Raw genomic sequence first — 115,343 nt, 5'->3', positions numbered from 1 at the left:
ACCAGCGTTCCCGGAGGTTGGTTCGGCCATGGCCATTGTTCCTGGCCAAGATAGATAAGCTGCTGCCATTGCACGATCCACTCGGCGCTCTGCACGGGTTCCGCAGAAGTGCCGGCAGGCTTCGCCGACACCGCTGTCGCGCCTTCGACAAAGTCGAGTGCCCAATGCTGACAACGCAACAGCTCGATTAGCTGCGCCGCCAGAATCGCCGCCTGCAAGGGTGCCTGTGCAAGGCTTGGATCAACCAGCGCACGGGCCTCAAAGGTTGTCCGCATACAACTGCGACCGTCACCAGGGTCCGGGCCCTGGTCCAGGCCGATGATTGCAAGGTAAATCGCCGGCTCAGAGGAGCCATCCAGTGCTTTGGGGAATGCCTCAACAGTATGGAGATGCGGCATAGCCGCCTTAATCGTGGACGTGATGGCGGCTTGTAGCTGCGTCAGTTCGTTCATTGTCTAGTTCCAGAATCAGGTCCATGCGGCCACGCCTGTCGGGGACGAACCGGTAGACCTCGTTGAAGGCTGGAGCTGATCAGGGCGTCAAGGCTGATCCGAGTGGGAGTCACGGGAAGGTGGCTCACAAACCCCGATGCGCTTGGCTGCCCAGCGCTCATAGAGGCCGATGGCGACGTCGGCGCCGGCCATGGCAGTCAGGCAACCGAAGGCGCAGGCGGTCCAGATCGAAACGCCGGCGGCATACAGCAGCATGATTGCCGAGACCCCGCAGACCACGCAGGCTCCAGAGCGCAGTGCCAGGCGCCGCAACAGCGACCAGCCACGGGCGCCCTCCTTGTCGGCGCGCCACATTTCGCCGGAAACGCCACCGACCAGCGCCAGGACGATGACCAGCCAGATCGGCATGTCCAGCAACGCTTGTTGCTCGTTTGTCATTCACGTCTCCCGTGCGGATTGAGGCCAGCGAAATGGCCAGTTGATAGAAGGCTGATAACGATGTTTCAAAGGGTCCCTGTCTGTCGGCGGCCCACATTAGGTAGGCATTCCAAAAAGCCCGGTCGCCCGGGCTTTTCAGTAATGCAATCCTTGGTCTTTCGGCGCTACTGGCGCGGTACGGACCCATTTAAATTGTTCCTCCGACCGCGACCCTGTCCGCCGGATAACTGCTTCTGGTGCTTTACGCTGCACACCCGGGTCAGTTGCCAACCCTCTGAACCGTCGAGGCCGGTTCATCGCTGCCTTTGCTTTGCCACTAAAGAGCGTCGCTGCAGCCGCTGTTGCGCGGCTTGGGACTCATATTATGCATCAATGCATATGTAGTCAATGCGTAAATGCATTTATTTATGCAAGGAGTTTGCTGAAACGCATAGAGAGCGCATAAACAAAGGGCCGGGATACTTTTCGGAGGCAAAAAAAAGCCCGCTCAAGAGCGGGCTTTGCCTGACGGTAATGGGTCAGCGGGCGTACATGCCCCACCAGAAGACGTGACCGAGGATGCTGATCTGCTCTTCCTGGATTTCCTGGAAGCTGTAGTCCTCATCAGGATGCTCATCGCGGTTGAAGCTGCGCAGGCGAATCCCGGTGGGCAGACGATACAGTTGCTTCACCCGCAACTGACCATTGTGGTTGATTGCGTACAGGTCGCCGTCGACGATATCGCCAATCGCGCACTTGCCGGCATTGACCCCGACCGTGGCACCATCGCGCAGCACCGGCAACATGCTGTTGCCACGCACCGTGACGCACTTGGCCTGATCGAACTGCACGCCGTTGTGCCGCAGGCTGCGCTTGCCGAATCGCAGGCTGGAGCGCTCGCTTTCCTCGATGACGAATCTTCCTGATCCAGCAGCCAATTCAACCTCACGCAGAAAGGGAACCGACACCTCGTCATCATCGATCGGGGTGTCGTCGTCCCACAGGCTTATATCCTTGAGTTCCGAATGAATCTCGTCACGGGGGGCTGCGGACCGGGCAGGCGTGATGCCCACGCGCCCACGCAGTTGATCGGTGCTCACCTGGAAGTATTCGGCGATCCGCGAAATGTGTTTATCCGAGGGATCGACAATCTTCCCGCTGAGAATCCGCGAGAGGGTGGATTGAGGCACACCGGTGCGACGGTGAAGCTCCGTGGGGGAGATTCCATCGCGATCCAGTAGCTCTCTTAGGACGGTAGAAACATTGCGTATTTGCATAGAACGCATATTGCTCGATCTTTTAGTCAATGACAAATGCTGTTTTGCATAGATGTAATGCATTTACCGGACAAACGCAGTAGCGCCTTGGTGCCTGCGAGGCCAGGGCGCCCATGGTAACCTTGCCGCCATCTGCAAAAAGCCGAGCCCAGCGCTCCTTTGCGTCACCCATTCAACGAACCCGCCTAAATACCAATGAGTAAAAATACCTCCGATCTGTCCTCCCACACGCCGATGATGCAACAGTACTGGCGCCTCAAGAACCAGCACCCTGACCAGTTGATGTTCTACCGCATGGGCGACTTCTACGAGATCTTCTATGAAGACGCGAAGAAGGCCGCCAAATTGCTCGACATCACCCTGACGGCGCGTGGACAGTCGGCAGGCCAGGCGATTCCCATGTGCGGCATCCCTTACCATGCCGCCGAGGGCTATCTGGCCAAGCTGGTGAAACTTGGCGAGTCGGTGGTGATCTGCGAGCAGGTCGGTGATCCCGCTACCAGCAAAGGTCCTGTAGACCGTCAGGTAGTGCGCATCATCACCCCGGGTACCGTCAGCGACGAGGCCCTGCTGGACGAACGCCGCGACAACCTGATCGCTGCCGTGCTGGGTGATGAGCGCCTGTTCGGCCTGGCGGTTCTGGATATCACCAGCGGCAACTTCAGCGTGCTGGAAATCAAGGGCTGGGAGAACCTGCTAGCCGAGCTGGAGCGCATCAATCCGGTCGAGCTGATGATCCCCGACGACTGGCCACAAGGCCTGCCGGCGGAAAAACGCCGTGGTGTTCGGCGTCGCGCGCCCTGGGATTTCGAGCGCGACTCGGCGCACAAGAGCCTGTGCCAACAGTTTTCCACTCAGGACCTCAAGGGCTTCGGCTGCGAGAACCTGACCCTGGCTATCGGCGCCGCCGGTTGCCTGCTGAGCTACGCCAAGGAAACCCAGCGCACTGCCCTGCCCCACTTGCGCAGCCTGCGTCACGAACGCCTGGACGACACCGTGGTGCTGGACGGCGCCAGCCGTCGCAACCTGGAGTTGGACACCAACCTGGCCGGCGGACGCGACAATACTCTGCAATCGGTAGTTGATCGCTGCCAGACCGCCATGGGCAGCCGACTGCTGACCCGCTGGCTGAATCGCCCCCTGCGGGACCTCAAGGTCCTGCAGGCGCGTCAGTCGTCGATCACCTGCCTGTTGGACGGGTATCGCTTCGAACGGCTGCAGCCACAGCTGAAGGAAATCGGCGATATCGAGCGGATCCTTGCGCGAATCGGCTTACGCAATGCCCGTCCGCGAGACTTGGCCCGCCTGCGCGACGCCCTGGCTGCGCTGCCAGAACTGCAAGAGGCAATGACCGAGCTGGAGGCAACTCACCTCAATCAACTGGCGGTCACCACCAGCACCTACCCGGAACTCGCCGCATTGCTGGCCAAGGCGATCATCGACAATCCTCCAGCGGTTATCCGCGATGGCGGCGTGCTCAAGACCGGCTACGACGCCGAACTGGACGAGTTGCAATCGCTGAGTGAGAACGCCGGACAGTTCCTGATCGACCTCGAAGCCCGGGAAAAGGCCCGTACCGGTCTGGCCAACCTCAAGGTCGGTTACAACCGTATTCATGGCTACTTTATCGAGCTGCCGAGCAAGCAGGCCGAGCAGGCGCCCGCGGACTATATTCGCCGTCAGACCCTCAAAGGTGCCGAACGCTTCATCACCCCGGAGCTCAAGGCCTTCGAAGACAAGGCACTGTCCGCCAAGAGCCGCGCCCTGGCTCGCGAAAAGATGCTCTACGACGCCCTGCTGGAAAATCTGATCAGCCACCTGCCGCCACTGCAAGACACCGCCGGGGCCCTGGCCGAACTGGACGTACTGAGCAACCTGGCCGAGCGCGCACTGAACCTGGACCTGAACTGCCCACGTTTTGTCAGCGAACCCTGCATGCGCATCACCCAGGGTCGTCACCCGGTAGTGGAGCAGGTGCTAACCACGCCTTTCGTGGCCAACGACCTAAGCCTGGACGACAACACCCGGATGCTGGTGATCACCGGTCCGAACATGGGCGGTAAATCCACCTATATGCGGCAGACCGCGCTGATCGTACTGCTGGCGCATATTGGTAGCTTTGTTCCGGCTGCGAGCTGCGAGCTGTCCCTGGTGGACCGGATCTTTACCCGGATCGGCTCCAGCGACGACCTGGCGGGCGGTCGTTCGACCTTCATGGTGGAAATGAGCGAAACCGCGAACATCCTGCACAACGCCACAGAGCGCAGCCTGGTGCTGATGGACGAAGTCGGTCGTGGTACCAGCACGTTTGACGGACTTTCTCTGGCCTGGGCTGCGGCAGAACGTCTCGCCCATTTGCGCGCCTATACTCTGTTCGCCACCCACTACTTCGAGCTGACCGTGCTGCCAGAAAGCGAGCCACTGGTAGCCAACGTGCACCTCAATGCCACTGAGCATAATGAGCGTATCGTCTTCCTGCACCATGTCCTGCCCGGCCCTGCCAGCCAAAGCTATGGCCTGGCAGTAGCCCAGCTGGCGGGGGTTCCCAGCCCTGTCATCCTGCGCGCCCGTGAGCATTTGAGCCGCCTGGAAACCACTAGTCTGCCCCACGACATACCGCAACCAGCACCGGGTAAAACCTCGGTTCCGCAACAAAGCGACATGTTCGCCAGCCTGCCCCACCCGGTACTCGATGACCTGGCCAAGCTGGATCTGGATGACATGACACCACGTCGGGCACTGGAAATGCTCTATACATTGAAGACACGCATCTAACGCGAACGCCTTCAAGCTGTTAGAATCTCGCGCGGTTTGGGATGCTGCGGACTATTAGCCTGGTTCGCAGACTATCGCTCCCAAACCTGGCGACCCCGTCATGTAGGGGCTCCGCTGCCGCCGCCTGAGGAGAGAATTAGAAATGACCTTCGTCGTCACCGACAACTGCATCAAGTGCAAGTACACCGACTGCGTAGAAGTCTGTCCGGTGGACTGCTTTTACGAAGGCCCGAACTTCCTGGTGATTCACCCGGATGAGTGCATCGACTGCGCGCTGTGCGAGCCTGAATGCCCCGCTGTAGCGATTTTCTCCGAGGATGAAGTCCCGGAAGAGATGCAAGAGTTCATTCAGTTGAACGTCGAGCTGGCTGAGATCTGGCCGAACATTACTGAAAAGAAAGAATCTTTGCCCGATGCCGAAGAGTGGGATGGCGTCAAAGGCAAGATCAAAGACCTCGAACGCTGATTGCCGCCGAGCTCCTGAAAAGGCCCCTTGCGGGCCTTTTGCGTTTCTGGAATCCGGGATTTGCTCTCGGGACTTTTTGACAGGCAAAAAAAAGGGGCGGTATGACCCGCCCACATTTTCCCTAGTCCCTGTGTTCCTTTTCATCGTCCTGATGAATCGCGTCCTGCGATGTCCTGACCATCCTCCTTGATGGTTGTGTCTATCCGTCGACACAAGGCTGATATTAAAGAGTTCCCAGGCGAGAGCAATCGCACTATTTGCAGGACTTCTTGTCCAACACAATATCGAAAAATACAAAAAACCTTATAAATCAAATAGATAAAAAAACTCTTAAGAAGATTTGGGCAAGTTAGAAGTAGCCGAGAACCGAATACTTACGAAAAAGTAATCTTTGGCTTACACACAAGTTAAGAATAATCCCGAGAGTAATCAGAATAGGAGAATCAATAGATATTACGTCCACGCAATAAAAAGCCCCGAGTTGATCGGGGCTTTTGCGGGTTAACTCCAGAAGCTACTGAAACAGCGACTCACTGGATAATCCATTCTTCTCCAGGATCTCCCGCAAGCGCTTGAGCCCTTCAACCTGAATCTGCCGAACCCGCTCACGGGTCAGACCGATCTCCAGGCCAACGTCCTCAAGGGTACTGCTCTCATGCCCACGCAGACCAAAGCGGCGCACCACCACTTCACGCTGCTTCTCGGTCAGCTCGGACAACCATTGATCGATACTCTGTGACAGATCATCGTCCTGCAACAGCTCACAAGGATCCGTTGGACGGTCGTCAGTGAGAGTATCCAACAGGGTCTTGTCCGAATCCGGGCCCAGCGAGACATCGACCGAAGACACCCGCTCGTTCAAGCCGAGCATGCGTTTGACTTCAGCCACCGGCTTCTCCAGCAGGTTGGCGATTTCTTCGGGAGAAGGTTCATGATCGAGTTTTTGCGTCAACTCACGAGCGGCGCGCAAGTAAACGTTGAGTTCTTTAACCACATGAATCGGCAACCGGATGGTCCGGGTCTGATTCATGATTGCCCGCTCGATGGTCTGACGAATCCACCAGGTGGCATAGGTCGAGAAGCGAAAGCCACGTTCCGGATCGAACTTCTCAACCGCTCGGATCAAGCCGAGGTTGCCCTCTTCGATCAGATCCAGCAGCGACAATCCGCGATTGACATAGCGTCGGGCGATTTTCACCACCAATCGCAAGTTGCTTTCAATCATGCGTTTGCGCCCCGCCGGGTCGCCACTTTGCGACAGGCGCGCAAAGTGCACTTCCTCTTCAGGAGAGAGCAATGGAGAAAAACCGATTTCGTTGAGGTACAACTGCGTCGCGTCGAGCGCGCGGGTGTAATCAATGTACTTGTGTTGTTTAAGTGAAGCGGAGCTTTTGGATTTGGCGCGAACGGAAGGTGGAGTTGCCCCCTCATTATTCGACATCGAATCCATATCGATGCTGCTCTCCATAAGGAGAACCTCATCGTCGATGTCAAACTCCGGCACTTCTTTACTGAGAGCCATTGTTATAGTCCTTTGGTGAGTTCGACCTCAGGCTCAAGCGTCGCCTTTATCCTTGGCAACACTGGAGCCTGTTCCCTCTACGCGAGTGGAACAGGCTGGTAACGGATCAACGACGTGGCAGGAATTGCAGCGGATCTACAGGTTTACCTTGTCGGCGAATCTCAAAGTGCAGTTTCACCCGGTCTGTACCAGTTGATCCCATCTCGGCAATTGTCTGTCCGACTTTGACCTGCTGTCCCTCCCGAACCAATAGCTTGCGGTTGTGGCCGTAAGCACTGACGTAGGTTTCGCTGTGTTTGATGATGACTAATTCGCCGTAGCCCCTTAAGCCACTCCCGGCGTAAACCACCGTCCCATCAGACGCAGCTAAAACAGGCTGTCCCAAATCCCCGGCGATATCAATGCCTTTATTCAAACTACCGTTTGAAGAAAATTTTCCAATGAGAACACCGTTGGATGGCCACCCCCAACCGGTTGGAGCGGGGCCTGCTGGCGGAAGCGGAGCCGCTGCCGGCTTGCTCGCAGTACCCACTGCAGGTGCTGCTGTGGTGGCTGCTGGTGGCGTGTTGGCAGCGCCTACAGGGCGACGGATAATCGTGGTCTTGCTGGATGAAGAAGCGCCGGACTGGGTACTCGTCACCACGGTGGTCGGCACCGCGCCAGTGCGGCCGTCAAAGCGAATGGTCTGCCCAGGATGAATGGTGTAGGGCTCGGCAATGTTGTTACGGGCGGCCAGTGCCTTGTAGTCCCAGCCATAACGGAAGGCAATGGAGAACAACGTATCCCCGCGACGCACTACATATTGCCCAGTCGTGACGGCAGCACGTTGTGGCGCCACATTATTGTTACGCTCAACCACACCCACACTGCTGGATTTGCTACTGGAGCAACCGACCAACAAGGAGCTCAAGACCAGGCCAATCATCAGTCGCTGAAAGCTTGATATACCCATACGCTGCGCAATGACTGTGAGACTCACCCGCCGCTCCCTTTGTGCTGGTTGACGATATAGATTGCCTGGCTCAGGCATGAAGTGCCGCAAGTATAACTGGACACCGACGCTTTACCGTCGGCAAAGCGCAAGAGACCGCCGCAAGAGTCAGCCACCGATCGCTACCCCATTCATTGACGATCAATACGGCACTAAGACACAGCCAATCAAACAGAATTCACCCAGGCCCGATAAATGTTCAGGCCAGTGGGCCATTGAGCAGCGGCACAAAACGTACCGCTCCCAGAACATGCCGTGCAAAGCCATGTTCCTCCCGAACGATCAGCATCAATTGCTGCACTTCCCCAGCGCCTACCGGAATCACCATACGTCCGCCAGGCGCCAGTTGATCGAGCAGCGCCTGAGGGATATCAGTGGCCACGGCGGTGACGATGATGCCATTGTATGGCGCCAAAGCCGGCCAGCCTTCCCAACCATCCCCCCAGCGAAACACCACGTTGCGCAGATTCAACTCCTGCAGGCGTTCCTTGGCCCGATCCTGCAGGACCTTGATCCGTTCCACCGAGAACACCCGCTCCACCAGTTGCGACAACACCGCCGTCTGGTAGCCGGAGCCAGTGCCGATCTCCAGCACCTTGTCCAATGGGCCGGCCGCGAGCAGCAACTCGCTCATACGGGCCACCATGTAAGGCTGGGAGATGGTCTGGTTATGGCCAATGGGCAGCGCTGTATCTTCATAGGCACGATGGGCCAGTGCCTCATCGACGAACAGATGCCGCGGTGTACGCCGGATGACTTCCAATACCTGGGGATTGGACAGGCCTTCATCGTAGAGCCGCTGAATCAGGCGCTCGCGGGTGCGCTGGGAGGTCATGCCGATGCCCCGTCGCAGCAAATCATCTTGCTCACGAGCCATCAGCGCAGCCCCTCCAGCCAGCCATCCAGACTTCTGAACGCATCATTGAAGGTGCGATCCAACTGCAACGGCGTAATGGAAACGTAGCCTTGCATGACGGCATGGAAGTCGGTACCGGGCCCGCCATCCTCGGCGTCGCCGGCGGCGGCAATCCAGTAACCCGACTTGCCGCGAGGATCGACAACCTTCATCGGTGCAGCGGCACGGGCACGATGGCCCAAGCGGGTCAGTTGGATACCGCGGATGTGATCAAGTGGCAAATTGGGAATATTCACGTTCAACACCGTCCGTGGTGGCAACTCTAGCAAGCCCTGTGCTTCCACCAGCTTGCGCGCGAAATAGGCGGCGGTCGCAAGGTTTTCCACCTGCCGCGACACCAGCGAAAAGGCAATCGCCGGGCGCTGCAGGAAACGCCCTTCCAATGCGGCAGCGACAGTCCCGGAGTACAGCACGTCATCCCCGAGGTTGGCCCCCAGGTTGATGCCCGATACCACCATGTCCGGCTCGTGCTCCAACAGGCCATTGAGCCCCAGATGAACGCAGTCGGTCGGCGTGCCATTGATGCTGATATAGCCATTGCTCAGGGTATGCGGATGCAGCGGACGGTCGAGCGTCAGCGAGCTGCTGGCGCCGCTTTTGTCCTGGTCCGGTGCGACAACCACACACTCGGCGTAATCCGCCAGCGCAGCATGCAGCGCGGCGATACCGGGTGCAGTTACCCCATCATCGTTCGAAATCAGAATACGCATGGGCTGTCCGTCTGCCCCACCGGCACCAGATCGACGAGTTCACGCACCAATGCGGTGGCGAAGCATCCGGCCGGCAGGACGAATTCCAGTTGCAGAATGTCAGGCTCGGGATAATGCCACGTCAAACCGCCAATGGGCAGCCGCAGGATGCGTCGTTCGTGGCTCATGCCGGCTTTTATCAGCCAATCACACAACGCTGTCTCACGCGTGGCGGTTTCCTGCTCAAGGTCATGGCTCGCACCACCTGCTGGAGACTCGCCCTCACCCCACAATGGACCGGTAGGATGCAGATCAAGAATCGCCAGGCGCGGATCAGAGCATTCAGCCTGCCCGGCCATGAAAAAGCTGCGGCTGTCGGTAAACGCCAGCAGATCGCCTACCTGGGCCCGCTGCCAGCTGCCATCCGCCACTCGCGCCGCCAGCACCTGATTGAACAGATAGCTGCGGGCCGTGGACAGCAACCTCGAGCGTACGTTGCGTTGCTCCGGAAGTGCCTGGCGCGCTGCCCAGTCACGAGCATCCACCAAGTTACCGCCGTCATGGCCGAAACGCTGAGCACCGAAATAGTTGGGAATCCCCTGCTGGGCGATCAACTTCAGACGCTCATCGATAGCGGTCTGATCAGCCTTGAGGGCCGTCAAGCGCAGAGTGAAACCGTTGGCCGCATGGGCACCGCGCTGCAGTTTACGCTTGTGGCGGGTGGCCTTGAGGATTTTCAGGGTGTGGTTTTCCGCCGCTGCAAGGTCCGGGTCAGCCTTGCCGGGCAATTGCACACTGAACCATTGGCGAGTCAGTGCCTGCCGATCCTTGAGCCCGGCGTAGCTGACGGTACGCAATGGCACACCAGCCGCCTTGGCAATTCGCCGCGCAGCTTCCTCAGTGTTCAATCCACGCTTTTCCACCCACAGCCACAGGTGCTCGCCTTCACCGCTCAGCGGGATATCGAGGACCTCATCGACCTGGAAGTCTTCAGCCGTGGCCTTGAGTACGGCGCTGCCCAAGGCATCGCCATAGGCCCGCGGGCCCAAGAGTTGCAGTTCATTCATGGTCGTAGCAACAAGGCCACGGAGTGCACCGCGATGCCTTCCTCGCGACCGACGAAACCGAGTTTTTCGGTGGTAGTAGCCTTCACGTTCACTTGATCCAACTCAACTTGCAGATCCGCGGCGATCAAGGCGCGCATCGTTTCAATATGGGGGGCCATCTTCGGCGCCTGGGCAACAATGGTGTTGTCGACATTGCCGATTTTCCAGCCCTTGGCATGAATCAGCGCGACAACGTGACGCAGCAATACGCGGCTGTCGGCACCTTTGAACTGCGGGTCGGTATCCGGAAAATGCTTACCGATATCCCCCAGTGCGGCGGCACCCAGCAAGGCATCACTGAGCGCGTGCAGCAGCACGTCGCCGTCGGAGTGAGCCAGCAACCCGAAATGATGGGCGATACGCACACCACCCAGCGTGATGAAGTCGCCCTCAGCGAAACGGTGCACATCGTAGCCGTGGCCAATACGCATAAAAAAACGCCCCGAAAAAGTCAGGGCGTGATTCTACCTGCTTTGGCGCCTGTTAGGGCCTGAACAAAAGCTCGGCGAACGAAGCCCGGCCAAGGTCAAACGACCAACGGGAGTAATAGCCCAAGGTGGGCCCGAAGGAAGAACGTAGCGAGCCAAAACAGACGAGGAAGCAGAGTCCTGGAACCTGAGCAAGCATTCCGATCGGACTCGCGTACAAGCCTGCCTTAACCCCACTCGAACGCTGAAACCGTTTGAGTCCAGCCCCTAGGCGTTCAGAGCGCGAGCATGGTGCTGCAGGTGATCGTCAATGAAACTAGCGATAAAGAAGTAGCTGTGGTCGTAACCAGGCTGCAAGCGCAAGGTCAGCTCATGGCCAGCATTCCTTGCTGCCTGCTGCAAGGTTTCGGGCTTGAGCTGAGTGGCAAGAAAATCATCACGGTCACCCTGATCCACCAGCAGCGGCAACTTTTCGGGCGCCTCGGCAATCAGCACGCTGGCATCCCATTCCCGCCAGCGTGAACGCTCGTCTCCCAGGTACCGGGAAAACGCCTTCTGCCCCCAGGGACAGTCCATTGGATTACTGATGGGCGCGAAAGCCGACACCGACTGATAGCGGCCGGGATTACGCAATGCACAGACCAATGCCCCGTGGCCACCCATGGAGTGCCCGCTGATACCGCGCTTCTGCGAAGCGGGAAAATGCGCCTCCACCAACGCAGGCAACTCATTCACCACATAGTCGTGCATCCGGTAGTGCTGGGCCCAGGGTTCCTGGGTGGCGTTCAGGTAAAACCCTGCTCCCAGGCCAAAGTCCCAGGCACCCTCCGGATCGCCGGGCACACCGGAGCCTCGGGGGCTGGTATCTGGAGCAACAATGATCAGCCCCAGCTCCGCGGCCATGCGCTGGGCACCGGCCTTGTGCATGAAGTTCTCGTCGGTGCAGGTCAGGCCGGACAGCCAGTACAGCACCGGAAGCCTGTTGCCCTGTTCGGCTTGTGGCGGCAAATAGACCGCAAACACCATCTCGCAGCCCAATACCTGGGAATGGTGTTTGTAGCGTTTGTGCCAGCCGCCGGAGCTTTTCTGGCAGGAAAGGTTTTCCAGACTCATGACAGACCTCCAGCCACAAGCTGCAAGTCCCTGGCCGCCTGCGGAGCTTCCCCGCGCAGCTTGAGACCGACGCTTGCAGCTGCTCTTAAAAGTGGATGACCGAACGAATGCTCTTGCCTTCGTGCATCAGATCGAAAGCCTTGTTGATGTCTTCCAGGCCCATGGTGTGGGTAATGAAGGTATCCAGAGGGATCTCGCCGGTCTGGGACATTTCCACGTAGCTAGGCAACTCGCTACGACCGCGTACACCGCCGAATGCCGAACCGCGCCATACGCGGCCAGTAACTAATTGGAATGGTCGGGTCGAGATTTCCTGGCCAGCGCCAGCCACACCGATGATCACCGACTCGCCCCAGCCCTTGTGGCAGCACTCCAGCGCGGCACGCATCAGTTGCACGTTGCCGATGCATTCAAAGGAGAAGTCCACGCCGCCATCAGTCATGTCGACAATGACATCCTGGATCGGACGATCGAAGTCTTTAGGATTGACGCAGTCAGTGGCGCCCAACTGCTTGGCAATTTCGAACTTGGCCGGGTTGATATCGATAGCGATGATTCGCCCCGCCTTGGCCTTGACCGCGCCAATCACCGCCGATAGACCGATACCGCCCAGGCCGAAAATGGCCACGGTGTCACCTGCCTTGACCTTGGCGGTGTTGAGTACCGCACCAATCCCGGTCGTCACGCCACAGCCCAGAAGGCAGACCTTTTCCAGCGGTGCATCCTTGGAGATCTTGGCCACGGAGATTTCCGGCAACACGGTGTACTCAGAGAAAGTCGAGGTGCCCATGTAATGGAAAATTGGCTGACCCTTGTAGGAAAAGCGCGTAGTGCCATCAGGCATCAAGCCTTTACCTTGGGTCGCACGAATTGCCTGACAGAGGTTGGTCTTGCCCGACAGACAGAATTTGCACTTGCCACATTCTGGGGTGTACAGCGGAATCACATGATCACCCACGACCACCGAGGTCACGCCCTCGCCCACCGCTTCCACCACGGCACCGCCTTCATGGCCGAGGATCGACGGAAAGATGCCTTCCGGATCCGCGCCCGACAGGGTGTAGGCGTCGGTATGGCAGACACCGGAAGCAACAATCCGTAGCAGCACCTCGCCCGCCTTGGGCATGGCGACATCCACTTCGACGATTTCCAGGGGTTTCTTGGCCTCGAAGGCTACGGCGGCGCGCGACTTGATCATCCTGACTCTCCAGTGAATAAAAACGAGACGGTGAGTGTAAAACAGTGCAATGCGATGAATAATCCAGGCCAAAGCAAAACATTATTGCCACACAGGGACAATCCATGAGCGAAAACCGCTGGGAAGGTATCGACGAGTTTGTCGCCGTCGCCGAATGCAGCCAGTTCACCGCCGCGGCCGAGCGTCTGGGAGTGTCCTCGTCCCATATCAGCCGACAGGTGGTGCGCCTTGAAGAACGCCTGCAGACTCGCCTGCTGTATCGCAGCACCCGTAGGGTCACCCTGACCGAGGCTGGACAGACCTTTCTCCAGCATTGCCAGCGCTTGCAGGATGGTCGCGAGGAGGCGCTGCGAGCGGTGGGGGACCTGACCAGCGAACCCAAGGGCATGCTGCGCATGACCTGTGCCGTAGCCTATGGCGAGCGCTTCATCGTGCCGCTGGTGACCAGTTTCATGGGGCTTTATCCGCAATTGCGGGTGGACATCGAACTGAGCAACCGCACGCTGGACCTGGTGCATGAAGGGCTCGACCTAGCGATTCGTCTCGGACGCTTGCAGGACTCACGCCTGGTCGCCGCCCGCCTCGCACCGCGACGCATGTACCTGTGCGCTTCCCCATCCTATCTCGAACGCTATGGACGTCCCCACAGCCTCTCGGAGTTGAGCCGCCATAATTGCCTGGTGGGCAGCACGGACATCTGGCAACTGGAACAAGATGGGCGGGAATTTTCGCAGCGGGTGCAGGGCAACTGGCGCTGCAACAGCGGGCAAGCGGTGCTGGATGCGGCATTGCAAGGGATCGGCTTGTGCCAGCTACCGGATTACTACGTACTGGAACACCTGCAGAACGGCACACTGATTTCTCTGCTGGAGGCCCACCAACCGCCTAACACCGCAGTCTGGGCGCTGTATCCACAGCAGCGACACCTGTCGCCCAAAGTGCGCAAGTTGGTGGATTATCTCAAGCAGGGCCTGGCCGAACGCCCGGAATACCGCGATTTGTAGCCGCAGTTGCAGGCTGCGGCTAAAAGGTTCAGCGCACGTCAGCGGTCGACGGTCAGCGCCGGTTGGACCAGCGCTGGCGCAGCCACTCCAGGTCCTCAGGGCGAGTGACCTTGAGGTTGTCGGAACGCCCTTCGATCAGGCGTGGGGCCTGCCCGGCCCATTCCATCGCCGAAGCCTCATCGGTGATCGCCACATCAGCCACCAGGCTGTCGGCCAGAGCGCGATGTAGCGCCCCGAGGCGGAACATCTGCGGCGTATAGGCTTGCCAGATCAGGCTGCGATCTACGGTTTCCAGGACTCGGCCGTGCTTGTCGATCCGTTTCAGGGTGTCACGAGCGGGCACCGCCAGCAGGCCGCCCACAGGGTCGTCCATCAATTCGCCCAGCAGCTTGTCCAGGTCATCCCGGGACAGGTTGGGACGCGCGGCATCGTGAACCAGCACCCAATCTTCATCGGCAGCGCCTTGGGCGTGCAGATGAAGCAAGGCATTGAGCACCGATCCGGAACGCTCCGCACCACCTTCGACCCGCTGTATCCGCGCATCGTGGGCACAGGCCAGAGTCGGCCAGTAAGGATCCTCAAGCGCCAGACTGACCACCAGCCCCTTGAGGCCAGGGTGGTCGAGAAAACAGCCAAGGCTGTGTTCGAGAATAGTGCGCCCGCCCAGTTGCAGATACTGCTTGGGACGGTCCGCAGCCATACGGGCACCAACGCCCGCGGCAGGAATCACGGCCCAGAAGGCCGGCAATACTTCGTTCATTGGGCCAACTGGTAGAGGGTTTCGCCCTCCTTGACCATGCCCAACTCATGGCGAGCCCGCTCTTCAACGGTCTCCATGCCCTTCTTCAGCTCCATGACTTCCGCATCGAGTACGCGATTTCGCTCCAGCAGACGCTCATTTTCAGCGTGCTGGTCAGCAATCTGCTGAGTCAAGTCAGCGACCTGGGCCAAGCTGCCGTTCCCCACCCACAGGCGGTACTGCAAGCCAGCCAGCAGCAAGAGCAAGACCAGGAACAACCAATTGGGACTGCGCATCGAATATCGGGTATCCAGTGAAAAAAGACAGCCATGCCAACAACTTCGGACCTACTGATAGCACGAAGCCTGGAAGAACCAGGCTTGTGCTCTTAAGGCATCAGATTAGTGGTAAAAAACCCGCTTTAGCGGCTTTCCCGACACAATCTGCTGTCTTTTTACCATTTACCGCTTAACCGCGAAACTCGCTGCGGCCGTTGTACTTGGCCTTGCCGTTCAATTGCTCTTCGATACGCAGCAATTGGTTGTACTTGGAGACCCGGTCGGAACGGCACAGGGAACCGGTCTTGATCTGGCCCGCCGAAGTGCCCACGGCCAGGTCGGCGATGGTCGAATCCTCGGTTTCGCCGGAGCGGTGCGAGATCACTGCGGTGTAACCGGCAGCCTTGGCCATCTGGATGGCTTCCAGGGTTTCGGTCAGGGTGCCGATTTGGTTGAACTTGATCAGGATCGAGTTGGCGATCTTCTTGTCGATGCCCTCTTTCAGGATCTTGGTATTGGTTACGAACAGGTCGTCACCCACCAGTTGTACTTTTTCGCCGATCTTGTCGGTGAGGATTTTCCAGCCAGCCCAGTCGGACTCGTCCAGGCCGTCTTCAATGGAGATGATTGGGTAACGCTGAGTCAGACCTTTCAGGTACTCGGCGAAACCTTCGGAAGTGAACACCTGGCCTTCGCCGGACAGGTTGTACTTGCCGTCTTCATAGAATTCGCTGGCGGCGCAGTCCAGAGCCAGGGTCACGTCGGTACCCAGGGTGTAACCAGCGTTGGCCACGGCTTCGGAGATCACTTTCAGCGCGTCTTCGTTGGACGCCAGGTTCGGCGCGAAACCACCTTCGTCGCCCACAGCGGTGTTCAGGCCACGGGCCTTCAGCACGGCTTTGAGGTGATGGAAAATTTCGGTGCCCATGCGCAGGCCTTCCGAGAAGGACTTGGCGCCAACCGGCTGCACCATGAACTCCTGGATGTCGACGTTGTTATCGGCGTGCTCGCCACCGTTGATGATGTTCATCATCGGCACTGGCATCGAGTAGACACCCGGGGTGCCATTGAGGTTGGCGATGTGCGCGTACAGCGGCAGGTCCTGGTCCTGGGCAGCGGCTTTAGCGGCAGCCAGGGACACCGCGAGGATCGCGTTGGCGCCCAAGGTCGCCTTGTTCTCGGTACCGTCCAGCTGGATCATCGCCTGGTCCAGGGCTTTCTGATCGATCGGGTCTTTACCCAACAACAGGTCGCGGATCGGACCGTTGATGTTGGCTACCGCCTTGAGCACACCCTTGCCCAAGTAACGGCTCTTGTCGCCATCACGCAGCTCCAATGCTTCACGGGAGCCAGTGGAAGCACCGGACGGCGCGCACGCACTGCCGATGATGCCATTGTCGAGAAGCACGTCCGCTTCGACAGTGGGGTTGCCACGGGAGTCGAGAACTTCACGACCTTTGATGTCGACGATTTTTGCCATTGTTGTAAACACTCCAAAGTTGACGAAAACGACGCAGCTGTAGGAAATCTTTTACCGTCGGCAAGGCGGGGAAAGTGGGCAGTCTTGCAGACAATAAGGCTCAGGCCCGGGGGCCTGAGCAATAATCGTGCGGTACTTTACCGGAGAAATCGGTTTTACGCGGTTTCTACCGTCGGAAAACTCTTGACCAGCTCGTCCAGGGCCTTGAGTTGGGCCAGGAACGGCTCGAGCTTGTCCAGGCGCAGGGCGCAGGGACCGTCGCACTTGGCGTTGTCCGGATCCGGGTGGGCTTCAAGGAACAGGCCTGCCAGGGACTGGCTCATGCCGGCCTTGGCCAGGTCGGTGACCTGAGCCCTGCGACCGCCGGCCGAATCGGCACGACCACCCGGCATTTGCAGGGCGTGAGTGACGTCGAAGAATACCGGGTATTCGAACTGCTTCATGATGCCGAAGCCGAGCATGTCCACCACCAGGTTGTTGTAGCCAAAGCTGGAACCGCGCTCGCAAAGGATCAACTGATCGTTGCCGGCTTCTTCGCACTTGCTCAGGATGTGCTGCATTTCCTGGGGCGCGAGGAACTGGGCTTTCTTGATGTTGATCACCGCACCGGTCTTGGCCATGGCCACCACCAGGTCGGTCTGCCGCGAAAGGAAGGCCGGCAGCTGGATGATGTCGCAGACTTCGGCGACCACGGCGGCCTGGGCCGGTTCGTGGACGTCGGTGATGATCGGCACGCCAAAGGCCTGCTTCACGTCTTCGAAAATCCGCATGCCCTCTTCCAGGCCCGGGCCACGGTATGAGGTCACCGACGAGCGGTTGGCCTTATCGAAACTGGCCTTGAACACGTAGGGAATACCGAGTTTCTCGGTAACCCGTACGTATTCTTCACAGACCTGCATCGCCATGTCGCGGCTTTCCAGCACGTTCATGCCGCCGAACAGCACCATCGGTTTGTCGTTGGCGATCTCGATGTTGCCTACGCGGATGATCTTCTGCGCCATCAGGTTCAAGCCTTCTTCTGGTGTTGAGCCAATGCTGCTTTGACGAAACCGCTGAACAGTGGGTGACCGTCACGTGGCGTCGAGGTGAACTCAGGGTGGAACTGGCACGCGACGAACCAAGGATGATCCTGAGCCTCGACCACTTCGACCAGCGCGCCATCGCCGGAACGACCGGAGATTTTCAGGCCGGCGTCAACCAGTTGCGGCAGCAGCTTGTTGTTCACTTCGTAGCGGTGACGGTGACGCTCGACGATCACGTCCTTGGCGTAGCAATCGTGCACCTTGGAGCCCGGCTCCAATAGGCAATCCTGAGCGCCCAGACGCATGGTACCGCCCAGATCGGAAGTTTCGGTGCGGGTCTCGACAGCACCGGTAGCGTCTTCCCACTCGGTGATCAGGCCCACGACCGGGTGGCCGCTAGCGCGATCGAACTCGGTGGAGTTGGCATCTTTCCAACCCATGACGTTACGAGCGAACTCGATGACCGCCACTTGCATGCCCAGGCAGATCCCCAGGTACGGCACCTTGTTTTCGCGAGCGTATTGCACGGCAGTGATCTTGCCTTCCACGCCACGCAGACCGAAGCCACCTGGAACCAGGATCGCATCGACACCTTCCAGCAGCGCGGTACCTTGGTTTTCGATATCTTCGGAATCGATGTAGCGCAGGTTGACCTTGGTGCGATTGCTGATGCCAGCGTGACTCATCGCTTCAATCAGCGACTTGTAGGCGTCTAGCAGCTCCATGTACTTGCCGACCATGGCGATGGTGACTTCGTGTTCCGGGTTCAGCTTGGCATCGACCACAGCTTCCCACTCGGACAGATCGGCACCGGTGCATTGCAGGCCGAAACGCTCGACAACAAAATCATCCAGGCCCTGGGAGTGCAGAATGCCCGGAATCTTGTAGATGGTGTCAGCGTCTTCCAGGGCGATCACCGCACGCTCTTCAACGTTGGTGAATTGCGCGATCTTGCGACGCGAAGAGATGTCGATCGGATGGTCGGAGCGACATACCAGCACGTCCGGTTGCAGGCCGATGGAGCGCAGTTCCTTGACCGAGTGCTGGGTTGGCTTGGTTTTGGTCTCGCCAGCGGTAGCGATGTACGGAACCAGGGTCAGGTGCATCAGCATCGCGCGCTTGGCGCCGACTTCGAAGCGCAGTTGGCGGATAGCTTCCAGGAACGGTTGCGATTCGATGTCACCCACGGTGCCACCGATTTCGACCATTGCCACGTCAGCGTCGCCGGCACCCTTGATGATGCGGCGCTTGATTTCGTCGGTGATGTGCGGAATCACCTGGATGGTTGCACCCAGGTAGTCACCACGGCGCTCTTTGCGCAGCACGTGCTCGTAGACACGGCCGGTGGTGAAGTTGTTGTTCTGGGTCATGGTCGTGCGGATGAACCGCTCGTAGTGGCCCAGGTCCAGGTCGGTCTCGGCGCCGTCGTGGGTGACGAACACTTCACCGTGCTGGAACGGGCTCATGGTGCCCGGGTCGACGTTGATGTACGGGTCCAGCTTGAGCATGGTGACCTTAAGTCCCCGCGCCTCCAGGATGGCCGCCAATGAAGCGGAGGCAATGCCTTTCCCCAATGAAGAAACAACACCGCCCGTGACGAATATGTAGCGCGTCATGAAAAACCCTAGAAGTCTGCGTTAAAGCGGTCAGTGCCGCCGGGGAAAGCGAAGGAAGGCCGAAGCCCCCGATCACCTGCATTAATCACAGTGCACCTTTCAAAAAAACCGCCGCGTTGTGACAGACCGGGTGCAATAACACCGGTACGTTGCTCGCTACACATTTTTTGGAATCGCCCAGCAAAGACTGCTTGGTAATCGGCAACTCCTGCAATTCAGGCGAATCCACAGAAGTTGTATCAAGAAGGGAGCGTAGTCTACCGGAAAGCCCCTTTCAGCTCAAACCTTGATCGCTGGTCGGTGGCACCCAGTGCAATTGCCAGCCTCCCCGGGGGTTTGCACCAAGTGCTGGCAGGTTCGCCAGCGCCAGCAGCCGGTCATTCTGATACAGCAGCGGCAATCTGCCACGGGCAAAGCTCGGCAGCCCGGTTTCGTTGAGCAGACGCTTCAAGTCACGATGGCCGCGCCCAGCTACCTGCATGATTTCACCGCCCTGGCGGTAACGAATATGCAACGGCCCGCTCGGTGCCGGGCCACTGAAGGCAACCCGGCCATTACCCGGCAATTGCAACGGACTCTGCGGATCGCTCCATTCGACGCCCTCCCCGACCGACTGCAGCCAAACGCCGGACAACCACCAGATACGCCCTGCAGCACGGTGCAACTCGCCATCGGCCAAACGCCAAAGCGGCCGTCCCTCGCCTCCCGCATCGCGCAGGTTCTCCCAACCCAGCCAATGATCGGTATCCGGCAAGCGAGTAAACCTGCTCAACCAGTGGCTCAAGGCATTGCGCTGGCGTGCCGGGGACAACTGCTGCAAGGGTGCGAAAGCCAGTGAAGGCAGGCCCAACCAGGGGAAGTTGCTCGAACTCTCAGCAACCGCCAGATCCAACAACGCCAGTTCATCGAGCAAGCCCTTCGCCTCACTGAGATGCGCAGCACTACGACTCATGCTCGCCGCCGCCTGGGGCCAGCGAGCAATCAACGACGGCATGACCTGATGCCGCAGGTAATTGCGCGAGTACTGATGATCCGCGTTGGAAGGGTCCTCGACCCAACTCAGCCGATGCTCCGCGGCATAGCTCTCAAGATCGGCGCGAGACACGTCCAGCAAAGGCCGCAGCAGATGTCCCCTTCCCAAAGGCCGGGTTTCCGGCATCGCTGATAATCCTCTGACCCCGGCACCGCGCAACAGACGAAACAACAGGGTTTCAGCCTGGTCGTCGCGATGCTGCGCCGTCAGCAGCACTTCATTGACGCCAATCACGCGCTCGAAGGCGCCATAGCGCGCATCTCGGGCAGCGCGCTCCAGGCTGGCACCAGCTTGCACTTGGACATGAACCACCTGCAAAGGGACACCCAAGGCATCACAGAACACCTGACAATGGGTCGGCCAGGCATCCGCAGCCGCTTGCAGTCCGTGATGGACATGCACAGCTGTCAGAGTCGGAAGGGAGTGTTGTTGCGCCAGATTGGCAAGGAGGTGCAGCAGAACGGTGGAATCCAGGCCACCGGAGAAAGCGATGCGCCAGGTCGAGGCTTCACGCCAGGGCGCCAGGTTTTGCAGCAATTTGGCAGAGAGAAGGTTCATCAACCGATCAAGACCTATAGGAGCGGCTAGGCGGTGTTGCGCTTGCCCACGATAAAGGATGGCGCCGTAATCGGATCGATCAACAGCGCCAGGGTCGCTAGCAAACGGAGCGCCGCCCGGCGACTCCTACAAGGGAGAACGACGGTCGATCAGAGACCGTAGCTCATTAGACGGTCATAACGACGAGCCAGCAACGTGTCGTTATCCATCTCCTTGAGCATCGCCAGTTGCGAGCTGAGTTCGGCACGGATTGACGCGGCAGCAGTGGCTGGATCGCGATGGGCGCCGCCCAGCGGCTCACCGATCACCTTGTCGACAATCCCCAGGCCCTTCAGGCGCTCAGCAGTAATGCCCATCGCTTCAGCCGCGTCTGGGGCCTTTTCCGAGGTTTTCCACAGGATAGAGGCACAGCCTTCCGGCGAGATCACCGCGTAGGTGGAGTACTGCAGCATGTTCAACTGGTCGCAGACACCGATGGCCAACGCGCCGCCGGAACCACCCTCACCGATCACGGTGGCGATGATAGGGGTCTTCAGACGCGACATGACCCGCAGGTTCCAGGCAATCGCCTCGCTCTGGTTGCGCTCTTCTGCGTCGATGCCTGGATAGGCGCCCGGGGTGTCGATAAAGGTCAGGATCGGCATCTTGAAGCGTTCGGCCATTTCCATCAGGCGGCAGGCCTTGCGGTAGCCTTCCGGACGCGGCATGCCGAAGTTGCGGCGGACCTTCTCGCGCACTTCACGGCCTTTCTGGTGACCGATGATCATCACCGGCTGCTCGTCCAGGCGCGCAATCCCGCCGACAATCGCGGCGTCGTCGGAGAAGTGGCGATCGCCGTGCAGCTCGTCGAACTCGGTAAAGATGTGCTGGATGTAGTCCAGGGTGTACGGACGACGCGGGTGCCGCGCCAGACGTGCGATCTGCCAGCTGGTGAGCTTGCCGAAGATGTCCTCGGTCAGGGTATTGCTCTTGTCCTGCAGGCGGGAAATCTCATCGCCGATATTCAGCGAATTGTCATTACCGACCAAGCGCAACTCTTCGATCTTGGCTTGCAGGTCGGCGATCGGCTGTTCGAAATCAAGAAAATTCGGGTTCATAGGCGTCCGTCTGGGCTCGACGTCCAAGGGGGCTTGGGCCGGCCGGTTGTCTATTCGCGCCCTACCTTAAGGGACGGACGCGTTGAGGTCGAGATTAAAAATTCAAGTGGCGATGAGGCGCAATGATGGCACCTCACCGTCAACGGTATTGGAGGAAGACGTTGTCTCGCCCGAACTGGTCACGCAGGGCTTGAATCAAGCTGTCCGCCGGGTCGATCCGCCAGTTCTCGCCAAACTGCAGCAGGGCCTTGGCGTCATCCCGTGTGTATTCCATGGTAATCGGGCACGCACCGCGGTGGCGCTTGAACAGATCACCCAGCCAGCGTAGCTGATCGCCCTTCAGGGCATCGCTGTGGACTTTCAGGCGCAGGCTTTCCGCCAGGTTGGTCCGCGCATCCTCCATGCTCATCACCCGCTTGACCCGCAGGCGCAGGCCGCCGGAGAAGTCGTCGTTGCTGACCTCGCCCTCCACCACCACCATCGCGTCGGTCTGCAGCAGCGACTGCGCCGAGTGGAACGCATCGGCAAACAGCGAGGCTTCAATCCGCCCCGAGCGGTCGTCGAGGGTGATGAAGCCCATCTTGTCGCCCTTTTTGTTCTTCATTACCCGCAGGGCAATGATCATTCCCGCTACGGTCTGGGTATCCCGGGCCGGCTTAAGATCGATGATGCGCTGACGGGCGAAACGACGGATCTCGCCTTCGTATTCGTCGATCGGGTGCCCGGTCAGGTACAGCCCCAGGGTGTCTTTCTCGCCTTTCAGGCGCTCCTTGAGGGTCAGTTCCTTGGCCTTGCGATGGTTGGCGTAGACATCCGCATCCTCATCGACGAACACCCCGCCAAACAGGTCGGCGTGGCCACTGTCGTGGGTACGGGCGGTCTGCTCCGCAGCCTTGATCGCTTCTTCCATGGCCGCCAGCAGCACCGCGCGGTTCTGGTCGATGTTGGCCTGGTAGGCCTTGGGCTCATCGAAAAAGTGCGGACCGAGGCGGTCCAGGGCGCCACTGCGAATCAGGCCGTCCAGGGTCCGTTTGTTGATGCGCTTGAGGTCGACCCTGGCACAGAAATCGAACAGGTCCTTGAAAGGGCCTTCCGCTCGGGCTTCGGTGATGGCTTCCACCGGCCCCTCACCGACCCCCTTGATCGCACCCAGGCCATACACGATGCGACCTTCGTCGTTCACCGTGAATTTGAACTCGGAGGTGTTCACGTCCGGTGCATCGAGGCGCAGCTTCATGATCCGCACTTCCTCGATCAAGGTCACGACCTTGTCGGTGTTGTGCATATCCGCGGAAAGTACCGCCGCCATGAACGGCGCCGGGTAGTGCGCCTTCAGCCAGGCAGTCTGGTACGACACCAGGCCGTAGGCAGCGGAGTGGGATTTGTTGAAGCCATAACCGGCGAATTTTTCCACCAGGTCGAAAATGTTACCCGCCAGGTCCGGGTCGATATTGTTGGAGACGCACCCCTCAATGAAGCCACCACGCTGCTTGGCCATTTCTTCGGGTTTTTTCTTACCCATGGCGCGACGCAGCATGTCCGCACCACCCAGGGTGTAACCGGCCATGACCTGGGCAATCTGCATCACCTGTTCCTGATACAGGATGATGCCGTAAGTCGGCGCCAGCACAGGCTTGAGCCCTTCGTACTGGTAGTCCGAGTGCGGGTAGGCCAGTTCGGCGCGACCGTGCTTACGGTTGATGAAGTCATCCACCATGCCCGATTGCAGCGGGCCCGGTCGGAACAGGGCCACCAGTGCGATCAAGTCTTCGAGGCAGTCGGGCTTGAGCTTCTTGATCAGCTCCTTCATGCCACGGGATTCCAGCTGGAACACCGCCGTGGTTTCAGCTTTTTGCAGCAGGCTGTAAGTCGGTTTGTCATCCAGAGGGATGAAGGCGATGTCCAGCGGCTCCTCACCGACCTTGGCACGGTCGCGGTTGATCGTCTTCAGAGCCCAGTCGATGATGGTCAGGGTCCGCAAGCCGAGGAAGTCGAACTTCACCAGGCCGGCAGCCTCGACGTCATCCTTGTCGAACTGGGTAACCAGGCCGCCACCCTCTTCATCGCAATAGATCGGCGAGAAGTCGGTGAGCTTGGTTGGCGCGATCACCACACCACCGGCGTGCTTGCCGACGTTACGCACTACGCCTTCGAGCTTGCGCGCCATCTCCCAGATTTCTGCCGCCTCTTCATCGACCTTGATGAAGTCCCGCAGGATCTCTTCCTGCTCATAGGCTTTTTCCAGGGTCATGCCGACTTCGAAGGGGATCATCTTCGACAGGCGGTCGGCCAGGCCGTAGGACTTGCCCTGCACCCGCGCCACGTCACGGACCACAGCCTTGGCCGCCATGGAACCGAAGGTGATGATCTGGCTCACCGCGTTGCGGCCGTATTTCTCGGCCACGTAGTCGATCACCCGGTCACGACCGTCCATGCAGAAGTCGACGTCGAAGTCGGGCATGGAGACCCGTTCCGGGTTAAGGAAACGTTCGAACAGTAGGTCGTATTCCAGCGGATCGAGGTCAGTGATCTTCTGCACGTAGGCTACCAGGGAACCAGCACCCGAGCCTCGGCCCGGACCTACCGGCACGCCATTGCTCTTGGCCCACTGGATAAAGTCCATAACGATCAGGAAGTAACCGGGGAAGCCCATCTGGATGATGATATCCAGCTCGAAATTCAGCCGGTCGACATAGACCTGACGCTTGGCTTCATAGTCCTCGGTGGTGTCCTTGGGCAGCAGCACGCTGAGGCGCTCGTCCAGCCCGTCAAAGGAAACCTTGCGGAAATACTCATCGATGGTCATGCCATCGGGGATCGGGTAGTCGGGCAGGAAGTGCTTGCCCAGCTTGACCTCGATGTTGCAGCGTTTGGCGATTTCGACGGTGTTTTCCAGCGCCTCGGGCAGATCGCTGAACAGCTCGGCCATCTCCTCGGCACTTTTCAGATACTGCTGATCGCTGTAGTTTTTCGAGCGGCGCGGGTCATCCAGGGCTCGGCCTTCACCGATACATACTCGGGTCTCGTGAGCGGCAAAGTCTTCCTGCTTGATAAAGCGCACATCGTTGGTCGCCACCAGCGGCGCACCGATCTTGTCGGCCAGGGCCACGGCGGCGTGCAGTTGCTCTTCGTCATTGGGCCGGTTGGTGCGCTGTACTTCCAGGTAGAAACGCTCCGGGAACACCGCCATCCATTCGCGCGCCAGGGTTTCGGCCACTTCTAGGTCGCCGGCAATCAGGGCCATGCCGATCTCGCCCTCCTTGGCCGCCGAGAGCATGATCAGACCTTCCGCGGCCTCTGCCACCCATTCGCGCTCGATGATGATCTGGCCATTGCGCTGACCATCGATAAAGCCGCGGGAAATCAGCTCGGTGAGGTTGCGATAACCCAAGGCATTCATCGCCAGCAGGCTGATGCGGCTCAGGGGGTTATCCGGGTCCTTGTTCGACAGCCACAGGTCGGCACCGCAGATCGGCTTGATTCCGGCGCCCATGCTGGTCTTGTAGAACTTGACCAGGGAACACATGTTGTTCTGGTCGGTAACCGCCACTGCCGGCATGCCCATGCCAGTCAGCGCCTTGACCAGCGGCTTGATCCGCACCAGACCGTCGACCAGGGAGTATTCAGTGTGCAGGCGCAGGTGAACGAATGAAGCCGGCATAGTGATCCTGTAATAAGCGCGAAAACAACAAGGCCCGGAAATCAGGCGATTTAAAGGCAGCGAGCTCGGTAAACATCGTTGAACAACAGCTAGAAATGCTCATTGACTGACATCAACTGCACTTTATCGCCATCGCTCGCCTTGTCTTACCGTCACTCTTCAGTCTTTAAAGCAGCCGGATTGTACCGGGCCTTAACTAAAACATCAGCCTCAGGACTGAATCTCGCCCTGCGCCTCACGCACTTCGTAGGCTTGACGCACAGGGGCAAAGGAACGCCGGTGAATTGGCGTCGGCCCCAACCGTGCCAGGGCCTCCAGGTGCACCGGAGTTGGGTAGCCTTTGTGACCGCCAATGCCGTAGCCCGGGTAAATCAACTCGAACGCGGCCATTTCACGGTCACGACTGACCTTGGCCAGAATCGATGCGGCGGCAATCGCCGGAACCTTGCTATCACCCTTGACTACCGCTTCTGCCGGCATCGCCAGCTTCGGACAACGGTTGCCATCGATCATTGCCAACTTCGGGGTCACGCTCAGGCCTTCCACCGCGCGCTGCATGGCCAACATGGTGGCGTGGAGAATGTTCAGCTCATCAATCTCTTCGACTTCGGCCCGGGCAATGCACCAGCTCAAGGCTTTTTCGCAGATCTCGTCGAACAGCTTCTCACGACGGGCCTCGGTGAGTTTCTTCGAGTCGTTGAGGCCGAGAATCGGCCGATTCGGATCGAGAATCACCGCCGCAGTGACCACCGCGCCACACAAGGGCCCGCGGCCGACTTCGTCGACACCGGCCACCAGGTCTTCGGCATCCGCCACCAAAGAGAAATCCAGGCCCATCTGCATCTTCGAGTTACTCACTGTGGGTTCCGATCAGTTCAAGTACCGCTCGCGCCGCTTGGTTGGACGCATCACGACGCAAGGTTCGATGGATCTGGTCAAAACCGCGGGTCTGCTCTTCACCACCTTCGATCAGCGGTGACAAGGTCTGAGCCAAAGCCTCTGCGGTAGCGTCATCCTGCAGCAACTCGGGCACCAGCAAACGCTGAGCCAACAAGTTCGGCAAGGAAATATAAGGGCTCTTGACCATGCGCTTGAGAATCCAGAAGGTCAGCGGCGCCAGGCGGTAAGCCACCACCATCGGTCGCTTGTAGAGCAAGGCTTCCAGGGTCGCGGTGCCAGAGGCGATCAACACCGCGTCACAGGCGGCCAGAGCCTTGTGCGACTGACCATCGAGCAAGGTCAGCGGCAAATCACGACTGGCCAGCAGCTCTTCCAACTGGACGCGTCGCTCCGGACTGGCGCACGGCATGATGAAGCGCACGCCAGGACGCATGGCCCGTAAGCGCTGAGCAGCATCGAGGAACAAGCCGCCCAGGCGCCCTACTTCACCGCCTCGGCTGCCAGGCATCAAGGCCACCAGCGGCCCCTCGGGCAAGCCCAACTCTGCACGCGCTGCCGCCCGATCGGCTTGCAGCGGAATAGCATCGGCCAGGGAATGGCCAACGAACTTCACCGGAACGCCTTTCTCTTCGTAGAACTTCGCCTCGAAGGGAAACAGAGTCAGCATCAGGTCGCAGCCTTCGCGAATCTTCAGCACACGCTTCTGCCGCCAGGCCCAGACGGAAGGACTGACGTAATGCACCGTCTTGATGCCGGCCTGGCGCAGCTTGAGCTCAATGTTCAGGGTGAAATCAGGAGCATCGATACCGATGAATACATCCGGCTTTTCAGCGATCAGGGTCTGGACCAGCTTCTTGCGGCGAGCCAATAGCTCACGCAAGCGTCCAAGCACTTCCACCAAGCCCATGACCGCCAGGCGCTCCATCGGGAAGTAGGATTTCAGGCCTTCGGCCTCCATCAACGGACCGCCGACCCCAATGAATTTGACAGCCGGGTGCTGAGCCTTGAGCGCGCGCATCAAACCGGCGCCGAGAATATCGCCGGAGGCTTCGCCAGCCACCAGCGCAATACACAGAGTGTTCATGATTAACGGGTGATGCCGCGAGTCGAAGACTGGATCGAGTCACGAAATATCGCGACTTCGGAAAACTGTGCAGCCGGCTCGGCCAGTTCGGCCAAGGCTTGATCCACCGTCAGCCCCTGGCGGTAAACCACCTTGTAGGCGCGCCGTAGTGCATGGAGCGCATCTTCGCTGAAACCACGACGACGCATGCCTTCAAAGTTCATGCTGCGGGCCTCAGCAGGATTGCCGAACACCGTGACGAATGCAGGCACATCCTTGCCGATAGCCGTGCCCATGCCGGAAAAGCTGTGAGCGCCAATATGGCAATACTGATGCACCAGGGTAAAACCGGAGAGAATCGCCCAGTCATCCACATGCACATGGCCAGCCAACGCCGTGTTGTTAACCAGAATGCAGTGGTTACCAATAACGCTGTCATGGCCGATATGGGCATAGGCCATGATCAAGTTATGGTCGCCCAGCGTGGTTTCGGAACGATCCTGGACGGTGCCACGGTGAATGGTCACGCCTTCGCGGATCACATTGTGGTCACCGATCACCAGGCGGGTTTCCTCGCCCTTGTACTTCAGATCAGGGGTGTCCTCACCTACCGAAGAAAACTGGTAGATGCGGTTGTGCTTCCCAATCCGGGTGGGGCCTCTGAGAATCACGTGGGGCCCGATCACGGTGCCCTCGCCGATTTCCACACCGGCACCAATGATCGACCACGGGCCAACCTCAACGCCGTCGGCCAGAACGGCCGTCGGATCGATGATTGCGCGAGGGTCAATCAAACTCACAGTTTGCGTTCCGCACAGATAATTTCAGCGGAGCATACTGGCTTGCCATCCACCGACGCCTGGCACTCGAACTTCCAGATCTGACGCTTGCAGCTGATGAACTTGGCTTCAAGGATCAACTGGTCGCCCGGCAGCACCGGCTGGCGGAAACGCAGTTTGTCGGAACCGACGAAGTAGTAGAGGGTGCCATCGGCCGGCTTCACGTCGAGCATCTTGAAACCGAGAATGCCCGCAGCCTGAGCCATGGCTTCGATGATCAATACGCCCGGCATGATCGGATGCGCAGGGAAGTGACCATTGAAGAATGGCTCGTTGATGCTGACATTTTTGTAGGCACGAATGCACTTGCCCTCAACATCCAGGTCCACTACCCGATCCACCAACAGGAAAGGGTAACGGTGAGGCAAGTATTCGCGAATCTCGTTGATGTCCATCATTTCGGGGGGAAGCCTGTAGTAAAGAGTGGGAGCGTGCGACTAACGCACGCTCCTCTAGCAAATCAAGGAGGCCGTCTAGCGGCTGAGCACACTTGATATGGAAATGGTATCAGCCATCAGATGAAGCATTGCCGCCAGGGGTCACGTCCCCAACGCGCTTTTCCAACTGACGCAGACGCCGCGCGAGATCATCGAGCTGGCGGATGCGTGCCGCGCTTTTGCGCCACTCGGCAGCAGGCTGCATGGCCGTACCGGAAGAGTAGGCACCCGGCTCGGTAATCGAGTGGGTCACCATGGTCATCCCGGTGAGGAATACGTTGTCACAAACCTCAATGTGGCCCACCAGGCCCACACCGCCGGCGAGCATACAGTGCTTGCCGATCTTGGTACTGCCGGAAATCCCCACACAAGCCGCCATGGCAGTGTGATCGCCGATCTGCACGTTGTGAGCGATCTGAATCTGGTTGTCCAGCTTCACGCCATTGCCAATGAGGGTATCAGCCAGCGCACCGCGGTCGATCGCGGTGTTGACCCCGATCTCCACATCATCACCGATGGTCACGCCGCCGATCTGCGCAATCTTCTGCCAGATGCCTTTCTCATTGGCGAAACCGAAGCCTTCACCGCCCAGCACCGCCCCCGACTGGATGACCACACGCTTGCCGATGCGCACATCGTGGTACAGCGTTACCCGCGGGGCCAGCCAACCGCCTTCGCCGATTTCGCAGCGGGCGCCAATGAAACAATGGGCACCGATGGTCACCCCAGCCGCAATTCGCACACCACTCTCGATCACCGCGAACGCACCGATGCTCGCCGCAGGATCCACCAACGCATCAGCAGCAATCACCGCGGAAGGATGGATGCCAGCCGCAGCCTTGGGCTTGGGGTCGAACAAATGGGAAACCCGTGCATAGGACGAGTAAGGGTCAGCCACCACCAGTGCATCACCGGCATAGGTCTCGGCATCGGCGGCCTTCAACAGCACCGCGCCGGCCTGGTTATCCAGCAGATACTTGCGGTATTGAGGGTTTGCCAAAAAGCTCAACTGAGCTGGGCCAGCCTCCTGCAAGGTGGCTAGCCCAGTGATTTCCTTCTCCGCGTCGCCACGTAAGGTGGCGCCGAGGAACTCGGCCAACTGGCCGAGCTTCATAGTCGCGGTCATGGTTTACTTCAGCTGATTCATGCGCTCGATAACCTGGCGGGTGATGTCGTACTGAGGCTTGACATCGATCACTGCGCCACGTTCGAAGACCAGATCGAAAGCACCTTTCTTGATGACTTCTTCAACTGCGCTGTCCAGCTTCGGCTTCAACTGCTTGAGCATTTCACGGTCAGCCACGGCTTTGGCTTCGTTCAGTTCCTTGGATTGGAACTGGAAATCACGGGCCTTTTGCTTGAACTCGAGTTCCAGACGCTCACGCTCGCCTTGCTGCATCTTGTCGCCACCGGCAACCAGGCGATCCTGGATGCCCTTGGCACTGCTTTCCAACGTTTTCAGCTTGGTCAGTTGCGGGCCGAACTTCTTCTCTGCGTCCACTGCGTACTTCTTCGCAGCGTCGGATTCCAGCAAAGCCATCTGATAGTTCAGTACAGCAATTTTCATGTCGGCAAATGCCGGGCTCGCGACCAGAACGGTGGCCAGGAGAACCAATTGAGTCAACTTACGCACGATGCACTCCTACAAAATCCATTGTCGTTATCTTGGATCAGGCTATTAGAAAGTCTGACCGAGGGAGAATTGAAACACCTGAGTTTCAGCGTTATTCGGTTTCTTCACTGGCATTGCCAGGGCAAAACTCAGTGGGCCCAGGGCGGTGACCCAAGTCACACCAACACCCACGGAGCTGGCCAAATTGCTGAGACTGATGTCGTTGCACTGCGTATTGGAGGAAACGCCGTTGGTATTTTTTACGTTCGAGCATTTGGAGTCGAATACGTTACCCACATCCCAGAACACCGAAGTCCGCAGAGAACGCTGATCCTTGACGAATGGCAGTGGAAACAGCAATTCAGCACCACCTTGGATCAACACGTTACCACCGAACGGCAGCGGATCCTGATCCGGGTCAGCTGCAGTGCCAGCGTTGCCGGTCGCATTAACACCACGACTTGGGGTACTACGCGGACCCAAGGTGCTGTCTTTGAAACCACGAACCGAGTTGAAACCACCAGCATAGTAGTTCTCGTAGAACGGCAAGCCATTGGTAGAACCATAGCCATCGCCATAGCCCAACTCGGTGTGGAAGCGCATGGTGTAATTTTCAGTCAGCGGCTGGAACAACTGGCCACGGTAGTCGAGCTTGAAGAACGACAGGTCGCTACCCGGAGTGGTTGCTTCCAGAACCAGGCTCTGAGAGTGGCCACGAGTGGCCAGCACGCCTTTGTTCAGGGTCGACTCGGACCAGCCGGCGGAAGCCTTGAAGTTAAGGTAGTTACTGCCCTGCTGGTTCACGAAGTCAAAAATTTCGTCGACGGTGTACAGGCCAGTCTTGATCTTGTCCTGTTGCGCAGTCAGACCGAAGGTCAGACGCGAAGTCTCACTGATCGGGTAACCCACGCTGACGCCGGCACCCAGGCTATCCACCGCATAGCTGGCGACGTTGACATCGAGGTCTTTGTAGTCAGTGGTGCGATAGAAGGCGTTGTAACCCAGGCTCACGCCATCGGCAGTCCAGTAGGGGTCTACGTAGCCGAAGTTGTAGCGGCTCTGGTATTCGCTGCGGGTCAGGCCGATGCTGACCTTGTTACCGGTACCCAGGAAGTTGTTCTGAGTGATCGAACCTCCGAGGATCAGGCCAGCACTCTGGGCAAAACCGACACTGGCGGTGATCGAGCCGGAGGCTTGTTCTTCAACGGCGTAATTCACGTCAACCTGGTCATCGACACCCGGAACAGCCGGGGTCTCGACGTTGACTTCCTTGAAGAAGCCCAGGCGCTCAAGACGGGTCTTGGATTGGTCGATCAGGTAGGTCGACGCCCAACCGCCTTCCATCTGACGCATTTCACGACGCAATACCTCGTCCTCGGACTTGGTATTGCCACGGAAGTTGATGCGGTTGACGTAAGCACGCTTGCCCGGGTCCACCACGAAGGTGATGTCCACTGTGTGATCTTCGTCGTGTGGCTGAGGCACGCCGTTGACGTTGGCGAAGGTATAACCCTCGTTACCCAGACGGCGGGTGATCAGTTCAGAAGTGGTGGTCATCAGCTTGCGCGAGAACACCTGGCCCTTTTCCACCAGCAGCAACGCCTTGACCTGGTCTTCAGGCACTTTCAAGTCACCGCTGAGCTTCACGTCACGAACGCTGTACTTCTCGCCTTCGTTGACGTTAACAGTGATGTAGACGTGCTTCTTGTCCGGGGTGATGGACACCTGGGTCGAAGCGATATCCATGTTGATATAGCCGCGGTCCAGGTAATAGGAACGCAGACGCTCCAGGTCACCGGAGAGTTTTTCACGGGCGTACTTATCATCGTTCTTGAAGAACGACAGCCAGTTGGTGGTCTTCAGCTCGAACAGGCCGATCAAGTCTTCATCAGGGAAGACCGTGTTACCCACCACGTTGATGTGCTGGATGGCAGCGACCGTGCCTTCGTTGATATTGACCTTCAGGCCAACCCGGTTACGTGGCTGCGGCACCACTTCGGTCTCAACGGTAGCCGAGTAACGGCCCTGAGCGACATATTGACGCTGCAGCTCGTTACGCACGCCTTCGAGGGTCGCACGCTGGAAGATTTCACCTTCAGCCAGACCGGACTGCTTGAGGCCTTTCATCAGGTCTTCAGTAGAGATCGCCTTGTTGCCTTCGATCTCGATACTGGCAACCGACGGCCGTTCGACTACCGTGATGACCAGAACGTTGCCATCGCGGCCCAGTTGGATATCTTGAAAGAAACCGGTTTTGAACAGCGCACGAGTGGATTCCACCAGGCGACGATCGTCCGCCTGCTCACCGACGTTCAACGGCAAGGCCCCAAAGACGCTACCCGCGGAAACGCGCTGGAGGCCGTTGACCCGGATATCGGAGATAGTGAAGGACTCGGCGTGAACTTCGGCGATCATCAATACGGTGAGAACCGCAGTTAGCAGCAGACGTTTCATGAAGTCCTTTCTTATTCCAACTGGCAATAAACAAACTGCCGCAAAATGCGGCAGATTCGCAATTCAGCGAAGCGTTACAGACGACCCAGATCGTTGACCAGAGCAAGCAGCATGACTCCGACCACCAAGCTGATACCGATCTGTATCCCCCAACCCTGCACCCGATCCGACAAGGGACGACCACGCGCCCACTCGATCAGATAAAACAACAAATGTCCCCCATCCAGTACCGGGATGGGCAACAAATTCAGAACACCCAGGCTAATACTCAGATAAGCAAGGAAATTCAAGAAATCAGCAATGCCCGACTGGGCAGAAGCGCCCGCCACTTTAGCAATGGTTATCGGTCCACTCAAGTTTTTTACCGAGAGCTCGCCGAACAACATTTTCTTCAGTGATTCGAGGGTCAGGACACTCATGGTCCAAGTACGCCGGGCGCCTTCGCCAATCGCCTCGAGAGGCCCGTAACTGACCTCGCGCAGCATCTCCGGCGGCCAATCCACGGCCTTCACTCCCGCCCCAAGGTAGCCGTTTGGCGCTTTGCTTTCGCCACGACTGGCCAAGGTCACAGGGACATCGATTGGAGCACCATCGCGCTCGACATGCAGCACAATTTTGGTATCGGGGCGCACACGCACCCAATCAACCACTTGCTGCCAGTCGTTTAGCGACTGACCATCAAGGGCCAACAGACGGTCGCCGGTTTTCAGGCCAGCCGCCTGGGCCGGGCCCTTAGGGTCAAGTTCAGCCAATACCGGCGGCAACGCCGGACGCCATGGGCGAATGCCCAGAGAGCGAATCGGGTCCGGCTCGTCAGCCCCCTTGAGCCACTTGTCCAGCTCCAGCTGGCGTGGCGAATCCACTGTCGTGCCTTGCTCACGCACCAGCACCTGCAACGCGCCGGACTCGCCAAGGCGTCGCACCAACTGCAAGTTCACCGCTGCCCAGCCGGAAGTCGGTTCACCATCAATAGCGACAATTTCCTGGCCAGCGCCGAGCCCAGCCTTGGCGGCGATACTGCCCGCCTCGACATCGCCGATGACCGGCCGTACCTGCTGGCTACCCAGCATCGCCAAGCCCCAGAAAAACACCAGTGCCAGGAGAAAGTTGGCAATCGGGCCTGCCGCGACAATGGCAATGCGCTGACCAACGGACTTGCGATTGAAGGTCTGGTCGAATTCCTCGGCTGCCACCTCGCCTTCACGCTCATCGAGCATTTTCACGTAACCGCCCAAGGGAATGGCGGCGATCACGAACTCGGTGCCACGACGATCGTGCCAGCGCAACAGGGGCATACCGAAGCCCACGGAGAACCGCAGCACCTTGACGCCACAACGACGTGCGACCCAGAAGTGACCAAATTCATGGAAGGTGACCAGCACGCCCAGGGCTACCAGGGTGCCGACAATCATATAGAGCGCGCTCATCTACTTTCTCCGCAATCCTATTCGCCGCCACTCGCGCGGGTCACGAATCCTACCGTCCGTTACGCTGCAACCATTGTTCAGCCAGGCTCCGAGCCTTGGCGTCTGCCGCAAATACAGCGCCCAGCTCATTGACTGCAAACACCGGCTCACGACTTAAAACTTCGTCGATGATACTCGCGATCTCCGGATAACGGATGCGCCGTTCGAGAAACGCCGAAACCGCCACTTCATTGGCTGCATTCAACATCGCCGGAGCGCTATCGCCCGCCTCGGCAGCCTGGCGAGCCAAGCGCAGACATGGGAACCGCTGCTCGTCCGGCGCCTGGAAGTCCAGGCGGGCAATTGCAAACAGGTCCAGCGGCGCCACACCGGAGTCGATGCGCTCCGGCCAGGCCAGGGCATTGGCGATGGGGGTGCGCATATCCGGATTACCCAGCTGCGCCAGCACCGAACCATCGACATAATCCACCAGCGAGTGGATCACGCTTTGCGGATGCACCACCACCTCGACCTGTGAAGGCTTGGCATCGAACAGCCAGCACGCCTCGATCAGCTCCAGCCCTTTGTTCATCATGCTCGCCGAATCCACCGAGATCTTGCGCCCCATGGACCAGTTCGGATGAGCGCAGGCCTGCTCCGGCGAAACATGCTCAAGCTCGGCCAGAGGCGTCTGACGGAATGGACCACCCGACGCGGTCAACAAAATCCGCCGTACACCCACCTGACTCAGCCCCCGGGAAAAATCCGCGGGCATGCATTGAAAAATCGCGTTGTGCTCACTGTCGATAGGCAGCAGCACCGAGCCACTCTTACCCACCGCCTGCATGAACAGCGCACCGGACATCACCAGCGCTTCTTTATTGGCCAGGAGGATTTTCTTGCCAGCCTCGACTGCCGCCAGGGTCGGACGCAAGCCCGCCGCCCCGACAATTGCCGCCATCACCGCGTCGACCTCAGGGGCCGATGCCACCTCGCACAACCCCTGCTCACCGACCAGCACCTGCGTCGACAAGCCTGCGGCCAGCAGGCCTTCCTGCAGGCGACTGGCAGCGGCAGCCTCTGGCACCACCGCAAAGCGAGGTACATGGCGTACGCACAGTGCCAGCAGCTCAGCTACACGACTGAACCCCGTAAGAGCGAATACCTGATAGCGATCTGGATGACGGGCAATCACATCCAGAGTACTCAGACCGATGGAACCCGTAGCCCCGAGAACCGTGATCTGCTGCACACGGCTCACTGCGCGGCCATCCACAGCACCGCGAATACCGGAATTGCCGCTGTCAGGCTGTCGATCCGGTCCAGAACACCACCGTGACCAGGCAACAGGTTGCTGCTGTCCTTGATCCCGGCCTGGCGCTTGAACATGCTCTCGGTCAGGTCACCGACCACTGAGATGAAGACCACGATGGCCGCCCCAAGCAGCCCCAGAACGATTTGCCCAAGACTCCAGCCACGGACCAACCCCACTACCGCGGTGATCACCAGACTCAATACCAGACCGCCATACACGCCCTCCCAGCTCTTGCCAGGACTGACCTGCGGCGCCAGCTTGCGCTTGCCGAAAGCCTTGCCGGAGAAGTAGGCGCCGATGTCCGCCCCCCAGACCAGTACCATCACCGCCATGATCAGCCAGTTGCCCAGCGGCAACTGCTTGATGAATACCAGCCCTTGCCAGGCTGGCAACAGGATCAGCAAACCGATCAACAGCTTGGGCGCAGCACCGGACCATTGCTCACTGGAACGCGGATAGGTGAGCACCAGGAAAGTCGCCAAGCCCCACCACAACACCGCAGCCCCCAGAACCCAGGGGGCGACGCCAGGAATCAGATACATAAGGAACAACAGAGCTGCCACTGACAGTGCATAGGCAACCCGAGCCGGCTGCGCCTCAAAACCCGCCAGTCGCGCCCATTCCCAAGCACCCAGGCTTACCACCAGCCCGATGAACAGGGCAAACCCCGAACCCTCGAGCAGGAAAAAACCGCACAAAGCGATCGGCAGCAAGATCAGCGCAGTAATGATTCGTTGTTTAAGCATTAAACCCGGGCTCCAGCCTCGACCTGCTCGCTCGTTTTACCGAAACGCCGCTGGCGAGATGCGTAATCGGCCAGCGCAGTACGCATGGCTTCGTGTTTGAAGTCCGGCCAGAACAGGTCGGAGAAGTACAGCTCGGCATAAGCCAGCTGCCAAAGCAGGAAATTGCTGATGCGATGTTCACCGCCAGTACGGATGCACAGATCCGGCAACGGCAAGTCGCCGGTCGCCAGGCAGGTCTGCAACAGCCCCGGAGTAATATCCTCGGGACGCAAATGACCGGCTTGAACCTCGCGCGCCAGGCGCTGGGCGGCCTGGGCGATATCCCACTGCCCGCCATAGTTGGCGGCGATCTGCAAAATGAAACGACCGCTGCCCGCGGTAATGGCTTCCGCCTCGCGCATCGCCACCTGTAACTCGGGATGAAAGCGCGAACGGTCACCAATGATCCGCAGACTGATGTTGTTTTCGTTGAGACGCTTGGCCTCACGGCGCAGCGCCTTGAAGAACAGATCCATCAAGGCACTGACTTCATCTGCAGGGCGCTGCCAGTTCTCACTGGAAAAGGCAAACAGGGTCAGGACTTCGACCTTGGCCTCAGCACACACCTCAATGACGGCACGTACCGCATCGACGCCCGCCTTATGCCCGGCAACACCCGGCATAAAGCGCTTTTTAGCCCAGCGGTTATTACCATCCATGATAATCGCGACATGTCGCGGCACCGAAGATGGTACAGGCTGTTTGGTCTTTTCCATGAAAACGCCCGACCCTTATACAGCCATCAAGTCGGCTTCTTTCTGCTTCACGGCCACTTCGATTTCAGCCACGAACTTGTCGGTCAGCTTCTGGATATCGTCAGCCGCACGACGCTCGTCGTCTTCGCTGATTTCTTTTTCCTTGACCAAGTCCTTGAGCTGGCTCAGCGCGTCACGACGCACATTGCGCACTGCAATGCGGGCATCTTCTGCCGCTTCACGGGCTTGCTTGGTGAAGCCCTTGCGGGTTTCTTCGGTCAGGGCCGGCATGCCGATCAACAGCAACTCACCCAGGTTGGTCGGGTTGAAGCCCAGACCGGAACTCTGGATCGCCTTGTCCACAGCAGCCAGCATGTTGCGTTCAAACGCAACCACTTGCAGGGTACGAGAATCTTTCACAGTGACGTTGGCCACCTGATTGATCGGAGTATCAGTGCCGTAGTAAGGCACCATAACGCCCGCCAAGATGCTCGGGTGGGCCTGGCCGGTACGAATGCGGCTGAATGCATGCACCAGGGATTCCAGGGACTTCTTCATGCGCTCTTGAGCGTCTTTCTTGATCTCGTTGATCATTGTTCGCCTTCCTCGATCAGGGTTCCTTCAGCGCCACCATGCACGATATTCAGCAGGGCGCCGGGCTTGTTCATGTTAAAGACCCGCAGCGGCATCTTGTGATCGCGACACAGGCAGATAGCAGTCAGATCCATCACACCCAGCTTGCGATCCAGCACTTCATCGTAAGTCAGATGATCGAACTTCTCGGCATGCGGGTCCTTGAACGGGTCTGCAGTGTAAACGCCATCCACCTTGGTTGCCTTGAGCACGACATCGGCATCGATCTCGATCGCTCGCAGGCACGCTGCGGAGTCGGTAGTGAAGAACGGGTTGCCGGTACCGGCCGCGAAGATCACCACCTCTTTGGAGTTCAGGTGGCGCATGGCCTTGCGGCGGTCATAGTGATCGGTCACGCCGACCATGGAAATAGCCGACATCACGATGGCCGAGATATTCGCACGTTCCAGCGCATCGCGCATGGCCAAGGCGTTCATCACAGTGGCCAGCATGCCCATGTGGTCGCCCGTCACCCGATCCATCCCGGCGGCGCTCAATGCGGCACCACGGAACAGGTTGCCACCACCAATCACCAAGCCTACCTGGACGCCGATGCCGACCAACTGGCCAACTTCCAGCGCCATGCGATCCAGCACCTTGGGATCGATGCCGAACTCTTCCGAGCCCATCAGGGCCTCGCCGCTAAGCTTGAGTAGAATGCGTTTATAGCGAGCTTGATAACCACTGCCCTGCTGAGCCATTGCGAATCTCTCCTGCGGCGTATTTTAAAAATTCTTTGCAGCTGTTTACAGCCTGCGTTCACTCTAGCTTGACGCTGTCACAGCGCCATCAGAACACGACTTTGTAAGCCGGTTCCGAGGATCAACAACTAAATTACCCTGCCCATTTGAAAAGAGGCTGCGCGCGTGAGCGGGCAGCCTCTTCTGGGCGACAGTTGGAGAACTGTCTTATTGCTTGCTGGCGGCCAGCTGAGCAGCAACTTCTTCAGCGAAGTTGTCTACTGGCTTCTCGATGCCTTCACCGACCTTGAAGTAGGTGAAGGAAACGATTTCAGCGCCGCCTTGCTTGGCCAGAGTACCAACGGTGACTTCTGGGTTCTTGACGAAGGCTTGCTCAACCAGGCTGGCTTCAGCCAGGAACTTGCTGATACGACCGGCAATCATCTTCTCGACGATTTCGGCCGGCTTACCTTTCATCTTGTCTTCGTTGAGGCTCAGGAACACGGCTTTTTCGCGCTCGATGGCTTCTGCGGAAACTTGCGAAGGCAGCAGGAACTCAGGGTTGCTCGCAGCTACGTGCATGGCGATGTCTTTAGCCAGGTCAGCGTTGCCGCCTTTCAGAGCGACCACAACACCGATCTTGTTGCCGTGCAGGTACGAACCCAGCACGTCAGCTTCGACACGCACCAGGCGACGAATATTGACGTTCTCGCCCACTTTGGCGACCAGGGCTTCACGCGCCGATTCCTGAGCGGCGATCAGCGGAGCTGCGTCGGTCAGTTTTTCAGCGAAAGCCTTTTCAACGCAGGCGTTGACGAAGTTCTTGAAATCGTCCTGCAGAGCCAGGAAGTCGGTCTGCGAGTTGACTTCGATCATCACGGCAGCCTTGCCGTCTTCTTTGATGGCGATGGCGCCTTCGGCAGCAACGTTGCCAGCCTTCTTGGCAGCCTTGATCGCGCCGGAAGCACGCATGTCATCAATAGCTTTCTCGATGTCGCCGCCAGCCTTGGTCAAGGCCTTTTTGCAATCCATCATGCCTTCGCCGGTACGCTCGCGCAGTTCTTTGACCAACGCTGCAGTAATCTCTGCCATTTTCAAAATCCTCTTGGATAGGTTTTCAACCATTCCACCCGACCGAACGGGCGTTCAATTCTTGGGCACTGCCCCGAATTCATTTCATAACAGCCCCGCATTACAGAAACTGCAGAGGGGCACGACAACGAAATGATTTTCGAGTTGGCAAAAAGGGGGCCAAGCCCCCTTTTTGCGTACTGAGTAAACGCTAAGCGTCAGTTACTCAGGCTTCAGCCGCCGGTGCTGCAGCTTCTTCGAACACTTCGGTGCCGCCAGCAACGTTGTTGCGACCACGGATCACAGCGTCAGCCATCGAACCCATGTACAGCTGGATGGCGCGAATGGCGTCATCGTTGCCTGGGATGATGTAGTCAACGCCTTCCGGGCTGCTGTTGGTATCGACAACGCCGATGACCGGGATGCCCAGCTTGTTGGCTTCGGTGATCGCGATGCGCTCGTGGTCAACGTCGATCACGAACAGCGCGTCAGGCAGGCCGCCCATGTCCTTGATACCACCCAGGGAACGATCCAGCTTTTCCAGATCGCGAGTGCGCATCAGCGCCTCTTTCTTGGTCAGCTTGGCGAAGGTGCCGTCTTCTGCTTGCACTTCAAGGTCACGCAGACGCTTGATGGAAGCACGGATGGTTTTGTAGTTGGTCAGCATGCCGCCCAACCAGCGGTGATCGACGTACGGCGAACCGCAACGTGCTGCTTCTTCAGCAACGATCTTGCCAGCGGAACGCTTGGTGCCGACGAACAGAATCTTGTTTTTGCCCTGGGCCAGACGCTCTACGAAAGTCAGAGCTTCGTTGAACATTGGCAGGGTTTTTTCAAGGTTGATGATGTGAATCTTGTTACGCGCGCCGAAAATGTACTTACCCATTTTCGGATTCCAGTAACGGGTTTGGTGACCGAAGTGCACACCGGCCTTCAGCATATCGCGCATGTTGACTTGGGACATGATAGTTCCTTAATAAGTCGGGTTAGGCCTCCACGTATCCCAATGACCAACCAACAGCTTGTGCTGAGGGCACCCAGGTCATCGTGTCGACACGTGTGTGGGTTTGGGCTTTTCAGGGCATCCCCGGAAAGCGGCGCATTTTATACCACAGCAAGGGCAAAAACGAAACCCGGATTCACAGCCGGTGATCCGTGCGCTTTTTGCCCCGCCCTTGGAATCGGTCCAGAATGCACCCTTGTATAGAGACATACGCCAGCAGAACCTCAGATTTGCGCTGTACGTCTGTTAGAATCGTACCTTTGCGGCTTCTGAAAACCTGGCCGACCCACCGTAGGTCGAGCCTTGCGAATGCGGGTTTTCAAGCCATTCCGTGTTTATCGCGCTACTGAGCGTCAAGAGAGCCTGTATGACCGTCACCCTCAAAACCCCCGAGGACATCGCAAAAATGCGTGTCGCCGGCAAACTGGCCGCCGAAGTTCTGGAAATGATTGCCGAGCATGTCAAACCCGGCATCACCACCGAAGAGCTGGACCGCATCTGCCACGACTATATCGTCAATGTGCAGGGCGCTATTCCAGCCCCGCTGAATTACAAAGGCTTCCCCAAATCCATCTGCACCTCGATCAACCACGTGGTGTGCCACGGCATTCCCAACGAGAAGCCGCTGAAGGATGGCGACACCCTGAACATCGACGTAACCGTCATCAAGGACGGCTACCACGGTGACACCAGCCGCATGTTCCACGTCGGTAACGTGCCGGTCTGGGCCGAGCGCTTGTCGCAAATCACCCAAGAATGCATGTACAAGGCCATCGAACTGGTTAAGCCGGGCTGCCGCCTGGGTGACATCGGCGAAGTAATCCAGAAGCACGCGGAAAAGAACGGCTTCTCGGTGGTTCGCGAGTTCTGCGGCCACGGCATTGGCAAAGTGTTCCATGAAGAGCCGCAGATCCTGCACTACGGCCGCGCAGGCACCGGCATGGAACTCAAGGCCGGCATGACCTTCACCATCGAGCCGATGATCAACCAGGGCAAAGCCGACACCAAAGTGCTGGGCGACGGCTGGACTGCCATCACCAAGGACCGCAAGCTCTCGGCGCAGTGGGAACACACCCTGCTGGTGACCGAAACCGGTTACGAGATCTTCACCCTGCGCAGCGATGACACCATCCCGCGGGTTTCTGCCTGATCCGCAACACTGCGTCCCGACCTTATAGATAGATAGGAAAGCCAATCGATGCCGCAGGTGGATCCCGAGTTGTTCGACCGCGGCCAGTTCCAGGCGGAACTGGCCCTGAAGGCCAGTCCGATCGCAGCCTTCAAAAAAGCCATTCGTCAGGCACGAGAAGTGCTCGACGCTCGCTTTCGCAGCGGACGGGAGATCCGTCGGCTCATCGAAGACCGTGCCTGGTTCATCGACAACATCCTGCAAAAGGCCTGGGACCAGTTCAACTGGAGCGAGGACGCCGACATTGCCCTGGTGGCGGTCGGCGGCTACGGTCGCGGCGAGCTTCACCCCTATTCCGATATTGATCTGCTGATTCTTCTGGAAAGCGCCGATCATGAAATCTTCCGCGACTCCATCGAGCGCTTCCTGACCCTGCTCTGGGACATCGGCCTGGAGGTCGGGCAAAGCGTGCGTTCGGTGGACGAATGCGTCGAGGAAGCCCGAGCCGACCTGACGGTAATCACCAACCTGATGGAGAGCCGCACTATCGCTGGCCCCGAACGCCTGCGCCAGCGCATGCTCGACGTCACCAGCACCGAGCACATGTGGCCGAGCAAGGACTTCTTCCTGGCCAAGCGCACCGAGCAAAAGGCCCGCCACCACAAGTACAACGACACCGAATACAACCTGGAACCCAACGTCAAGGGCTCCCCCGGTGGCCTGCGGGACATCCAGACCATTCTCTGGGTTGCCCGCCGGCAATACGGCACCCTGAACCTGCGCGCCCTGGCTGGCGAAGGCTTTCTGGTGGAAAGCGAGAATGCCCTGCTGGCTTCGTCCCAGGAGTTCCTGTGGAAGGTCCGCTACGCCCTGCAGATGCTTGCCGGGCGGGCCGAGGACCGTTTGCTGCTGGACCATCAGCGCTCCATCGCCACCCTGCTGGGTTTCGAAGGAGAGGATGCCAAGCAGTCCATTGAAAGCTTCATGCAACAGTACTACCGGGTGGTAATGAGCATCGCGCAGTTGAGCGACCTGATCATCCAGCACTTTGAGGAGGTGATCCTCGCCCCTGAGGACGAAGCGCCACCGCAGCCAATCAATCCGCGCTTCCAACTGCACGACGGCTACATCGAGGCGATCAACGACAACGTGTTCAAACGCACGCCGTTCGCCATGCTGGAGATCTTCGTACTGATGGCCCAGCACCCGGAGATCAAGGGCGTGCGGGCCGACACCATTCGCCTGCTGCGAGAACACCGGCACCTGATCGATGACGATTTCCGTCACGACATCCGCAACACCAGCCTGTTCATCGAGCTGTTCAAGTGCGAGATCGGTATCCACCGCAACCTGCGCCGGATGAACCGCTACGGCATCCTCGGGCGCTATCTGCCAGAGTTCGGTTTCATCGTCGGGCAAATGCAGCACGACCTGTTCCACATCTATACGGTGGACGCCCACACCCTGAATCTGATCAAGCACCTGCGCAAGCTGCAGTACACACCGATCTCCGAGAAATTCCCGCTGGCCAGCAAACTCATGGGCAAGCTGCCCAAGCCCGAGTTGATCTACCTGGCCGGTCTGTACCACGACATCGGCAAGGGCCGGCACGGCGACCATTCGGAAATCGGTGCGGTGGATGCCGAGGCCTTTTGCCTGCGCCACCAGTTGCCACAGTGGGACACCCGACTGATTGTCTGGCTGGTGCAGAACCACTTGGTGATGTCCACCACCGCCCAGCGCAAGGACCTGTCCGACCCCCAGGTGATCCACGACTTCGCGCAGATCGTGGGCGACCAGACCCGCCTCGACTACCTCTACGTACTGACAGTTGCCGACATCTACGCCACTAACCCGACCCTGTGGAACTCCTGGCGCGCCAGCCTGCTACGCCAGCTCTACACCGAGACCAAGCGCGCCCTGAGCCGCGGCCTGGAAAACCCGGTGGACCGCGAAGAGCAGATTCGCCAGACCCAGAGCGCCGCCCTGGATATCCTGGTGCGCGGCGGCACCGACCCGGATGAAGTCGAACAACTCTGGTCGCAACTAGGAGACGACTACTTCCTGCGCCACACCGCCGGCGACGTCGCTTGGCACAGCGACGCGATCCTCCAGCAGCCGGCCGACGGCGGGCCGCTGGTGTTGATCAAGGAAATCACCCAGCGCGAGTTCGAGGGCGGCACCCAGATCTTCATCTATGCCCCGGACCAGCACGACTTCTTCGCCGTGACCGTGGCCGCCATGGACCAGCTCAACCTGAACATCCATGACGCACGGATCATCACCTCCAGCAGCCAGTTCACCCTCGACACCTACATCGTCCTGGACAACGACGGCGAGTCGATCGGCAACAATCCGCGGCGGGTCGAGCAGATCCGCAAGGGCTTGACCGAAGCCCTGCGCAATCCCGACGACTACCCGAACATCATCCAGCGCCGGGTGCCACGCCAGCTCAAGCACTTTGCCTTCGCCCCCGAGGTGACCATCCACAACGACGCCCAGCGCCCCGTGACCGTGCTGGAGCTCAGTGCCCCGGATCGCCCCGGCCTGCTGGCGCGGATCGGCAAGATATTCCTGGAGTTCGACCTGTCGCTGCAGAACGCCAAGATCGCCACCCTGGGCGAGCGCGTGGAAGACGTGTTCTTCATTACCGACGCACACAACCAGCCCCTTTCCGACCCCCAGCTGTGCAGCCGCTTGCAGGATGCGATCGTCGAACAGTTGAGCGTCAGCCACGAACCGACTATCGAGATGACCCGACTGAGCATCTGACCGGTCTGAACCGACGCTTTGAGTGAGATACCGCACCGATGAACAACGCTCTGAACCAGCTGCAGCCCTACCCGTTCGAAAAGCTCCGCGCCTTGCTCGGCACCGTGACGCCCAACCCGGACAAGCGCCCGATCGCCCTGTCCATCGGCGAACCCAAGCACCGCTCACCGAGTTTTGTCGCCGAAGCCCTGGCCAGCAACCTCGACCAGATGGCGGTCTACCCCACCACCCTGGGCATCCCGGCGCTGCGTGAAGCGATCGCCGGCTGGTGCGAACGGCGCTTTGGCGTTCCCACCGGCTGGATCGACCCGGCGCGCAACGTACTGCCGGTCAACGGCACCCGTGAAGCGCTGTTCGCCTTCACCCAGACCGTGGTCAACCGCGGCGACGACGCCTTGGTAGTCAGCCCCAACCCCTTCTATCAGATCTACGAAGGCGCAGCCTTCCTCGCCGGGGCCAAACCGCACTACCTGCCGTGCCTGGATGAGAACGGCTTCAACCCGGACTTCGACGCCGTGCCGGCCGAGATCTGGCAGCGCTGCCAGATCCTTTTCCTGTGCTCGCCGGGCAACCCCACTGGCGCGCTGATACCACTGGAGACCCTGAAGAAACTGATCGCCCTGGCGGACGAGCATGACTTCGTGATTGCCGCCGACGAGTGCTACAGCGAGCTGTACTTCGACGAACAGACCCCGCCGCCGGGCCTGCTCACTGCCTGCGCCGAACTGGGCCGCAAGGACTTCAAGCGCTGCGTGGTATTCCACAGCCTGTCCAAGCGCTCCAACCTGCCGGGCCTGCGCTCCGGTTTCGTCGCCGGCGACGCGGACATCCTCAAGGGTTTCCTGCTGTACCGCACCTACCACGGTTGCGCCATGCCGGTGCAAACCCAACTGGCCAGCGTCGCCGCCTGGAACGATGAAGTGCATGTACGGGCCAACCGTGCCCTGTACCGCGAGAAGTTCGATGCGGTTCTGGAGATTCTTGCACCGGTGATGGATGTGCGGCGGCCGGATGGCAGCTTCTACCTGTGGCCGAATGTAGCCGGCGATGACGCGGCGTTCTGCCGCGACCTGTTCGAGCAGGAACACGTGACCGTGGTGCCGGGTTCCTACCTGTCGCGGGATGTGGACGGCACCAACCCAGGCGCCGGGCGTGTGCGCATGGCGCTGGTTGCGCCGCTGGCGGAGTGCGTGGAAGCCGCCGAGCGAATTCGCGATTTCGTATTGCGTCGCGCTTGAGGCCATTCGCCGGCAAGCCGGCTCCTACACCCTCCCTGTAGGAGCCGGCTTGCCGGCGAAAGCGTTATTCGCTCACTTCACCTGCCCCAGATTCGCCTCGCTCAAATCCAGGTCCGCCAATACCTCGCGCAGCACATCGTCACCGATCTGGTGATGCCGACTCAGGCGGTACAACTCCAGGCGCTGCGCTCGCAATGCCTTGAGCCGCAGGCGCCGCTCCAGCAGGTCCATCTGGAACGCCAGGGCCTGGGCTTCTGCGGAATCGTTGTAGACCTCCAATTGATGCCGGTACTCAGCCATCAAGCGCCCCTTGAGCTCGGTTGCCAGGGCTGCCTGGGCGGCATCCTGGGTCTCGCCGGTGTCAGCCACCTCTTCGGCCTCCAGGGCATGAATCGCCGCTTCGGCAGTCTTGCGCCAGGCATCGCGGACCTCCCCACGGCGCTTGTCGTCGGGGCTCTTCACAATGCCGCGCAACAGCAGCGGCAAGGCAATGCAAGCAGCCACCAGGGACAGCAGGATCACCCCCGCGGCGATGAAGATCAGCAGGTCGCGCTCCGGGAAGGCTTCGCCGGCACCGAGAAACAGCGGCACCGACATCACACCGGCCAGGGTCACCGCCCCACGCACCCCACCCACTGTCAGCAGCCAGCAGGAGCGCGCCGTGGGCACCAGGGTCAGCTCGCCCTTGCCGCGCCAGCGCCGCAGCAGCCCAGACAGGCGCCAGATGCTCTGCACCCAGATAAACCGCAGCACCAGCAGCACCAGGAAAATCGCCAGCACATCCAGACAGCGGTAAAACAGGGTCGGCCACAGCGACGTCTCGTGGCTAACCACTGCCTTGATGATGTCCGGCAGTTGCAGCCCCAGTAGCAGAAAGATCAGACCGTTAAAGGCGAACTCCAGCAGCGACCAGACGCTGCGATTGAGCAGTCGAGTGCTGGTCTGGCGCGGCAACAGATCAAGCCAGCTCTGCATCATCCCCGCCGCCACTGCCGAAAGAATGCCCGAGGCGCCCAGGCGTTCGGCCAGAACATAAGCGGCGAATGGCAGCAGTAACATGAACACCACGTGAGTCGCCGGATCATCCCAGCCCCGGGCGATCATCCAGGCCCGCAAGCGCCCCACCAACCAGCTCAGGGCCACCCCGACTGCCAGCCCACCGACGGCCACCAGGACAAAAGTCAGGCTGGCGTTGGCCAGGGAAAACACGCCAGTGATGGCCGCCACCAGGGCGAACTTGAAAGTCACCAGACCCGAGGCGTCGTTCATCAGCGCCTCACCCTGGAGCATGTGCATCAGCGGAGTCGGCAAGCGATTCTGGGAAATCGCCGACACTGCCACGGCGTCAGTAGGCGATAGCACGGCCGCCAGGGCAAAGGCCACCGGCAAGGGGATGCTCGGCAACAGCCAGTGAATGAAATAACCGGCACCCACCACGGTGAACAGCACCAGGCCCACTGCCAGGGTCAGGATGGGCCCCCGCAAGCGCCAGAACTCGCGCTTGGGCATGCGCCAACCATCAGAAAACAGCAATGGCGGAAGAAACAGAAAGAGAAACAACTCCGGATCCAGGGCCACATGCAGCCCCAGGGTCGGCCATGCCAACAGGGCTCCAGCGGCAATCTGCACCAGCGGCAACGGCAACGGAATGACCCGGCCGACGAGACGCGAGAGGCTCACCAGCATCAGCATGATGAGCACGGTATAGGCGGTTTGCATAAAGCGGATTTCCCGATCTGAACCTTCAAAGCAGACATGCAACGACGGCGATCATTCACCGCAGAAGTGCCATATTAGCCACTTAAGCTAAGGTTTCGCCGCTGCACAAAGGTCGCAAGGCCCTGACTACGCTGAAATACAATGCGACAAAGCCCCGCAGCAGCCGACGCCGAACCGCTGCGGTCGTGGCATAATCCGTGACCTTCCAACTCCAGCATCTCCAAAGGGGGCAATTCCTTGACCGTTTCAAGTAAAACGTTGCACCTTTTCGGCATCAAAGCCTGTGACACCATGAAAAAGGCGCGCACCTGGCTTGATGAACACGCTGTCAGCTATGACTTCCATGACTACAAAACCTCCGGCATTGACCGTGAGCACCTGAATCAGTGGTGCAACGAGCACGGCTGGCAGGTGGTGTTGAACCGCGCGGGCACGACCTTTCGCAAACTCGATGACGAAAGCAAAGCCGATCTCGACCAGGCGAAAGCCGTTGAACTGATGCTCGCGCAACCTTCGATGATCAAGCGCCCGGTGCTCGATCTCGGAGACAAGACCCTGATTGGCTTCAAGCCAGACCTTTACGCAGCGGCGCTCAAGTAAGCCTGCTCACTCAATTTCGCAAGAGGTAACTGCATGTCCACTACTCTGTTCAGCCTGGCCTTTGGTGTCGGTACCCAGAATCGTCAAGGTGCATGGCTGGAAGTGTTCTACGCCGCACCATTGCTCAAGCCTTCTGCCGAAATCCTGGCAGCCGTGGCTCCAATCCTCGGCTACAGCGAAGGCAACCAGGCCATCGCCTTTACCACCGCCCAGGCCGCGCAAATGGCCGATGCCCTGAAAGGCATCGACGCTACCCAGGTAGCCCTGCTGACCCGCCTGGCCGAGAGCCACAAGCCTCTGGTCGCCACCCTGCTGGCCGAAGACGCGCAACTGACCTCGACTCCAGAGGCCTACCTCAAGCTGCACCTACTGTCCCACCGCCTGGTCAAGCCGCACGGCCTGAGCCTGGCCGGGGTGTTCCCACTGCTGCCGAACGTGGCCTGGACCAGCCAGGGTGCGATCGACCTCGGCGAACTGGCCGAGCGGCAACTGGAAGCGCGCCTGCGCGGCGAGCTGCTGGAAGTGTTCTCGGTGGACAAGTTCCCGAAAATGACCGACTACGTGGTGCCGAGTGGCGTGCGTATCGCTGACAGCGCACGGATCCGCCTGGGCGCCTACATAGGCGAAGGCACCACCGTGATGCACGAAGGCTTCGTCAACTTCAACGCCGGCACCGAAGGCCCGGGCATGATCGAAGGCCGCGTTTCCGCGGGCGTCTTCGTCGGCAAGGGCTCGGACCTGGGTGGCGGCTGCTCGACCATGGGCACCCTGTCGGGCGGCGGCAACATCGTGATCAAGGTCGGCGAAGGCTGCCTGATCGGCGCCAACGCCGGTATCGGCATTCCGTTGGGTGATCGCAACACCGTGGAGTCGGGCCTGTACGTGACCGCCGGCACCAAGGTGGCGCTGCTGGATGAAAACAACCAGTTGGTGAAAGTGCTCAAGGCCCGGGAACTGGCCGGCCAGCCAGACCTGCTGTTCCGTCGCAACTCGGAAACCGGCGCCGTGGAATGCAAGACCCACAAGTCGGCGATCGAGCTGAACGAAGCGCTGCACGCTCACAACTAAGCAGCGATTCGGTTCCACAGGAACCTGCCGGGCGCTTATCATCGGCGCCCGGCCTGTTCAAACGAGTTCTGCCACCATGCTTGTAGCCTCCCCCTGGCGCGCCGATTTCCCGGCCATCGCCGCCCTGCAACGCCAGGACCAGACGTACCTGGACAACGCCGCCACTACGCAAAAACCCCAAGCCCTGCTGGATGCCCTGGCGCACTACTACACCAATGGTGCAGCCAACGTGCACCGTGCCCAGCACTTGCCCGGCGCCCACGCCACCCAGGCGTTCGAGGACAGCCGCAGCAAGGTCGGCCAATGGCTGAATATCGGTGACAGCGGGCAGATCGTCTTTACCCACGGCGCAACTTGCGCACTCAATCTCCTGGCTTATGGCCTGGAACACCAATTCGAAACGGGCGATGAGATCGTCATCAGTGCCCTGGAACACCACGCCAACTTGCTGCCCTGGCAGCAGCTGGCCCAGCGGCGCAGCCTCAAGCTGATCGTCCTGCCCCTGGATGGCGACGGCCTGATCGATATCGACGCGGCAAGCCGCTTGATCGGCACGCGCACCCGCCTGTTGGCGGTCAGCCAACTGTCCAACGTGCTCGGCGCCTGGCAGCCGTTGACCCCGCTACTGGCCATGGCCAAAGCCCAAGGGGCGCTGACGGTGATCGACGGCGCCCAGGGCGTGGTCCATGGCCGGCATGATGTACAAGCGCTGGGGTGCGACTTCTATGTGTTCTCCAGCCACAAACTCTATGGCCCGGATGGGGTCGGAGTGCTATTCGGCCGCCATCAGGCGCTCAAGGGCCTGCGTCACTGGCAGTTCGGTGGCGAAATGGTCCAGGACGCCGACTACCAGCACGCCAGCTTCCGCCCCGCGCCCCTGGGTTTCGAAGCCGGTACGCCACCAATTGCCGGGGTCATCGGCCTCGGTGCGGCCCTGGACTATCTCACCGGCCTGGATCAGCAAGCCGTCGCCGACCATGAAGCCGCGTTGCACGCCTACCTGCTGCACGGCCTGCAGGCGCGCAACGGCATCCGCCTGCTGGGCACCCCGCAACTGGCCCTGGTCAGCTTCGTGGTGGACGGTGTGCACAACGCCGACCTGGCGCATCTGCTGACCGAGCAAGGCATCGCCGTGCGCGCCGGTCATCACTGCGCCATGCCCTTGATGAAAAGCCTGGGGCTGGCCGGGGCGATACGCGTTTCCCTGGCGCTGTACAACGACTCCGAGGACCTGGAGCGCTTTTTCGAAGCCTTGGACCAGGCCCTGGAGTTACTGCGATGAGCCTGCCGGCAGATGCAGTCGCCGCCCTGGAGATTTTCCAGGGGGCTGCCGGCTGGGAACAGCGGGCGCGCCTGCTGATGCAATGGGGCGAGCGCCTGCCGGCCCTGAGCGAAGAGGACAAGGTCGACAGCAATCAGGTACATGGCTGTGAAAGCCTGGTCTGGCTGGTGGCGACTCTGGTTGACGGTCATTGGCAGTTTGCCGCGGCCAGCGATGCGCGGCTGATTCGCGGGCTGGTGGCCCTGCTGCTGGCGCGGGTCAATGGCCTGACGGCCGAGCAGTTGCGGGAAGTGGACCTGGCCGACTGGTTCAACCAACTGGGCCTGTCACGCCAACTCTCGCCTTCGCGCAGCAATGGCCTGAACGCCGTCTTGCAACGCATGAGCGAACTGGCCAGCCCCCCCTCCGTAACCCGGTAGGAGCCGGCTTGCCGGCGAAGAGGGCCACAAGCCGAGCATCGCCCTCTGGGCCCCTTTCGCTGGCAAGCCAGCTCCTACAACGGCCTGCGTCTGTGCGAGCCGGCCTTATGCGCCGGGTTTGCTGCGCTCGGACGGGCGGCGCACGCCGGCAACGATCTTGTCCACGGCCTTGGTTGCCGCCACCATGCCGAAGGTCGCGGTGACCATCATCACCGCACCAAAGCCTCCGGCGCAGTCCAGCTTCACCCCATCCCCGACAAAACTCTTCTGCAGGCAGATGCTGCCGTCCGGTTTCGGATAACGCAGTTGTTCGGTGGAAAACACGCAAGGCACGCTGTAGTGCCGGGTCACGGTACGCGAGAAACCGTAGTCGCGGCGCAGGGTGGAACGCACTTTGGAGGCCAACGGGTCGTTGAAGGTACGGTTCAGGTCGCAGACCTGGATCAGGGTCGGATCGATCTGCCCGCCCGCGCCGCCAGTGGTGATGATCTGGATCTTGCGGCGCTTGCACCAGGCGATCAGTGCCGCCTTGGCATTCACGCTGTCGATGCAGTCGATCACGCAGTCGATGTTCGGGGTGATGTACTCGGCCATGGTGTCACGGGTGACGAAGTCTGCCACTGCATGCACCGTGCAAGCGGGGTTGATGCCCCGCAGGCGCTCGGCCATGACCTCGACCTTGGCTTTGCCCACGGTGCTGTCCAGGGCATGCAGTTGCCGGTTGCTGTTGCTGACGCAGACGTCATCGAGGTCGAACAGCGAAATCTCCCCCACTCCGCAACGGGCAATGGCTTCCGCCGCCCAGGAACCGACTCCGCCGACACCGACGATCGCCACATGGGCCGCCCGCAGCCGCTCCAGGCCTTCAATGCCATATAGACGAGCGACGCCGGCAAACCGTGGATCTTCTGTACTCATGACCATCACCTAAAAAACCGGCGCGTATTATAGGACCAGGCAGCGACAAGTTTTAAGCCGCAAGCTACAAGTTAAGAACTTAAACGCAAATACAGTGCCCAAGGTCTGGCTTTCCTCTGTGCGCTGTACGCTCAGTTGGGGGCCAGTGTAGGATGCCCGCCGTTTGGCGCCTGCCAACCCTTCCCTCGTTCCACACCTTTTGGAACCCGAAATAGCTATGTCATCGCGTAAATTTGGACTCAATCTGGTGATAGTGCTGGCCATTGCCGCGCTATTCACCGGTTTCTGGGCGTTGATCAATCGCCCGGTCTCGGCCCCCGACTGGCCGGAACAGATCTCCGGTTTTTCCTACTCGCCTTTCCAGCAGGGTCAATTCCCGCAGAAGGACCAGTACCCGTCCGACGATGAAATGCGTCGTGACCTGGAGATCATGAGCAAGCTGACCGACAACATCCGTACCTATTCGGTGGATGGCAGCCTGGGCGACATCCCCAAGCTGGCGGAAGAGTTCGGTTTGCGGGTGACCCTGGGGATCTGGATCAGCCCGGACCTGGAGCGCAATGAACGAGAGATCATGCGCGCCATCGAACTGGCCAACAGTTCCCGCAGTGTGGTTCGCGTGGTGGTGGGCAACGAAGCGATCTTCCGCAAGGAAATCACCGCTGACCAGTTGTCGGTGATCCTCGACCGGGTCCGTGCCGCAGTGAAAGTGCCAGTGACCACTTCAGAACAGTGGCACGTCTGGGAAGAGCACCCGGAACTGGCCAAGCACGTCGACCTGATCGCCGCGCACATTCTGCCCTACTGGGAGTTCATCCCAGTGGACAAGGCCGGACAGTTTGTCCTCGACCGCGCCAAAGACCTGAAAAAGATGTTCCCGAAAAAGCCGCTGCTGCTGTCCGAGGTCGGCTGGCCGAGCAACGGTCGTATGCGCGGCGGGGCTGACGCCAGCCCGGCGGACCAGGCGATCTACCTGCGCACCCTGGTCAACAAACTCAACCGCCAGGGCTACAACTATTTCGTCATCGAAGCCTTCGACCAGCCGTGGAAGGCCAGTGACGAAGGTTCGGTGGGCGCGTACTGGGGCGTGTTTAACGCTGCGCGCCAGCAGAAATTCAACTTCGAAGGCCCGGTAGTAGCGATCCCTCAGTGGCGAGTACTGGCCATCGGCTCGGTGGTCCTGGCCCTGTTGTCCCTGACCCTGCTGATGATCGACGGCTCGGCCCTGCGCCAGCGCGGCCGGACCTTCCTCACCTTCACCGCGTTCCTCTGCGGTTCGGTGCTGGTGTGGATCGGCTACGACTACAGCCAGCAATACAGCACCTGGTTCAGCCTGACGGTGGGTTTCCTGCTGGCCCTCGGCGCGCTCGGGGTGTTTATCGTATTGCTGACCGAGGCCCATGAACTGGCTGAAGCGGTGTGGACCCACAAACGCCGGCGTGAATTCCTGCCCGTTGAGGGCGAATCCAATTACCGGCCAAAAGTCTCGATCCACGTGCCCTGCTACAACGAGCCGCCGGAGATGGTCAAACAGACCCTCGACGCCCTGGCCAACCTCGATTACCCGGACTACGAAGTCCTGATCATCGACAACAACACCAAGGACCCGGCGGTCTGGGAACCGGTGCAGGCCTATTGCCAAACCCTGGGCCCGCGCTTCAAGTTCTTCCACGTCGCGCCCCTGGCCGGTTTCAAGGGTGGGGCGCTGAACTACCTGCTGCCGCATACCGCCAAGGATGCCGAAGTGATCGCGGTGATCGACTCCGACTACTGCGTCGACCGCAACTGGCTCAAGCACATGGTGCCGCACTTCGCCGACCCGAAGATCGCCATCGTGCAGTCGCCCCAGGACTACCGCGACCAGAACGAAAGCACCTTCAAGAAGCTCTGCTACGCGGAGTACAAAGGCTTCTTCCACATCGGTATGGTCACCCGCAACGACCGTGACGCGATCATCCAGCACGGCACCATGACCATGACCCGGCGCTCGGTGCTCGAAGAGCTGGGCTGGGCCGACTGGTGCATCTGCGAAGATGCCGAACTGGGCCTGCGGGTGTTCGAGAAAGGCTTGTCGGCCGCCTACTACCACACCAGCTACGGCAAGGGCCTGATGCCCGACACCTTCATCGACTTCAAGAAACAGCGTTTCCGCTGGGCCTACGGCGCGATCCAGATCATCAAGCGCCACACCGCCAGCCTGCTGCGCGGCAAGGACACCGAGCTGACCCGTGGCCAGCGCTACCACTTCCTCGCGGGCTGGCTGCCGTGGGTGGCGGACGGCATGAACATCTTCTTCACCGTCGGCGCCCTGTTGTGGTCGGCGGCGATGATCATCGTGCCGCAACGGGTCGATCCGCCGCTGCTGATTTTCGCGATCCCGCCGTTGGCGCTGTTCGTGTTCAAGGTCGGCAAGATCATCTTCCTCTACCGCCGCGCGGTGGGGGTCAACCTGAAAGATGCGTTCTGCGCGGCACTGGCCGGCCTGGCGTTGTCGCACACCATCGCCAAGGCGGTGCTGTATGGCTTCTTCACCAGCAGCATTCCGTTCTTCCGCACTCCGAAGAACGCCGACAACCACGGTTTCTGGGTGGCGATCTCGGAAGCCCGTGAGGAGCTGTTCATCATGCTGCTGCTGTGGGGCGCGGCGCTGGGCATCTTCCTGGTGCAAGGCCTGCCGAGCAACGACATACGCTTCTGGGTGACGATGTTGCTGGTGCAGTCGCTGCCGTATCTGGCAGCGCTGATCATGGCCTTCCTGTCTTCGCTGCCCAAACCGGCAGTGCAAGCAGAGCCGGCCCCGGCTGCGTAAATCGACGCACACGACTAAACGGCGGCCTCTGGCCGCCGTTTTGCTTTAAGATATCCGCCATTTTGCGCGCCTTGCCCATAACAGGTAGGAGCTGGCTTAGCAGCGATCAAAACCACGCGGTGCCACTGCTCAACCGCCATCGCCGGCAAACCGGCTCCTACACAACGCCTTGCACCGGAGTTCCCCCATGACGGCCCATGCCGAGCTTTCGCCGACCCTGCAACTTGCCTGTGATCTGATCCGCCGCCCTTCGGTGACGCCGGTCGACGCCGACTGCCAGAAGCTGATGATGCAGCGCCTGGGGGATGCCGGCTTCAAGCTCGAACCCATGCGTATCGAGGACGTGGACAACTTCTGGGCCAGCCACGGCAAGCACCCGGGTCCAGTGCTGTGCTTCGCCGGGCACACCGACGTGGTGCCCACAGGTCCGCTCCAGGCTTGGCAAAATGACCCGTTCGAGGCCCTGATCGATGAGCACGGCATGCTCTGCGGCCGTGGCGCGGCAGACATGAAAGGCAGCCTGGCGGCCATGCTGGTCGCTGCCGAACGTTTCGTCAGCGACTACCCGGATCACCAAGGCTCGGTGGCCTTCCTGATCACCAGCGATGAAGAAGGCCCTGCGCACCACGGTACCAAGGCCGTGGTCGAGCGCCTGGCAGCACGCAAGGAACGCCTGGACTGGTGCATCGTCGGTGAACCGTCGAGCACCACCTTGGTCGGCGACGTGGTCAAGAACGGCCGTCGCGGCTCCCTCGGCGCCAAGCTCACCGTGCGCGGTGTACAAGGCCACGTGGCCTACCCGCACCTGGCCAAGAACCCGATCCACCTGGTGGCTCCAGCCCTGGCGGAACTGGCAGCCGAGCATTGGGACGACGGCAATGCCTTCTTCCCGCCCACCAGCTTCCAGATCTCCAACCTCAACTCCGGCACCGGCGCCACCAACGTGATTCCCGGTGAACTGGTGGCGGTGTTCAATTTCCGCTTCTCTACCGAATCCACCGTCGAAGGCCTGCAACAGCGGGTCGCGGCGATCCTCGACAAGCACGGCCTGGACTGGCACGTGGAGTGGGCCTTGTCCGGCCTGCCGTTCCTCACCGAACCCGGAGCCCTGCTGGACGCGGTATCGGCCAGTATCAAGCTGATCACCGGGCGTGAAACCACGGCATCCACCAGCGGCGGCACTTCCGACGGACGCTTTATCGCCACCCTGGGCACCCAGGTGGTGGAGTTGGGGCCGGTCAATGCCACCATTCACCAAGTCAATGAACGGATTCTGGCCAGCGACCTCGATGTGCTGACCGAAATCTACTATCAGACCCTGATCAAGTTGCTCGCCTGATGCTCGCCTGCCCTCTTTGCAGCGCTCCGCTGAACGCCGTGGATAACGGCGTTGTCTGCCCGGCCGGGCATCGTTTCGACCGTGCGCGCCAGGGTTACCTGAACCTGTTGCCGGTGCAGCACAAGAACAGCCGCGACCCGGGTGACAACCAGGCCATGGTCGAGGCCCGTCGTGACTTCCTCAACGCCGGGCATTACGCCCCGGTGGCCAAGCGTCTGGCAGAGCTGGCGGCGCAACGCGCACCCCAGCGCTGGATGGACATCGGTTGTGGCGAGGGTTACTACACCGCGCAGCTCTCCGAGGCCTTGCCCGACGCCGATGGCTACGCCCTGGATATTTCCCGGGAAGCGGTAAAACGCGCCTGCCGCCGCGCCCCGCAACTGACCTGGATGGTCGCCAGCATGGCGCGGATCCCCCTGGCCGACGCCAGCTGCCAGTTCCTCGCCAGCGTCTTCAGCCCCCTCGACTGGCTGGAAGCCAAGCGCCTCTTGAGCCCCGGTGGCGGTCTGATGAAGGTTGGCCCCACCAACGGCCACTTGATGGAGCTGCGTGAACGTCTTTACGACGAAGTGCGTGAGTACAGCGACGACAAGCACCTGGCCCTGGTGCCGGAAGGCATGTTCCTGGCCCACAGCGAAACCCTGGACTTCAAGCTGCGCCTGGAGCGGCCGGAAGATCGTGCCAACCTGCTGGCCATGACGCCCCATGGCTGGCGCGCCAGTGCCGAACGCCGGACTGCAGTGATCGAACAGACCGAGCCTTTCGAAGTCAGCGTATCGATGCTCTACGATTACTTCGTGCTGCAATAACCCCACTTAACCCAAGACCTCGGGCATGGGCTCGAGGTCGATTAAATCCGCGAATGGATTTTTCAGACCGGCAATGAGGACATCCATGCGCCAGCCCGATATCGAGATTTACCTGAAAGACGCCGACGTCGACTACAAGGCCATCGCCACTTGGCTGGGCGCCGTGCTCGGCCCATGCAGCGACTGGGTGCAGAAAGGCCAGACCTACAAGTGCAAGGCCGGCAACGTACCAGTGACCTGGCTGCCCAAGGCCGTGGGCAAATGGAACAGCCTGTACCTGGAGAGCGACCAGACTCCTTGGGACGACGACATCGCCTGTGCCCGCGCCGCCTTTGCCGCGCTGAATGTCGAAGTACGCTGCGCACCGGGCAGTTGGGTCGAGGAAGAAGGTGAGGAAACCGCCGATCGCTGGATGCGTATCAGCACCGATGGTGAGGAAGAGATTACCTGGCGCACCGCCTGAACACTGCGTACCTGTAGGAGCCGGCTTGCCGGCGAAGAGGCCCTTGAGCCTAGCATCGCCAGCGTCGCCCTTTCGCTGGCAGCCAGCTCCTACAGAGTCGGTTACAGGCCGACGACGTCTTCGGCTTGCAGACCTTTCTGGCCATCGACCACAGCGTATTCCACCTGCTGGCCTTCGGTCAGGGAGCGGTGGCCCTCGCCACGGATCGCTCGATAGTGGACAAACACGTCCGCCCCACCTTCACGCTGAATAAAGCCGTAGCCCTTGGCGTCGTTGAACCACTTCACGTTGCCGGTCTCACGAGTAGTCATGAATCCATACCTCATTTTTTTATTATTGGATTGGTGCACTGCAACCAAACCTTGAGAACTCTCCCACGGCGTGCCTCTCTATGAGTGAAGGCGATACGACTGCTGGAGAGCCGACCGAGTATATGACAGGCGCAAAAACTCTCAACTCAATCTTGTTTCGGCGCTTTTTTGCCGATTTTCGACGAATCCGGCACACTACCGCTCCCGAGCAGTTGCTCGGTTTTCTACTCACTCACGCAGAAGCCGTATGACCCGCTCCCCGATCCGCCGTCTTGTGTTTGGCACCTTGCGCCGCCTGCTGTACCTGTGGGTGCGCTCGGAAACCATCAACCAGTCGTCCTTCACCCTCGACCTCGATCGCAGCCGGCCGGTGTTCTACGTCCTGCAAAACCCTTCCCTGACCGACCTCGCGGTGGTGGATACCGAATGCTCCAAGGCCGGCCTGCCGCGCCCGGTACTGCCGGTGTCGGTGGGTAACCTGCTGGAGCCTGCGGCGTTCTTCTACCTGACCCCGGAGCCCGACTGGCTTGGCCGCCAGGACAAGCGCGGCGCGCCGCCGACCCTGACTCGGCTAGTCAGCGCCCTGAGCCAGAACGCCGCCGAAGACGCGCAGATCATTCCGGTCAGCGTGTTCTGGGGCCAGTCCCCGCAAAGCGAATCGAGTCCCTGGAAACTGTTGTTTGCCGATAGCTGGGCGGTCACCGGACGCCTGCGCCGCCTGCTCAGTATCATGATCCTGGGGCGCAAGACCCGGGTGCAGTTCTCGGCACCGATCAACCTGCGGGAGCTGATCGAACACAACAAGGGCCACGAGCGCACCGTGCGCATGGCCCAGCGCATCCTGCGGGTGCACTTTCGCAACCTCAAGGCCGCGGTCATCGGCCCGGACATTTCCCACCGGCGCAACCTGGTCAAGGGCCTGCTCAACCAACCCCTGGTGAAACAGGCGATCCTCGAGGAGTCCGAGCGCGAGAAGATCTCCCCGGAAAAAGCCAAGGCCCAGGCCCTGCGCTACGGCAACGAGATCGCCTCGGACTACACCTACACCGCGATCCGTTTCCTGGAAGTGGTGCTGAGCTGGTTCTGGAACAAGATCTACGATGGGATCAAGGTCAACCACCTGGAAGGCGTACAGAAGATCGCCCCGGGCCATGAAGTGATCTACGTGCCCTGCCACCGCAGCCACATCGACTACCTGCTGCTGTCCTACCTGTTGTTTCGCAACGGCCTGACTCCGCCGCACATCGCCGCCGGGATCAACCTCAACATGCCGGTGATCGGCGGCCTGCTGCGCCGCGGCGGGGCGTTTTTCATGCGCCGTACCTTCAAGGGCAACCCGCTCTACACCTCGGTGTTCAACGAGTACCTGCATACCCTGTTCACCAAGGGGTTCCCGGTGGAGTACTTCGTCGAAGGCGGACGCTCGCGTACCGGGCGCATGCTGCAGCCCAAGACCGGGATGCTGGCCATCACCCTGCGCAGCTTCCTGCGCAATTCGCGCATGCCCATCGTCTTCGTGCCGGTGTACATCGGTTACGAGCGGGTGCTGGAAGGCCGTACCTACCTGGGCGAGCTGCGTGGCGCGAGCAAGAAGAAAGAATCGATCTTCGACATCTTCAAGGTCATCGGCGCCCTCAAGCAGCGCTTCGGCCAGGTGGCGGTGAACTTCGGCGAGCCGATCAAGCTGGCGCAATTCCTCGACCAGGAACAACCGGACTGGCGCGCCCAGGACCTGGGCCCGCAGTACCGTCCATCCTGGCTCAACGAAACCACCAACCGCCTGGGCAAGCGGGTGGCCCAGCACCTCAATGAGGCCGCAGCGATCAACCCGGTGAATCTGGTGGCCCTGGCCCTGCTCTCCACCAGCCGCCTGGCCCTGGACGATCGCGCCATGGCCCGGGTCCTCGACCTGTACCTGGCGCTGCTGCGCCGCGTGCCCTACTCGCCTCACACCACCTTGCCGGAAGGCGATGGCCAGGGGCTGATCCAGCATGTGAAGGATATGGATCTACTGTCCGAGCAAAGCGACGCGCTGGGCAAGATCCTCTACCTGGACGAGCAGAACGCTGTTCTGATGACCTACTACCGCAACAACGTGCTGCACATCTTCGCCCTGCCGGCGCTGCTGGCGAGCTTCTTCCAGAGCTCGTCGCGCATGAGCCGCGAACAGATCCTGCGCTACACCCGCGCGCTGTATCCCTACCTGCAGGCGGAGCTGTTCATCCGTTGGTCCCAGGAAGAGCTGGACGCGGTGGTGGATCAGTGGCTGGAGGCTTTCGTCGAGCAAGGCCTGCTGCGCTTCGAAAAAGAGCTGTACCTGCGTCCGGCGCCGAGCTCGCGGCATTTTGTCCTGCTGACCCTGCTGTCCAAGAGCATCGCCCAGACCCTGCAACGCTTCTACATGGCCATTTCCCTGCTGCTCAATAGCGGCCAGAACAGTATCAGTGCCGAAGAGCTGGAGGACCTGTGCACCGTCATGGCCCAGCGCCTGTCGATCCTGCATGGCCTGAACGCCCCGGAGTTCTTCGACAAGAGCCTGTTCCGGCACTTCATCCAGACCCTGCTGGACCAGGGCGTACTGCGCCGCGATGAAGCCGGCAAGTTGAGCTACCACCAAGCACTGGGGGAGCTGGCCGAAGGCGCGGCCAAACGCGTGCTGCCGGCGGAGATTCGCCTGTCGATCCGCCAGGTTGCCCTGCACCGCAGCGAAGATGCCGCCGAGCAGCTCGCGGCACCGACGCAAACCAACTAGATTCTTATCGGCGCCGGACACCCCCCGGCGCCCTCGATACGGAGATCCATTGATGAAGAAACTCACCCTGCTAGCCGCCACCGCGCTGCTGGGGGCCTGCCAATCCATGCAGCCTGCAGCCAAGGCTAGCCTCGACGGCGAAGTCTTCTACCTGCAACGCATCGCCTTGCCTCCTGCCGCCACCTTGAGCGTGAGCCTGCAGGACGTGTCCCTGGCTGATGCACCGGCGGTGGTCCTGGCCGAACAGAGCGGGCCGGTCAAAGGCCAGGTGCCGCTGCCCTTCCACCTCAGCTACGACCCGGCCCAGGTCAAACCCGGCCACCGCTATTCGGTCAGTGCACGGATTGAAGTGAATGGCCAGTTGATGTTCATCACCACCGAGCACAATGGGGTCAATCTCGACGGCAGCGATCCGCAGCCGTTGAAACTCCGTGTTGACTCTGCCCGTTAAATTTCATTGCCCAAGGAAGCCGCCATGCTCCGTACTTCGCTCCGTTTCACCAGCCTGTGCGCTGGCCTGATGATCTCCGCCAGTGCCCTGGCCTTGTCCTTGAGCGATCTGTCCCAGGGGGACGCCAGCGGCGGCCTCAAGGATGCCCTGACCCAGGGCGCGCAGATCGCCGTCAAACAACTGGGGACTCCCGGTGGTTTCAGCAACAACCCCGATGTGCGCATCGAGCTGCCGGGCAACCTCGGCAAAGTCGCGAAGAAGATGAAGCAGTTCGGCATGGGCGATCAGGTCGATCAACTGGAAGCCAGCATGAACAAGGCCGCCGAGGCTGCGGTACCGCAAGCTCAGGCGCTGCTGGTGGATGCGGTGAAGAAAATGACCGTGGCTGACGCCAAGGGCATTCTCGCCGGCGGCAAGGATTCCGCCACCCAGTACCTGGACAAGAGCAGCCGCGAGCAGATCCGCGCCAAATTCCTGCCTATCGTCAAGCAGGCCACTGACCAGGTGGGCCTGGCCAAGCAGTACAACTCCTTCGCCGGCCAGGCCGCGACCCTGGGTGTACTGGATGCCAAGAGCGCCAATATCGAGAGTTACGTGACCGAGCAGGCGCTCAATGGCCTGTTCGAGATGATCGGCAAGCAGGAAGAAACCATTCGCCAGAACCCGGCAGCTGCGGCCACCAGCCTGGCCAAGAAAGTCTTCGGTACTCTGTAAGACCCGCGCTGTTGCGGGAGCCGCCCAGGCGGCTCCCGCCCCTTCTCAGTCCCTCTTGACCTTGAACCATGCCGCATACAACGCCGGCAAGAACAGCAAGGTCAAAGCCGTAGCGACAATCAGCCCGCCCATGATGGCCACCGCCATCGGTCCGAAGAACACACTGCGCGACAGCGGAATCATCGCCAGCACCGCCGCCAGGGCTGTCAGCACGATGGGCCGGAAACGCCGTACCGTGGCTTCAATGATTGCATCCCAGGGTTTCAAACCCGCCTTGATGTCCTGTTCGATCTGATCCACCAGGATCACCGAGTTGCGCATGATCATCCCGGACAGGGCAATAGTCCCGAGCATCGCCACGAACCCGAACGGTTGGCGGAACACCAGGAGGAACAAGGTGACGCCAATCAACCCCAGGGGGGCCGTGAGGAACACCATGGCCGTACGCGAGAAGCTGCGCAGCTGGATCATCAGCAAGGTCAGCACCACCACGATGAACAGCGGCACGCCGGCCTTCACCGAGTTCTGGCCGCGGGTCGAGTCCTCGACGGTGCCGCCTACGTCCAGCAGGTAGCCGTCCGGCAGTTCGGCACGAATGGTTTCCAGGGTCGGCAGGATCTGCTGCACCAGGGTCGCGGGTTGTTCCTTACCGTAGATGTCGGCACGCACTGTGACGTTGGGCAAGCGGTTGCGGTGCCAGATCACGCCTTCTTCGAAGCCGTATTCCAGGGTCGCGACCTGGGACAGCGACACGCTTTGACCGTTTTCGGTCGGCACCGCCAGACTCGGCAGCAACGACAGTTCGGTACGCTCTTCACGGGTGCCACGAAGCAGGATCTCGATCAGTTCATTGTCTTCACGGTACTGGCTGACGGTGGAACCGATCAGCGAACTCTGCAGGAACTTCGACAGATTGGCGGTACTGACACCCAGCGCACGGGCCCGGTCCTGATCGATGTTCAGGTAGACCACCTTGCTCGGTTCCTCCCAGTCCAGGTGCACGTTGACCACATGAGGGTTCTCCCGCACCTTGGCCGCCACCTTGCGCGCCAGGGCGCGGACTTCCTCGATGTGCTCGCCGGTGACCCGGAACTGCACCGGGTAACCCACTGGCGGGCCGTTCTCCAGCCGTGTGACCCGCGAACGCAAGGCCGGGAACTGTTCGTTGAGGGTCTCGATCAACCAGCTGCGCAGGCTCTCGCGCTCCTCGATGCTCTTGGCCAGCACCACGAACTGGGCAAAGCTGTTGGCCGGCAATTGCTGGTCCAGCGGCAGGTAGAAACGCGGCGAGCCAATGCCCACATAGGCCACGTAACTATCGATGCCCGGGTGATCCTTGAGCATCGCCTCCAGGCGCTTGACCTCATCGGCGGTGTTGCTCAGGGAAGCACCTTCCGCCAGTTTCAGGTCGACCATCAGTTCCAGTCGTCCGGAGGCCGGGAAGAATTGCTGCGGCACAAAACGGAACAGCATTACCGAGCCGACAAACAGCAGGATGGTCAACACGATAACGGTCTTGCGCCGCTCCACGCACCAGCCCACCACCCGGCGCACGCGCTGATAGAACGGCGTGCCGTGGGGGTTGGACTCGGCGCCGTGCTTGGCGGCGTGAATCTTCGCCAGGTCAGGCAGCAGTTTCTCCCCCAGGTAAGGTACGAACACCACGGCGGCGATCCACGAGGCCACCAGGGCAATGGTCACCACCTGGAAGATCGAGCGGGTGTATTCGCCGGTACCGGACTGCGCGGTGGCGATCGGCAGGAAACCCGCCGCGGTGATCAGAGTGCCGGTGAGCATGGGGAAGGCGGTGCTGGTCCAGGCAAAGCTCGCCGCCTTGATCCGGTCGAAGCCCTGTTCCATCTTGATCGCCATCATCTCCACCGCAATGATCGCGTCATCCACCAACAGCCCGAGGGCCAGCACCAAGGCACCAAGGGAGATCTTGTGCAGGCCGATCCCCAGGTAATACATGGTGGCAAAGGTCATCGCCAGCACCAGCGGAATCGCCAGCGCCACCACCATGCCGGTGCGCACGCCCAGGGAGAAGAAACTCACCAGCAACACAATGATCAAGGCCTCGGCCAGCACCCGGACGAACTCGCCGACTCCAGTCTTCACCGCCGCCGGCTGGTCGGACACCTTGCGCAGCTCCATCCCTGTCGGCAGGCTTTGCTGCAGACGAGCGAACTCGCCCTCTAGAGCCTTGCCCAGCACCAGGATGTCGCCGCCCTCCTTCATCGCTACCGCCAGGCCGATGGCGTCCTCGCCCATGAAGCGCATGCGCGGCGCTGGTGGATCGTTGAAGCCACGTCGTACATCCGCTACATCACCGATGCGGAAGGTGCGTCCGGCAACCCGGATCGGGAAGTTGCGAATCTGCTCCACGCTCTGGAAGTTACCGGACACACGCAGTTGCACCCGCTCGCTGGGCGTCTCGAAGAACCCCGCGGTGGACACCGCATTCTGTTCTTCCAGAGCCTGCTGTACCGCCGCCAGGGGCAGCCCCAGGGTAGCCAGCTTGACGTTGGACAGCTCGATCCAGATCTTTTCATCCTGCAGGCCCAACAGGTCGACCTTGCCTACGTCCTTGACCCGTTGCAGCTGGATCTGGATCCGGTCGGCGTAATCCTTGAGCACCGCGTAGTCGAAACCCTTCCCCGTCAGCGCATAGATATTGCCGAAGGTGGTGCCGAACTCATCGTTGAAGAAGGGCCCCTGGATGCCCGGCGGCAAGGTCTGGCGAATGTCGCTGATCTTCTTGCGAACCTGATACCAGAGCTCGGGGACTTCATTGGAATGCATCGAGTCCCGGGCAATGAAGGTGACCTGGGACTCCCCGGGGCGGGAGAAGGAAACAATGCGATCGTACTCGCCGGTTTCCATGAGTTTCTTTTCAATGCGCTCAGTGACCTGGCGCGAGACTTCCTCGGCCGTGGCCCCTGGCCAGTTAGTACGGATAACCATGGCCTTGAAGGTGAAAGGCGGGTCCTCGCTTTGTCCCAGCTTTGTGTAGGACAACGCCCCGACAATGGCCAGCAACAGCATCATGAACAGGACGATCTGGCGATTGCGCAACGCCCAGGCGGAAAGGTTGAAACCCATCGGGGATTACTCCTTGGCCGCCAGATTGACCACACGATTGGAGCGATCCACCGGGCGTACCTGCAGGCCCTCATGGAGCACATGCACCCCCGCAGCCACTACCCAGTCGTTGGCATTCAGGCCTTCCAGCACCGGCACGGTCTTTTCGCCGAACGCCCCGACGCGCACGGGCGTCTTGTGCAAGGTGTTGTTGGCATCCACCCGCCAGACATAGGTCGCCCCCCCTTCGGCAGACAGCGCCGACAAAGGCACCGACAGCGGCACCGCATCACCGCTCTGGATGAACACCCGGGCGCTCTGGCCCAGTTCGGCGGGGATCTTGCCGGCACTGAAGGCAATGCGTGCGGCAAAGGTCCGGGACTTCGGATCGGCAGCAGGAGAGAGCTCGCGAATACGCCCGTCGAAGCGCTGGCCCGGCTGGGTCCAGAGTTCCACCGAGACTGGCTGGCCAATCTTGAAATGGCCGAAATTCTGCTCGGGGATGCTGATCAACACTTCGCGCTCACCATCGGTGGCCAGGGTGAACACTGTCTGCCCGGCCGCCACCACCTGCCCCACTTCCACCGCGCGCTTGGCCACCACGCCATCCTGTGGCGCACGCAGCACCGCGTAGCCGGCCTGATTGTTGGCCACATCGAACTCAGCCTTGATCTGCTTAAGGCGGGCTTCGCCGGAGCGATAGAGGTTCTCGGCATTGTCGTACTGCGAGTGGCTGACCATCTGCCGGTCCAACAGCGTCTTGTAGCGATCGCGCTCGGCACGCACCAGATTGAGGTTGGCACTGGCAGCGGTGACCTGGGCCCGGGAGGCCTCAAGCTGCAGGCGCACGTCCTGCGGGTCGAGTTCGGCCAGGGGTTGGTTAGCCTTGACTCGCTCCCCCTCCTCTACCAGCCGTCGACTGACCTTGCCGCCGATACGGAACGCCAGGTCCGGTTCGTAACGGGCCCGTACCTCACCCGGATAACTGTCTGAAGCCCGCGCCGAAGGCTCTGGCTGAACCACCATCGCCGGCCGGACACCGATTTGGACGGGCTCTTCGTGCCCACACGCAGACAGAAAAAAAGCCAGGCTGACTGGCAAGGCATAGCGGAACATGGCGGCGACCTTTCGCTAATGGTGCTTGGAATAATTATACTGGTGGGCATGTTATTAATAGCAAACTCACCAGTCCAGTATTAACAGCGAAAAAAATGTCCGACAATAATTCCGCAAACGTTGGGCCAGGCCGGCCCAAGGATCTGGCCAAACGCCAGGCCATTCTCGAAGCAGCGAAAAACCTGTTTCTGAGCAACGGCTATGCCAGTACCAGCATGGATGCGGTCGCCGCCGAAGCCGGCGTTTCAAAGCTCACGGTGTATAGCCACTTCAATGACAAGGAAACCCTGTTCACCGCTGCCGTGGTGGCCAAGTGCGAAGAACAACTGCCCACGCTGATCTACGAGCTGACACCCGAGACGCCGGTGGCAAGCGTCTTGTTGAACATCGCCCGGGGCTTTCACCAACTGATCAACAGCAACGAGTCGGTAAACCTGCATCGCCTGATCATGGCGCTGGGCAGCCAGGATCCCAAGCTCTCGCAGATCTTCATCGAGGCTGGTCCCGAGCGCGTGCTGCAAGGCATGGAGCGGCTGCTGGGCAGGATCAATCAGTTGGGCACCCTGCACATCGACAAACCGCGCAATGCCGCCGAGCATTTCTTCTGCATGCTCAAGGGCGGGGCGAACTTTCGCCTGCTCTACGGCTATGGCGAACCGCTGGCGGGCGCGGCTGCGGAAGAACATGTACAGGAAGTGGTGGAGCTGTTCATGCGCGCCTACCGTCCGGAGCCGGATTGAAGCGAGCGTTGCGCAGGAACAGCTTATGCAGGGCTGGATTGCCAACGAAGCGCCCTTGAGACGACCTTCGCCATCAAGCCGGCCCCTACAGTGAAGAGACCTGTGAGACGGCCCGCTCTACGCAGCGGTCATCAAGCCTTGAGCGCCTTCTTCGGGTAGATGTCATAGCGACTGGATTTACCCTCCAATCCATGACTGGGTTTCGGCCCCTCGATGCAGGGCGCCTTGCGCGGGCGCTTGACGACCACCCGGTGGCTGGCCAGGGCCAAGGCCGCCGCCAACAATGCCGGAGCATCGTTGTCGTCCCCCACCAACGGCCGGAACAGACGCATTTCCTTTTTCACCAGGGCGCTTTTCTCCCGATGAGGAAACATCGGGTCAAGGTAGATCACCTGGGGCGGTTCACCTTCCCAATTGCGCATCAGTTCGATGGAGTTGCCCTTGAGCAAGTGCATGCGCGCGACAATCGGGCCCACCTCGGCATCCCGCGCACCACGGGCCAATCCGTCTTCCAGCAGCGCGCCAATCAGCGGCTGACGCTCGATCAGGCTCATCTCACAACCCAGGGTCGCCAGCACGAAGCCGTCCTTGCCCAACCCCGCCGTAGCATCCAGCACCCGCGGCCGCACACCTTGGGCAACCCCCACCGCCTTGGCGATCATCTGCCCGCTACCGCCGCCATACAGCCGTCGGTGGGCCGCACCGCCCTCAACAAAATCCACCCGCACCGGTCCCGGCGCGTCCGGACCCAGTTGTTGCAGCTGCAGGCCCTGCTCACCCACCTGCAGGGCGAACTCGGCGTCGTCGACCTGCAATGGCAGCCCCAGGCGCTCGGCCCATTGTTGAGCCTCGGATTCGAATCCAGCGCCCAAGGCCTCGACTTTGATGCGGCAGGCCGCGGGTTGCTCATTCATCTGAAAACACACTCAAAAAATTAATGATCGGCAAAAACTGCCGATAACAGAACTATCGGCCATTTTGCCAGAGCTCAGCGTCGACCGAGAGCAATGTCAGACATTCAACGCACATCGATAGGTTATATCTCGCCCCACGGCGACTATGGCCTACGCAATTCCCAGGCACTGAGCGGCGTCAGCCATCTGTGGCAGGACTTCTTTGCCCAGGCATTGGCCGAGCAACGGGGCGCGGGTGCGAACGCTGAAGCATTGCCTGCAGTGGCCATCGACGGCCCAGTAGAACCGGTCGGCGGCACCGACCTGCTGACACAGATCGTCAATCAGCGCCATTGCGATGTGCAGGACACCGAGATCCGTCCGCCCGATCCACTGTTCCTGCCAATTGCCGAATTCGAGATGGATCTGCTGGACAAACCGGCTCCGCCCTTTGCGCCGGAAGAGATCATTGCCCAGCAACGCCAGCAGAACTTCGAGAGTGGCTGGGTTCGGCCGATCGTGCTCAACGCCGGTCAACCGCTGCCTGATCCAGGTCCTGCCCCGGAGCCTCGTCCACTGCACCTGCCGATCGCCGAGTTCGAGCTGGACCTGCTGGACAAACCGGCCAAGCCGTTCCCGCCCGAAGAACTCATCGAGCAGCAAAAGCAGATGGACTACGACATCGGCTGGGCGCGCCCGCTGATTTTGCAGAACCTGCGCATCGCCGCCTGAGCCCGCCCCTCAGCGACACACCCACCAGGGCCCCATATCCAGATGGAAGTGATTGCGATGGGCCACGTTGTAATCCGGCCCCAGCACCACATTGAACGCATCGCAGGCGCCATCCCGGGCCAACCTTAGAAAACGTCCCTCATTGCTGTCCTTCGGCCAATCCCTGAGCACACTGATGCTGCGCCCGTCCGCCAGGCGAAAGCCGGCGATGTCCAGTGCATTGGCGCTGGCGTGCTGACTGAGAGAGCCATTCTCGCGGCTGTACATATTGCGGCAGGCGAAACTGCCCAGATGATCGACACGCACCACTGACTGCCCATACACCGCCTGCGCCGCCGGCTGCAGGCCATGGCGCTGATACATGGCAAAAGCCACCGCCAGCGGGCAACTGGCGAGGAAGCTGCTGCTCAAGGCCACCTCCCCACCTTGCACGCGCAAGGTATTGCTCAACGGACACGCCACATCGCCACGACTGTCAGGCTGACGGCTGGTGCGCAAACCGGAGCGTCCGAGCACTTCATCGCACAACTGCGGATCGTCCCGCAGCCGCGCCAGCTTGAAGCGCGTCAACAGATTCGGCTGCGCCCGCACATCCAGTGGCGCCCAGGGGTTCCAGGCATCCGCCAGCGGCAACCAGCCCAGGCGCACGCCGATCAACAACAGGGCACCCAGCAACAGCAAAGCGCCGAAAATTTTTACCCGCCGCACAGAAACTCCGTTTTTTATGACAATTTGAACAATTGGTTGATCTGCCCGAACGGCATCGCGCGATCGGCAAAATCAAAGCGGCCACGCTCCCGGATATCCTCCGCGGCCCGATAGAACGCACCGTAGGCGGCACGGGCCAGGGCCGAACCGACACTGATGCGCTTGACCCCCAGTTCCGCCAATTGCGCCACGCTCAGATTGAGGCCGCCGGACATCAGCACATTCACCGGCTTGGGCGCCACCGCCCGCACCACCTGCAGAATCTCCTCGGCGTTGCGCAGAGCGGGGGCATAAAGCACATTGGCACCGGCCTCGGCAAAGGCCTGCAAGCGGCGGATAGTGTCCGGCAGATCGTCACGACCGTGCAGCAGATTCTCCGCTCGGGCCGTCAGGGTAAAGGGGAACGGCAGGCTGCGCACCGCCGCGACGCAGGCCTCGATGCGCTCCACGGCCAGATTGAATTCATAGATCGGCTCAGCGGCGCGTCCACTGGCATCCTCGATCGAGCCGCCCACCACACCGCTGGCTGCCGCCAACAACAAGGCCCGGGCACAGTCCTCGGGGTTGTCGGCAAAACCGTTTTCCAGGTCCGCCGCCACCGGCAGGCTGCTGGCGCCGACTATCCCGCGCACGTTGTGCAGAGTGTCTTCCAGGCTGAGCGCGCCCTCGGCATCCGGACGCCCCAGGGAGAACGCGTATCCGCCACTGGTGGTGGCCAGGGCTTCGAAGCCAAGGCTGGCCAGCATCTTCGCGGAGCCGGCATCCCAAGGGTTGGGAATGACAAAGGCCCCGGCACGTTCATGCAAGGCCTTGAAGGTGTTGGCTCGAAGGGTCTGCGCGTCCATTTGCTTGCTCCTGGAGAAGGCCAAGAAAGCGCTTCAGAGCAAGCCGAGCTGCTCCGCGGCGGGCTCTCTGTATAACTCAGGCAACGCGGGCAAGCCAGGCAAACGTTGCATCAGTTGGGCATGAAAGCGCCGAGCCAGTTCAGCCGCCAGACGGTTGTCCGAGGTGTGCAAAAAGACGTAGGGCGTGCGCCCCTCTTCGATCCAGCCGGCGACCTTGTCGAGCCAGGGAACGAGAAACGGATCATTGGCCTCAAGCTCCGGGTGACCAATGAAACGCACCTGGGGAAACTGGGTGAAAGCGGCTGGACGTGGCGGCACCTTGGGCTTCTTTGACTGCGCGTGCAGCACTGCAGGATTCGTCGAGATACAACTGAACAAGGCTCGCGGGTCCAAGCAGATACGTTCGACACCACGACCGCGCAACAGCCGATTGAGCATGCGTTCGGCATCCCCCTTGGCAAAGAACTCCGGATGCCGGACTTCCACCGCCAAGGGCCGCTCCAGGCCATCGATGAACCCCGCCAGTTCCGCCAGGCGCGCAGGGGAAAAACTGGCCGGCAGTTGCAGCCACAAGGGTGACACCCGCTCACCCAGGGGGCTGAGCAACTGGACAAAGGTTTCAGCGGCGCTCAACTGCTCCCGCAAGTCGCCACCGTGACTGATGTCGCCAGGGAACTTGGCCGTGAAACGAAAGTGCTCGGGCATGATCTGTGCCCAACGCTGCACCGTGGCAGGTGCGGGCCGGGCGTAGAAGGTAGTGTTGCCTTCGACGGCGTTGAACACCTGGGAATACAGGCCGAGAAAGTCGTTAGGCCGCGCATCTTCCGGGTACAGGTACTCACGCCAGGCGTTTTCGCTCCAGGAAGGACAACCGAGAAAATAAGGCAGCATCAGATGTACAGGTCGAGACCCACCACTTCCATATCCCAATCGACAAAACCGGAGGTGGTCAGGTAACTCGCCAGGGCGTTGGCCACGCTCCTCTTCATCGCGCGCTGGAAGATCATGTCCTGCGGGCGGGCGGGAAGATTACCGGTGCGTGGGGCAGAAGCCTGAGAACGGTTTTGGCTCGAGGGTTCGGGCTGGACATCAATGGCATCGGCATCGTCCAGGGACTCGTCTACCTGCACCCGGCCTTTGCGAGGCTTGCGCTTGATGGGGTAGGACTGAGAGGAGATGCCGTCTATGCGCATACTGAAAAGCCCGGGGTCGATGATGGCAATTTAGCGGCACCGCTTAGACTTAGCAAATGCCCGAGTGATAACTAGAACACAGAAAAGCCAAAAGGTTTAAAACCGGGCAGGATCAAGCCTGAAAAGCAGACGATTGGCGGCTGTAGCAGGAGTTTACTGAACAACCGCTGACTGCTTGCGATCCCTCAGCGGGCCTTGGGCGTAGCGACCTTGTCCCGCAGATAGACCGGCTGCGCCTCATCGGCGACTATCGCTTCCCCCCGCTCCCAGGCAAACCGCGCCAAGGTCAGCAGGTCTTCGGCGTGGGGCAACATGCCAGCGTCCTGGCCACTGAGGTTGACCGCAATACGCTCACTGTAGCCCCAGCCGGTGCCCGCGCCAAACCAGTCGCCACTGGCGCCTTCGGGCAAGGCCGCGCTTTCCGGCGGCAGTACCGCTTCGCTGCCGAGCAGGCGCATTTCGCCGGCAGTTTCCTGGTAACAGCCCCAATAGACTTCATCCATGCGGGCGTCGATGGCCGACGCGACCTGGGTCGCGCCATGCTCGCGCAAGGCGCGCTGGGCCAGCACCGCCAGGTTGGACACCGGCAGCACCGGACGCTCCAGGGCAAAGGCCAGCCCCTGTACCACGCCGATGGCGATCCGCACGCCAGTAAACGCGCCCGGGCCACGCCCAAAGGCAATGGCATCCACGGCCTGCAGGGTGGTGCCGGCGTTAGCCAGCAACGCCTGAATCATCGGCAACAGCTTCTGCGCATGCAGCCGCGGGATCACCTCGTAATGGCTCGTGACCTTGCCGTCATGCAGCAAAGCAACGGAGCAAGCTTCAGTCGCGGTGTCCAGGGCCAACAAGGTGCTCATCGGGGGTTCCATAGGCATTGAAAAAAGTGACGCATTATAAACAGCAACGGCCCGCAAGCGGGCCGTTGAACGATCAAACGATCAGGCAACTCAGCTCAAGGCTTCGAGCACCTTGGCGGTGATCACTTCCACCGAACCCACGCCAGGGATATGGCTGTACTTCGGCTTGCCCTGGGCGGCGGCCAACTGCTGGTAGAACTCCACCAGCGGCTTGGTCTGGGAATGGTAGACCGACAGGCGATGACGCACGGTTTCCTCGGTGTCGTCCTTGCGCTGCACCAGGTCTTCGCCGGTGATGTCGTCCTTGCCGGCAACCTTCGGCGGGTTGTAGACGGTGTGGTAAGTCCGGCCCGAGGCTTCATGCACACGGCGGCCGGCAATACGCTGGACGATCTCTTCATCGTCGACGGCGATTTCTACAACGCTGTCCAGTTCAACACCGGCCTTGACCAGTGCTTCAGCCTGAGGAATGGTGCGCGGGAAGCCGTCGAACAGGAAGCCATTGGCGCAGTCAGCTTGGCTGATGCGTTCCTTGACCAGATTGATGATCAGGTCGTCGGACACCAAGCCACCACTGTCCATCACACTCTTGGCCTTGAGGCCCAACTCGGTGCCGGCCTTGACCGCAGCACGCAGCATGTCACCGGTGGAGATCTGTGGAATGCCGAACTTTTCGGTGATGAACTTCGCCTGAGTACCTTTACCGGCTCCGGGAGCTCCCAGCAGAATTACGCGCATCGATGTGCTCCTCAATTTTTTATTTAGAAACGCTCGGATTCGCCTCGTGGGGCCAATCTCAAAAATAGGGGTGTGGCCGCCCAAACGGCCAAAGGCTGATCAAGATACACAGCCGACACAGCGCACACAAGCAGTCGAAAGTCGGAGGAACCCGGCCCTTTTGTGCCCCATCGACACGGTTTTACAAGTCGCAACCCCATAACAAAGTGTCGCCAGAGGAATCTGAACGACACCTTGGGATTACCCCGACCCGGGCTGGGTGAAAGCACCCCGCACGCCCTCTGCAACCTCAGCCAGTATTACGCAGGCCGGCAGCAATACCTGCCACAGAGACCAGCAACGCCTGTTCCACGGGGCTTCCTTGCGGCGCCTGCTGTTTGCGCGAGCGCGCCAGCAACTCGGCCTGCAACAGATGCAGCGGATCGAGGTAGGTGTTGCGCAGGCGAATGAACTCCAGGGTATCGGGGCTGTGGGCCAGCAACTGCGACTGCCCTGTGAGACCCAGGACCACCGCGCAAGCCTGCGACAATAGGTCGCGTAAATGCCCACCCAACGGCAGCAGTTCCTCCTCCACCAGACGCTCGTCATAGGAGCGGGCGATGTCCGCATCGGCCTTGGCCAGAACCATCTCCAGCATGTCGATACGGGTCCGGAAGAACGGCCATTGCTCACGCATCTGCGCCAGTAACTGGCCTTCGCCACGGGCCAGGGCCTTGCTCAGGGCCGCCTCCCAACCCAACCACGCCGGCAACATCAGGCGAGTCTGGGTCCAGCCAAAAATCCACGGGATCGCCCGCAGGCTTTCAATGCCCCCGGCGCGGCGCTTGGCCGGTCGACTGCCCAACGGCAGGCGCCCCAGCTCCTGTTCCGGGGTGGACTGGCGGAAGTACTCGACGAACTGCGGATTGTCCCGCACCACTGCACGGTAGGCCTGCACCCCATCACTGGCCAACTCGTCCATCAGGTGACGCCAGGCGGGCTGCGGTGGGGGGGGTGGCAACAAGGTGGCTTCCAGCACTGCCGCCAGATACAAGTTGAGGTTCTGCTCGGCAATGTCCGGCAGACCAAATTTGAAACGGATCATTTCTCCCTGCTCGGTGGTACGGAAACGTCCCGCCACCGAACCCGGTGGCTGCGACAGGATCGCCGCGTGGGCCGGACCGCCACCGCGGCCCACGGTGCCACCGCGCCCGTGGAACAACAGCAGTTCCACCTGTTGCTCGCGGCAGATATCCACCAGCCGCTCCTGCGCCCGATACTGGGCCCAGGCCGCTGCCGTGGTGCCGGCATCCTTGGCCGAGTCGGAGTAGCCGATCATCACTTCCTGAGGCCCCTGCAGACGCGAGCGATAACCCGGCATATGCAGCAGCTTTTCCATCACCGGACCGGCGTTATCCAGGTCCGCCAGGGTTTCAAACAGCGGTACCACGCGCATCGGTCGCAGTACCCCGGATTCCTTGAGCAGCAACTGCACCGTCAGTACATCGGAGGCCGCGCCGGCCATGGAGATCACGTAGGAGCCCAAGGACGCTGCCGGTGCTGCAGCGATCTCGCGACAGGTGGCGAGCACTTCCGCGGTGTCCGCCGACGGTTTGAAATAACCCGGCAGCAATGGCCGCCGGCTGCCCAGCTCACGCATCAGGAAGGTGATGCGATCCTCTTCGTTCCAGTCTTCGTAGCGCCCCAGGCCCAGGTAATCGGTGATTTCGGTCATGGCCGAGGTGTGCCGACTGGAATCCTGGCGGACATCGAGGCGCACCAGGAACAGGCCGAACGTCACCGCTCGCCGCAGGCAATCGAGTAACGGACCATCGGCGATCACGCCCATGCCGCATTCATGCAGTGACTGGTAGCACAGTTGCAGCGGTTCCAGCAGGTCACGGTTGCTCTGCAACACTTCGGCGCCCGCTGGCACCGGTGCGCTGAGCGCCGCATGCGCCCAGCTACGGGTAGCCCGCAGACGCTCGCGCAATTGCTTGAGCAGCGCCCGATACGGCTCAGCGCTGTCCCCGACCTTGGCCAACAGCGCAGTGCTGGCTTGTTGCATGGACAGTTCGGCGGCCAGCTGATCGACGTCACGCAGGTACAGGTCCGCCGCCATCCAGCGCGCCAACAGCAATACCTCACGGGTCACGGCAGCGGTGACATTGGGGTTGCCGTCACGGTCGCCGCCCATCCACGAAGCAAAGCGGATCGGCGCCGCCTCCAGCGGCAAGTGCAACCCGGTGGCGTCGAACAATGCCTTGTCGGCCTTGCGCAGATAATTGGGGATCGCCTGCCAGAGCGAATGCTCGATCACCGCAAACCCCCATTTGGCTTCATCCACGGGCGTCGGGCGAGTGCGGCGGATCTCCTCGGTGTGCCAGGCCTCGGCGATCAGGCGCTGCAGGCGCTCCTGGATCTGCCCGCGCTCGGCACTGGTCAGGTCGCGATGATCCTGGGCCGCCAACTGCGCGGCGATCGCATCGTATTTCTGGATCAGCGTGCGGCGTGCCACTTCGGTGGGGTGAGCAGTCAGTACCAGCTCGATTTCCAGGCGTCCCAACTGACGAGCCAGGGCATCGGCGGAGTGCCCTTCAGCACGCAGGCGACTGAGCAGTTCGGGCAACACCCGAGCTTCGAACGGTGCTGGCTGCGACTCGTCGCGACGGTGGATCAGTTGATACTGCTCGGCGATATTCGCCAGGTTGAGGAACTGGTTGAAGGCCCTGGCCACCGGCAACAATTCGTCTTCGCTCAACTGGTCGAGGCTGGCACTCAACTCGGCCCCCGGCGAGCCCCGGCGATCGGCCTTGGCACCTTTGCGAATCTGCTCGATCTTGTCGAGGAACCCCTCGCCATACTGATTACGGATGGTATTGCCCAACAGCTCACCCAAGAGGTGAACGTCTTCGCGCAAGCGCGCATCAATATCGGTCATCGAGGTGTTCTCCAGCAGACTCAGGGCGGCACGGAAGGCTCAAGAGTGCCGGTTTGCCGCGCCCCTTAGCAAGCACGCGGCACACCGGCATCAAACCTTCAGCGTTGGGGCTAGTCTCAAGACTAGGCCACACAAGGGCCGCGCACCGGCCCCGGTCGGTCAACTCAAGCCAATCTGCTACGAGCAGGTGTTCATTGAGGTCATCATGAAAATCCGTGAACTCGCACAACACTGGGAAGAAAACGCCACAGGTCGCCTGACCAAGACCGGCTACCGGATTCACCTGGACCTGGAAGCCGCCGCGCGCCTGGCCGCGCTGACCGAAATGTACCCCAAACGCCAGACCGAAGAGCTCCTTGGCGAGCTGATCGGTGCGGCCCTGGAAGAGCTGGAAGCGAGCTTTCCCTACGTCCAGGGTCAACAGGTGGTGGCCACCGACGAGGAAGGCCACCCGCTGTACGAAGATGTCGGTGCAACCCCGCGTTTCCTCGCCTTGTCACGCCAACGTCTGCACCTGATTTCGAGCCAGTCGGACAAGCCGAAACACTGAGCCAACGCCCCCTTCGCCCCCGTTGAACCTCATGCTCCCCGGCCCTGAACAGGGCCGGGAATACCTCTGCGCATGGCAAAAGTTCCCGGTTTAGAGCCCTCTCCAAGTGGTCGGAAGTTTTTCCGGCCAATCGCCATCTTTCTCTGAACTATTCAAAAAAGCCTCGGGTCACACCGATTAACCATCACTGGAACGGCCGTTTCAAATTTTGCCATCAGCGCTTGTCGTCACTGAAACGCCAGGGCACCAGAACCGGGATGGATTTTGATGTTTTCCAGGAGTTACCCAATGGAGTTGAAGACCATGAAGATCAGCACTGCCAAATCCTCGTTCACCTCTCTGCGCGGACTGAAGCTGGCCGCGCTGGCCCTCGGTAGCAGCATGGTACTGGCCGGTTGCGCCGGGAACCCGCCCTCCGAGCAGTACGCGGTCACGCAATCTGCGGTCAACAGCGCAGTGAGCGCCGGCGGTACCGAATTCGCCGCGGTAGAAATGAAGTCGGCGCAGGACAAACTCAAGCAAGCCGAGATTGCCATGCACGACAAAAAGTACGACGAAGCCCGCCGCCTGGCTGAACAAGCCGAGTGGGATGCCCGAGTTGCCGAGCGCAAGGCCCAGGCTGCCAAGGCCGAGCAAGCACTCAAAGATTCGCAGAAAGGCGTTCAGGAACTGCGTCAGGAAGGTATGCGTAGCGTGCAGTAAGCCGCCGCCAATTCCCACGTACTCGTAATTGATTGAAAGGACGAACCATTATGCGCAAACAATTGATGATCCCAGCCCTGTTGGCCATGAGCGTAGCCCTGGCGGCCTGCTCCACCCCGCCCAACGCCAACCTGGAAAACGCCCGGACCAACTTCTCGGGCCTGCAAGCCAACCCGCAGGCCAGCAAGGTCGCGGCCCTGGAGACCAAGGACGCCGCCGACTGGATGGACAAGGCCGACAAGGCCTACCTGAACAAGGACGACGAGAAGAAGGTCGACCAACTGGCCTACCTGACCAACCAACGGGTTGAAGTGGCCAAGGAAACCATCGCCCTGCGCACCGCCGAAGCCAAGCTCAAGGACGCCGGCGACCAGCGCGCTCGCGCCATCCTCGATGCCCGTGACGCCCAGATCAAGCAACTGCAGGACAGCCTCAACGCCAAGCAGACCGATCGTGGCACCCAGGTGACCTTTGGCGACGTGCTGTTCGCCACCAACAAGTCCGACCTGAAATCCAACGGCCTGGTGAACATCAACAAGCTGGCGCAATTCCTCCAGCAGAATCCGGACCGCAAGGTGATTGTCGAAGGCTACACCGACAGCACCGGCAGCGATGCCTACAACCAGTCGCTGTCCGAGCGCCGTGCAGGCTCCGTGCAAATGGCCCTGATCCGTATGGGCGTCGATCCAGCGCGCATTGTCAGCCAGGGTTACGGCAAGGAATATCCGGTGGCCGATAACGGCAGCGTTTCCGGTCGAGCCATGAACCGCCGCGTGGAAGTGACCATCTCCAACGACAACCAGCCTGTGGCGCCACGTTCTGCTGTCAGCCGCAACTGATCCGGCGCCCGGCCTTATATAGGCAGGCAAAATAAAACGCCGCGGCCCTCTTCAGGCCTGCGGCGTTTTTTATCGTCTTCGTTGACCCACCAGTGCCTACAAGACGGCTATAGGCACTGGTGAGTCAGCAAAAAAACACAAGCCGATCACTGCTCCAGCTGTGGGGTTTCCTGGCCCATGCAGCGCACCGCCTGCTTCTTCTTGTTGACCAGCACCCCGGTCAGGCCTTTCTGCTGGGTGTCGAACAGCACCAGCACGCCATCGAAGCACTGGGCCACTTCGGTGGCCGGCTCCAGGGAGACCTTGTAGTCCTCGCCAGGCACGGTCTTGAGCATGGTGAAGTCGCTGAGCAGCAAGGCATCTTCCGGTTTGGCGAAATGCAGATAACCGTAGTACCACAGGCAAGCCACGGTACCGATGATGCTGCAGATCCCGGTGATGATCATTGGAATGGCGTTACGTTCTTCACTCATTGCGGACTCTCTGGAAGTTCAACTGCTGAATTCGGCGTCGCCGGATAATTGGGGATTTCCCCCAGGCGGCGCAACCCGTCGAAATGCTGCGGATCGTCGAGGTAGCGCAGCATCACGCGGCGCCAGGTCGGATCGGCAAAGGTTTGTACATGGCCGCCGCGAGTCAGCTGCAGGACCCTGGGCGGGGGCGCAGCTTGATACAGACGGATGCCATTGGAAAGAGGCACGATCGGATCGTCGAGGCTGTGGTAGAGCAATTTCGGCACCCCGGTCAGGCGCGGCATGAAGTGGATCGCGCTGTCGGCGTCCGGCACCAGCCACGACAAGGGCACCTGAAACGGCCAGGTCAGCCAGGAAGTACTCAGGGCGAAACGCCCGACATCGCGGTAGCTGGCCGGCACACCGTCGAGAACAATGGCCTTGAGCTGGCGCTGGCGCTCGGGATGCTCCACCAGATAGTGAATGGCCAGGGCACCGCCCAGGCTTTGCCCGAGCACGATCAGCGGCTTGCCTTGAACTTCGGGAGCCTGGTCCAGCCATTTGAAGGCGGCGTCGATGTCCTGATAGATCGCCGGCAGGCTCGGTGAGCCTTCCGACAAGCCATAACCGCGATAGTCCAGCAACAGCACCTGATAGCCCTGTTCCGGCAACCACCAACTGCCCCCCAGGTGCCAGGCCAGGTTGCCGCCGTTGCCATGCAAGTGCAGCACTGTGCCCTTGACCGTCACTCCCGGCTTGGCCGGCAGCCACCAGCCGCGCAACTTGAGGCCGTCGGCGGTGGTCAGGGTGACGTCGCGGTACTCAAGCTTGGCCCGCTCCGGGGTGAACGGCAGCCCGGGCTCGGGATAGAACAACAGCGAGCTGCAGCCGTTCAGAGACAGCAACAGTGCCAGCACCGCGAAGAAACGCATCAGCCACTGTTCTCTGTCTGTGAATACATCCATGTGCGCCCCCGGAAAATGTCAAAGGATGTTGGAGTAGTCCGCCTCGATCCGGTCCAGACTCAGGTGATTGAGGAAGTTGGAGAAACACATCCAGGCCGACAGGGCATTCATGTCGCGGAACTGGTCAGGCAGGTACTTGGGCGCGACCACCAGGCCTTCATCCACCAGTTGGCGCAAGGTACGCATGTCTTCCAGGGTGGTCTTGCCACAGAACAGCAAGGGGATCTGCTCCAGCTTGCCCTTGCGCACAGCCAGCTGAATATAGTTGTAAACCATGATGAAGCCCTTGAGGTAGGACAAGTCTTTGGTAAAGGGCAGCCCGGTGGGCACCGATCCGCGGAACACCCGGCTGGCGTTGCCGTAGCTCTCGGCCATCTCGAAACCCTGCTCGCGGAAGAACTCGAACACCTGCAGGAAATCCGCGCCCTCCTCCACCATGTGAATCGCCCGGGTACGGTTGGTGAGCTTGCGCAGGCGACTGGGATAGGACGCGAAGGTGATGATTTCCATGAGGATCGCCAGGCCTTCCTGGGTCACCGTGGACGAGGGTGGACCCTTGGCCAGGAAGGTGCAGATTGGCTGGTTGAGGCCGTTCAGGGTGGTGCCCACGTGCACCAAGCCTTCATGGACTTCCAGGGCCCGCACATCGCGATCATTGAACATCGCGTCGCTGCGGATCTTGATGTAGTCAGCGCCCGCCGCCGCGTCGGCGACGATGCCGTCGGACTCGAACACGCGGATGGTTTCCTCAGCCTCGCCGAACACTTTGTTCAGGCGACTCTGCAGCAGGCTCACTGCGTCCTTGGCGCTCAGGGTCTTGGGTTCGTCCTTGAGATCGCCACGGCCATCGATGTTGTTCAGGTAGTCGGACATCATCAACCCGAGGTCCGCCAGGGTCGGGTCGCCGGCGTGGAAGGCGTCGGAAGCGGCGCCGTAGAGTTCCTGGGAGATCAGGCCGAAGTCGCCGGTGCCCCGGGCTTCGAGCATGCGCACCACCATGCGGTATTCCTTGCACATGCGGCGCATGATCTGTCCCACCGGGTTGAACTGGCCCAGTTGGCGGGTGATATCACGCTCGATGTTCTGGAACTCCAGCTTCACCGCACCGGAATCAAACGACAACGGCCGCCCTTCGTAATAGGCGCGGTCCACCGCCGGCATTTCCTTGCCCTTGGCCTTGAGAAACCCCTTGCGCACACTCTCGTCCCACTTCACCGCATCCAGCACGCGGATCGGTGTCTGTGCCAGCACTATGCGATCGGACAAAGTGCGTATCGTCTGCTGGTAATCGTCCACCCGAAGCTCCTATTGAATGTTTCTGTAGCGTGGGGTCACTTGCCCGCACGCTTGAAGCGCGCCGCCTCGACGAACAGGTCGGAATTGGCGGGGTCGTCGAGATAGGCAAAGACCTCGGGTAGCGGGCTGCTGATCAGCACGCCATCGCCTTCGGCCGTGGTCATAGGTTCACCGCTCAGGTCCTTTTGACCCAGGGCCAGACGAATCTGTTCCAAGTCGAGGGTGTAGAGCACCAACTCGTGTTTTTCGGTCAGCTCGAACCCGGCAATGCTGTAGTGCCCGCCAAACGCCTGGGGCACGGCGGCCGACAGGTACCAGCGGTTACCATGCCGGGACACGGTGAAATCATAGGCATCACGTGGTCGCGCGGTCGCGCTGGGGGAGCTCAAGGCCCGGTAGCGGTTGTCGCCGATGCGGCTGAGCTCGATATTCAGCGGCTCACCCCAGGCGTTCTTGCTCGACCACTTGCCCAGCAATGCGGCAGGTGCGGCCTGCTCGGCCGGCAGCGGATCCTTGAAGGACACCAAGCAACCACTGAGCAGGAGAAACGACAGGGCAATCAGGACACGCCAGGCTTGCATGCAACTCTCCCATGAACACCAGAATCACTTTAGTCGCTGGCGCTGGCTGCGACAGGCCGATACGCCCAGGCCGTGGCCACGCCCGCCACAACCAGCGATGGCCAAATCAGACCGAGGCCAGCACCAGATGCATGTAGCGGGTGAGGATACCGAGCATCTCTTCCTCCGCCAGCGGTTCGGTGCCGTTGAGCAGGCCCTGATATTCCATCCGGCCGATTATCGACGTCAACACTTTGGCATCCTGTTGCGGCTCCCGGGAGCCCAGGACCTGGAAGAACTGGCAGGTGCCATGCAGCAGGATCTGCTGGTGCGAACGCACCAACTGCGCCAGGCGCGGATTGAGCAGCGCCTCCTGGCGGAAGGCTTGCTCGGCCATCAGGTGCTCGCGACGGTTGTGCAACTGGCGCTGCACATAGTCGGCGGTCAGTCGCGCGATGTCGTCGGCCAGTTGCGAGCGGGAGGCCGCACTGCCGTCGCCATAAGCCACCATCTCGCGCAACAGCCCTTCGTTGCTGGCCCACAGCTTGCCCATGAACGCCGCACTGCGTTCGACGTACTGGGCGAAGGTATCGGTGAGCAGGTCATCGATATCCTTGAAGTAATAGGTGGTGGCCGACAACGGCACACCGGCTTCAGCGGCCACCGCGCGATGGCGCACGGCCCGCACGCCATCGCGCACGACAATGCGCATGGCAGCATCGAGAATCTCTTGTCGACGCTGTTCACTGCCCTGTCGGCTGGCCTTGCGACCCTGGTACTGAACGCTTTCAGCCACCGCCGTGGCGATACCAGCTGCACCTTCTTGAGCCATTGCGCGGTTCACGACAAGTATTCCCTCTTGAAAAACACACAGAATTAGAAGCGGTACGTCAGTTCCAGCCAGACAATAAAAAGCCGCCTGTTGAAGGCGGCTTTTTATTCACAACACTTAGGCTTGCGGCCGCATGTGCGGGAACAGGATCACGTCGCGGATCGATGGCGAGTTGGTCAACAGCATCACCAGGCGATCGATACCGATGCCTTCGCCGGCCGTTGGCGGCATGCCGTACTCCAGGGCGCGGACGAAGTCGGCGTCGTAGTGCATGGCTTCGTCGTCGCCGGCATCCTTGTCCGCCACCTGGGCCATGAAGCGCTCGGCCTGGTCTTCCGCATCATTGAGCTCGGAGTAGGCGTTGGCGATTTCGCGGCCACCGATGAACAGCTCGAAACGATCGGTGACGTTGGGGTTGTCGTCGTTGCGACGGGCCAGCGGCGAGACTTCGAACGGGTACTGGGTAATGAAGTGCGGCTGCTCCAGCTTGTGCTCCACCAGCTCCTCGAAAATCATCACCTGCAGCTTGCCCAGGCCTTCGAAACCCAGGACCTTGGCCCCGGCCTGCTTGGCGATGGCGCGAGCCTTGTCGATGTCGTTCAGGTCATCGGCGGTCAGCTCAGGGTTGTACTTGAGGATCGAGTCGAACACCGACAGACGGACAAACGGCTCGCCGAAGTGGAACACCTTGTCGCCGTACGGCACGTCGGTGCTGCCCAGCACCAGCTGCGCCAGCTCACGGAACAGCTCTTCGGTGAGGTCCATGTTGTCTTCGTAGTCGGCGTAGGCCTGGTAGAACTCCAACATGGTGAATTCAGGGTTGTGACGGGTCGAGACGCCTTCGTTGCGGAAGTTGCGGTTGATCTCGAAGACCTTTTCGAAGCCACCAACCACCAGGCGCTTGAGGTACAGCTCCGGGGCGATACGCAGGAACATTTCCATGTCCAGCGCATTGTGGTGAGTCTCGAACGGCTTGGCCGCAGCGCCGCCCGGGATGGTCTGCAGCATCGGCGTTTCCACTTCGAGGAAGTCGCGTTGCATCAGGAAGCTGCGGATGTGGGCGATGACCTGCGAGCGCACGCGGAACGTCTCACGGACTTCATCGTTGACGATCAGGTCAACGTAGCGCTGGCGATAGCGCTGCTCGGTGTCGGTCAGGCCGTGGTGCTTGTCCGGCAGCGGGCGCAGCGACTTGGTCAGCAGGCGCACGTGGGTCATTTCGACGTACAGGTCGCCCTTGCCGGAACGGGCCAGGGTACCTTCGGCGGCGATGATGTCGCCCAGGTCCCAGGTTTTCACCGCGGCCAGGGTTTCTTCCGGCAGGGTCTTGCGATTGACGTAGACCTGGATACGACCGGTCATGTCCTGGATCACCATGAACGAGCCACGGTTGAGCATGATGCGACCTGCCACCTTGACCGGGATTGCCGCTGCTTCCAGTTCTTCCTTGGTCTTGTCGGCGTACTGCTTCTGCAGGTCATTGCAGTAGCTGTCGCGGCGGAAGTCGTTGGGGAAGGCCTGGCCCTTGGCGCGCTCGGCAGCAAGCTTTTCCTTGCGCAGGGCGATCAGGGTGTTTTCTTCCTGTTGCAGGGCTTGCGGGTCGAGTTGTTGGTCGCTCATGTCTTTTGAAATTCCATCACAGGTTCATTGCCCCCAGGCCTTCGGCCTGGAGATCGCCGGCAAGCCGGCTCCTACGGGATCGCACCGTGTCAGCCGATCCCGTATTGCAGTATTACAAGCCCGATTTCAGGCTGGCTTCCAGGTATTCGTCGATGTCGCCGTCGAGCACCTTGTCGCAGTCGCTGCGTTCGATGTTGGTGCGCAGATCCTTGATCCGCGACGCATCGAGCACGTAAGAGCGGATCTGATGACCCCAGCCGATATCTGACTTGGTGTCTTCCAGGGCCTGGGAAGCCGCGTTGCGCTTCTGCATCTCCTGCTCGTACAACTTGGCCCGCAGCATTTTCATGGCGGTGTCCTTGTTGGCGTGCTGGGAACGTTCGTTCTGGCAGCTGACCACGGTGTTGGTCGGTACGTGGGTAATACGCACGGCCGAGTCAGTGGTGTTTACGTGCTGACCACCGGCACCGGAGGAACGATAGGTATCGATCCGCAGATCGGCCGGGTTGATTTCGATTTCCACCTTGTCGTCGATCTCTGGCGAGACGAACACCGCAGAGAACGAGGTGTGGCGACGGTTGCCGGAGTCGAACGGGCTCTTGCGCACCAGGCGGTGTACGCCGATCTCGGTGCGCAGCCAGCCAAAGGCGTATTCGCCCTTGATGTGCACGGTCGCACCTTTGATCCCGGCGACTTCACCGGCCGACAGCTCCATGATGGTCGCTTCGAAACCGCGTTTGTCGGCCCAGCGCAGGTACATGCGCAGCAGGATGTTGGCCCAGTCCTGGGCTTCGGTGCCGCCGGAACCGGCCTGGATATCCAGGTAGGCGTTGTTCGGGTCCATTTCGTGGCTGAACATGCGGCGGAATTCTAGCTTGGCGAGGTTTTCCTCGAGACGGGCCAGTTCGGCGACGACATCGCCCACTGCGCCTTCGTCGTTTTCTTCGACGGCCATGTCCAGCAGATCGCGGCAATCGGCCAGACCACCGTTCAGTTCGTCCAGGGTCTCGACGATCTGCGCCAGTGCTGCGCGCTCGCGGCCCAGTTCCTGGGCGTATTCAGGTTTGTTCCAGACAGCAGGATCTTCAAGCTCGCGGTTGACCTCGGTCAGACGCTCATGCTTTTGATCGTAGTCAAAGATACCCCCGAATAGTTTCGGAGCGCTCGGACAGGTCCTTGATGGTGTTCAGGATCGGGTTGATTTCCATGGGGGGCGGCACTCGTTGGCGAACTTTTGAAAGCCGGAGATTATAACGGAATCACCGATTCACGGCAGCCCGCTTAGCGGCTTTAGAGGCCAATCGGCCATCTAATTTCAACGACAGGCCCCAGGAAATCCCGGTGCCCCCTAAAATTTATTGCCCCCAGTTACCTGCCTGCCCTGCTGCGCAAGCCCGCCCCCTTCGATACCCGAAGGTTGCGATGGGCACTCACGGCGCCCTGGAGGCCGGCCAGCGCTATACAATCCCCCGCTAAACGACACGCAAACAGCAGGCTCATGGGACGCACACTCAACAACGCCGAGATCGAAGGCATCCAGCGCAGGGAGCGCCGAAACCAGAAAGGCGTCCAGGCGTTTTTCGCCGCGCTCTTCAGCGCGCTGGCCTGTATACCGTTGATGGGAATCTGGCTGCTGGTCTCACCGGCGCTGGCCTGCGCCCTGGTCGTGCCTTGGCTGATCTTTTTGTGGTGGTGGATCTACTACCGCACAAGAATGCTGGTGGATGAAATCGATGAGCAAACCCAATGGCTGCAGGCCAGGTTCAGTTGTCGCTGGGTCCACGTCCACAAGGGTGGCTACATGGACTACAGCTTTGGCGACTACCCGATCGCCCCCGGCAACCTGCTGAACAACTGGTTCATCGACAACACACTCGACACCTGCACCACCTACCGCATCGAAGCGGTAAAGCTCAGGTGCCGACACACCGCGAGCCACAGCTACTACCTGTTCCGAGACACCCTGGTGGAGGTCCCACCAGATCAGGCGCCGGCCACGGAAATGGCTGACGCCTAGAGCGCAGGCCGAAACCGCCTACTCGATCCCGACCTGATTGCGGCCATTGTTCTTCGCCAGGTACAGCCCCTTGTCCGCTGCCGAAATCAACTGCCGGCAATGGCTGTTGGGCTGCGGCGTGATGGTGGAAAGACCGATGCTGATGGTCAGACTGGCGCCCTCCACCGGTGCGATATGGGGGATTTTCAGGGCCTCCACGGTCTGGCGCAGCTTCTCCGCCACCAGTCGCGCCCCGCCCGGCGAGGTGTTGGGCAACACCAACACGAACTCTTCGCCACCGTAGCGCGCCGGTAGGTCGGATGGCCGGCTGCTGGCGTCACGAATCGCCGCCGCCACCTTGCGCAGGGCTTCATCACCCTCCAGATGGCCGAAGGTATCGTTGTAGGTCTTGAAGTAGTCGACGTCGATCATCAGCAACGACAGCTGGCTCTGTTCGCGCATTGCCCGACGCCATTCCAGCTCCAGGTATTCATCGAAGTGCCGGCGGTTGGACAGCCCGGTCAGGCCATCGGAGTTCATCAGCCGTTGCAGCACCAGATTGGTGTCCAGCAACTGTTGCTGGCTAACCCGCAGTGCGCGATAGGCCGCATCGCGCTGCAACAGGGTCATGTAAGAGCGCGAGTGATAGCGGATACGCGCCACCAGCTCGATGTTGTCCGGCAGCTTGACCAGATAGTCATTGGCCCCGGCGGCAAAGGCCGCGCTCTTGATCAGCGGGTCTTCCTTGGTCGACAGGACAATGATCGGGATGTTCTGGGTCGCCGGGTGATTGCGGTACTCACGCACCAGCGTCAGGCCGTCCAGGCCCGGCATCACCAGATCCTGGAGAATCACCGTGGGTTTGATCCGGATCGCCTGGGCAATGGCCTGGTGAGGATCGGCGCAGAAATGGAAGTCGATGTTTTCTTCATTCGCCAACCCACGCCGAACCGCCTCGCCGATCATGGCCTGGTCATCCACCAGCAACACCATTGCGGCGTTTTCATCGGTCTTGAATTCGTCGAGCTGTAAATCATTCATGGGTTGTCACCTGAGTTGCTACCTGGCCAGGACAGCTGCGTTTATCAGTCATTTGGCAAATATCTCCAGCAAACGTGGAGCGATCTTGTCCAGTGGGCGAATCTCTGTGGCGGCGCCGATGGCAGCCGCCGCCTTGGGCATGCCATACACCGCACTGCTGTGCTGATCCTGAGCGATGGTCAGATAACCCTGATCACGCATCAGCTTCAAGCCCTGGGCACCATCACGGCCCATCCCGGTCAACAGCACGCCCACCGCATCACCATTCCAATAGCTGGCGACACTCTCGAAAAACACATCGATGGAGGGCCGGTAGATCTCGTTCACCGGCTCGGCGGTGTAGGCCAGGGTGCCGTTCTTCAACAAGCGAATGTGGTGGTTGGTGCCCGCCAGCAATACCGTGCCGCTTTGTGGCGGTTCGCCTTCCCGGGCCAGGCGCACCTGCAGGCCGGAGGCACTGCTGAGCCATTCGGCCATGCCCGCGGCAAACACCTGATCGACATGCTGGACCAGCACGATGGCGGCGGGAAAGTTCTTTGGCAAGCCCTTGAGCAGCACTTCCAGTGCGGCCGGGCCGCCTGCCGAGGAGCCAATGGCCACCAGACTCTGACGTGGCGCGCCACTGCGCAGGGGCACCGGGGCAGTACGCACCCGACTGCCGCGCTGGCCGATCAGCCAGCCGATATTGAGGATCTTGCGCAACAGTGGCGCCGCCGCTTCCTGGGCATTGCCGGCGCCCAGAGCCGGGGTGTCGACCACGTCCAGGGCACCGTGCCCCATGGCCTCGAACACCCGGTGCACATTCTGCTGGCGGTCGACGGTAACGATGACGATCGCGCACGGCGACTCGGCCATGATCCGCCGCGTGGCCTCGACGCCGTCCATTACCGGCATGATCAGGTCCATGAGAATCAGGTCCGGAGTCAGTTCAGCGCAGCACTTCACCGCTTCGGCACCATTGGTCGCGACCCAAACCACCTCATGGCTGGGCTCAAAGGCCAGCGCCCGGCGCAAGGCCTCCACGGCCATGGGCATATCGTTGACGATCGCTATCTTCATGCCCGCGCTCCTCCAATCAACTCCACCACCGCATCCAGCAGGGCGTCGTCATGGAAACTGGCTTTGGCTAGATAGTAGTCGGCGCCGGCATCCAGTCCACGACGCCGGTCTTCCTCACGATCCTTGTAGGACACCACCATCACCGGCAGGGACTGCAGGCGGCTGTCGCGACGCAAGAGTGTGACCAATTCAATTCCATCCATTCGCGGCATATCGATGTCAGTGATCAGTAGGTCGAAGCTTTCCGAACGCAGGGCATTCCAACCGTCCATGCCATCCACAGCCACAGCCACGTCGTACCCCCGGTTGATCAGCAGTTTGCGTTGCAGTTCACGTACCGTCAGCGAGTCGTCGACCACCAGAATACGCTTACGGACCACCTGTGCGTGCTGTTGCTGATGCCGCGAGATACGCTCGAGACGACCAGTATTGAGCAGTTTATCCACTGAACGCAGCATGTCCTCGACATCGACGATCAGCGCCACCCGGCCGTCATCGAGCAAGGCCCCGGCGGAGATATCCTGGATCTTGCCAAGGCGGTCATCCAGGGGCAGCACCACCAGGGTGCGCTCGCCAATAAAACGTTCCACAGCGATCCCATACACCGCATCACGCTCGCGAATCACCACCACTTTCAGGGTCGGTGCGCTGTTCTGGGTCGCCGGTCGCTGCAACAGCTGGCTGGCCGCTACCAGGCCGACATGCCGGCCTTCATGCCAGAAGTGCTGGCGCCCCTCCACCTGGACAATGGCCTCGGGCTCCAGGTCGCACATGCGTTCGATATGAGCCAGCGGGAAGGCGTAGGCCTCATCACCCACCTCGACCACCAGGCTGCGCACCACGGACAGGGTCAGCGGCACTTCCAGGTGGAAGCGACTGCCCTGGCTGGTGGCTTGCTCCAACACCACCGCCCCCCGCAACTGGCGCACCATGTGCTGCACCGCATCCAGGCCGACGCCGCGGCCGGACACCTCGGTGACCTTGTCCCGCAGGCTGAAACCCGGCAGGAAGAGGAAGGTCAGCAGTTCTTCTTCACTGAGCTGCGCGGCAGTCTGGGCCGGCGACAGCTGACGTTCGACAATACTCTGGCGCAAGCGCTGCAGATCCACCCCACTACCGTCATCACTGAGTTCCAGGACCAGCAGGCCGGCTTGATGGGATGCACGCAGGCGAATCACGCCTTCCGCCGGCTTGCCCGCCAGCAAGCGCTGTTCGGGCAGCTCGATGCCATGGTCGACGGCATTGCGCAGCAAGTGAGTCAGTGGCGCCTCGAGTTTCTCCAGCACGTCGCGGTCGACCTGGGTCTTTTCACCTTCGATTTCCAGGCGTACCTGCTTGCCCAGGCTGCGCCCCAGGTCGCGGACCATGCGCGCCTGACCGCTGAGCACATCGGCGAAGGGTCGCATGCGACAGGCCAGGGCCGTGTCATAAAGCACCTGGGCGCGCTGGCTGGCCTGCCAGCCGAACTCATCGAGCTCGGCGGTTTTCTCCGCCAGCAGTTGCTGGGATTCGGCCAACAAGCGCCGCGCATCCTCCAGGGCTTCCTGGGCCTCCAGGCTCAGGGCGTGTTCCTTGAGATGCAGGTTGAGGTTTTCCAGGGCCGCCAGGCTATTGCTCTGAATCCGCTTGAGACGCTGCATAGTGGCCAGGTAAGGCTTGAGTCGCTGGGTTTCCACCAGGGACTTGCTCGACAGGTCGAGCAGGCTGTTGAGGCGTTCGGCAGTCACTCGCAACACCCGCTCGCCGCCTTCGGTCAGGCGTTTGCCTGGGCGCATCGTACTCACCGCCGGCTCGTGGTAAGGCTCGCTCGGCAATGCCAAGGACTCAGCCTCACTCTGCTGCGGCACTGACACCTCGAGCTCCGGAACATCTGCCGCAAACGCTGGGGATGGTCGGCTCGTCGCCACCGGCCCTTGAGTCAGCAGGTGCTCCATCAACGCCACATAGACTGGGATATCCGGGGCCACGAGCTCAGCACCGCCTGGGGTGGCGATGCGCATCAGCAGGTCGGTGCCCTGTAACAAAGCGTCGATGTGCTCGGGCTGCAGGTACAGGCGCCCTTCCTGGGCACTGACCAGGCAATCTTCCATCACATGGGCAACGCTGACTCCGGCGTCGACCCCGACAATCCGCGCCGCACCCTTGAGCGAGTGAGCGGCACGCATGCAGGCTTCCAACTGGTCGGCCTGGGTCGGATTCCGCTCCAGGGCCAGCAAGCCGGCGCTGAGCACCTGGGTCTGGGCCTCGGCTTCCAGGCTGAACAGTTCCAGCAACGAGGCATCGCGCATTTGATCAGGGGTCATGTCAGGCTCCGGGTCACGGCCGAGAGCAGTTGCTCTTCATCCAGCAAACGCAGGCTGCGTCCCTGCCATTGCAACACGCCACGGGTGTACTTGGCATTGGCCTGTTCGCCAGAGGCCGAAGCGCCGTTGAGAATCCGCTCGTCGATGGCATGGATGCCGTGCACCTCATCCACCGGCACCACCACCGGACCGCCTTCGGCGCCGATGATCAGCATCCGCGGCATGATCCGTCCTGCGGCAACGACGACCGGAGTGCCATCGAGCCCCAGCAATTCGGCCAATGACAGGCAGGCCACCAGCGCTCCACGCACATTGGCCACCCCCATCAACGCCCGCGAGCGCTGATGAGGCAAGGAATGAATCGCCTGCAGCGGCGCCACTTCCAGCAGACAGCGGGTCGCCAGGCCCAGCCATTCCTCACCGAGACGAAACATCAGCAGCGAGCGGGTGACCACATCGCTGTCGGTCTCCAGCACCGCCCGGTGTTCGCGGTCCTCCTGGCGCAACGAATAACGATCCAGCAAACGCGTGGCGGCGGCGGAATACACGGCGCAGTTGCGGCAATGGATGTGCTCGATGAGCAACGGGCAGGACTTGTCGCCGTGAACGCCGATGCGGTTCCAGCAATCATCGATGGCCTGCGCATCATCATGGGTCAGGTCCAATGAGTAGGGATGGCTCATCGTTTCAACTCACTGTCGGCAGTGCGCATGCTGCGAGCAGCGCGCTCCTGCAATCGTTGGGCACCGGCGACATCGCCCTGGGACGCCAGCAACGCCGCCAGGTGTGCCAGGGCTTCAGGGTGTTGCGGCGCCAGATACAGGGCCTTGCGGTAGAAACCCTGGGCCTCCAGGGCGTTGCCGGCGACATCACTGAGCAGCCCCAGCCAATAGAACACCTGGGCCACCGGTTCATGCTGTTGCAGATAACACTCACACGCCGCACGGGCCTCGGCACTCTTGCCCTCATTGGCCAGGGCGGCGATGTTCGCCAGCAGGCTCGCCGCGTCGGTCACCGGGGCCATGCCATCGGCCACCGGGGCCGGGGCCACGCGGCTAGCAAAGGGACGCGGGCGCGGTGTCTGGGGCAGCACATTGCGCGACGGTATCGGCAAGGGCAACGGTTGCGGCAAGGCCAGCGGCAGCGGCAGCGGTGCAGGCTCGGGTTCGGTGTGCCGACTGAACGCAAAGGACTGGGGGATACCAATGGAGCGCATGCCCAGGCGCCCCAGCAGACTGCCTTCGGCAGGGCCAATAAACAGCACCCCTTCTTCATGGGTCAGGCGCTTGAGGACTTCGAACACCTGGTGCTGGGTTGGCTGGTCGAAATAGATCAGCAGGTTGCGACAGAAGACAAAGTCAAAAGGCGGTTCAGCCGCCAGCAAACTCGGATCCAGAACATTGCCCGCCTGCAATCGCACCTGTTCGCGAACCCGTTCGCTCAAAGAATAACGATCACCCTCGGCGCTGAAGTGACGCTCGCGAAACTCCGTTTGCTGGCCGCGAAAGGAGTTCTTGCCATAGGTCGCGCCCTTGGCCCGTTCCACTGACAACGGGCTGACGTCCAGGCCATCAACCTTGAACTGGTGAGGTGCCAGGCCGCCGTCGAGCAGGGCCATGGCAATCGAATAGGGCTCTTCGCCGGTGGAACACGGCAGGCTCAACAGGCGCAAGGCCCGCATGCCCTTGATCTGCGCCAGGCGAGCCTTGGCCAGCTTGACCAGGGTGGCGAAGGATTCCGGGTAACGGAAGAACCAGGTTTCCGGGACGATCACCGCCTCGATCAGCGCCTGCTGCTCATCTCGCGAGCCTTGCAGCTTCTGCCAGTATTCGTCGCTGTTGTGGGCATACAAGGCGTTGCAGCGCTGGCGCACCGCGCGTTCGATGATCGCCGGCCCTACGGAGGCGACATCCAGGCCGATACGCTCCTTGAGAAAATCGAAAAATCGTTGCTCATCGCTCATCGAGGCTCCTCAAGCGACGCCGGGTCCAGGGGCACGGCAGGAAACAGCAGATCACGCACTGCCGGGAGCAATAGATCATCGACCCGCACCCACTGCAGCAACCCCTGGGCATCTTCACGCACTGGCCCCAGGTACGGCGCCTGGCGGTTGTCCAGGCCGTAAGGCTGGAACTGTGCCGGGTCGCAACGCAGGGTATCGTTGGCCTGTTCCAGCAACAGCCCCAGCACCCGGGGCGGCTGCTCGACGTCGCCTCGGTAGTGCACCAGCACCAGTCGAGTACTGGTGCGCAGTTGCGCCGGGCGCCCGAACGTCAACTCGCACAGGTCGATGACCGGCACCACCACACCGCGATAGGCAAAGACTCCCGCTACCCAGGACGGCGCCTGGGCGATGGGCTTGAGCTGCAGGCGCGGCAGCACCTCCACCACATCGACGGCCTGCAACGCATAACGCTCCTGGCCGATGCAGAACACCAGGAACAAGGCACTCTTCGCCCCGACGGAACTGCGCTTGTGCGCGAGCTCATCCATCAGACTTTGAAACGCGAAACGCCACTGCGCAGGCCCACGGCGACCTGGCTCAGCTCATCGATGGCAAAGCTGGCCTGGCGCAGGGACTCGACGGTCTGGCTGCTGGCATCCCCCAGTTGCACCAGGGCGTGGTTGATCTGCTCGGCGCCGGTGGCCTGGGCCTGCATGCCTTCATTGACCATCAGCACCCGCGGCGCCAAGGCCTGGACCTGATGGATGATCTGCGACAGTTGCTCGCCCACTTGCTGCACTTCGGCCATGCCGCGGCGCACTTCCTCGGAGAACTTGTCCATGCCCATCACCCCTGCCGACACCGCCGACTGGATCTCGCGGACCATCTGCTCGATGTCGTAGGTAGCGACCGCGGTCTGGTCCGCCAGACGCCGTACTTCGGTGGCGACCACAGCAAAGCCGCGGCCGTACTCTCCGGCCTTTTCCGCTTCGATGGCAGCGTTCAGCGACAGCAGGTTGGTCTGGTCGGCGACCTTGACGATGGTCACCACCACCTGATTGATGTTGCCAGCCTTCTCGTTGAGGATCGCCAGCTTGGCATTCACCAGGTCAGCCGCGCCCATCACCGAGTGCATGGTGTCCTCCATGCGCGCCAGGCCTTGCTGGCCGGAGCCGGCAAGTACCGAGGCCTGGTCAGCGGCGCTGGACACCTCGGTCATGGTGCGCACCAGGTCGCGCGAGGTGGCCGCGATTTCCCGCGAGGTAGCGCCGATTTCCGTGGTGGTGGCGGCGGTTTCAGTAGCAGTAGCCTGTTGCTGCTTGGAGGTGGCGGCAATCTCGGTCACCGAGGTGGTGACCTGCACCGAGGAACGCTGGGCCTGGGACACCAGGGCAGTGAGCTCGGTCATCATGTCGTTGAAGCCGGTTTCCACCGCGCCGAACTCGTCCTTGCGCTCCAGATTCAAACGGCCGCTCAAGTCACCGGTACGCATGACTTCGAGAATATTCACAATGCGGTTCATCGGCGCCATGATCGCCCGCATCAGCAGCAGGCCACAGAGGCCGGCAGCGAGGGTCGCCAGCAGCAACGACACGCCCATGCTGACCTTGGCCGCCGCCACGGCATCGTCAATGGCGGTGGTGGCGGAGTCGGCCACAGATTTGTTCTCGGTGATGATGTCGTTGAGTTTCATCCGACCCGCAGTCCAGGTCGGAGTCAGCTGTTCATTGAACAGGCGGATCGCCTCGGCTTCCTGCTTGCGCTGATGCAGGTCGAGCACCGCAGCCTGGATCCGATTGAACTCCTGGTGGGCTTTTTCAAAGGCGTCGAACTCAGTCTGGTCTTCGCGGCTGTTGATGGTCTGCCTGTAGTTGCCCATCTGGGTTTCCAGGCGCTGCTCGAAGGCCTTGAAATCCGCCCGGTCCTCGGCGCTGATGGCCTGGTCCTGCTTGAGGCCGATGATCTCCTGGGTCTGGATATAACTGTCGACCCAAGCGCTGCGGATCATCGAGCTGAAATAGACGCCGGGTACCGCATCGGTGCGCACTCGCTCCTCGCCGGCCTCGATCTTCAACAGCCGCGAGTACGAGACGACGACCATCAACAGCATGATGGCGATAATCACCGCAAAGCTCGCCAAAATGCGTTGGCGCAACGTCCAGTTCTTCACAGTCAGTCCTCGAGGCCATTCAAAAATGGGAGGAGTATAGCCGAGGACGATGCCGGTTTTATGGGTGGTTTAACGACACAGGTGGCACTTTCGATAAATTTGTGCACTCGCTCTGGATCGCGTGTGAGCGGGAGTTTCACGACCTCCACAGAGGGTATTTCGGCAAATCCACCCGACAGAACCGCCATCCTTGGCGAGGGGCAGAACGACGCTGTATTCAGCCGTTGGCCTGGCGTACCTGGTTTTCCAGCTCGGCCTTGAGGCCTGGCGCCAGATGGAGCTGGCGCGCCAGCTCCTCCAGATAGGCCTTTTCCATGAAGTGCTCTTCATCCACCAGCATCACACTGGCCAGGTACATCTCGGCAGCCATTTCCGGCGTGGTCGCGGCCCGGGCGACATCCGCCGGGTCCAGGGGCTTGTTCAGTTCGCTGTGCAGCCAGTGCTGCAACTGCGGGTCGCTGTCGAGCCTGCGCAATTCACCCTCGATCAGTGCCCGCTCACGCTCGTCCACATGCCCATCGGCCTTGGCCGCTGCCACCAACGCCTTGAGGATCGCCTGGCTGTGCTGTTCTACCTGCTGCGGCGGCAGGCGATCAAGGGTCTGCGGCTCCTGACGCGGGGCCTGGCCCTGCTGGGCATTCCAATTGCCATACGCCTTGTAGGCCAACACCCCGAGGGCCGCCAGGCCGCCGTAGGTCAGGGCCTTGCCGCCGAACTTGCGGGCCTTTTTATTGCCCAGCAGCAAGCCCATGGCGCCGGCCGCCAGGGCTCCACCGCCCGCTCCGGAGAGCAGCCCGCCCAACCCGCCGGCCTGGCCACCGAGCAAGCCGCCGAGACCGCCCGAGCGGGCCTTGGGATTGTCCGTCGGTGCTGCGCCCGCCTTGTTCTGCAGGAGCTCCTGGCCGGACCTGAGTAATTGATCGAGCAATCCACGGGTGTTCATCTGCGCCTCCGGAAAATAGGTGTCATGTCGACACATAAGGCCGTAAGCCTAGAGAGAAGTGCCCGGGTCGAGGGGGACGATAGTGCTTCTGAATGTTGCTTTCTCCGGAACCAGCAGCCGCCGACGCCGACAGGCGCGGGCGGCACGCCAGGCCGTGCCAGACTGGATTAGCACCCCGAGTTGCGGCACTATCCGCCGCCTGCAAAACACCGACGCCACAGACCGGACCCAGTTGATCCCTTCCGGCAGCAAGGATGCGCCCATGCCCCGTCATACCCACGCCAGCGCCTGCGAGTGCCAGCCATGAGCCAGGACCCCGCCGACCGCTATCAAGTGATACGAATCCTCACCGGCCTGGTGCCCCACTCGCTGGTGCCGCTGCTGTTCTACTACGCGCATGTCTGGGGCATTCCGGTGTATCGCAGCCACTTCGGCGCCCTCGCCAAGGGCTTCGGCCTGGGGATGTTGGTGGAGCTTCTGCTGCAGCTGCTGATCGTCGTCAGTTTCCTGCTGGTCCTGGTGCCCAACCTCAAGGTCAAGCTGGTCCTGATCGGCACCCTGGTGCTGTTCACCGCCTGGGCGCTGTTTCCCTACCACCCGGTACGCGGCTACATCTACTGCTTGCTGATGACGGTGCCGTCGTTGCTGGCGATCTGGCTGGCGCAGTGGCTGTGCCGGCTGTTGCAACCCAAGGGGCTGCTGCATGCCCAGTGAAAGACAGCGCACTGGCCGCCTCTGCCTGCTGATGTTGCTGGCGCTTGGCCAACCCTGCCTGGCCATGAGCCTGGAACAGCAGTTCGCCGGCATCGCCCACTGCTCCATGGAGAACATCTACCTGGACGCCAGCGACCATCAGCCCCGGGGCGAGTACTTCAGCGAGCGCCAACTGCAACCTTGCAAACTCGACGAAGCCGCCCGCTACTGCGTCGACGACCAGTACCACGGCCTGACAGTCAGCGCAGTGATGATTCCCTATCGCGGGCCGTTCTCGGTACACGCGCTGTACCTCAAGGACAGTGTCGACAGCGTGCGCCAGCACCTGGGAGGCGCTTTCTTCGGTGATGGCCGGGAACGCCCACTGCTCATCGAAGACCGCCACAACCCCGGCAGCTCGGTGCTGTATTGCGACCCGCAAAGCCAATGAGCCCTATTGCCCACATGCCTCTTCTGAACCACCTCCGGATGCCCCTGCCGATGCCCACTGCCCGCCACTGTTTGCGCCTGATCGCCCTGAGCCTGCTGCTGGGCGGTGGCACCCAGGCGGCGGCCGCGCCTGCCTGCCCATCCAACGACCTGAAAACCTTTGCCCAGGCCTTTGCCAGCAGCCCGCAACTGCAGCAGGCATTCAGCGCCTCGCCGCTGGTCGAGCAACGGCCGGTCACTGACGACCGCGGCCGAGAAGTCACTGCGCGCTACAAGCTGACAGGCGACATCCGCCACCTGCTGACCCGGCTCGACCCCAAGGCCCAGGCCGAGGCTGGCCTGCAGACGTTCTGGGAAGGCCAGACCCTGGTGGTCAATGACCCCCAGGGCGATGTGGTGCAGGCCTTCGTCTTTGAACAGGGCGCCTGTTGGCAACTGGTGCGCGTCGAGCAGTGGTCCATGGACGAGTTGCTCACGCGCAGCGCCCCGGCAGGCGAAAGCGCCCTGCAACGGCAGATGCGCAAGGCCGACCTGTTCCTCGGCTACGGCGGGCGCGAGCAGTACCTGCTGACGACGTACTTCTTCGAGCTCGGGCAACGAATTTTGCTGGATGCCGCCCGCCACGGTTCACCCAAGGCGGCGGTGCAGGCAGTCAGCCTGGGCTATTCGGGCATGGCCCCGGCGCTCAAGCCGGGGGAGCCGGAAGAGCTGCTGCTGCCCTACGCCAAGACCGATGCCGAGGCGGCGCTGATGCTGTCCATGTATTACTGCGACCCCCTCGGCGACGGCTCCGTCACCGAATGCCAGCAGCCGCGCAAGTCCGAAGAGCTGGTGCTGCGCACCGCCAGGGAGCTGGATTCAGCCAACGCCTACCACTACCTGGGCAGTGGCTATGCCGATGGCCAGTGGGGCGTCACCGACAAGGCCAGGGCCCTGGCCTGCCACCAGGAAGCGCTCAAGCGCGGTGACCTGCACAGCCTCTGGGCCCTGACCTGGTGGACCAAAAAGAACGAGATGCCGGCCAGCGGCGCCCAGTGCCTGGAGGGCTCCAGCGAGACTCCACCCGGAGCCTGAAGCAGGCCATCTGATGACCCTGCGGGGCCTTGGGCCAGCACTTATTGACTCTTTTTAACAAGAGTCTTGTTGCTTCGACGCCAAGCCATCGAGTTAATTGAGCAACCACTCAATTAACTTGAAAGGCTCACGCCATGCGTCCTGCCAACCTTGAACAACGCGAAGCCCGACGCCAGGCGCTGTTGGATGCCGCCGCCCGCTGCTTTGCCGAAAACGGTTTTGTCGCCACCCGCACCGCCGACATCTGCCTGCAGGCCGAGATGAGCGCCGGCAACCTGTTCCACTACTTCCCCAACAAACAGGCACTGCTGCTGGCGCTGATCAACCGCGAAGGGCAGCAGATCGAGCAGGCCATGGCCCAGCTGCTGCTGGAAACTGATCCCCTGGCGGCGCTGCTGGCGTTCTTCGAACATGTCTGCCAGCTGGCCCAGGACCCGCAATACACCGGCCTGGCCCTGGAGATCGCCGCCCTGAGCCACCGCGACCCACACGTGGCGCAGCAGGTGCGCCACAACGACTGGCTGCTGCGCCAGGGCCTCGCCGCCCTGGTGCAACGGGCCAACCAACAAGGGCAGGTCCACAGTGCCCTGGGGATAGAGCAAATCACCGGCTGGCTGGCCGCCTTGATCGACGGCCTGTTCACCCGGGTCGCCGTCGACCCACAGTTCCACCCCGCCAACCAAGTGCAGGTTCTGCAGCAGTTGGTGCTGCACCTGCTCCAGGGGCAATCGACATGAACACCCTTGCAACCGCTCCAGCAACCCGGACCGCTCGCCTGGAACAGGTCGATGCCCTTCGCGGCTTCGCCCTGTTCGGCATCTTGATGGTGAATATCTGGGCCTTCGCCGACCCTTACTACGCCTCGGCAAGCAGCAACCCGGACTACGCCAGCGCTACCGACCACCTGATCCGCTGGCTGGTCTCGACCTTCTTCGAAGCCAAGTTCTACCTGCTGTTTTCCTTTCTGTTCGGCTACAGCTTCACCCTGCAAATGGCTTCCGCCGAACGGGCCGCCGAGCCCTTCGTACCGCGCATGCTGCGCCGCCAGCTGGCGATGCTGGGCATTGGCCTGGTGCATGGGCTGTTGCTGTTCAACGGCGAGATCCTTTCCCTCTATGCCCTGCTGGGCCTGCTCCTGCTGGGCCTGCGCGGACTGTCGGCGGCGACCGCCAGCCGCCTGGCCCTGATCCTGCTGAGCTGCGCCGGGCTGCTGATCATCGCCCTGGGGGCCGTGCTGCTGAGCCTGGGGGCCTATACCGGCGCGGCCGGCGACGAGCCCCTGCTCAAGGCCACGGCCCTGGGCGGCAGCGCCCTGCAGACCCTGGAGTTCAATGCCGGCCATTGGCTGGAAACGCTGCTGGCCCTGTGGATACTCCAGGGGCCCAGCACCCTGGCGATGTTCCTCCTGGGCTATGTCGCCGGGCGCAAGGAGCTGCTGATAGCGCCCTTCAGCTTTGCCCAGCGGGTTGCGCAATTGCTGGCCATCAGCCTGCCCATCGGTCTCGGCGGCGCCATGCTCTACGCCTACTGGGCCGCCTATTTTCCGGGCGCTGGGCTGGAGGTGATCGGCTACGGCATCAGCCAGTTGACCGCACCGTTGCTCTCGGTCAGCTACGGGCTGTTGCTGCTCAGCCTGTTCCAGAGCAACCTCGGCCAGGCCCTGTGCCGGCGGCTGGCCCCCCTGGGGCGGATGTCCCTGAGCAACTACCTGCTGCAATCGCTGCTGCTCAACCTGCTGTTCAGCGGCTATGGCCTGGGACTGGTCAATCGCGTCGCGCCCCTATGGATACCGCTGCTGGTGATTGCCGTCTACCTGCTGCAAATGCAGCTCAGTGCCCACTGGCTGCGGCGCCATCAGTACGGGCCCTGCGAGTGGCTGCTGCGGGCCATCACCATCGGCGCCTGGCCCAACTGGCGCAAGGCCTAGGCCAGCGGCAGGTACAGGTGGATATCCTCGGGCTCGATGCGCAGCAGCGTCGGGTCCGGGGTCGCCAGCAGCTTGCAGCCAAGGCCAGTATAGAAATCCACCGTGTGCCGCGATGGCGTGGCCGACACATACAGGCCCTGGCCGCCCATGGCCAAGGCCTGCTCCCGGGCCAGGGCAAACAGCTGCCGACCCAGGCCCAAGCCACGGTAGGCCTGGCTCACATGCAGGAACTTCAATTGCCGCAGGTCCAGCCCGGCGTTGTCGATTGGCAAGCAATCCACCACCGCTGCCGCCACCAGCTTCGGCCCATCGAAGATCCCGTACAGCCAACCTCCCCGCTGGTAACACTGCTGCAAGATCAGCGCATCATGCTCGGCTTCACCTTCCGGCCAGCCCGGCACCACTTCATGCTGTGGATAACACCGCAACTGCCCGTCCTGCAGGCAGTAGAACTCATCGATCACCTCGGCACGGTCAATCAGTTTGAGCAGTGGAATGTCGTCTTCGGTGAGCGGGCGCGGATGCAGCATGAGGCCAGTTCCTGGTGGTGATCGGGAAGTTACCAATGGACACAAGCTAATCATTTTTTTGCCCTGGGCGAACCGTTTACTCTATTGCGCATCTGTTTAAAGACCGTTGTGTTTGGCCGATGGCATGACCGAACCTCTATTCGCGATCCTCTCTTCAGCCAGGAACGGCTCGGGATCTTATCAACACAAGGTTCACCCATGCACCGCAGGCATCTCCTCAAAGCATCCATGGCCCTGGCGGCCTATACCGGCCTCTCGGCCAGCGGTCTGCTGGCCGCGCGGGCCTGGGCCGGCGCCGCCGACGGCGAAGCCCTGGCATTCGACTTCGAGCGCCTCAAGGCCCAGGCCAAACAGTTGGCCGGCAAGCCCTACGTCGACACCAAGCAGGTGCTGCCGCCAACCCTGGCGAAAATGACCCCGCAGCATTTCAACGCCATCCAGTACGACGCCAAGCATTCGCTGTGGAACGAGCTAAACGGCCAGTTGGACGTGCAGTTCTTCCACGTCGGCATGGGCTTCAAGCAGCCGGTGCGCATGCACAGCGTCGACCCCAAGACCCGCCTGGCGCGGGAGGTGCACTTCCGCCCTTCACTGTTCAACTACCAGAACACCAGCGTCGACACCGCCCAGCTCAAAGGCGACCTGGGCTTTGCCGGCTTCAAGCTGTTCAAGGCCCCGGAGCTGGACAGGCACGACGTGGTGTCCTTCCTTGGCGCCAGCTACTTGCGTGCGGTGGACGCCACCGGCCAGTACGGTCTCTCGGCCCGGGGCCTGGCCATCGACACCTACGCCAAGCGCCGTGAGGAATTCCCCGACTTCACCCAGTTCTGGTTCGAGACCCCGGACAAGGACAGCACCCGCTTCGTGGTCTACGCCCTGCTGGATTCGCCGAGCGCCACCGGTGCCTACCGCTTCGATATCGACTGCCAGGCCGAACGGGTGGTGATGGAAATCGATGCCCACGTCAACGCCCGCACCGCCATCGAGCAATTGGGCATCGCGCCGATGACCAGCATGTTCAGCTGCGGCACCCATGAACGGCGCATGTGCGACACCATCCACCCGCAGATCCACGACTCCGATCGCCTGGCCATGTGGCGCGGCAACGGCGAATGGATCTGCCGGCCGCTGAACAACCCGGCCACCCTGCAATTCAACGCCTTCGCCGACAAGGACCCGAAAGGCTTCGGCCTGGTACAGACCGACCACGAGTTCGCCAGCTACCAGGACACCGTGGACTGGTACAGCCGCCGCCCGAGCCTGTGGGTCGAGCCCACCACGGCCTGGGGCGAAGGCAGCGTCGACCTGCTGGAAATCCCCACTACCGGCGAGACCATGGACAACATCGTGGCCTTCTGGACCCCGAAAAAACCGGTGGCCGCGGGTGACTCCCTGAACTACGGCTACAAGCTCTACTGGAGCGCCCTGCCGCCAGTGGGCACGCCCCTGGCGCGAGTCCACGCCACCCGTTCCGGCATGGGCGGTTTCGTCGAGGGCTGGGCCCCGGGCGAGCATTACCCGGAAGTCTGGGCTCGGCGCTTTGCCGTGGACTTCACCGGCGGCGGCCTCGACCGCCTGCCGCCGGGTACCGGCATCGAACCGGTGGTCACCGCCTCCAACGGCGAGGTCAAGGATTTCAGCGTGCTGGTACTGGACGAGATCAAGGGCTACCGCATCCTCTTCGACTGGTACCCCAGCAACGACAGCGTCGAGCCGGTGGAACTGCGGCTGTTCATCCGCAGCAACGACCGCACCCTGAGCGAGACCTGGCTGTACCAGTACTTCCCGCCGGCGCCGGACAAACGCAAATACCCGTGACCCGCTGACCGCGCCAGGCTCCGGGGCCTCTTCGCCGGCAAGCCGGCTCCTACAGATCGGCGGCGTCCGTGTAGGAGCGGGCTTGCCCGCGAAGGCGTCGGTACACACAGCGCCAGCCTCAAGGGCCCCTTCGCCGGCAAGCCGGCTCCTACAGATCGGCGGCGTCCGTGTAGGAGCGGGCTTGCCCGCGAAGGCGTCGGTACACACAGCGCCAGCCTCAAGGGCCCCTTCGCCGGCAAGCCGGCTCCTACAGATCTGCGGCGTCCATGTAGGAGCGGGCTTGCCCGCGAAGGCGTCGGTACACACAGCGCCCGCCCCAAGGGCCTCTTCGCCGGCAAGCCGGCTCCTACAGATCAGCGGCGTACTTGTAGGAGCGGGCTTGCCCGCGAAGGCGTCAGTACGTACAGCGCCTGCCTCAAGGGCCTCTTCGCCGGCAAGCCGGCTCCTACAGATCGGCGGCGTCCGTGTAGGAGCGGGCTTGCCCGCGAAGGCGGCCTGACGCCAGACACAAAAAAACCGGCCCACACGGGCCGGTTTTTTTACGCCTGAACGAGCTTAATCCCGCAGATCCGACTCATGAATCGGCTGGTCCCTGTGGGTCGCCCGCTGATACTGCGCCGGCCAGATCGCCTTGCGCCCGCCCAGATCATCGTCGGCATGCAGCGGCCAGTAAGGGTCACGCAACAGCTCCCGAGCGAGAAAGATGATGTCCGCCTGACAGGTGCGCAGAATATGCTCCGCCTGGGCCGGTTCGGTAATCAGGCCCACAGTCCCGGTGGCAATCCCCGACTCCTTGCGCACCCGCTCGGCAAAGCGCGTCTGGTAACCGGGGCCAGTAGGAATCTCGGCGTTGGCCGCAGTGCCTCCGGACGACACATCGATCAAATCCACCCCCAGGTCCTTGAGGCGCCGCGCCAACTCCACGGTCTCGTCCGGGTTCCAGCCGTCCTCCACCCAATCGGTGGCCGACACCCGCACGAACAACGGCAGCTCTTCGGGCCAGACCTTTCGCACCGCCTCGGTCACCTGCAACACCAGGCGAATGCGATTCTCGAACGAGCCGCCGTAGCGGTCCTGGCGCTGATTACTCAAGGGCGACAGGAACTGATGCAGCAGATAGCCATGGGCTGCATGCACTTCCACCACTTTGAAACCGGCCTCCAGCGCGCGTTTGGCGGCCGCAACGAAGGCCTGGATGATCTCGCCAATCTGCCCCTCGTCGAGCTGGGTCGGCGGCGTGTGCTGCGGGTCGAAGGCGATCCGCGAAGGCCCCACCGGCACCCAGCCACCGTCCTCGGGCTTGACGCTGCCGGACTTGCCCAGCCACGGCCGATGGGTGCTGGCCTTGCGCCCGGCATGGGCCAACTGGATGCCGGCCACCGCGCCCTGGGCGGTGATGAAGCGGGTGATGCGTTGCAAGGGCTCGATCTGCGCATCGTTCCAAAGGCCCAGGTCCTGGGCGGTGATCCGGCCATCGGCGGTGACCGCCGTGGCCTCGGTGAAGATCAGCCCGGCACCGCCGACGGCGCGGCTGCCCAGGTGCACCAGGTGCCAGTCGTTGGCCAGCCCATCCTGCGACGAGTACTGGCACATGGGCGACACCGCAATGCGGTTGAGGAGGGTCAGTTGACGCAGGGTATAGGGTTCAAGCAGCAGACTCATGGGGCACCTCTCGGTCAATGGTCAGGCTCCAGGGTTCTGTTTGAACGGCCGACGAGTGACTGCGAAGTGAAGCGCCCGCCCCCGCGGGTAGAAGAATGACAAAAGGTCACAAGGCCAATCAGACAGTGCTTAGAGACTAGTCGACAACACTGTCGCCGGCAGGGTTCCTGATACCGCACCGGGTAAAAAACTTGTTGCCCTGGCCGCTGCCAGCGGCAGCGGCCAGGGCCCTATCAGCCAAGCGGGGCTCGGCGATTGCCATCGAGCAAGGCCTCCACCACGCCCCGGGCCATTTCCACTGAATGCACCAGCGACCAGATCAGGCCACGCTCGATGCCGCTGGCGTGCTCGGTGATTTCATCGGACACCTCCTCGGCAGACTTGAGCAGCATGGAAACATGAATCAATGCTTCTTCGGCACTGATGCCGGGGCGCACAGCGAAGGGGTTGTCAGGCCCTGCAGGGCCGGCCACGGTGGGGTGCAGAGTCGCGATCAACGAGCCGTTTACGCAAGTGTTGGCCAGGGCATGGCGCACGGCTTCATTGGCCAGATCATGGTCTGGATTACGACGGGAAGAAGGATGGAGAACCGGCGGATCGGGGACGATCTTTTTCATGGTGCAGCTCCTTGGAATGGAGCCACCACCCCACGCTGCTAAACGTAAGGGTGGCAGCTGTACGCGGGTTAGCAGACCGGTCCAAGGAACCCGGCGCACCCAAGGGCGCCCCACGCACAGCCGCCATAACAGAACACAGCAGGCAGGAAAGCCAACTGGGCTTACGGCAACATTCACGTGTCTTGGTCACAGGCTGCTAAACCCGATCACTGAAAATTCAGTGATGATCCGAGCCTAGTGAGCCGAATACCCAGCCGCAAGCGCCCGAGAGTGTCTCGGAAACCCCTTACAAAAGAAAGAGACGTGCCGCCGCCCCGCTTTCCCAAAGTCTGGCAAAACCACCCGCGTCGTTTACTGCCAGTCAGTTAAGGACAAGCGCTGTACTTGTGGCGAGGGAGCAAGCTCCCTCGCCACAAGTTAGTTTTCGCTCGCTCCAGCGTTGAGCTGATCGGCACTACCCGCCTCAGCGCGGTTCGATATGGGCAATCATCAACTGCACGGTTTCCTGGCCGCGGAACTCGTTGAGGTCGAGTTTGTAGGCCAGTTCCACCCAGCGGATGGTCGGGTTGGGCCAGACTTCACGGTCGATGCCGAAGGCGATGCCGTCCAGCTTCAGCGAGCCGCATTCGCTGCGCAGCACCACTTTCAGGTGGCGTTCGCCAACGATGCGCTGTTCCACCAGTTCGAACACGCCATGGAACATCGGCTCGGGGAAGTGCTGGCCCCAGGGGCCGGCATGGCGCAGGGCACGGGCCAGTTCCAGGTGGAACTCTTCCACGGCCAGGGTGCCATCGGACAGCAGGCGTCCGGTCAGGTCTTCCTCTTGCAGCTGGCGCCGCACTTCTTCGTCGAAGGCTTGGGCGAAGGCCGGGAAGTTCGACTCCGGCAGCGACAGGCCGGCGGCCATGGCGTGGCCGCCGAACTTGCTGATCAATTGCGGCTGGCGCGCCGCCACGGCATCCAGGGCATCACGGATATGGAACCCCGGCACCGAGCGTGCGGAGCCCTTGAGCATGCCGTCACCGGCATCGGCAAAGGCGATGGTCGGGCGGTGGTAACGCTCTTTCAGGCGTGAGGCAAGAATCCCGATCACCCCCTGGTGCCAGTCGGCATCGAACAGGCATAGGCCAAATGGCATCGACTCCAGCGGCAGGTCCTTGAGCTGGGCCAGGGCCTCGCGCTGCATGCCTTGCTCGATGGACTTGCGGTCCTGGTTCAGTTCGTCGAGCTGAGCGGCCATGGCCCGAGCAGACGCCACATCGTCACTGAGCAGGCACTCGATGCCCAGGCTCATGTCGTCCAGGCGCCCGGCGGCGTTCAGCCGTGGCCCAAGAATGAAACCCAGGTCGGTGGAAGTAATCCGCGCGTGGTCACGCTTGGCCACTTCGAGGATTGCCTTGAGCCCCGGTCGTGCGCGACCGGCGCGAATCCGCTCCAGGCCCTGGTGCACCAGGATGCGGTTGTTGGCGTCCAGGGGCACCACGTCCGCCACGCTGCCCAGGGCCACCAGGTCCAGCAGCTCGCCGATGTTCGGCTGCGGCTGGGTCTCGTAGCGTCCCAGGCTGCGCAGGCATGCGCGCAGGGCCATCAGCACATAGAAGATCACCCCGACCCCGGCCAGAGCCTTGCTGGGAAACTCGCAACCCGGCTGGTTGGGGTTGACGATGGCGTCCGCCGCCGGCAGTTCGTGGCCGGGCAAGTGGTGGTCGGTGACCAGCACTTGCAAGCCGGCCGCCTTGGCCGCCGCCACGCCTTCGACGCTGGAGATGCCGTTGTCCACGGTGATCAGCAGCTGCGGCTCGCGCTGCAGGGCCACGGCGACGATTTCCGGGGTCAGGCCGTAGCCGTATTCGAAGCGGTTGGGCACCAGGTAATCGACATGGGCCGCGCCCAGCAGGCGCAGGCCCAGCAGGCCCACAGTGCTGGCGGTGGCGCCGTCGGCATCGAAGTCGCCGACGATGAGGATGCGCTGGCGCTGGTCCAGGGCGGTCACCAGCAGGTCCACCGCGGCATCGATGCCCTTGAGCTGCTGATACGGAATCAGCCGCGCCAGGCTCTTGTCCAGCTCCTCCACCGACTGCACGCCACGGGCGGCGTAGAGGCGGGTCAGCAGCGGCGGCAGATCACCGAGAAAGGGCAGGACGGCGGGCAACTCACGGGGTTCGATACGCATGGGCTAACAGCAACTTCTCTTGAATACGAAAGATCGATCAGGGGGCGGGGCGGGCAATCAGCCGCGGTCGCCCAGCAGCCACTCCAGCTGCACTTCGTGCTGGCCGCGATCATCGGTGACGAAGATCGTGCCTTCGCTGATCATCACGTCCCACTTGATCACTCGTGGCATGTCCTTGGCCAGGGTTTCCAGCACGTCCTGGGGCACGCCGGCGATGTTGAGGTTCTTCAGGTTTTTCACTGCGTCCACCACCCGGGTCTGCCAGACCCGCAGGCTGCCGTAGGCCAGCAGGCTGGTGCGCTCGGTGCGGCGCGAGCACCAGGTCAGGCGATCGGCATCCGGCTGGCCGACTTCGATCCAGTGCAGCACGCGGTCATCCAGGCTCTTTTCCCACAGGGCCGGCTCATCCACGTCCGACAGACCACGACCGAACGACAGGTGCTCGTTGTACCAGAAGGCGTAGGCCAGCAGCCGCACGGTCATGCGCTCTTCGGTTTCCGAAGGGTGACGGGCAATGGTCTGCTTGACGCTTTCATAGACCCCGCGGTCGAGATCAGTCAGGTTCAGTTCAAATTTGTAGGTGGTGGACGGCTGGGCCATGTGCGGGCTTCTTGAGTGTGCGAAAAGGCGGCAAGTCTAACCCGAAACCCGCCGCCCTGCCCGACCGCTGACCGGCCGGCGGGCCTTCTGCTGAAATCCGCAGCAATGCATTGCCTCGGTAAAGACAGTTGCCAGCCTGCCGCCAGGGTTTTATAACGCCCGCGCGAATCGGCTGGCGCGCACCGCGCCAATGCCGCCGCTCAATAGAAAAGGACGTCCATGACCCTCTTTGTCACCCTGCTTGTCATCGTGCTGGTGTTCATCGCATTGATTTTGTACTCCCGCCAGAAAATGGCTGAACAGAACGAGGCCCTGCCAGCTGCCAGCGACATTACCGCGCAAATCAACCAAACCCTGCTGCTGAGCAAATCCGAACCGCTGCTGGCGCTGAAACTGGCCGAGCGCCTGAGCGGCGAGCTCCGGGAGCTGGCGCTGCAATTGGTGGCCGCCGAACTCTACCTCGCGGGGCACAAGGCCAAGGCTCTGGAAATAGGCAGGCAACTGCCGCCCGATGCTCGGGAATACGTCCTCAATACGCTGATCGAGTCGCTGCTCGACACCGACGATACCCAGGCCTGCCTGGAACTGCTGGACCAGTGGGGCCAGCCCCTGCCCAGTTGGCCACTGCTGCAGGTACGCATTCTTCAGGCCCGCGGCGAGCAGGAACGTGCCCTGGCCGTGCTGGGCGAGCTGAGCGATCCGCAAAACCCCGCAGCCCCGGAAGAGCAGAGCATCAGCAACATCCTGACCCTCTCCGGCCTGCAATTTAAGGCGGGAATGCAAGACCAGGCGCTGCTCAGCCTCGAACGGGCCTGGGCCCAATTCCAGGACCCCGCCGCGGGGCGCTATCTGACGGAGTGGCGCAGCCTGTTCGATGAGTGCGCGGCCCAGGGCCGGTTTGAACTGGTCCTCGCCCGGACGCCGGCACTGGCTGCCGAAGAACAGGTCCAGGCCATCCTCGCCCTGTTCGAGGCCGGCCAAACGGAGCCGGCCTTCAGCCTGATGGCAGACAACGGCTCCCTCTACTACACAACCTACAGCGCGTTGATGGACTCGGCCCTGAAGCGCCAGCAACTCGATCTTGCCCTGCGCCTGCTGGACGTTGTCCCCGACCTGCATCAGCACGGCCTGCTCCTGCACCTGCTCAACCATCTGGCGGCACAGGGCCGCACCGCTGAAGCCGAGGCCCTGCTGCAAGAGCGGGTCAGTGAAGCGTCCCAGCGTCCGACCCTGATGCTCAGCCTCTGCGAAGAGCAGCACCAGGCGCAGCCGCAATGGACTGCCGCGCTACTGGCCCAGGCCCTGCAACTGATCGACGGCTACAAGCACGAATCGGAGTTCTGGGGTGGCATGCGCTTGCACGCCCTGCAGGTCCAACTGCAAGCCCAGAGCCGCCTGCCTGCCCATCGCCGGGACAGCTGGCTGGTGCGTAGCAGCCTTGAGGAAATGCACAACCTGCGCGAGCAGCAGGATGCCGAGCAGCAACTGCTGCACCTCTGCCAACAAGCCCGGCTATTGCATGACCTGGACCAGACCGCCCAGGCCAGGACGCTGTTGGAGCAGGCAATGAAACTGCTGGACAGCGCTCCGTTGCCGGAGATCGACGAAGACGTGAAAACCATCTACCTGGAGGACATTGCCAGCGCCTACCTGTACCTCGACGAGGCAGAAGCGGCCCAGGCCCTGCAGGATCAGCTGCACGCGCAGGACGCCGGCAGCCACATGCTGGAAGAGGACTTGCTGCTGCACCACATCCAGCACCAGCGCTTTGCCCAGGCCATCGAGGCGCTGAATCTGAGCACCCTGCTCAGTGACAAGAAACCCCTGTCACGCCTGTATCAAGCCCTGGAGGAGATGCATCAACGGGCCCCCGAGCGCGCCGCCGAGTTCCAGCAACAACTGCTGGACCGGCTGATCAGCGGTGAAGCCATGCGCGCTTCCCAGCACGCCTGACCGAGTGCGCCCCGCTGCACGCCCTCAACGGGGCGCGTAGCGGGCCCCGTGGCTTGCCACGTGCCCACTGCTCCCTGATAACCCCGCACGCCATAGAGCTATGCATGACGCAAAGCGGCGCAAACGAGGTAGCGCAAAGGATCCCCATGGATATCGGTCTTGGTCTTGTTCTTGTCATCGTTGTACTGGTCGTCGTCTTCTGGACATTTCTGCGCGACGACAGCAGTGCCGCCCCGTCCCTCACTCCACAGACGCCCACAACAGAAGAACTCCAGAAGATCGAACGGCTGGCGCTGCTCAACGCCTTCGACCCCGAACTGGCCTATCAACTGGCGCAGCGCCTGAGCCCGACAGCCAAGCCACTGATCCTCGTCCAAGTCATCGGCGCCTTGTTCAACGCCGGGCGGACCGACAGGGCGACGACCATCCTGAACGAGCTCAGCCCCCCTCACAGGGACGTTGCGCTGGGCGACATGCTCAGCACACTGTTCGCCCAAAAACAGCCGCAAGCTGCCCTGGACCTGCTCAAGCACAACGCCCAGCACGAGGCGCTGCCCTTGATCCTGGCAGTGCAGGTAGCCCAGGCCCGCGGCGATTCGACACAAACCCAACGCCTGATCATGGAACTCAGTGCCCTGTCGGAAGAATCGCGCAGCCAGACCTTGAGCGGCCCCCGACAACCGACTGCTGGCCAGCCTGCAATATGCTTCAGGGCTGGAAGCGGCTGCCGCCATCAGCCTGCAATATGCCTGGGCATGGGTGGTTCATTACCAGCCCTTGCCCGATGAACTGCGGGCGGTTCTGCTTGAGTACCTGGCTCAGGGCCGGATTCAGGAGATTCCCGGGCTCGGCTCGCAGCTGCAACCCGCCGGGCTGGCAACCGCCGGGGCGGTCCTGCTTGAAGCCGGATACCCCGAGCCAGCCTTCGCTTGGCTGACACAGGCTGGCGCTAGTGCCACGAACCAGGATTACGCCAGGCTGATGGATTCGCTCCTGCAGAAAAACCACAGCGACATCGCCCTGCGCCTGCTCGCCTGCGCGCCCTCCGAGATCAGCGACCACCTGCTGCTGAGCCTGCTGCTGTGGCATGCCGCGCAAGGTTCAAGCGCGCAAGCGCAGGCCCTGCTCGACAGCCAGCAGCAGGCCCCCGAGCAGCGCTTCAATCTGCTGCTCAATCTGTGGGCGAATATCGATGCCCAGGCCGCGTGGCGTACATCGCTCTTCGAGCAGGCCATGGCCGAGTTGGAAAAGCTGCGTGGCCAGGATGCCTGGTCCTGGTGCCGGATGAGCGCACTGGAAATCCAGTTGCAGGTCCAGGCCGGCTTGCCATCGCTGCAACGGGACAGCTGGCTGGTCAGCAACAGCCTGGAAGAACTGACCCGGCTCAGCGAGCAGATCGACACCTCGGACCGCCTGGATAAATACCGCGTCCAGGCCCGCCTGTTGCATGAACTGGGACACACGGCGCAAGCCGAACAACTGTTGGACAAGGCCCTGAAACTGCTGGAAGAACTGGACGACCCCGAGATCGGCGAAGACCTCCACAGCTACCATCGGGCGTTCATCGCGTGCAGCTACTTGAGCCTCGGCAACTCGGAAAAGGCCGAGGCGCTGTACGCGCTGTTGGGTAGCAATGCGTTCGCTAGAGAGCCTCTGGAGCGCGACCTGCTGAACAGCCACATCGAGCAGGCACGCCTCGAAGAGGCGGTCGAGATGCTCACCCTGGATAACATGTGCACCCAGAGCAACCCTCTGCCGCGGCTGCACGAGGCCCTCGACAGCCTGCACAGCGGCGCCCCCGAGCGCATCGTCGAACTGAAAAAACGCTTGCTGGACAAGCTCGATAGCGATCCGTTCTGGAAGGAACTGCCGCAGTTCAACTAAGCGGATAACCCACAGCGCCGCCCTCCTTGGCGGCGCACAGCCGATCAACGCGGCGCGTAGCGGCTCCAGAGCTCGTTGAACTCCTTGAGATAACTGGCCACCAGTTGCGGATGATCGATCACCAGCAGGTTCTCTTCATTGCCGGTGGTGGCGCTGCGGGTCCAGTTGAAGCTGCCGTTGAGCAGGGTACGGCCATCGAACACGGCGAACTTGTGGTGCATGTGGAACGGCGTGTCGTCGATCCGCACCGGCACCCCGGCCTCCCGTAGCGCCGCGATATCGCTGCCGACATCGAACTGCTTTTCACTGTCGCTGATCACCCGCACCACCACGCCGCGCTTATGGCAGGCACGGATCTCGTCGCTCAGCTGATCGTCGGAAATGGTGAACACGCAGATGTCCACCGAGATCCGGGCCTGGCGGCACAGGTCGCGGATCTTGCGCCGGCAGTCCTCGCCGGGGCTGAAGTGGGCACTGGCCATGTCCCGCACCGGGGCGCTGTGGGTATCCAGGGTCTTGATCACCTGCTCCAGCCATTTCAGCGCCGGCAGCACATTAGCGCTGTCGGCCAGGCTCAACTCGCGCACCAGATCGAAGGCCCGATTGCGCAGGTAGCGCACCTGGTCGGTGCCCAGCTCACTGCCCAGTTGGCGCAGTTCGTCGCGCTCTTCATTGCTCAGTTTCAGGTCCTGCAGGCTGTCGCGCAGTTGCTGGTCCAGGTGGGCAAAATCCATGTCGTGATCCTTGGGTAGGCGCCGGCAAGCCGGCCTCTACGGTTGGGGGTCCTTGAGGGTCGGAACCTCGCCGTTGCTGAGCATGCGGCTCAGTTCGTCGAGACGGTTGGCAATGTCGCTGATGCGGTGATGACCGTGCAGGTCGACGTCGATCTTCTTGTGCATCACCTTGATCAGCGGCAGGAAGCTGTTTTCCAGCTGCTCGACCAGGCCTTCCAGCACTTCACGCATGCCTGGCTGTTCCGGCGTTTGCAGCTCAACTTCGATATGCGGCGTTTGCTGCCCCAGTCGCTCCAGGCCGGCCAGCAGTTCACGCCAGGGCTTGGCCGCCTCGGCCTCGTCCACTGGCGGCCGGGCCAGGCCACGTACGCCCTCGACCAGATCGTTGAGCTGAGCCACCACCCGGGTGCCGACATCGCTGTCGCTGCCGCCCATGGAACGGTTGCGCACGAAGTCGCGCTTGATCTGGGTCCAGCGTTCGCTCTGTTCCGGGGTCTGGTTACCGCGCAGCTCGGCGAGCTTGAGCAGGTTTTCCTCAGCGCCGGTGGTCAGCAGCTGGGACTCGCCCTGGTAGTGGTCGGCCAGCAGTTGCAGGAGCTCGGCATCGTTCATCACCGCCGAGATTTTCTCGGCCATCTTGTTCATGTTGCGGTAGCTGCCCTGCAGCCTGAACGCTGGTTCGCTGCGGTACTGATCGGCCTGGGCCGCACTGGCGATGTACTGCTGGTTGACCCGCAGCACCACGTCGCGGATCTGCATCAGGCGTTGCAGGGTGGTGGTGATCTCGTTGATCTCGGCGCCGCTGTAGCTGTGGCTCAGCTCATTGCTGGAGAAGGCCTTGCCCTCGGCCTTGGCGACGAAGCGGTAGACGTCGGCCATGTCGCGGGTGGCCAATGGCGCCAGCACCGAGTTGGAGGTCAGGCCGTTCTCGATGTAACTCAGGGCGAAGGCGTCCTGCATGCCCCCCAGGGTGTCGCCGAGGTTATAGATGTCCGCCCGGTTGGCCAGCATGTCGGGGATCTTGAACACCTCGCCGGACTCGGTGTACGGGTTGCCCGACATCACCACGCAGAATTTCTTGCCGCGCATGTCGTAGGTCTTGGTGCGGTCTTTCCACACGCCCTCGATACGTCGAGTGCCGTCACACAGCGAGATGAACTTCTGCAGGAATTCCGGGTGGGTGTGCTGGATGTCGTCGACATAGAGCATCACGTTGTTGCCCATCTCCAGGGCCAGGTTGAGCTTCTCCAGCTCCTGGCGCGAAGTGGCGTCCGGCGCCTGGGCCGGGTCCAGGGAGCGCACCTGGTGGCCCAGGGCCGGGCCGTTGATCTTCATGAAGATCAGGCCCAGGCGGTGCGCCACGTATTCCATCAGGGTGGTCTTGCCGTAGCCCGGTGGCGAAATCAGCATCAGCAGGCCCATCAGGTCGGTGCGCTTGTTCTCGCCCACGGTGCCCATCTGCTTGGCCAGGTTGTCGCCGATAAAGCCCAGGTACACGTCGTTGATCAGCTTGTTGCGCACGAAGGAGCTCAACGGCCGCGGCTTGAATTCGCTGAGGCGCAGGGCCGAGCGCTCGCGGCTGATGATGCCCTGGCGCAGGGCCTGGTAGCGCTGCAGGCCGGGCAGGAACTGTTCGCGGTGAGCTCGCAGGCGGGCGAAGAAACCGTCCACGGTGAGGGACAGGCTGCGTTCCTGGATGCGCGGGTGTTCGCCCATCAGGTTGTCGACCTTGAACCGCAGGTCGACTTCGGTGATGCGCTTGGCAAAATCCTCGCCCAGCAGCGACAGGGCCACGGCCTCGGGCACGTAGTCGCTCCATTCGGCGAACTCGCCTTCGGCGCACAGCGCCGACAGCCAGTTGCCGGCCAGCGCCCATTGCGCGGCCGGGCGCTCTGCCAGCTGGGCCAGGGCCTGCTGGTAGTCGTCCCACATGCGTGCGCCTTGCAGGCGCAGGGTCAGGGCTTCCTGCAACTGCTTGGCGTACTTGCTGAAGGTGAACTCGATCCGGTCCGCCGCCAGTTCCTGCACCAGGTACTCAGCAGCCTCCGGCAACAGCTCCGCCGGCAGGCTGAAGGCCTGCTGCTGGCGCCAGTCCTGCAGCGCCAGGAGGATTTCTTCCTGCAACTGCAGCAAGCCTTCACGGCGGCCGAACAGTTGCTGGATATGCCGACTGGTGCGAGCCCGCTCAGCCCATTGCCGGGGCTGCGGCTGGTGCTGCTGGCGGGCCCAGAAGAGTGCGGCGAAGGCTCGCGCCGCCGCGCCGAAACGCAGCAGACCGGCGCTGTCGCGCAGGGGCAACAGGTGCAGGAGGATCGCGGCGGCGTCGTGGTCGTGGATGCCCTTCTCGTAGCCTTCCTTGTAGCGCGGCGCGGCGAAGTCGCGGATCACCCGCGCCAGTTCTTCGGGGTGCGCCAGCAAGGGTTTCAGGCTTTCCAGGCTCAGGCCTTCCGCGCCTCGGTCGGCAGCGTCCAGCACTTGCCCGGCGAGGTATTCGGCGCGGTACAGCTGGGCCGACTCCGACTCCAGGGCCACCTGCCAGAAGTCCCGCAGGGCCTCCAGCTCGGGGTCGCGCAACGGTTCGAGGAAATCGGTGCCGGTGAGGTGCAGGTGCAGCTCATCACCCCGGGGCATCAGGGTCAGGTCCAGTTCCTGGGTGTTGACGCTGAAGCGGTGGCGCGGGCCGAGCTTGATGACGTTGCCACCCTCTTCGAACAGCTCGGTCTTGTCGCGCAGGGCGCGCACGGCCTGGTCCCGGGCGCCCTTGAGGCGCGACTCGACATCGTCGGCCTTGACGCTGTCCTTGAGCTCGCGCAGACGCTCGGCCAACTCGCGCAATTTGAGGATCAGCGGGTCGGCGGCGAAGAACGCGTTGAGCTCTTCGGCCTGGGTGAACTTGGCGGTGCGCCGGCCGAGGCTGTCGAGAATCCGCCGCGCCGCGTCCAGCAGGCCCTGGGCCTTGCGCTGGCGCTCGTCGAGCAGCGATTGCTTGTGGGCCTCGAAGGTTTCCAGCAATTCCTCGCGCTTGCCGAGGATGTCGCCGAGGAACTGTTCGTGATCGCCAAAGCGACTCTCCAGTTCTTCAAGCTGCACCAGCAACCGCGACAGTTGTTCGTCGCAGCGCTCGGGGTCCTGGGCCTGGGCCAGGGCATTGGTGATGCCCTGGCTGAAGAGTTTGAACTGGGCGCCGAACTGCGCCACGGTCTCGGTCGAGCCCAGGCCCTTGCGCCGTTGTTCGGCGCGGGCCTTGGCCTGGTTCAGGCGGGCGTAGATCTGCGAGATGGATTCGATGATCCGGGTGCGCTGGGTGGCGTCGTCGATCTGCAACGAGGCCATCAGGCCGGACAGCATGTCCAGGTCGCCGGCCATGGCTTGCAGGGCCCCCAGGGGCTCGCTGAGCTGGGCCACGGTCTCGGCTTTCTGCGCCTGGGCGTCCAGGGTTTCGAGCTGGGTGACGAAGGGCAGCAGGGCCTGCTCGCTGGCGAGGAAGGTCGCGGTGCCGGCGGCGGTGCGCTCCTGGGCCTTGAGCAGCTCGGCTTCCATGGCGTCGATGCGCGCCACGTCGATGTAGCGGTAGTCGCGAATGGTCAGCAACAGGCCGCGCTGGGCGGTGATGCCGTTCAGTGCATCGACGAAGCTCTGCACCTGGTCCCAGCTGTCCACCAGCAGGCTGTCCAGCAGGGCTTTCTGCTTGGCCTCGGCGGCCACCATGGCCTGGTCCGACTGACGGCGGATGCTCTCGACTTTCTCGTATTCGTCCAGCACCAGTTCCGAGGTGGAGGCCACTTCCCGCAGCAGCGGGGCCAGGCCGTCGAGCTCGGCACTGCCCAGCCAGTGGTAGACGTCGAACAGGCGCCGGGTGTTCTGGCACAGCAGCGAATAACGCTGCACCGACACCGCCGGGGTGTCGATCTCGCGGCACAGGTCGTAGAGATCGGACACGCTGCGCACCAGTTCGGCGTTGCCGATGCGCCCAAGGAAACCGCTGCGGGTCGGTTGCCGCGCGGCAAACTCCTCGGTGAAGAACGGCGTCTGCCAGACCTGCATCGGATGGACTCGGGTCGGCTCATCGCCTTCGGCAGCGAAGATCACCATGCGCCCGTCTTCCAGGCGCGCGTAGCCGTGGCCGAACAGCGGGTTCTGCAACTGGCGGTTGATCATGTTGTAGGTCAGCAGCACCGAGCGGCCCTGCTCGGGGTGGTAGAAGATGTACTGCACATCTTCACCGTTGGGCGAGCGCACCGAGCGCTTGTAGCGCATGCCTTCCATGGACTGCTCGAAGGTCTTGTACTCGCCGCTCTGCAGGTAATAACCGCCGGGGAAGATGATCCCGTGGTCTTCCGGCAGTTGCACGCAGGCCAGGCCGATGGCGTCGATGCGTTCGACCTGGCGGGTCAGGCTGTTGAACACCAGGTAGCGCCACTGCTCTTCGCGGTACGGCAGGACCTTGAGCAGGATCAGGCTGCCCAGGCGGGCGAATTCGATCTGCGAGTCGTCCAGGGACTGGGTCTTGTCCAGCACCTCTTCGCGGTAGATGCCCAGGCCCGATTCGGTATTGTTTTCGACCTTGATGGTCAGGTCGCCGCCGATGGTTTCGACGAACACCGT

102 protein-coding genes (2 of these 102 cut by a window edge) are annotated in these 115,343 nt (G+C 61.4%); 33 read left to right on the top strand and 69 right to left on the bottom strand.

What is annotated here, in order from left to right:
- The 3 genes from GV818_RS16820 to GV818_RS16810 form a co-directional block, all read right to left on the bottom strand.
- A protein-coding gene (locus tag GV818_RS16820) for a hypothetical protein (protein ID WP_161777027.1) crosses the window boundary here: on the bottom strand, positions 1–452 show its 5' portion. It extends 70 nt beyond the left edge of the window; 452 of the gene's 522 nt are visible here — the first part of the coding sequence; the start codon lies at positions 450–452; its stop codon lies off the left edge, out of view.
- A gap of 87 nt (positions 453–539) precedes the next feature.
- Positions 540–890, bottom strand: a complete 351-nt coding sequence (locus tag GV818_RS16815; RefSeq protein ID WP_011059558.1) for a phage holin family protein — start codon at positions 888–890, stop codon at positions 540–542.
- Positions 891–1,408: 518 nt separating this feature from the next.
- The gene (locus GV818_RS16810) at positions 1,409–2,155 is read right to left on the bottom strand and encodes a LexA family transcriptional regulator (protein ID WP_161777026.1); all 747 of its coding nucleotides are present in this window, start codon (positions 2,153–2,155) and stop codon (positions 1,409–1,411) included.
- Positions 2,156–2,341: 186 nt separating this feature from the next.
- Between GV818_RS16810 and mutS the strand changes: the two genes are divergently transcribed.
- Positions 2,342–4,921 carry a DNA mismatch repair protein MutS gene (gene mutS / locus GV818_RS16805; RefSeq protein ID WP_161777025.1) on the top strand — a complete coding sequence of 860 codons (2,580 nt, stop codon included), beginning with the start codon at positions 2,342–2,344 and terminating at the stop codon, positions 4,919–4,921.
- A 142-nt stretch (positions 4,922–5,063) separates the two neighbouring features.
- On the top strand, positions 5,064–5,387 hold the full coding sequence (gene fdxA, locus GV818_RS16800) for a ferredoxin FdxA (protein ID WP_007908827.1): 324 nt from the start codon (positions 5,064–5,066) through the stop codon (positions 5,385–5,387).
- A gap of 514 nt (positions 5,388–5,901) precedes the next feature.
- Here the strand turns inward: fdxA and rpoS are convergent.
- From rpoS to GV818_RS16760, 8 genes are all read right to left on the bottom strand, one after another.
- The gene (gene rpoS / locus GV818_RS16795) at positions 5,902–6,909 is read right to left on the bottom strand and encodes an RNA polymerase sigma factor RpoS (protein ID WP_016964675.1); all 1,008 of its coding nucleotides are present in this window, start codon (positions 6,907–6,909) and stop codon (positions 5,902–5,904) included.
- A gap of 106 nt (positions 6,910–7,015) precedes the next feature.
- Positions 7,016–7,888: a peptidoglycan DD-metalloendopeptidase family protein gene (locus GV818_RS16790; protein ID WP_161777024.1), complete on the bottom strand. Its 873-nt coding sequence runs from the start codon at positions 7,886–7,888 to the stop codon at positions 7,016–7,018.
- 211 nt (positions 7,889–8,099) lie between these two features.
- Positions 8,100–8,735, bottom strand: a complete 636-nt coding sequence (locus GV818_RS16785) for a protein-L-isoaspartate(D-aspartate) O-methyltransferase (protein WP_178124957.1) — start codon at positions 8,733–8,735, stop codon at positions 8,100–8,102.
- 41 nt (positions 8,736–8,776) lie between these two features.
- Positions 8,777–9,526, bottom strand: coding sequence for a 5'/3'-nucleotidase SurE (surE, locus tag GV818_RS16780; protein WP_161757939.1), 750 nt, complete (start codon positions 9,524–9,526; stop codon positions 8,777–8,779).
- Positions 9,514–10,572, bottom strand: a complete 1,059-nt coding sequence (gene truD / locus GV818_RS16775) for a tRNA pseudouridine(13) synthase TruD (protein ID WP_161757940.1) — start codon at positions 10,570–10,572, stop codon at positions 9,514–9,516. Before truD ends, surE begins: the two co-directional genes overlap by 13 nt.
- Complete coding sequence (gene ispF, locus GV818_RS16770) at positions 10,569–11,042, bottom strand: 2-C-methyl-D-erythritol 2,4-cyclodiphosphate synthase (protein ID WP_161757941.1); 474 nt, start codon at positions 11,040–11,042, stop codon at positions 10,569–10,571. The genes truD and ispF overlap by 4 nt, the downstream gene beginning before the upstream one ends.
- A gap of 264 nt (positions 11,043–11,306) precedes the next feature.
- On the bottom strand, positions 11,307–12,152 hold the full coding sequence (gene fghA, locus GV818_RS16765; protein WP_161777023.1) for an S-formylglutathione hydrolase: 846 nt from the start codon (positions 12,150–12,152) through the stop codon (positions 11,307–11,309).
- An 85-nt stretch (positions 12,153–12,237) separates the two neighbouring features.
- Positions 12,238–13,350: an S-(hydroxymethyl)glutathione dehydrogenase/class III alcohol dehydrogenase gene (locus GV818_RS16760; protein ID WP_161757943.1), complete on the bottom strand. Its 1,113-nt coding sequence runs from the start codon at positions 13,348–13,350 to the stop codon at positions 12,238–12,240.
- 104 nt (positions 13,351–13,454) lie between these two features.
- Here GV818_RS16760 and GV818_RS16755 point away from each other — a divergent pair, with 104 nt between their 5' ends.
- Positions 13,455–14,354, top strand: coding sequence for a LysR family transcriptional regulator (locus GV818_RS16755; RefSeq protein WP_161757944.1), 900 nt, complete (start codon positions 13,455–13,457; stop codon positions 14,352–14,354).
- 52 nt (positions 14,355–14,406) lie between these two features.
- Here the strand turns inward: GV818_RS16755 and ispD are convergent, their stop codons facing one another.
- The 23 genes from ispD to rpsB form a co-directional block, all read right to left on the bottom strand.
- Positions 14,407–15,114, bottom strand: a complete 708-nt coding sequence (gene ispD / locus GV818_RS16750; RefSeq protein WP_161757945.1) for a 2-C-methyl-D-erythritol 4-phosphate cytidylyltransferase — start codon at positions 15,112–15,114, stop codon at positions 14,407–14,409.
- The gene (gene ftsB, locus GV818_RS16745; RefSeq protein ID WP_011059544.1) at positions 15,111–15,389 is read right to left on the bottom strand and encodes a cell division protein FtsB; all 279 of its coding nucleotides are present in this window, start codon (positions 15,387–15,389) and stop codon (positions 15,111–15,113) included. Before ftsB ends, ispD begins: the two co-directional genes overlap by 4 nt.
- 172 nt (positions 15,390–15,561) lie before the next feature.
- On the bottom strand, positions 15,562–16,851 hold the full coding sequence (eno, locus tag GV818_RS16740; RefSeq protein WP_161757946.1) for a phosphopyruvate hydratase: 1,290 nt from the start codon (positions 16,849–16,851) through the stop codon (positions 15,562–15,564).
- Between the two features lie 155 nt (positions 16,852–17,006).
- Positions 17,007–17,852 carry a 3-deoxy-8-phosphooctulonate synthase gene (kdsA, locus tag GV818_RS16735; protein ID WP_161757947.1) on the bottom strand — a complete coding sequence of 282 codons (846 nt, stop codon included), beginning with the start codon at positions 17,850–17,852 and terminating at the stop codon, positions 17,007–17,009.
- A 5-nt stretch (positions 17,853–17,857) separates the two neighbouring features.
- Positions 17,858–19,489, bottom strand: coding sequence for a CTP synthase (locus tag GV818_RS16730; protein WP_161757948.1), 1,632 nt, complete (start codon positions 19,487–19,489; stop codon positions 17,858–17,860).
- Positions 19,490–19,763: 274 nt separating this feature from the next.
- Positions 19,764–21,080, bottom strand: a complete 1,317-nt coding sequence (gene tilS / locus GV818_RS16725) for a tRNA lysidine(34) synthetase TilS (protein WP_161777022.1) — start codon at positions 21,078–21,080, stop codon at positions 19,764–19,766.
- A gap of 149 nt (positions 21,081–21,229) precedes the next feature.
- Positions 21,230–22,177, bottom strand: a complete 948-nt coding sequence (locus GV818_RS16720; protein ID WP_161757950.1) for an acetyl-CoA carboxylase carboxyltransferase subunit alpha — start codon at positions 22,175–22,177, stop codon at positions 21,230–21,232.
- A 139-nt stretch (positions 22,178–22,316) separates the two neighbouring features.
- A complete protein-coding gene (dnaE, locus tag GV818_RS16715) occupies positions 22,317–25,838 on the bottom strand; it encodes a DNA polymerase III subunit alpha (RefSeq protein WP_161757951.1) in 3,522 nt (1,173 codons plus the stop codon).
- 210 nt (positions 25,839–26,048) lie between these two features.
- Complete coding sequence (gene rnhB / locus GV818_RS16710; RefSeq protein WP_161777044.1) at positions 26,049–26,681, bottom strand: ribonuclease HII; 633 nt, start codon at positions 26,679–26,681, stop codon at positions 26,049–26,051.
- A 7-nt stretch (positions 26,682–26,688) separates the two neighbouring features.
- Positions 26,689–27,822: a lipid-A-disaccharide synthase gene (gene lpxB / locus GV818_RS16705; RefSeq protein WP_161777021.1), complete on the bottom strand. Its 1,134-nt coding sequence runs from the start codon at positions 27,820–27,822 to the stop codon at positions 26,689–26,691.
- 2 nt (positions 27,823–27,824) lie between these two features.
- Positions 27,825–28,601 (bottom strand): acyl-ACP--UDP-N-acetylglucosamine O-acyltransferase, encoded by a 777-nt coding sequence (gene lpxA, locus GV818_RS16700; protein WP_161757953.1) that lies wholly within the window; start codon positions 28,599–28,601, stop codon positions 27,825–27,827.
- The gene (gene fabZ, locus GV818_RS16695) at positions 28,598–29,038 is read right to left on the bottom strand and encodes a 3-hydroxyacyl-ACP dehydratase FabZ (RefSeq protein ID WP_007924058.1); all 441 of its coding nucleotides are present in this window, start codon (positions 29,036–29,038) and stop codon (positions 28,598–28,600) included. The genes lpxA and fabZ overlap by 4 nt, the downstream gene beginning before the upstream one ends.
- Positions 29,039–29,147: 109 nt before the next feature.
- Positions 29,148–30,203, bottom strand: a complete 1,056-nt coding sequence (gene lpxD, locus GV818_RS16690) for a UDP-3-O-(3-hydroxymyristoyl)glucosamine N-acyltransferase (RefSeq protein ID WP_161757954.1) — start codon at positions 30,201–30,203, stop codon at positions 29,148–29,150.
- A 3-nt stretch (positions 30,204–30,206) separates the two neighbouring features.
- Entirely contained in the window at positions 30,207–30,710 is a 504-nt protein-coding gene (locus tag GV818_RS16685; protein WP_161757955.1) for an OmpH family outer membrane protein, read from the bottom strand.
- A gap of 45 nt (positions 30,711–30,755) precedes the next feature.
- Complete coding sequence (bamA, locus tag GV818_RS16680; RefSeq protein ID WP_161757956.1) at positions 30,756–33,143, bottom strand: outer membrane protein assembly factor BamA; 2,388 nt, start codon at positions 33,141–33,143, stop codon at positions 30,756–30,758.
- A gap of 74 nt (positions 33,144–33,217) precedes the next feature.
- Positions 33,218–34,570: a sigma E protease regulator RseP gene (rseP, locus tag GV818_RS16675; protein WP_161777020.1), complete on the bottom strand. Its 1,353-nt coding sequence runs from the start codon at positions 34,568–34,570 to the stop codon at positions 33,218–33,220.
- A 49-nt stretch (positions 34,571–34,619) separates the two neighbouring features.
- A complete protein-coding gene (gene ispC / locus GV818_RS16670; protein ID WP_161777019.1) occupies positions 34,620–35,810 on the bottom strand; it encodes a 1-deoxy-D-xylulose-5-phosphate reductoisomerase in 1,191 nt (396 codons plus the stop codon).
- Complete coding sequence (locus GV818_RS16665; RefSeq protein WP_161777018.1) at positions 35,807–36,610, bottom strand: phosphatidate cytidylyltransferase; 804 nt, start codon at positions 36,608–36,610, stop codon at positions 35,807–35,809. Before GV818_RS16665 ends, ispC begins: the two co-directional genes overlap by 4 nt.
- Positions 36,610–37,365, bottom strand: coding sequence for a polyprenyl diphosphate synthase (gene uppS / locus GV818_RS16660; RefSeq protein WP_161777017.1), 756 nt, complete (start codon positions 37,363–37,365; stop codon positions 36,610–36,612). Before uppS ends, GV818_RS16665 begins: the two co-directional genes overlap by 1 nt.
- 15 nt (positions 37,366–37,380) lie before the next feature.
- Positions 37,381–37,938 (bottom strand): ribosome recycling factor, encoded by a 558-nt coding sequence (gene frr / locus GV818_RS16655; protein ID WP_161757961.1) that lies wholly within the window; start codon positions 37,936–37,938, stop codon positions 37,381–37,383.
- A complete protein-coding gene (gene pyrH / locus GV818_RS16650; protein WP_011059526.1) occupies positions 37,935–38,678 on the bottom strand; it encodes a UMP kinase in 744 nt (247 codons plus the stop codon). Before pyrH ends, frr begins: the two co-directional genes overlap by 4 nt.
- Positions 38,679–38,885: 207 nt before the next feature.
- Entirely contained in the window at positions 38,886–39,749 is an 864-nt protein-coding gene (gene tsf, locus GV818_RS16645; protein ID WP_161757962.1) for a translation elongation factor Ts, read from the bottom strand.
- Positions 39,750–39,954: 205 nt separating this feature from the next.
- Positions 39,955–40,692: a 30S ribosomal protein S2 gene (rpsB, locus tag GV818_RS16640; RefSeq protein WP_011059524.1), complete on the bottom strand. Its 738-nt coding sequence runs from the start codon at positions 40,690–40,692 to the stop codon at positions 39,955–39,957.
- A gap of 406 nt (positions 40,693–41,098) precedes the next feature.
- On the opposite strand from rpsB, the gene map reads away from it, so the two are divergent.
- Genes map through dapC form a run of 3 tightly spaced genes read left to right on the top strand, consistent with a single transcriptional unit; the run spans position 41,099 to position 45,870 of the window.
- Entirely contained in the window at positions 41,099–41,881 is a 783-nt protein-coding gene (gene map, locus GV818_RS16635) for a type I methionyl aminopeptidase (protein WP_161757963.1), read from the top strand.
- Between the two features lie 48 nt (positions 41,882–41,929).
- Positions 41,930–44,632 carry a [protein-PII] uridylyltransferase gene (locus tag GV818_RS16630; protein ID WP_161757964.1) on the top strand — a complete coding sequence of 901 codons (2,703 nt, stop codon included), beginning with the start codon at positions 41,930–41,932 and terminating at the stop codon, positions 44,630–44,632.
- A 38-nt stretch (positions 44,633–44,670) separates the two neighbouring features.
- A complete protein-coding gene (gene dapC, locus GV818_RS16625) occupies positions 44,671–45,870 on the top strand; it encodes a succinyldiaminopimelate transaminase (RefSeq protein ID WP_161777016.1) in 1,200 nt (399 codons plus the stop codon).
- A gap of 72 nt (positions 45,871–45,942) precedes the next feature.
- On the opposite strand, the gene GV818_RS16620 is transcribed toward dapC, so the two are convergent.
- Positions 45,943–47,589, bottom strand: coding sequence for a Na+/H+ antiporter (locus tag GV818_RS16620; RefSeq protein WP_161757966.1), 1,647 nt, complete (start codon positions 47,587–47,589; stop codon positions 45,943–45,945).
- A gap of 237 nt (positions 47,590–47,826) precedes the next feature.
- On the opposite strand from GV818_RS16620, the gene GV818_RS16615 reads away from it, so the two are divergent.
- The 4 genes from GV818_RS16615 (at position 47,827) to GV818_RS16600 (ending at position 50,958) form a co-directional block, all read left to right on the top strand.
- A complete protein-coding gene (locus GV818_RS16615) occupies positions 47,827–48,189 on the top strand; it encodes an ArsC family reductase (protein WP_161757967.1) in 363 nt (120 codons plus the stop codon).
- A gap of 33 nt (positions 48,190–48,222) precedes the next feature.
- Positions 48,223–49,257, top strand: coding sequence for a 2,3,4,5-tetrahydropyridine-2,6-dicarboxylate N-succinyltransferase (dapD, locus tag GV818_RS16610; RefSeq protein ID WP_161757968.1), 1,035 nt, complete (start codon positions 48,223–48,225; stop codon positions 49,255–49,257).
- 76 nt (positions 49,258–49,333) lie between these two features.
- Positions 49,334–50,539, top strand: a complete 1,206-nt coding sequence (locus GV818_RS16605; RefSeq protein ID WP_161777015.1) for an aminotransferase class V-fold PLP-dependent enzyme — start codon at positions 49,334–49,336, stop codon at positions 50,537–50,539.
- Positions 50,536–50,958, top strand: coding sequence for a SufE family protein (locus GV818_RS16600; protein ID WP_161777014.1), 423 nt, complete (start codon positions 50,536–50,538; stop codon positions 50,956–50,958). Before GV818_RS16605 ends, GV818_RS16600 begins: the two co-directional genes overlap by 4 nt.
- Positions 50,959–51,063: 105 nt before the next feature.
- Here GV818_RS16600 and tcdA read toward each other — a convergent pair whose 3' ends face one another.
- Positions 51,064–51,876, bottom strand: a complete 813-nt coding sequence (tcdA, locus tag GV818_RS16595; protein ID WP_178124946.1) for a tRNA cyclic N6-threonylcarbamoyladenosine(37) synthase TcdA — start codon at positions 51,874–51,876, stop codon at positions 51,064–51,066.
- Positions 51,877–52,093: 217 nt separating this feature from the next.
- Between tcdA and GV818_RS16590 the strand changes: the two genes are divergently transcribed.
- The 4 genes from GV818_RS16590 (at position 52,094) to GV818_RS16575 (ending at position 57,296) form a co-directional block, all read left to right on the top strand.
- Positions 52,094–54,685, top strand: a complete 2,592-nt coding sequence (locus GV818_RS16590; protein ID WP_161757972.1) for a glycosyltransferase — start codon at positions 52,094–52,096, stop codon at positions 54,683–54,685.
- Between the two features lie 187 nt (positions 54,686–54,872).
- Complete coding sequence (gene dapE / locus GV818_RS16585; RefSeq protein WP_161757973.1) at positions 54,873–56,024, top strand: succinyl-diaminopimelate desuccinylase; 1,152 nt, start codon at positions 54,873–54,875, stop codon at positions 56,022–56,024.
- A complete protein-coding gene (locus GV818_RS16580; protein ID WP_161777013.1) occupies positions 56,024–56,833 on the top strand; it encodes a putative RNA methyltransferase in 810 nt (269 codons plus the stop codon). Before dapE ends, GV818_RS16580 begins: the two co-directional genes overlap by 1 nt.
- Positions 56,834–56,918: 85 nt before the next feature.
- The gene (locus GV818_RS16575; RefSeq protein ID WP_161757975.1) at positions 56,919–57,296 is read left to right on the top strand and encodes a hypothetical protein; all 378 of its coding nucleotides are present in this window, start codon (positions 56,919–56,921) and stop codon (positions 57,294–57,296) included.
- 101 nt (positions 57,297–57,397) lie between these two features.
- Here the strand turns inward: GV818_RS16575 and GV818_RS16570 are convergent, their stop codons facing one another.
- Positions 57,398–57,607, bottom strand: coding sequence for a cold-shock protein (locus GV818_RS16570; RefSeq protein WP_161757976.1), 210 nt, complete (start codon positions 57,605–57,607; stop codon positions 57,398–57,400).
- 247 nt (positions 57,608–57,854) lie between these two features.
- Here GV818_RS16570 and plsB point away from each other — a divergent pair, with 247 nt between their 5' ends.
- Genes plsB through GV818_RS16555 form a run of 3 tightly spaced genes read left to right on the top strand, consistent with a single transcriptional unit; the run spans position 57,855 to position 61,524 of the window.
- Positions 57,855–60,359 carry a glycerol-3-phosphate 1-O-acyltransferase PlsB gene (gene plsB, locus GV818_RS16565; RefSeq protein WP_161777012.1) on the top strand — a complete coding sequence of 835 codons (2,505 nt, stop codon included), beginning with the start codon at positions 57,855–57,857 and terminating at the stop codon, positions 60,357–60,359.
- 52 nt (positions 60,360–60,411) lie between these two features.
- On the top strand, positions 60,412–60,810 hold the full coding sequence (locus GV818_RS16560; RefSeq protein WP_161777011.1) for a YbaY family lipoprotein: 399 nt from the start codon (positions 60,412–60,414) through the stop codon (positions 60,808–60,810).
- 24 nt (positions 60,811–60,834) lie between these two features.
- Positions 60,835–61,524 (top strand): DUF4197 domain-containing protein, encoded by a 690-nt coding sequence (locus tag GV818_RS16555; protein WP_161777010.1) that lies wholly within the window; start codon positions 60,835–60,837, stop codon positions 61,522–61,524.
- Positions 61,525–61,569: 45 nt separating this feature from the next.
- Here GV818_RS16555 and GV818_RS16550 read toward each other — a convergent pair whose 3' ends face one another.
- Both GV818_RS16550 and GV818_RS16545 read right to left on the bottom strand, forming a co-directional pair.
- Positions 61,570–64,626, bottom strand: coding sequence for an efflux RND transporter permease subunit (locus GV818_RS16550; RefSeq protein ID WP_161757980.1), 3,057 nt, complete (start codon positions 64,624–64,626; stop codon positions 61,570–61,572).
- Between the two features lie 6 nt (positions 64,627–64,632).
- On the bottom strand, positions 64,633–65,721 hold the full coding sequence (locus GV818_RS16545) for an efflux RND transporter periplasmic adaptor subunit (RefSeq protein ID WP_161757981.1): 1,089 nt from the start codon (positions 65,719–65,721) through the stop codon (positions 64,633–64,635).
- Between the two features lie 95 nt (positions 65,722–65,816).
- Here GV818_RS16545 and GV818_RS16540 point away from each other — a divergent pair, with 95 nt between their 5' ends.
- Complete coding sequence (locus GV818_RS16540) at positions 65,817–66,461, top strand: TetR/AcrR family transcriptional regulator (RefSeq protein ID WP_161757982.1); 645 nt, start codon at positions 65,817–65,819, stop codon at positions 66,459–66,461.
- A gap of 131 nt (positions 66,462–66,592) precedes the next feature.
- Here GV818_RS16540 and GV818_RS16535 read toward each other — a convergent pair whose 3' ends face one another.
- Positions 66,593–67,375 carry a class I SAM-dependent methyltransferase gene (locus tag GV818_RS16535; protein WP_161757983.1) on the bottom strand — a complete coding sequence of 261 codons (783 nt, stop codon included), beginning with the start codon at positions 67,373–67,375 and terminating at the stop codon, positions 66,593–66,595.
- 93 nt (positions 67,376–67,468) lie between these two features.
- Between GV818_RS16535 and GV818_RS16530 the strand changes: the two genes are divergently transcribed.
- The gene (locus tag GV818_RS16530; RefSeq protein ID WP_161777009.1) at positions 67,469–68,086 is read left to right on the top strand and encodes an energy transducer TonB; all 618 of its coding nucleotides are present in this window, start codon (positions 67,469–67,471) and stop codon (positions 68,084–68,086) included.
- Positions 68,087–68,095: 9 nt separating this feature from the next.
- Here GV818_RS16530 and GV818_RS16525 read toward each other — a convergent pair whose 3' ends face one another.
- The 7 genes from GV818_RS16525 to ppc all read right to left on the bottom strand — a co-directional run bounded on the left by GV818_RS16525 (position 68,096) and on the right by ppc (position 75,350).
- Positions 68,096–68,794 (bottom strand): extensin-like domain-containing protein, encoded by a 699-nt coding sequence (locus tag GV818_RS16525; protein WP_161757985.1) that lies wholly within the window; start codon positions 68,792–68,794, stop codon positions 68,096–68,098.
- Between the two features lie 14 nt (positions 68,795–68,808).
- Entirely contained in the window at positions 68,809–69,639 is an 831-nt protein-coding gene (locus GV818_RS16520; protein ID WP_161777008.1) for an isocitrate lyase/PEP mutase family protein, read from the bottom strand.
- Positions 69,640–69,672: 33 nt separating this feature from the next.
- On the bottom strand, positions 69,673–70,533 hold the full coding sequence (locus GV818_RS16515) for a DUF72 domain-containing protein (protein ID WP_161777043.1): 861 nt from the start codon (positions 70,531–70,533) through the stop codon (positions 69,673–69,675).
- Entirely contained in the window at positions 70,530–70,832 is a 303-nt protein-coding gene (locus GV818_RS16510; protein ID WP_161757987.1) for a hypothetical protein, read from the bottom strand. The genes GV818_RS16515 and GV818_RS16510 overlap by 4 nt, the downstream gene beginning before the upstream one ends.
- A 185-nt stretch (positions 70,833–71,017) precedes the next feature.
- Positions 71,018–71,692 carry a tRNA (adenosine(37)-N6)-threonylcarbamoyltransferase complex dimerization subunit type 1 TsaB gene (tsaB, locus tag GV818_RS16505; protein WP_161757988.1) on the bottom strand — a complete coding sequence of 225 codons (675 nt, stop codon included), beginning with the start codon at positions 71,690–71,692 and terminating at the stop codon, positions 71,018–71,020.
- Between the two features lie 90 nt (positions 71,693–71,782).
- Positions 71,783–72,430, bottom strand: a complete 648-nt coding sequence (gene adk / locus GV818_RS16500) for an adenylate kinase (protein WP_161757989.1) — start codon at positions 72,428–72,430, stop codon at positions 71,783–71,785.
- A gap of 289 nt (positions 72,431–72,719) precedes the next feature.
- The gene (ppc, locus tag GV818_RS16495) at positions 72,720–75,350 is read right to left on the bottom strand and encodes a phosphoenolpyruvate carboxylase (RefSeq protein ID WP_161757990.1); all 2,631 of its coding nucleotides are present in this window, start codon (positions 75,348–75,350) and stop codon (positions 72,720–72,722) included.
- Positions 75,351–75,555: 205 nt separating this feature from the next.
- On the opposite strand from ppc, the gene GV818_RS16490 reads away from it, so the two are divergent.
- From GV818_RS16490 to GV818_RS16480, 3 genes are all read left to right on the top strand, one after another.
- Complete coding sequence (locus GV818_RS16490) at positions 75,556–75,900, top strand: pilin assembly protein (RefSeq protein ID WP_161757991.1); 345 nt, start codon at positions 75,556–75,558, stop codon at positions 75,898–75,900.
- 288 nt (positions 75,901–76,188) lie between these two features.
- Positions 76,189–76,602: a DUF4398 domain-containing protein gene (locus GV818_RS16485; protein WP_016967758.1), complete on the top strand. Its 414-nt coding sequence runs from the start codon at positions 76,189–76,191 to the stop codon at positions 76,600–76,602.
- Between the two features lie 50 nt (positions 76,603–76,652).
- Positions 76,653–77,441 (top strand): OmpA family protein, encoded by a 789-nt coding sequence (locus GV818_RS16480; RefSeq protein WP_161757992.1) that lies wholly within the window; start codon positions 76,653–76,655, stop codon positions 77,439–77,441.
- 146 nt (positions 77,442–77,587) lie between these two features.
- On the opposite strand, the gene GV818_RS16475 is transcribed toward GV818_RS16480, so the two are convergent.
- The 7 genes from GV818_RS16475 to prfB all read right to left on the bottom strand — a co-directional run bounded on the left by GV818_RS16475 (position 77,588) and on the right by prfB (position 84,374).
- On the bottom strand, positions 77,588–77,914 hold the full coding sequence (locus tag GV818_RS16475) for a hypothetical protein (protein ID WP_161757993.1): 327 nt from the start codon (positions 77,912–77,914) through the stop codon (positions 77,588–77,590).
- Positions 77,911–78,825: an alpha/beta hydrolase gene (locus GV818_RS16470; protein ID WP_161758074.1), complete on the bottom strand. Its 915-nt coding sequence runs from the start codon at positions 78,823–78,825 to the stop codon at positions 77,911–77,913. Before GV818_RS16470 ends, GV818_RS16475 begins: the two co-directional genes overlap by 4 nt.
- A 51-nt stretch (positions 78,826–78,876) precedes the next feature.
- Positions 78,877–80,154, bottom strand: coding sequence for a flavohemoglobin expression-modulating QEGLA motif protein (locus GV818_RS16465; protein ID WP_161757994.1), 1,278 nt, complete (start codon positions 80,152–80,154; stop codon positions 78,877–78,879).
- Between the two features lie 35 nt (positions 80,155–80,189).
- The gene (locus GV818_RS16460) at positions 80,190–80,735 is read right to left on the bottom strand and encodes a hypothetical protein (protein WP_161757995.1); all 546 of its coding nucleotides are present in this window, start codon (positions 80,733–80,735) and stop codon (positions 80,190–80,192) included.
- Between the two features lie 106 nt (positions 80,736–80,841).
- The gene (locus tag GV818_RS16455) at positions 80,842–81,558 is read right to left on the bottom strand and encodes a TetR/AcrR family transcriptional regulator (RefSeq protein WP_161757996.1); all 717 of its coding nucleotides are present in this window, start codon (positions 81,556–81,558) and stop codon (positions 80,842–80,844) included.
- A 105-nt stretch (positions 81,559–81,663) separates the two neighbouring features.
- Positions 81,664–83,166 (bottom strand): lysine--tRNA ligase, encoded by a 1,503-nt coding sequence (lysS, locus tag GV818_RS16450; RefSeq protein ID WP_161757997.1) that lies wholly within the window; start codon positions 83,164–83,166, stop codon positions 81,664–81,666.
- Positions 83,167–83,278: 112 nt separating this feature from the next.
- A protein-coding gene (prfB, locus tag GV818_RS16445; protein WP_161757998.1) for a peptide chain release factor 2 occupies positions 83,279–84,374 on the bottom strand; the annotation gives its coding sequence in 2 pieces (ribosomal slippage) (positions 83,279–84,301 and positions 84,303–84,374; 1,095 coding nt in all).
- Positions 84,375–84,664: 290 nt separating this feature from the next.
- Here prfB and GV818_RS16440 point away from each other — a divergent pair.
- The gene (locus GV818_RS16440) at positions 84,665–85,183 is read left to right on the top strand and encodes a hypothetical protein (RefSeq protein WP_161757999.1); all 519 of its coding nucleotides are present in this window, start codon (positions 84,665–84,667) and stop codon (positions 85,181–85,183) included.
- 18 nt (positions 85,184–85,201) lie between these two features.
- Here the strand turns inward: GV818_RS16440 and GV818_RS16435 are convergent, their stop codons facing one another.
- The 8 genes from GV818_RS16435 to GV818_RS16400 form a co-directional block, all read right to left on the bottom strand.
- Positions 85,202–86,203: a response regulator gene (locus GV818_RS16435; protein ID WP_161758000.1), complete on the bottom strand. Its 1,002-nt coding sequence runs from the start codon at positions 86,201–86,203 to the stop codon at positions 85,202–85,204.
- A gap of 48 nt (positions 86,204–86,251) precedes the next feature.
- Positions 86,252–87,262 carry a chemotaxis response regulator protein-glutamate methylesterase gene (locus GV818_RS16430; protein ID WP_161758001.1) on the bottom strand — a complete coding sequence of 337 codons (1,011 nt, stop codon included), beginning with the start codon at positions 87,260–87,262 and terminating at the stop codon, positions 86,252–86,254.
- Positions 87,259–89,565 (bottom strand): hybrid sensor histidine kinase/response regulator, encoded by a 2,307-nt coding sequence (locus tag GV818_RS16425; RefSeq protein WP_161777007.1) that lies wholly within the window; start codon positions 89,563–89,565, stop codon positions 87,259–87,261. The genes GV818_RS16430 and GV818_RS16425 overlap by 4 nt, the downstream gene beginning before the upstream one ends.
- Entirely contained in the window at positions 89,562–90,248 is a 687-nt protein-coding gene (locus tag GV818_RS16420) for a chemotaxis protein CheW (RefSeq protein WP_161758003.1), read from the bottom strand. The genes GV818_RS16425 and GV818_RS16420 overlap by 4 nt, the downstream gene beginning before the upstream one ends.
- On the bottom strand, positions 90,245–91,528 hold the full coding sequence (locus GV818_RS16415) for a CheR family methyltransferase (protein WP_161777006.1): 1,284 nt from the start codon (positions 91,526–91,528) through the stop codon (positions 90,245–90,247). Before GV818_RS16415 ends, GV818_RS16420 begins: the two co-directional genes overlap by 4 nt.
- A complete protein-coding gene (locus GV818_RS16410; protein WP_161758005.1) occupies positions 91,525–92,058 on the bottom strand; it encodes a chemotaxis protein CheW in 534 nt (177 codons plus the stop codon). Before GV818_RS16410 ends, GV818_RS16415 begins: the two co-directional genes overlap by 4 nt.
- On the bottom strand, positions 92,058–93,680 hold the full coding sequence (locus GV818_RS16405; RefSeq protein ID WP_161777005.1) for a methyl-accepting chemotaxis protein: 1,623 nt from the start codon (positions 93,678–93,680) through the stop codon (positions 92,058–92,060). The genes GV818_RS16410 and GV818_RS16405 overlap by 1 nt, the downstream gene beginning before the upstream one ends.
- Before the next feature lie 217 nt (positions 93,681–93,897).
- The gene (locus GV818_RS16400; RefSeq protein ID WP_161758007.1) at positions 93,898–94,623 is read right to left on the bottom strand and encodes a tellurite resistance TerB family protein; all 726 of its coding nucleotides are present in this window, start codon (positions 94,621–94,623) and stop codon (positions 93,898–93,900) included.
- A 154-nt stretch (positions 94,624–94,777) separates the two neighbouring features.
- Here GV818_RS16400 and GV818_RS16395 point away from each other — a divergent pair, with 154 nt between their 5' ends.
- From GV818_RS16395 to GV818_RS16370, 6 genes are all read left to right on the top strand, one after another.
- Positions 94,778–94,930, top strand: coding sequence for a hypothetical protein (locus GV818_RS16395; protein WP_161758008.1), 153 nt, complete (start codon positions 94,778–94,780; stop codon positions 94,928–94,930).
- Positions 94,927–95,337 (top strand): hypothetical protein, encoded by a 411-nt coding sequence (locus GV818_RS16390; protein ID WP_161758009.1) that lies wholly within the window; start codon positions 94,927–94,929, stop codon positions 95,335–95,337. The genes GV818_RS16395 and GV818_RS16390 overlap by 4 nt, the downstream gene beginning before the upstream one ends.
- Positions 95,327–95,767 (top strand): hypothetical protein, encoded by a 441-nt coding sequence (locus GV818_RS16385; protein WP_161777004.1) that lies wholly within the window; start codon positions 95,327–95,329, stop codon positions 95,765–95,767. The genes GV818_RS16390 and GV818_RS16385 overlap by 11 nt, the downstream gene beginning before the upstream one ends.
- A 50-nt stretch (positions 95,768–95,817) precedes the next feature.
- Positions 95,818–96,840, top strand: a complete 1,023-nt coding sequence (locus tag GV818_RS16380) for a hypothetical protein (RefSeq protein ID WP_256679478.1) — start codon at positions 95,818–95,820, stop codon at positions 96,838–96,840.
- Positions 96,841–96,974: 134 nt separating this feature from the next.
- Positions 96,975–97,577, top strand: a complete 603-nt coding sequence (locus tag GV818_RS16375) for a TetR/AcrR family transcriptional regulator (protein ID WP_161758012.1) — start codon at positions 96,975–96,977, stop codon at positions 97,575–97,577.
- Positions 97,574–98,767 carry a DUF418 domain-containing protein gene (locus GV818_RS16370; protein WP_161777002.1) on the top strand — a complete coding sequence of 398 codons (1,194 nt, stop codon included), beginning with the start codon at positions 97,574–97,576 and terminating at the stop codon, positions 98,765–98,767. Before GV818_RS16375 ends, GV818_RS16370 begins: the two co-directional genes overlap by 4 nt.
- Here GV818_RS16370 and GV818_RS16365 read toward each other — a convergent pair.
- Positions 98,764–99,297 (bottom strand): GNAT family N-acetyltransferase, encoded by a 534-nt coding sequence (locus GV818_RS16365; RefSeq protein WP_161758014.1) that lies wholly within the window; start codon positions 99,295–99,297, stop codon positions 98,764–98,766. The two genes, GV818_RS16370 and GV818_RS16365, sit on opposite strands and share 4 nt — an antisense overlap.
- A gap of 198 nt (positions 99,298–99,495) precedes the next feature.
- On the opposite strand from GV818_RS16365, the gene GV818_RS16360 reads away from it, so the two are divergent.
- Positions 99,496–101,115, top strand: a complete 1,620-nt coding sequence (locus GV818_RS16360) for a glucan biosynthesis protein D (protein WP_161777001.1) — start codon at positions 99,496–99,498, stop codon at positions 101,113–101,115.
- Positions 101,116–101,670: 555 nt separating this feature from the next.
- On the opposite strand, the gene GV818_RS16355 is transcribed toward GV818_RS16360, so the two are convergent.
- The 4 genes from GV818_RS16355 to GV818_RS16340 form a co-directional block, all read right to left on the bottom strand.
- Entirely contained in the window at positions 101,671–102,777 is a 1,107-nt protein-coding gene (locus tag GV818_RS16355; RefSeq protein ID WP_161758016.1) for an NADH:flavin oxidoreductase/NADH oxidase, read from the bottom strand.
- Between the two features lie 233 nt (positions 102,778–103,010).
- Positions 103,011–103,394: a DUF6124 family protein gene (locus GV818_RS16350; protein ID WP_161758017.1), complete on the bottom strand. Its 384-nt coding sequence runs from the start codon at positions 103,392–103,394 to the stop codon at positions 103,011–103,013.
- Positions 103,395–103,857: 463 nt separating this feature from the next.
- A complete protein-coding gene (recJ, locus tag GV818_RS16345; protein WP_161777000.1) occupies positions 103,858–105,567 on the bottom strand; it encodes a single-stranded-DNA-specific exonuclease RecJ in 1,710 nt (569 codons plus the stop codon).
- Between the two features lie 57 nt (positions 105,568–105,624).
- Positions 105,625–106,167, bottom strand: a complete 543-nt coding sequence (locus GV818_RS16340; protein WP_161758019.1) for a YaeQ family protein — start codon at positions 106,165–106,167, stop codon at positions 105,625–105,627.
- 219 nt (positions 106,168–106,386) lie between these two features.
- Here GV818_RS16340 and GV818_RS16335 point away from each other — a divergent pair, with 219 nt between their 5' ends.
- The 3 genes from GV818_RS16335 (at position 106,387) to GV818_RS16325 (ending at position 110,004) form a co-directional block, all read left to right on the top strand.
- Entirely contained in the window at positions 106,387–108,120 is a 1,734-nt protein-coding gene (locus tag GV818_RS16335; RefSeq protein WP_161758020.1) for a hypothetical protein, read from the top strand.
- Between the two features lie 146 nt (positions 108,121–108,266).
- Positions 108,267–108,908: a hypothetical protein gene (locus tag GV818_RS16330; protein WP_161758021.1), complete on the top strand. Its 642-nt coding sequence runs from the start codon at positions 108,267–108,269 to the stop codon at positions 108,906–108,908.
- A gap of 193 nt (positions 108,909–109,101) precedes the next feature.
- Positions 109,102–110,004 (top strand): hypothetical protein, encoded by a 903-nt coding sequence (locus GV818_RS16325; protein ID WP_161776999.1) that lies wholly within the window; start codon positions 109,102–109,104, stop codon positions 110,002–110,004.
- 44 nt (positions 110,005–110,048) lie between these two features.
- On the opposite strand, the gene GV818_RS16320 is transcribed toward GV818_RS16325, so the two are convergent.
- On the bottom strand, positions 110,049–110,738 hold the full coding sequence (locus tag GV818_RS16320; RefSeq protein WP_161758023.1) for a phospholipase D-like domain-containing protein: 690 nt from the start codon (positions 110,736–110,738) through the stop codon (positions 110,049–110,051).
- A 36-nt stretch (positions 110,739–110,774) separates the two neighbouring features.
- A protein-coding gene (locus GV818_RS16315; RefSeq protein ID WP_161758024.1) for a DNA repair ATPase crosses the window boundary here: on the bottom strand, positions 110,775–115,343 show its 3' portion. Its footprint extends 681 nt past the window's final position; 4,569 of the gene's 5,250 nt are visible here — the last part of the coding sequence; its start codon lies beyond the right edge, outside the window; its stop codon occupies positions 110,775–110,777.

This window comes from Pseudomonas sp. Fl4BN1 (genome assembly GCF_009908285.1).
Classification (GTDB): domain Bacteria; phylum Pseudomonadota; class Gammaproteobacteria; order Pseudomonadales; family Pseudomonadaceae; genus Aquipseudomonas.
Note: the sequence above shows the minus strand (reverse complement) of the source record. Positions and strands in the feature narration are given on the sequence as shown.

Bases quoted from the DNA above. Each gene is read 5' to 3' on its own strand.
- GV818_RS16600 (WP_161777014.1), top strand. From the start codon at position 50,536: ATGAGCCTGCCGGCAGATGCAGTCGCCGCCCTGGAGATTTTCCAGGGG.
- GV818_RS16370 (WP_161777002.1), top strand. From the start codon at position 97,574: ATGAACACCCTTGCAACCGCTCCAGCAACCCGGACCGCTCGCCTGGAA.
- GV818_RS16605 (WP_161777015.1), top strand. From the start codon at position 49,334: ATGCTTGTAGCCTCCCCCTGGCGCGCCGATTTCCCGGCCATCGCCGCC.
- fabZ (WP_007924058.1), bottom strand. From the start codon at position 29,038: ATGATGGACATCAACGAGATTCGCGAATACTTGCCTCACCGTTACCCT.
- ftsB (WP_011059544.1), bottom strand. From the start codon at position 15,389: ATGCGCAGTCCCAATTGGTTGTTCCTGGTCTTGCTCTTGCTGCTGGCT.
- GV818_RS16575 (WP_161757975.1), top strand. From the start codon at position 56,919: ATGCGCCAGCCCGATATCGAGATTTACCTGAAAGACGCCGACGTCGAC.
- GV818_RS16760 (WP_161757943.1), bottom strand. From the start codon at position 13,350: ATGATCAAGTCGCGCGCCGCCGTAGCCTTCGAGGCCAAGAAACCCCTG.
- rpsB (WP_011059524.1), bottom strand. From the start codon at position 40,692: ATGTCCCAAGTCAACATGCGCGATATGCTGAAGGCCGGTGTGCACTTC.
- recJ (WP_161777000.1), bottom strand. From the start codon at position 105,567: ATGCGTATCGAACCCCGTGAGTTGCCCGCCGTCCTGCCCTTTCTCGGT.
- frr (WP_161757961.1), bottom strand. From the start codon at position 37,938: ATGATCAACGAGATCAAGAAAGACGCTCAAGAGCGCATGAAGAAGTCC.
- GV818_RS16330 (WP_161758021.1), top strand. From the start codon at position 108,267: ATGGATATCGGTCTTGGTCTTGTTCTTGTCATCGTTGTACTGGTCGTC.
- GV818_RS16540 (WP_161757982.1), top strand. From the start codon at position 65,817: ATGTCCGACAATAATTCCGCAAACGTTGGGCCAGGCCGGCCCAAGGAT.
- GV818_RS16530 (WP_161777009.1), top strand. From the start codon at position 67,469: ATGTCAGACATTCAACGCACATCGATAGGTTATATCTCGCCCCACGGC.
- GV818_RS16390 (WP_161758009.1), top strand. From the start codon at position 94,927: ATGAGCCAGGACCCCGCCGACCGCTATCAAGTGATACGAATCCTCACC.
- map (WP_161757963.1), top strand. From the start codon at position 41,099: ATGACCGTCACCCTCAAAACCCCCGAGGACATCGCAAAAATGCGTGTC.
- GV818_RS16730 (WP_161757948.1), bottom strand. From the start codon at position 19,489: ATGACGCGCTACATATTCGTCACGGGCGGTGTTGTTTCTTCATTGGGG.
- dnaE (WP_161757951.1), bottom strand. From the start codon at position 25,838: ATGCCGGCTTCATTCGTTCACCTGCGCCTGCACACTGAATACTCCCTG.
- GV818_RS16325 (WP_161776999.1), top strand. From the start codon at position 109,102: ATGGATTCGCTCCTGCAGAAAAACCACAGCGACATCGCCCTGCGCCTG.
- GV818_RS16365 (WP_161758014.1), bottom strand. From the start codon at position 99,297: ATGCTGCATCCGCGCCCGCTCACCGAAGACGACATTCCACTGCTCAAA.
- GV818_RS16380 (WP_256679478.1), top strand. From the start codon at position 95,818: ATGCCCACTGCCCGCCACTGTTTGCGCCTGATCGCCCTGAGCCTGCTG.
- dapE (WP_161757973.1), top strand. From the start codon at position 54,873: ATGACGGCCCATGCCGAGCTTTCGCCGACCCTGCAACTTGCCTGTGAT.
- mutS (WP_161777025.1), top strand. From the start codon at position 2,342: ATGAGTAAAAATACCTCCGATCTGTCCTCCCACACGCCGATGATGCAA.
- dapC (WP_161777016.1), top strand. From the start codon at position 44,671: ATGAACAACGCTCTGAACCAGCTGCAGCCCTACCCGTTCGAAAAGCTC.
- GV818_RS16620 (WP_161757966.1), bottom strand. From the start codon at position 47,589: ATGCAAACCGCCTATACCGTGCTCATCATGCTGATGCTGGTGAGCCTC.
- pyrH (WP_011059526.1), bottom strand. From the start codon at position 38,678: ATGGCTCAGCAGGGCAGTGGTTATCAAGCTCGCTATAAACGCATTCTA.
- GV818_RS16720 (WP_161757950.1), bottom strand. From the start codon at position 22,177: ATGAACCCGAATTTTCTTGATTTCGAACAGCCGATCGCCGACCTGCAA.
- ppc (WP_161757990.1), bottom strand. From the start codon at position 75,350: ATGACCGATATTGATGCGCGCTTGCGCGAAGACGTTCACCTCTTGGGT.
- GV818_RS16335 (WP_161758020.1), top strand. From the start codon at position 106,387: ATGACCCTCTTTGTCACCCTGCTTGTCATCGTGCTGGTGTTCATCGCA.
- GV818_RS16510 (WP_161757987.1), bottom strand. From the start codon at position 70,832: ATGCGCATAGACGGCATCTCCTCTCAGTCCTACCCCATCAAGCGCAAG.
- GV818_RS16785 (WP_178124957.1), bottom strand. From the start codon at position 8,735: ATGACCTCCCAGCGCACCCGCGAGCGCCTGATTCAGCGGCTCTACGAT.
- GV818_RS16340 (WP_161758019.1), bottom strand. From the start codon at position 106,167: ATGGCCCAGCCGTCCACCACCTACAAATTTGAACTGAACCTGACTGAT.
- GV818_RS16485 (WP_016967758.1), top strand. From the start codon at position 76,189: ATGGAGTTGAAGACCATGAAGATCAGCACTGCCAAATCCTCGTTCACC.
- tilS (WP_161777022.1), bottom strand. From the start codon at position 21,080: ATGAACCTTCTCTCTGCCAAATTGCTGCAAAACCTGGCGCCCTGGCGT.
- surE (WP_161757939.1), bottom strand. From the start codon at position 9,526: ATGCGTATTCTGATTTCGAACGATGATGGGGTAACTGCACCCGGTATC.
- rseP (WP_161777020.1), bottom strand. From the start codon at position 34,570: ATGAGCGCGCTCTATATGATTGTCGGCACCCTGGTAGCCCTGGGCGTG.
- GV818_RS16475 (WP_161757993.1), bottom strand. From the start codon at position 77,914: ATGAGTGAAGAACGTAACGCCATTCCAATGATCATCACCGGGATCTGC.
- GV818_RS16630 (WP_161757964.1), top strand. From the start codon at position 41,930: ATGCCGCAGGTGGATCCCGAGTTGTTCGACCGCGGCCAGTTCCAGGCG.
- GV818_RS16430 (WP_161758001.1), bottom strand. From the start codon at position 87,262: ATGAAGATAGCGATCGTCAACGATATGCCCATGGCCGTGGAGGCCTTG.
- rpoS (WP_016964675.1), bottom strand. From the start codon at position 6,909: ATGGCTCTCAGTAAAGAAGTGCCGGAGTTTGACATCGACGATGAGGTT.
- lpxB (WP_161777021.1), bottom strand. From the start codon at position 27,822: ATGAACACTCTGTGTATTGCGCTGGTGGCTGGCGAAGCCTCCGGCGAT.
- GV818_RS16375 (WP_161758012.1), top strand. From the start codon at position 96,975: ATGCGTCCTGCCAACCTTGAACAACGCGAAGCCCGACGCCAGGCGCTG.
- GV818_RS16810 (WP_161777026.1), bottom strand. From the start codon at position 2,155: ATGCGTTCTATGCAAATACGCAATGTTTCTACCGTCCTAAGAGAGCTA.
- GV818_RS16755 (WP_161757944.1), top strand. From the start codon at position 13,455: ATGAGCGAAAACCGCTGGGAAGGTATCGACGAGTTTGTCGCCGTCGCC.
- lpxD (WP_161757954.1), bottom strand. From the start codon at position 30,203: ATGACCGCGACTATGAAGCTCGGCCAGTTGGCCGAGTTCCTCGGCGCC.
- GV818_RS16560 (WP_161777011.1), top strand. From the start codon at position 60,412: ATGAAGAAACTCACCCTGCTAGCCGCCACCGCGCTGCTGGGGGCCTGC.
- plsB (WP_161777012.1), top strand. From the start codon at position 57,855: ATGACCCGCTCCCCGATCCGCCGTCTTGTGTTTGGCACCTTGCGCCGC.
- GV818_RS16360 (WP_161777001.1), top strand. From the start codon at position 99,496: ATGCACCGCAGGCATCTCCTCAAAGCATCCATGGCCCTGGCGGCCTAT.
- GV818_RS16590 (WP_161757972.1), top strand. From the start codon at position 52,094: ATGTCATCGCGTAAATTTGGACTCAATCTGGTGATAGTGCTGGCCATT.
- GV818_RS16665 (WP_161777018.1), bottom strand. From the start codon at position 36,610: ATGCTTAAACAACGAATCATTACTGCGCTGATCTTGCTGCCGATCGCT.
- GV818_RS16415 (WP_161777006.1), bottom strand. From the start codon at position 91,528: ATGAGCGATGAGCAACGATTTTTCGATTTTCTCAAGGAGCGTATCGGC.
- GV818_RS16545 (WP_161757981.1), bottom strand. From the start codon at position 65,721: ATGTTCCGCTATGCCTTGCCAGTCAGCCTGGCTTTTTTTCTGTCTGCG.
- truD (WP_161757940.1), bottom strand. From the start codon at position 10,572: ATGAATGAACTGCAACTCTTGGGCCCGCGGGCCTATGGCGATGCCTTG.
- tsaB (WP_161757988.1), bottom strand. From the start codon at position 71,692: ATGAGCACCTTGTTGGCCCTGGACACCGCGACTGAAGCTTGCTCCGTT.
- GV818_RS16410 (WP_161758005.1), bottom strand. From the start codon at position 92,058: ATGGATGAGCTCGCGCACAAGCGCAGTTCCGTCGGGGCGAAGAGTGCC.
- GV818_RS16815 (WP_011059558.1), bottom strand. From the start codon at position 890: ATGACAAACGAGCAACAAGCGTTGCTGGACATGCCGATCTGGCTGGTC.
- bamA (WP_161757956.1), bottom strand. From the start codon at position 33,143: ATGAAACGTCTGCTGCTAACTGCGGTTCTCACCGTATTGATGATCGCC.
- dapD (WP_161757968.1), top strand. From the start codon at position 48,223: ATGTCCACTACTCTGTTCAGCCTGGCCTTTGGTGTCGGTACCCAGAAT.
- tsf (WP_161757962.1), bottom strand. From the start codon at position 39,749: ATGGCAGAGATTACTGCAGCGTTGGTCAAAGAACTGCGCGAGCGTACC.
- ispD (WP_161757945.1), bottom strand. From the start codon at position 15,114: ATGAACGAAGTATTGCCGGCCTTCTGGGCCGTGATTCCTGCCGCGGGC.
- GV818_RS16550 (WP_161757980.1), bottom strand. From the start codon at position 64,626: ATGGGTTTCAACCTTTCCGCCTGGGCGTTGCGCAATCGCCAGATCGTC.
- GV818_RS16470 (WP_161758074.1), bottom strand. From the start codon at position 78,825: ATGCGTTTCTTCGCGGTGCTGGCACTGTTGCTGTCTCTGAACGGCTGC.
- GV818_RS16385 (WP_161777004.1), top strand. From the start codon at position 95,327: ATGCCCAGTGAAAGACAGCGCACTGGCCGCCTCTGCCTGCTGATGTTG.
- GV818_RS16355 (WP_161758016.1), bottom strand. From the start codon at position 102,777: ATGAGTCTGCTGCTTGAACCCTATACCCTGCGTCAACTGACCCTCCTC.
- rnhB (WP_161777044.1), bottom strand. From the start codon at position 26,681: ATGCAGATGGGCCTGGATTTCTCTTTGGTGGCGGATGCCGAAGACCTG.
- GV818_RS16425 (WP_161777007.1), bottom strand. From the start codon at position 89,565: ATGACCCCTGATCAAATGCGCGATGCCTCGTTGCTGGAACTGTTCAGC.
- eno (WP_161757946.1), bottom strand. From the start codon at position 16,851: ATGGCAAAAATCGTCGACATCAAAGGTCGTGAAGTTCTCGACTCCCGT.
- adk (WP_161757989.1), bottom strand. From the start codon at position 72,430: ATGCGCGTAATTCTGCTGGGAGCTCCCGGAGCCGGTAAAGGTACTCAG.
- tcdA (WP_178124946.1), bottom strand. From the start codon at position 51,876: ATGAGTACAGAAGATCCACGGTTTGCCGGCGTCGCTCGTCTATATGGC.
- GV818_RS16420 (WP_161758003.1), bottom strand. From the start codon at position 90,248: ATGAGCCATCCCTACTCATTGGACCTGACCCATGATGATGCGCAGGCC.
- kdsA (WP_161757947.1), bottom strand. From the start codon at position 17,852: ATGGCGCAGAAGATCATCCGCGTAGGCAACATCGAGATCGCCAACGAC.
- GV818_RS16320 (WP_161758023.1), bottom strand. From the start codon at position 110,738: ATGGATTTTGCCCACCTGGACCAGCAACTGCGCGACAGCCTGCAGGAC.
- GV818_RS16570 (WP_161757976.1), bottom strand. From the start codon at position 57,607: ATGACTACTCGTGAGACCGGCAACGTGAAGTGGTTCAACGACGCCAAG.
- GV818_RS16400 (WP_161758007.1), bottom strand. From the start codon at position 94,623: ATGAACACCCGTGGATTGCTCGATCAATTACTCAGGTCCGGCCAGGAG.
- fghA (WP_161777023.1), bottom strand. From the start codon at position 12,152: ATGAGTCTGGAAAACCTTTCCTGCCAGAAAAGCTCCGGCGGCTGGCAC.
- ispF (WP_161757941.1), bottom strand. From the start codon at position 11,042: ATGCGTATTGGCCACGGCTACGATGTGCACCGTTTCGCTGAGGGCGAC.
- GV818_RS16490 (WP_161757991.1), top strand. From the start codon at position 75,556: ATGAAAATCCGTGAACTCGCACAACACTGGGAAGAAAACGCCACAGGT.
- GV818_RS16555 (WP_161777010.1), top strand. From the start codon at position 60,835: ATGCTCCGTACTTCGCTCCGTTTCACCAGCCTGTGCGCTGGCCTGATG.
- fdxA (WP_007908827.1), top strand. From the start codon at position 5,064: ATGACCTTCGTCGTCACCGACAACTGCATCAAGTGCAAGTACACCGAC.
- GV818_RS16480 (WP_161757992.1), top strand. From the start codon at position 76,653: ATGCGCAAACAATTGATGATCCCAGCCCTGTTGGCCATGAGCGTAGCC.
- GV818_RS16580 (WP_161777013.1), top strand. From the start codon at position 56,024: ATGCTCGCCTGCCCTCTTTGCAGCGCTCCGCTGAACGCCGTGGATAAC.
- GV818_RS16350 (WP_161758017.1), bottom strand. From the start codon at position 103,394: ATGAAAAAGATCGTCCCCGATCCGCCGGTTCTCCATCCTTCTTCCCGT.
- GV818_RS16520 (WP_161777008.1), bottom strand. From the start codon at position 69,639: ATGGACGCGCAGACCCTTCGAGCCAACACCTTCAAGGCCTTGCATGAA.
- lysS (WP_161757997.1), bottom strand. From the start codon at position 83,166: ATGAGCGACCAACAACTCGACCCGCAAGCCCTGCAACAGGAAGAAAAC.
- GV818_RS16440 (WP_161757999.1), top strand. From the start codon at position 84,665: ATGGGACGCACACTCAACAACGCCGAGATCGAAGGCATCCAGCGCAGG.
- GV818_RS16535 (WP_161757983.1), bottom strand. From the start codon at position 67,375: ATGAATGAGCAACCCGCGGCCTGCCGCATCAAAGTCGAGGCCTTGGGC.
- GV818_RS16435 (WP_161758000.1), bottom strand. From the start codon at position 86,203: ATGAATGATTTACAGCTCGACGAATTCAAGACCGATGAAAACGCCGCA.
- GV818_RS16460 (WP_161757995.1), bottom strand. From the start codon at position 80,735: ATGCAAGCCTGGCGTGTCCTGATTGCCCTGTCGTTTCTCCTGCTCAGT.
- uppS (WP_161777017.1), bottom strand. From the start codon at position 37,365: ATGGAAAAGACCAAACAGCCTGTACCATCTTCGGTGCCGCGACATGTC.